Genomic DNA, 115,336 nt, shown 5'->3' with positions numbered 1-115,336 from the left:
AGAAATAGCTTCTTTAGAATTTTCAATCTTAAAATGCTTCTGAACTATTTTTTCATCCGGGTTTAATAATACAACATCAAGAGTATTTTTAGAAATGTCAATTCCAACATAATGAGAATAATTTTTCATAACTTTGAGATTAGGTGAAACAAAAGATGTTGAACTTCTTTAGAGCCTTTATTAGACCATAATGTCTATCATTCTATTTGAAGTAATTCAACAGGATTCAAGGAGAAAGCAGAGGACTAATGCGCTAGATAAGTCGTAAGCTTGGCGAGCGTCAAAGTTCACCTCTGTTTTCCTTTGAATAAATTTAATGTTTTTTATCTTATACAAAGTAAAGGCGAGCTTCTAGCTCGTGAACACAAGAAAAATTAGAAGTTGCCACGAACTAGAAGCTCGCGGTAGCGTTACAAAAAATTATAAGTTTGAGTTTGTCTCGTCCTAAAAAAGCTTACATCTTTATACTGAATTAAATAAGAAAACCACTAGCAACAAAATCAAATTATGGTTTATAGACTAAAAAAATACAGATACTATTTTATTTTTCTGGTTCTTTTAGTTGCCCTATTTTTTATTCCTTCACCTTATAGTTTTTTGCATTATGAGAATCCTCCATTTTTGAGTTATCTTTTAATCATATTTATCAATACTCTTATTTTTTTGACGTCAACTAAAAAGCTGATTGTGTCAGAAAAGATTTTTTATAGTATGGTAAGTTCTATTATTGGATTGATTTTAGGAACTTACTTAATTGATACTATTTTAGGATTCTTTTATGGCTATGATGATTTCCACGGAGAATTAAATGCACCAATGCTATTAAAAAATATTTTATTTTATTTTTCAACAAGCTCAATAAGTATTGCACTATTTACTGTTTGGTTAAGATACAAGAAAAACATTTATGAATAATTACTTGAGCAAGTGATTAAACAAGGTATCGATTACTAGGAAGTATTTATAGTAGAAGTTATAGGTTTTATTATATATTTGAAAAATAAAAGAAATAAACTTTTGTCTATCAAACTGTTTTGGGGTGATATAAGATGGTTTGTTGTTAGCGAAAATCTTCAAAAAAAATGCGAAGACATAACAGAAAAATCTACTATTCGGCAGGATTAATTAGCATCATATTGTTGCCTATTTTATGTGTTTTGCATTTAAAAAGTATAAACGCATTTACTGAATACAGTTCAATGGATATATACATTTGGGATGGCAAAGAAGAAGATATTGGCACTAAAGGAATTACAAAATTTCTAAATTCAAAAAAATATACTGTTGTAAATCTAACTGGAGATAATAGCTCTGATAAAATAAAACTAGATATAGCAAAAAAGAATGTTAGAAAATTGATCTTATCTAACGATACAATCAATGGAATTAAATTTCATTTTGAAACCAAATCAGAATATTGGACATTTATAAGAGTTTTAGATATATTGACAATAGAAAAAGCAAAATTTTATGTTCCATATAAAAACGATATTTGGTTTACGAATCCAAAACCAGCAAAAAAGAATAAAGACCTTAAACCTCTTGAATTTTTTGATTGTGGTTATACACCACTATATTCAAATGAGCATGAACCAATTGATTGGGATGAAATAAAAGAAACAGTAAAAAAATATTTTTTGCCAATAATTGCATATTTGTTAATGGTTATATTTACAATTAAAGGAATTTATAAATTGAACAGATAAAAGGCAAAGTAAAGGCGGTTTTAAGCCGTGCCCACAAACAAAAAAACTGCAAGCCAAAATCCTTGCAGTTTTTTTATTCCTCTCCCTGTAGTTCTTCCTTATTCCTAATTTTCCTGATATATTCCTGTGTGAGTTTGAGTTCCATGGGTGTCATGGTCATGAGCTCCTGAACCGGATAGGCAATGTCCTTTATAATCCACTCTTCCAGCGGATGACCCTCTTGGATTTCAAGATTCGAAGCATCAATCCCAAAAAGCTCTCGTGGCGTACACTTGAGATAGAAACAAAGCTTGGTCATGTCCTCCAGCTTAATGGATTTTGCACGATTATCAATCAGTTTTCTTGCAGTTTCATAGCCAATACCAGCCCTTGTCAGTCGTCTGGCTGAAGGTTTAAGTCCTTTCTGAATCATCAATTCTCTAACGGTAAACTTCATCATAATGATACGTTTTTAAAATTTTGGTTTTGCTTAAAAATTTCTAACACAGATAAAATAATATTTAAAATAGGGCACTAAAATACAAAATTCTATAAGCTAAAAAATAGGCTTTTGGAAGAATTTGTCTGTTTTGGAACACAAATTGTCCATTTTAGCACACTTCATGTCTATTTCAGCACATATTTAGTCTTATTTAGCACACTTTTTGTCTATTTTAGCACAGTTTATGTCTGATTTAGCACACTTTCTGTAGGTTTCAGCACATATTTAGTCTGTTTGAGCACACAAAGTGTTTGATTGAGTCCTAAACAGTATAATTATTCTCAATAGCACCGTTTGAGAACAATTAAAAACGATTTGGAATCTGAACGAAACAGATTTAAAATAAGAATTGGTCTGTGTAACTATCCGCCACGGATGGATACCTGTGATCAAAATATATTTAATGCCTTGACTCATCGTCAGGGCATTCTTTTTAGACACGAATTGCACGAATTTCCACAAATTAATTCGTGGAAATTCGTGCAATTCGTGTTGAAAACTTATCGAGTGAGGAAGATGTTATTTTGTTAATCGGAGCTTCGACAATACCAAATTCAAAACATAATTGATGTCCGATGAAATCTTAAAAACATAATTCAAAAACAGATATAAAACCGTTACTAATCCCGATTTCAGCATAATATTCACTACAGGATGAAACGGAAATTCCCAGAAATAGAAGGTCACGAAACAACCTGAAATGATCAATAAGGAAGTGATTGTTTTTTTGGTAAACGGAAACAAATTCATTTTAAACACTACAAACATCAATTTTGAAAGGCTATAAAAGGCAATAGAAATTAAGGTGGCAATCGCTGCACCTTCGATACCAAAATTGGGTATGAAATACATATTCAAACCCACTACCATTGCGATCAAAATTAAACCTAGAAGCAAAACCGTTCGGTAATATTTAGAATTAAAAATGATAGAATTATTATTTCCAAGCATCAAATCGAAGAATTTAGATAGCGAAATAATAAACACCACCACGATTCCGCCACTGTATTTTTCGGGCAATAAAAGATACAATTGATTGACATTTACAAAAATGCCCAACATGATCCAACCTCCAATAACTTGCAGTGTTATGGATGTTTTTTTATACAAATCATTTAATTCTTTGTGTTTGTTTCTCGCCATCAAATCGGTTGTTATGGGATGAACGATTTGATGCATCGCCCTCATGGGTACCGAAACGGTCAAGGCTATATAGATCGCCACCGAATAATAGGCATTTTCCTTGATGTCTACATATTGACCAATCATAAACTTGTCGATTTCGAGTAGCATGACTGCAATTCCGGCAGAGAAAATGATAAAGCAGGAATAAATCAATACCTCTTTTTTGTCTTTTGGAAACTTTAAATGAAAGGCTGGTTTTCTGATTTTAAAAGCCGAAAGCATCATCAAAAGCATTGAAGTAAAATAAATTAATCCGAGACTGTAAATAAATTCTATTGGGGTGATCCACTTAAAATAGACGGCAAAAAGGAAGATGGAAATCAATATTCTAAGTAAGACTTCCTTGATGAAATTTCCGTAGACCGATTGCATGTGGACTTTTACCCAAGCATAAAAAATCTCGAAATAGGCCATGAACAAAGCAATCAGCGGAATCATCCAGGCATAGTGATAAATGATGGGGTTTTCTTTCGAAATAAGTGATGCTAATTCAGCATAAAAACTATAACAAATAATACAGACTGGAATGATTATCAGCATCGGCAAAGCCAAAACTAAATTCAAAAAACGTGATTTTTCCTCTTCTGATTTGTGTTCGGCATAAAATTTCACCAAGGTATTCTGTATGCCAAAAGCCATCAACGGCATCATGATATTGGCTGTGGCCAATAGGAACGAAGTCAAACCATAGAAATCATCTCCTAAAAAATTGGCGTACATATACAACGTATTGATCGCACCAATTCCAAAACCTAAGAAGGTGATGATCGTGTTTCGGATGGATTGCTTAATGACGATGCCCATTTTTTGAGTTATGAATTATGAGTTATGAGTGCTAAAATCTGAAATCAAAAATCGTTAATCTTCAATCTAAAATCAATTACTATTTAGGATTGTGGCTAACTTCTCGGTTAATTTTTTTCTGCTGTATTGTTGCAAACCGATGGCGTTTGCCTTTAATTTTCCTTCTTTAAATTCTGAATAATAAGCTAAAATAGTAGCCTTTAGTTTTTCGATTTCGTCGTATTGATGAAAGATTCCAGTGTTGGTTTCTTTGATGATTTTTGCAAAATCCGAACCTTCGGGGCCAATTGCAAGTATAGGTCTTTCAGAAACCATATATTCGAACAATTTACCCGGAATAATGCTTTTTGTATCTTCAGAATCGATTTCAATCAACAATAAAACCTGTGATTTCCGTTGATGGGCAACCGCTTCCTTGTGCGAAACATAGCCTAGATTGTTTACGTAATCATTCAACCTGAATTCAGAAATTGTATCTAAAACTTCCTGGCTTACGGCTCCAATTAATTTCAATTGAAAATCAGCCTTAAACGAAGGATTCTCTTTGATGAGTTCCTTCAAACATTTCCATAAAATCCTCGGATTCCGTTCGGATAAAAAAGAACCAATGTGGGCGATTGTGAACTTTTCATCTAACAATTGCTTTTCTACTTTTTCGACATCAAATCCGTTGGTGATGACTTCGATGGGTTTTGTAGTCAAGGCTTGGAATTCAGTTTTTGTAGTTTCGCTTGTTACTAAGACAACATCTGCAGAATTTAAAACCTGAGACTCCAAATCCTTATGCTTTTTTGAAGCCGAATCGGATAGTTTCAAGGCCTTATGATAACCGATGGTTGTCCACGGATCCCGAAAATCTGTAATCCAATTTACATTTAATTTTTGCTTTAGTTCTAAACCTATAAGATGCAAGCTATGAGGCGGTCCCGTTGTGATAATGGTTTCAATATTATTTTCAGTAATATATTTTTCTAAAAATTGTACCGAAGGTTTTACCCACAAAACGCGTGCATCGGGAATAAACAGATTTCCTCTAACCCAAAGAAGTACTTTCTGAATAAAGGATTGCTTTTTCTGATTCGGAATAATCCCAGAACTTATTTTTTTTGTATTTTTTTTTGAAAAAACAGAAGCAAAACCATAAGGCTCTACAATCTTTTTCTTGATGATAATGGCCTTGTCTGAAACTTCATCCATCAAGCCTTCATCAATGATTGGATAAGTTGGATTTTCGGGAACATATACAACAGGCTGGATGCCAAAATCAGGCAGATATTTCACAAACTTCAACCATCGCTGAACTCCTGGACCTCCGGCTGGTGGCCAATAATATGCTATGATGAGGACTTTTTTCAAGAGACGTTATAAGTTATATGTTGTAGGCTATGAGTTTTAAATCATTCATCTTTCGTTTTGTCCTGAAAATTTATGAATCATTGAATGTCATTTTCCCTTTATAATTTTGGTAGTATTTTTCAAGGTATATGAAAGCTCTATCAATGTCATAAGTCGTTCTAAACGTTCGATATATATATATGGCATAACTCTTTATCAATTTTATTATTTTGAATAAATGATTGAGATTTAGGCTTCATAATAACCTTAATTTATTCCTTCTTCTTTTTGCTTTCAAAATAAATTCCTCCCAACAAAAACAAAACTATTCCAATAGAACTGAACAAAGCAATTGTACTTCCCGTTTTCACCACTTCTGGCTCAAATTTGAATTCAATGGTATGTTTTCCGGCTGGAACTTCCATTCCTCTCAAGGTATAGTTCACTCTGAAATGATCGGTTTTTTGTCCGTCAATGGTCACATTCCAACCTTTTGGATAATAGATTTCAGAGAAAACAGCCAAACCTTTGTTGGCGTTATTCGAAGTATATTTCAAATAATTCGGTTTGTATTTGTTTAAAACAATTGTTGCTGTGCTGTCTTTTTGATAGGATGCAACATTGCTTACTTTGAATTCTTTAGTATTGATTACCGCTTGGTTTTTGCTGTCAATGTTATCCAAAGCTTTCATTTCCTGGTCTGGAGAGTTTACAAACTTAACTTCCTTTACAAACCAAGCATTTCCGTTTGCATCTGGGTTTACAGCTGGAAACTCCTGCCCTTTTTCATCGACTTGGATCACATATTTTGTATTGAGCATGTTCAAGACTTCCAAGTTATTCTTATCAATTTGATAAGCAAATAATTGGTCCATCCTTCTTGGTCTTACCGCACTGTAACCTGACAACGATTTATGAAAATAGGACGTTCTGGCTTGCAATCTTCCATTGATTTCATAGACTCTATAATGAGAAGTATCTTGAAGAATATGTTGATCCGAAGGTGTTGCTTGGAAAGGTTCCTTCACTTCTCTCGCACTTACAAATCCGCTGGTATCCACATATTTTTTATCAACTAAAACTAAATCGCCAACCATAAAAACGCCTACTAAAACTACTGCAAATGTTTGCGATAACTTTTCTTTTGTATACAACCATAAAAGTCCGAAAGCCACAACAATCAAGAATCCAGAACGAAGCAAATCAGCAGAATACAGGTCTTTTCTATCGGCTTTCAAGGCATCCATAAATTCATCGGCAAATGTTGGATCGCCCATTTGACTGAACATCTCGAACAATCTAGCATCAATTGGTCCTGAAAAATCGAATAATCCTTTTGCTAGAAATAAAAGAACAATCAAGCCCAAACTCACAGCTCCTGTCAGCTTTAATGATTTCCATTGTTCATCTTTATCCGATTTAAAAAAGCTTTGCAATCCCATAATCGCCAAGACTGGAAAACACAATTCCAAGATAACTTGAATAGAAGAAACTGCACGGAATTTATCATACATCGGAATATTTTCAATGAAGAAATTCGTCAGTATCGGGAAGTTTTTTCCCCACGAAAGCATCAAAGTGAAGATGGCTCCGGCAAGAAAGGCGTATTTTATTTTTCGTTTATCATTGAATAGAGCTAGAATGGCCAAGAAGAAAACGATAGCTCCAATATAGGCTGGTGCGGCAACAATTGGCTGATCACCCCAATAGGTTACGCCATAATTTTCGGTGAAATCGATAGCTTCTTCTGGTGATGCACCTTTTTGAGAAATAAACTCATAGATGTGTGATTGGTTACCCAATTTTTCTGAATTTGAACCACCAAAAAGTCGAGGAGCAACAAGGTTTAAACTTTCGGAAACACCATAACTGTATTCCGTGATATAGTCATAATCCATTGATGTTGTGGTCTCATTTTTAGTCCCATCAGGATTAAAAGTAAGTTCGCTTTTGCCTCTCATACTAAAATCGGCATATTCGGAAGTAGCCATCAAACTAGTTGCATTGGCTCCAAGCGCGAAAATTCCGGCAACGGCAAACGTTCCAAAAGCATACAAAAGCGGTTTGAACTCTTTCGCTTTTATATATTGGTAAATAAAATATCCTCCAATTATCAAAAGTAAAAACAAAAGATAATAGGTCATTTGAAAGTGATTCGCATTGATTTCTAATGCTGTAGCAATCATCATAATCAAACCTCCAACAATATATTTTTGTCTAAAAACCAAAATAAAACCTGCAATAACCATTGGCATATAGGCAATTGCATGGGCTTTTGCATTATGACCAACTCCTAAAATAATAATCATATAGGTAGAAAAACCAAACGCCAAGGCTCCGAAAAACGCCTTCAATGGATCGGTTTTTAAAACCAATAACAAACCATAAAAACCTAGAAAATATAAAAACAAGTAATCGGAAGGTCGAGGTAAAAAACGTAGAGCATCATCCAAAGCTCCAATCCAATCATTCGGATAATTCGCCCCCATTTGATAGGTTGGCATTCCACCAAAAGCAGCATCGGTCCAATATGGTTCGGCATTTTCTTCTGCACGAAAATCATTTTGCTCTTTTGCCATACCTGTAAACTGAGCAATATCAGACTGATACAACTGTTTTCCTTGCAGGACTGGATAAAAATAAATGAGGGAAATGACAACAAAGCCAAGAATGGCCAATAGATGTGGATAGAACTTGTTCAGGAATTTCATTGATCTGGTTTAAAGTTTAAAGGTTTAAAGTTCAGTGTATGATTAAAACCGTAAACTATAAACTGAACCATGCAAACTTACTCAATTTCTTCATAATCCACATACTCACCTACCTTTTTGGTTTCGCGAGGTTTTGTAGATTTTGCAGTATCGATGATAATTTCATCTTTTGTAGTGTTTTGATACTGGTTTTGCTGTTGATTTTGATAGGTGTATTGTTGCTGAAAATTTTGCCCTGCTTTTTGTACTACTTTTTTAACCAACATAGGCAAAAATAGTCTTGCCAAAAATTTAAAGGCATAGTAAAACAGAACAATGTACAGGATTGTTTTTATAAAACCGTTAAAAGAAGCTGTCTCCATTTGTAAAATAAAATTTGTCAAATTTAACAAATCATAACTTTAAAAATAAATTATCAGTCTTAAATAAATAATAAATTATAGTACATTTGGGTTTATATGATGTCTATCATTTCTAAATAATTAATTATGCTCAAAATCAGACTATCAGCTTTAGCGATTACTTTTTTTTCGTTTGCTACAGCCTATGCTCAACATACAGATGTGATCAATTCCAATCGACCGGGTGAATCACAAGCAGCTTTTTCTGTCGGAAAAACAGTATTTCAAGCCGAAACTGGAATCTATGGAATTACCGAAGAGCATTCACTCCTAAGAACAAAAACCAATGGTTTCGGAATGGATTTAACCCTTCGATATGGTGCTTTTTTAGAACAATTGGAGTTCAATGTTGAATTGCAATATCAAAATGATTCCTTTGAAACCGATTTTAGCAGGGAAACCAGAAGCGCTTTGAAGCAAACCATTATCGGGGCAAAATACCTGATTTATGATCCCCACAAAAATTATGAAGAGAAAATAAATATACACAGCTGGAAAGCCAATCACCGTTTTAAATGGAGACAATTTATTCCTGCCGTCGGAGTTTTTGCTGGAGCAAATTTGAATTTTGACAGTCCGTTTTCATATCCTGAAGAGCCAAATTTCTCTCCAAAAGCGATGCTTATCACACAAAATCAATTTAGTGGCGGTTTCGTTTTAGTAACCAATATCATTGCTGATAAGATTGGTACTGATTTTTCCAGTTATGGATATGTGGTCACTTTAACTAAAGGATTTAATGAACAATGGTCGGGATTTATTGAAAATCAAGGTTTTAAAAGTGACTATTATGCCGATTCTATCCTGAGAGGTGGTGCTGCCTATTTGATCAAAGAAAATATTCAAATTGATGCTTCCATTGGTGGGAATTTCAAAGATACGCCTTCTATTTTTTATGGTGGTATCGGGCTTTCATGGCGTTTTGACAAGAACTACAAACCTGTCCTGATCAAAAGCGGAAAAGAAAGCAAGGAAGACAAGAAAAAAGCAAAAGAAGAAAAGAAAAAACGCAAAGACGAAGTTGAACTAGAACCTGTACAACCCTAATGATTACCATTAAAGAAGCCGTTACTAAAAAAGAACTTTTAGAATATATAAAGTTTCCATTTTCCTTATATAAAAATCATCCGTATTGGGTTCCGCCATTGATTGATGACGAATTGGAATCCTTTGATAAGACAAAGAATCCAGCTTTTCAAAGTGCCGATGCAAAGTTTTATATTGCCTACAAGGACGGAAAAATTGCTGGAAGAATTACCGCTATCATCAATTGGAATGAGGTCAACGATCAAGGCAAACGAAAAGTACGTTTTGGATGGTGGGATGTGATTGACGATATCGAGGTTACAAAAGCGCTTCTGGAAAAAGTGATTGCTTACGGAAAAGAAAACCAGCTGGACCATGTTGAAGGTCCGATGGGATTTTCAAACCTGGATAAAGTGGGTGTCATGACCGAAGGTTTTGACGAAATGGGCTCGATGATAACCTGGTATAATTTCCCCTATTATGCCAAACATTTGGAGCAATTAGGCTATGTAAAAGAAAAAGAATACATCGAAAGTAAATTTCCATTTTCGAATGTAAAGCCTGAGTTTTTTGTAAAAGTGAAAGACTTGATTGCCAAAAGATATGAACTCACCTCATTGAATTTTACCAAAACAAAAGAAATCATGCCGTATGTCGATAAGATGTTCGACTTGTTCAATGCTTCGTATGCAGAATTGTCCTCTTTCGTTGCCATTACCGAAGTGCAGAAAGAATATTTCAAGAAAAAATACATCAGTTTTATCAATCCGGAATACATCAAGTTTGTGGTGGATAAAAATGAAAATTTGGTCGCTTTTAGTATCGTGATGCCAAGTTTCTCCAAAGCTTTGCAAAAAGCGAACGGAAAGCTTTTTCCGTTTGGATTATTCCATTTATTGAATGCCCGAAAAAACAGCAAGGAAGTTTTATTTTACCTGATTGGCGTTGATCCTTTTTACCAAAGCAAAGGTGTCACGGCTCTGATTTTTAATGAATATTATGAGACCTTCAAGCAAAAAGGCATCACCAACTGCATCCGAACACCAGAATTAGAGGATAATTTGGCGATCCAGAATTTGTGGAAACATTTTGATCCTGTGATTTTTAGGAGAAGGAGGACTTATATGATTGGGATTTGATTAAAAATCTTCAATCAATTAAAATGTAATCTAATGGTTTTTTTAAAAAAATTTTATTCAAAAACATATTACTTTTGGTTTATTTCAAGAATATTTTTAATTATTGCTTTTTTATTTTCAGCAATAAATCAATTTGATTTGCTCTCAAAAAGTAAAATGCTTGTTAGTATATTCTTAGGGTTTTATATCTTGAGTATGGTTTATTTATTAGTTTTTGAAATTTTAAAAAGAGAACCTCTACTTTTCTTAAAAAGATTTGCAGGAATTATATCAATATTCTTTGGATGTCTATTGACATATATGGTTTTGTTTTTCGGAGAAAACAACTATGGTTTTACAAATTTAAGCTTCTTAATTTTACCTTTTTGGATTATATTATATGGTTTTTGGGAATTGATAAGAGAAAAAAAGCTTAATCAATAAAGCTTATCATTAAAATGTATTTGTATAATAAACAATAATTTATAAATTAAAAAGATTAAATATTAAGAACGATTTATTTACCCTTGGTCTTAAATTGGTAGAATGAAATAATCATACATATAATAAGGACTAAAAAAGCTGAGAAATAATAGAAACAACTTTTAAGAGTTACAGAAAAAAAACTGAGCTGTCCGTTATTTAAAAAAAACTAAAACAAAAGAAATTGAGTTGGATAAATAAAATATTTGGAACAAATAAGGTAGAGGAAATTCCAACTCGAAAAATTGACTATATCCAAATAACGAAAGATTGGAACGCTGACCCAGTTTCACCTGAAATTGAATTAAAAGTGGACGAAATTGACTTAATAATGGATATTTACCTCAATCATTTTCAATTCGACAAATATCAAGAAGGTGACAAAGTTAAAATCCGATTTAAAAACTGTGCGGAATATTCTCTGAACACTTGTAATGACGAAGGCTTTTACCATGGTCAGTATAGAATTAAACCATCAAAATTAGAATGGGGTGAATTCTATGAAATTAAAAGTGGATTAGATAGAAAATTACCGAACCCAATTAAGATAATTCAAAATGATAATTCGGATAGAAAACATTTCATATTCTTTTTTAAAGATAAGACATTCGAATGCCTTGCTTCTGACTATTATTTAGATTTTTACAACGAAAAGGTACTAAAGAACTGTAAAACCTATAAAGTAGTTTTAGGGGACAAAGAAATTGGAACTTCAAAACTCGAAAAAGCAGATGCACCAATGGGAGTTGCATTTGGACTAATTGAATTCAATGGAATTGAAACGCCATACGAATTCTTCAAAGAATACTGCTTGAAAAATAATATTGTATTAAATAATGACGACCGAAAACTTGAATTTATTGATACTCAAGTGATATTAGAATTAAAAGTATTCAGACAGGATGGACTTGAAATAAAAGGAGTTGCTGGAAATGCAATTATGGGTATGAAAGATAAGGGATACGAAATTTCAATTTTGGGAATTAGTTACCCATTTTACGAAGAGGAATTTCCTCATCACGTTGAACATTATGGAAATATGTTTAAAAAAGAATAAAAAAGAACGCATAACAATAATATCCTTACCCCAACCACCCCTCACGATCCAAACTTCTATATTGAATAGCCTCTGCAATATGAGAAGCTTCCACATTTTCCGAAGCTTCCAAATCGGCTATGGTTCTGGAAACTTTTAGGATACGGTCATAAGCTCTTGCAGAAAGGTTTAGGCGTTCCATTGCGGTTTTGAGCAGTTGCTTTGAACCTTCATCCAAGGCACAAAATTCCCTAATTTGCTTGGTATTCATTTGGGCATTGTAGTTCACTTTGTCCATTTCCTCAAATCGCTTGGATTGAAGTTCTCGTGCATTTGTCACCCGTTTTCGGATATCCACACTGCTTTCGGCTTTTCGTTCTTCGGATAATTTATCAAAAGGAACCGGAGTCACTTCGATATGAATGTCAATTCGGTCCAACAAAGGCCCAGAAATCTTACTCATATAACGGTTCATTTCATGAGGCGAAGATTTTGAAGGCATATCAGGATCATTGAAAAAACCACTCGGACTTGGATTCATACTCGCCACCAACATAAACGATGAAGGATAAGTTACTGTAAATTTCGCCCTAGAAATCGTCACTTCACGATCTTCAAGGGGCTGTCGCATTACTTCCAAAACATCACGCTTGAACTCTGGCAATTCATCCAAAAATAAAACGCCATTGTGAGCCATCGAAATTTCTCCCGGTTGAGGATAGCTTCCACCGCCAACAAGTGCTACATTAGAAATCGTGTGATGCGGACTACGGAAAGGCCGTTGATTCATCAACCCAACTTCCTTTAATTTTCCAGCAACACTATGAATTTTTGTGGTTTCCAATGCTTCTCGCAACGTCATAGGCGGTAAAATACTAGGCAATCTTTTGGCCAACATTGTCTTTCCAGCTCCTGGAGGTCCAATCAAGATGATATTGTGACCACCAGCGGCTGCGATTTCCATACACCTTTTAATGGACTCCTGCCCTTTCACATCGCTGAAATCGAATTCGGGAAAATCTAATGTCTTATAAAATTCGGCTCTTGTATCGAAAATAGTAGGTTCGAGTGTTCCCGTTCCTTCAAAAAAGTCAACCACTTCTTTCAGGTTTTCAACGCCATATACATCCAAACCCGAAACAATTGCAGCTTCTTTGGCATTTTGCTTTGGCAGAAAAAATCCTTTAAAACCTTCTTCTTTTGCTTTTATGGCAATTGGCAAAGCTCCTTTTATGGGTTGCAATCCACCGTCAAGCGAAAGTTCGCCCATGATGACATATTTATCGACTTCATCGGCCTTTATTTGAGCAGAACCAACGAGAATTCCAATCGCCAAAGTCAAATCATAAGCTGATCCTTCTTTTCTTAAATCGGCTGGAGCCATGTTGATGATGATTTTTTTGCCGGGCATGGCAAAACCGTTGTTTTTGAGTGCAGCAGCAATCCTGAAACTGCTTTCTTTTATGGCGTTATCGGGCAATCCAACGAGGTGGTAACCGATTCCCTTGTCCATATTTACTTCAACTGTAATGGTGGTCGCTTCCACCCCGAATACCGCACTTCCAAAAATTTTAACTAGCATGGCTTGTAATGTTTAAATTGTTTTTAAAAATAATAAAATTTATCTTAAACTAACAAGTTTTATTTTATTTTTTTGATATCATAATTTTTACTTAAAAAATAATATCACATTTCAGAATAGCTTTAAATTTAACTTTAAAAAAAGCTATACAATGAATTTAAAATCAGGATTACCCTTCTGGCTTATCAAAAACGGACTTTCGTCTGACTACAAAACTTTAGATGAAGATATAGAAACCGAAGTACTCATCATCGGTTCGGGAATTACAGGAGCTCTTGCGGCACATTTTTTATGTGAAGAAGGCGTTAAATGTGTGATTGTCGATAAACGAATGGAGTCAACCGGAAGCACGACTGCCAGTTCAGCACAGTTGCAGTATGAAATTGACATCTTCCTTTTTGACTTGATCGAAAAAGTAGGCGAGAAAAATGCTGTAAAAGCTTATGAATTATGCCTCGAATCAATTTCTATCCTTCAAAAAATTATCAAAAAATTAAAGATAGAAGCTGATTTTACAATGAAGTCCAGTCTTTATTTAGCATCGGATGCGAAAGGCGTGAAAGACTTGGAAAAAGAATATGAAATTCGAAAAAAACACAAATTACCTGTTTCTTTTTTGAATCAAAAACAATTAAAAGACAAATTCAATATTGATAAAAAAGCGGCATTGTATAACGATGTTTCCGCTCAAGTTGATACCTATAAATTATGTCAGGCTATTTTAAATCATCATAAAAAACACTCTGGATTAGTGGTGTATAGCCATACTGATGTTGTGAAAACGGAAAATAAAAAAGGATTTATTTTGGCTCATACGGAAAAGAAAAATACCATAAAGGCAAAAAAAATAATTGCAGCCCCAGGTTTCGAATCAGAACATTTATTGGACGAAAAAGTCATGAAACTGAATTCGACCTATGTTTTTGTGAGCAAACCCCTCAAAGACGAGGATTTTTGGAACGAACGTTGCCTGATATGGGAAACTGCCCGACCTTATATATATGTTAGAACTACTGATGACAATCGGATTATGGTGGGTGGTTTTGACGAACCTTTTCAAGATCCAAAACGTCGCGACAAGCTGATGGAAAAGAAAAACGAGGACATTTTGAAGCGTTTTAAAAAGCTTTTTCCAAAGAGTAAAATCGAAGTCGACTTCTATTGGTGTGGTACATTTGGCGAAACAAAGGACGGATTGCCGTTTATTGGCGAACATAAAGACCATCCCAATATGTATTTTGCATTAGGGTATGGTGGCAACGGAATCACTTTCAGTGTGATAGCAGCCAAAATGATCAAGGATATGTATTTAGGAAAAAAGGTGGAAAATATATTTTCTTTCGATAGATAACTGTAAATTTACACTCATAAAAAATAAAACAATGGGACTATTTAATGCCATTTTAGGCAATGCTTCAGAAGCAAATCAGGAAGATGTTTCAAAGGAATTTGGACCACTTTTGATAGAAGGCGAATCGATCGAGAAAGCTTTCAAATTGATCAAAGATATGTTTGTGTTCACCAACAAGCGTTTGATTTTGGTTGAAAAACAATTAGTTGGAACGAAAGTCGATTATTTATCAATCCCTTATTCAAGCATCAAGAAATTTTCGAAGGAAAGTGCTGGAATTTTGGATTTGGATGCCGAATTGAAAATCTGGCTCAACCATGACGATCTTCCTATCAAAAAACAATTTGGAAAAGGTGGCAACAACATCAACGAAGTCTATCAAATCTTGAGCAGACACATCTTGAAATAAAAATTTTATACAATTTAAAAATACCCAATACTTCAGGTGTTGGGTATTTTTTTTATATTTATAGAAAAGCATTTTATATGAAATTACCCAAACTAGTGATTATCGGAGGCGATGCTGCAGGAATGTCAGCAGCTTCAAAAGTGAGACGTGAACATCCTGAACAAGAAATTGTAGTGTTCGAAAAATCGGGCTATACTTCCTATTCTGCTTGTGGAATTCCTTATTTTATTTCGGGAAAAGTGGGAACTTATGAAGAATTGATTGTTCGTTCGCCTGAAACTTTTATCAACAAATATAAAATTGATGTCAGAACCTTCCATGAAGTGCTCGAAGTTGACACCAAGAAGAATCAGGTTTTGGTTCGGAATTTAACCGATAAAACCCAGTTTTGGGAAAACTATGACCAATTATTGATTGCTACTGGAGGAAAATCATTTTGTCCAGAAGTTGAAAACCGCGAAGCCGACGGGATTTTTGGTATTCAAAGTTTGAAAGGTGGTGTGAAACTCGATCAATTCATCCATGAAAAAAATCCCAAAACTGCTGTAATCGTCGGTGGAGGTTATATTGGCTTAGAAATGGCTGAAGCCTTAATTATAAAGGGATTAAAGGTTACTTTGATCAATCGAGAACCCGAAATCATGAATACTTTGGATCCTGATATGGGAAAAATCGTTAACACGGTCATGACAAGTTTGGGTGTGAAAATTTATGTAAACGAAGAATTAAGCCATTTTGAAGCAAAAGAAAATCGAGTAACAGCGGTTGTTACGAATAAAAAAACCATCAAAACTGATTTGGTCATTTTAGGAATGGGAACGAGCCCAAACACCGCTTTTCTTCAGCATTCTAAAATCGGCTTGACCGAAAAAGGAGCTATAAAAGTGAACCGTGAACAGCGAACGAATATCAAAAACGTTTGGGCTGCTGGAGATTGTGCCATGACGTATAACTTGGTGAGCAAAAAACCTTTTTATATCGCTTTGGGAACAGTTGCTAATAAAACTGGATTAGTTGCCGGAACCAATATAGCGGGTCAAAAAGCAAAATTTCCAGGAGTTGTTGCAACGGCAGTTTGCAAGATTTGTGTCTATGAAGTAGCACGAACAGGTTTACTCGAAAAGGAACTTGAAGCATTGAAAATCCCTTATGTTCAAACGATTATCAAAACCAAATCAAGGGCTCATTATTATCCCGATGCTAAAGATATTTATGTAAAATTATTGGCCGAAAAAGGCACAGGAAAACTATTAGGCGGTCAAATAATTGGCGAAGAAGGAGCTGCAAAAAGAATTGATGTTTTGGCGACAGCCCTAACCAACAAGCTCACGTTGCAAAACATTATTGATCTGGATTTGTCGTATGCTCCACCATTTTCACCTGTGTGGGATCCTGTTCAAACGGCTGCGCGAAAATTGATAAATGATATTTAACAAAAATGCTCCAAAACTAATCTTGGAGCATTTCAAATATATATTTTTCAAATTAGTAGGCCATCAATTCTTTCAAGGCATCTTCAAATCGGTCTTTACTTAAAAACTGGTCTTCCAATGCTTTTGTAAACGGAATTGGAGAATCCAAACTGGCGACACGTTTCACCGGACCGTCAAGATATTCGAAACACTCTTCCATAATCATCGCCGATATATCACTGGCAATTCCGCCAAACATTGTATCTTCTTGCAAAATAATAGCTTTTCCTGTTTTCTTTACCGAGGCAAAAATGGCGGCTGTATCCAAAGGTTGTAAGGTTCTCAAATCCAATAAATCAGCAGAAATTTCAGGATTATTTTTTAAGGTTTCCAAAGCCCAATGCACAGCGGCTCCAAAAGCAATGATGGTTACATCATTTCCTTCTTTCAACAACGATGCTTTTCCAAGTGGCAAAGTATAATAATCTTTAGGAACATCCTGATAAACACTTCTATACAATTGTTTATGCTCAAAAAACATCACCGGATTCGGATCGTTGATCGAAGCATTCAAAAGTCCTTTTGCATCATAAGGAAATGCTGGATAAACGACTTTTAAACCTGGGGTTTTGGTAAACCAAGCTTCATTTGTTTGTGAGTGAAAAGGTCCTGCTTGAGTTCCGCCACCACAAGGCATTCTCACAACAACATCGGCATTTTCTAACCAACGGTAATGTGATTTTGCTAAAAGATTCACAATCGGGTTGAAACCTGTAGAAACGAAATCGGCAAACTGCATTTCTACAATTGCCTTATATCCATTAATCGAAAGTCCCATTCCGGCAGAAACTACAGCACTTTCACAAATTGGTGTATTGATTACTCTTTCTTTCCCAAATTGAGCCACAAAACCATCTGTGATTTTAAATGCACCTCCATACTCAGCAATATCTTGACCCATGATTACAAGGTTTTCATGACGCTCCATTGACTGTCGTAAACCTGTAGAAATAGCATCAATCAAACGGATATTTTCTTTTTCTTCTGAAGGAGTAACTTCTTCAAAATTAAACGGTTTATAAACATCATTTAATTCTTCTTCATAAGTAGCTACAATTTCAGGTTCGGTTTGCACCAATGCCCAATTTTCATCGATTTCTTTCTTGATTTCGGCACGAATGGCTTCATCATTTTCAGTTGAAAGCACTCCTGTTTCGGCCAAATATTTTCTGTAATTGTCAACAGGATCTTTAATGGCCCACATGTCCATCAACTCCTGCGGAACATATTTTGTACCACTTGCTTCTTCATGACCTCGCATTCTGAAAGTTTTGAATTCCAATAAAACAGGTCGAGGTTTTTCAATCATCGAAGCTTTCAAATCAGTAAGGATATTAAAAACTTCTAGTATATTATTTCCATCTATAATGTGCGATTCCATTCCGTAACCCACTCCTTTATCGGCTAGATTTTCACAACGGTATTGCTCGTTTGTAGGAGTCGAAAGTCCGTATCCATTGTTTTCGATTACAAACATCACAGGCAATTCCCAAACCGAAGCAATATTCAGGGCTTCATGAAAATCGCCTTCACTTGTAGCTCCTTCTCCTGTGAAAACAGCGGTAACTTTTCCGTTTTTCTTTAATTTATTGGCTAAAGCGATTCCGTCTGCAACACCCAATTGTGGACCTAAATGCGAAATCATACCAATAATTTTAAACTCTTGAGTCCCGAAATGGAACGAACGGTCACGGCCTTTAGTAAAGCCATTTGCCTTTCCCTGCCATTGCGAAAATAAACGATGTAACGGAATATCTCTTCCTGTAAAAACACCAAGGTTTCGGTGCATTGGCAAGATATATTCATCTTTGTCCAAAACAGCGGTCACTCCACAAGCGATTGCCTCCTGCCCGATTCCGGAAAACCATTTTGAAACTTTTCCTTGGCGGATGAGAATCAGCATTTTTTCCTCGATCAATCGGGGTTTTAAAATTCTTTTATATAGATCTAATAATTGTTCGTTGGAGAGGTTTTTTCTATCGAAATTCATAATAATACGAAAAGGTTTGCGTGATTTTTTAGCTCGCCCAAAATTATAAAAAAATAACAGTATAAACCGTTAATGTTACAGGATTTTATTTTAAAAAAGGATGTTTCCCTTTTTTAATAGAACAAAAAAAAGCCAATGCGATTGCATTGACTTTAAAATAACTTTTTCAAATAGCGATTAGGCTAATTTGAATTTATTTTTATAGTTTAGAAAGCACCAATAAAGTGGTTTCCTGGACGGTTAACCAGTTTTGCACCTTTTGTTACAGCACCAGTTTGGCTATTGATAATGTAGATATTTCCATCTTTTCCAACTGGAGCAAATGTTACATATACATCATATCCATCCACCACAAAACCTTGGTATTGGAACAAATATAAATCTTGGTCATAAGGCAAATCAATTTGCTGAGCTGTTTTTGCATTCAAATCAACACGTGCTATATAACTTTGGGCTTGACCCGATAAAGTAGATTCTGCAGCTCCATCGTGAGTGTACATTACAATTGCAATTCCGTTACCCACATATCTCCAGTTCTCAATATAAGAATTTGTAACACCTAAGGCAGCATCCAAACTAAAAACGAAAGAGTTATCATACGTATTATTTTGGTTGATTCTCAAGATATGAGAACCACCTGCATCTCTTTGAGTTGCTTGGTAGATATTGCCATCATTAGCCAAAAAGCTATTGAAACTACGGTAACCGCTAGTATCTCCAAAACCAACTGTAGAAGTAATGATAGTTGGGTTTTCCAATGATGGATAGTCCACCACTACTGATTTAGAACCTAAACGCTCAAATTGTGCCTGATTAGTTCCTGTTGCAGGATCAGTTTTACGCATCCAAGTTCCGATGATCAATTTATCTTGGGCAGCGTTTAAAACTGGGGCATCCAATCTAAAAATGTGGTGTCCAAGAGCCTCTTCAGCTTGACTTAAAGCAATTTCATACGACTTTGTTGCTGAAATTAACGAGTTTTGCATATCCAAAGATAAAACGGTAGCCGTTCCTCTCGTATTGATGTATGTTCCATCTTCGGTAGAATTTACAACTGGAGCTGTAACGTTTACAGCAACTCCGGTTTTGTCACCATCAAATAATTTTACCCATCTTGGATTTGCACTTGCATATTGTGAGATGTTTACAATTCCACCAACTGGAGAGAAATTTTGACCACCACCCACAACATACTTTGAAAATTCTCCACCGTTTCCACCACCATAAGCAATGTTGAAGAACGTGAATCCATCTTCAGAAGACTGCAAACGAGCCGTTCTAGCCGATGGTACTACATATCCGTTTTCGAAAACATCAATTGTTTTGTTTGGATCTTTAGCATCTTCTTTACTAACCGAATAAATTAAAGTTCCACCGTTTCCGTCTCCAGGAACACCTTCGTCTGTTCCCATTATGGCTCCAGCTACCGTAATCCATCTACCTTCGGTGATTGGTGGCTCAGTTGAACCTCCATTGCTATCGTCGTCACTGCAACTTGTTGTGAAAAGTAGCGAACCAAAAACGGTTGTAAAAGCGAGTAAGTTGAAAAATTTTCTTTTCATTATATGTGTATATTTAGAAGTTATTGAATACGTAATTTAATTTAAAATAAAAGGCCCTACCTGGTTTTTGAACTCCCATGTTGTCAAACACTTGTCTGTCGAAAATATTTTTGGCATCAAAACTGGCCACTAATTTTTTGTTTGGAAAAACATAGCTCAATCCAACATCATGAATATTTTGTTGCGGAATATCAAACAGACCTAAACCTGCATTGTTTGCACTTGGAGGAAAAAGAAAATTGAAAGTATCTACAAACATATAATTGTAGAAAACATTTAACTGAGCATCTTTAGCCAATACATTTTTGAAAAAATAATTCACTCCTGCATTCATGGTGAAAAAAGGTTCATTGGGGAGGTCTCTTTTTCTATTATAGATATCAGTCGTTGTGAGTTCGAATTTTGAAGTATTGAAGGTTATATTTAGATTATCGTTAAACGTGTAATTCATTTCAAAATCGAATCCTTGTGATTTTGCATTTCCTTGATTTACAAATCCTAACACTTGAATATCCGTGTTTATCATTGAGCTTAAAGGTCGTCCAATTCTATCCTGAATATCTCTAATAAAACCATTTAATGCAAAAAACACACTATGCTTTTTTAGATGAAATGTTCCTAGCCTGAATCCTAAATTCAAATTCTCACTCATTTCATATCGTAAATTTGGATTGTCTAACGTATTTTCAGTAACATCTCCAAAAACCTCATTCTCATTAGGTAAGCGAACAGCTTTTTCTGCAGAGGTCAGTAACATTACATTTGGAAGTATTGCATACGAAATAGCCACACCATAACCCGTTGCCTCTTTGTTGCTTTTGGAAACATTTTCTACTCTTGTATTGACACCATCTATTACTTCAACTGTAGGATTCATTCGTTCTAGCTTTTGCTGGTAGTATTTACCAAACAAAGAAGTTTTTAATTTGTTTTCAAACCCCGTAAACTCATAAGTTAAAGCTGTGATGTTTTTGGTCATATCCCTAGTTCCCATGAATTTTCGTTCCAAAACCGATCTCATCTCATCATCATCTTCTCTAGCAACTGTATTGATAACATTGTTCAATAATACCTTATGGTTTTTTGTGATGGAATAAGAAAGATTAACTCTCAAAGAAAAAATATCACGTTTGATATTGGCTATGGTTGCCGGTCCTTGTTGAGCTCCTACGTTACTAAAAACTGGATTCCCATTAATATCAATAGCTCGCTTTCCGTCCCAATTATAAACTCCAGTTACAGTATCATTAACCAACCTATTTCTTGTACCATAAATTCCTTGAAGATCAAAATCAATTCCTTTAGCGAAAAAATCTTTTTTGCTATAATTGAGATTTAGCAAATTTGCATCAGCTTCTGTAAATCTTCCTTTATAAGGAGTTGTCATAAAAACACCGTGTTGTACTTCTTGATAGGAATCAGAAGTGGTGAATCCGATCATGAAATTATCTGCCCATTTGACATCTGTATATCCCAATTCTATAACTCCTCCAATGGATCTATAGGTATCATTAAATCGTCTTGCTTTTAAGAACTCTCTTCTTCCGTTTGGCAGAATGTTGTAAACAAAATCGCCTTCAACTTTGTAATCATTATCAGAATAATTCAAAAAACCGGAAGATTTCACTGTAAAACCTGATTTTTCAAAACGATATAGTCCGTTAAAATTGGTTTGAGTAGTATTGAACGATCCATAAGAAGTGGAAACATTAAAGTTATTTCGCATTCCTTTTTTCAAGATCACATTAATTGCACCACCCAAAGCATCATCTGATAAATGTCCGGGAATTACACCTTTATAGACTTCAATTCGTTCAATATTGGCGGGAGGAATAGAATTCAAGTCAAATGAAGATCCGTAACTTGATGAAGGAATTCCATCTATAAAAATCTTGATTGCATTTCCCGACAAACCATTAATGTTAAAACTAGCATCAGAACCCATTCCGCCATTCTGACGAATCCTCACTCCTGCCGTTCTATTTAATAATTCGATGGTTTGCAGGTTTCGCAATCCAGCCTCTTTGGTTTCAATCACATTTACTGCAAAACCTTTTTCTTCTGTTTGCTTTTTGATGGATTCCTTCTTGATAACAACCTCTTCTAGCTTCTGATCTTCTTTTTTAATTACTGAAACAACAATTTCTTGTGAAGGCGAATTTAGCTGCACTACAACCGACTTATTTTCTGCCTCAAGAGAAACAAATTGTAGTGCATATTTTCCGTAAGGCATTTTCTCCAGAACAAAACGTCCATCTTCATCAGAAAATGTCGATTTTTTAGAACCTTCTATATAAATTGAAACACTAGTTGCGGGTTGATTATCCTCAAAACGTACAATTCCTTTAATTGTTCCAGTTTGAGCAAAACTCAGAAAATAATTGAAAAGCAAAGCGAATAATAAAAGATACTTTTTCATGTGATCTTAGTGGGGTAGATAATAATTTGGGCAAATATAATTTCTTATTTATATTAAATCCAAATAAAAAGAAAAATATATTTCAGAAATTTTGTACGACATGAAACATTAAAAAAATTAAAACTGTTGATAACTTTTGTGATTTTTTAAATAAAATAAATGATACTTTTGTGATAACAAGGCTTATCGCCTAGCAAAGTTATTAACATCTATTTTTAAAAGAGTATGCAAAATATTCCTAGTGTTGACTTGCGTGATTTCCTTTCGGACGACCTGAAACGTAAACAAAAATTTGTAAATGAAATCGGAAAAGCATTTGAAGATATTGGCTTCGTTGCTTTAAAAGGTCATTTTTTAGATGACAAATTGGTTGATGAATTGTATAGCGAGATTAGAAATTTCTTCGCCCTGCCATTGGAAACCAAATATTCCTATGAAATTCCTGGAATTGGAGGACAGCGTGGTTATGTTTCCTTTGGAAAAGAACATGCAAAAGGTCGAAAAGAAGGCGATTTAAAAGAATTCTGGCACTTCGGCCAATATGTAGAAAAAGATTCAAAATGGGCTTCAGAGTATCCTGATAATGTGGAAGTAAAAGAATTACCACGTTTTAATCAGGTGGGAAAAGAAGCCTACCAAATGCTTGAAAAAACAGGAATTTATGTTCTTAGAGCTTTGGCATTACATTTGGGACTGGATGAATTTTATTTTGATGAATATGCAGAAGAAGGAAATTCCATCTTGAGACCTATTCATTATCCACCGATTACACAAGAACCAGAAAATGCCATTCGTGCTGCAGCTCACGGAGATATCAACTTGATTACCTTATTGATGGGTGCTCAAGGTCGCGGTCTTCAAGTTCAAAACCACAATGGCGAATGGATAGATGCAATTGCTGAACCAGACGAATTGGTGATTAATGTGGGCGACATGCTTTCCCGTCATACCAACAATAAACTCAAATCTACAATACATCAAGTGGTAAATCCGCCGAGAGAATTGTGGGGAACTTCACGATATTCTGTTCCATTTTTTATGCATCCGGTTAGCGACATGCGTTTAGATTGCTTGGAAAATTGCATTGATGAAGAAAATCCAAAATTATACGAAGATATTTCGGCTGGTGAATTCTTGCATGAACGCTTGGTTGATTTGGGATTAATTAAAAAATAATATATTAATTCAAATAATGAAATTCCAAATTCCAATTCTAATCTTTGGAATTTGGAATTTGTTTTTTGAAAATTTATAAAATATGGATTTACAAGACCAATTAAAAAACCTTTTTCCAGATCATCAGGTTTCAAACGAACCAGAAGCAGTTGAGGAAAAAAACCATGAATTATTTGTTCAAAAAGAACCAATGATTTGTAAATATGAAAAACGAAAAGGAAAGCCAACCACCATAATTTCTGGTTATGAAGGCGAAGACGAAGATTTTAAAATTCTTGCCAAAGAAATAAAGAGTAAATTAGCTGTTGGCGGAAGCTTTAAAGACGGGGAAATCATCATTCAAGGAGATTATCGTGATAAGATCATGAATATCTTGAAAGAAAAAGGCTTTAAAGTAAAACGTGTAGGTGGTTAATTCTTTCAGAATCTTTTAATCTTTCAATTTTTAAATCTTTAAATTACCAATGATACAATCATCAGAATTAATATTAAACCCAGACGGTAGCGTTTACCATTTGAATTTAAAACCAGAACATATTGCCCATGATATCATCTTCGTAGGCGATCAAAATCGTGTTGAAAAAATCACGCAATTCTTTGACAAGATTGAATTTTCCGCTCAGAAAAGAGAATTTAAAACCCAAACCGGAATCTACAAAGGAAAAAGAATCACAGTAATGTCAACCGGAATTGGTCCCGATAATATTGATATCGTTATAAACGAACTGGATGCTTTGGTTAATATTGATTTGGAAACACGCCAACCCAAAGAAGAATTAACTTCTTTAAACATTATCCGAATCGGAACTTCGGGTTCTTTGCAAGAAGATATTCCTGTGGATAGTTTTGTGATGTCAAAATTTGGATTGGGATTGGATAATATGCTTCGCTCTTATTTGATTGATGAAGTTTCAAATTCGGCAATCGAAGAAGCTTTCATCAATCACACAAATTGGGACGCGAGAAAAGGAAAACCTTACGCCATCAAATGCAGTGAAAAATTGGAACAATTAATTGAGAGCGAAAAAATATTCAAGGGAATTACAGCTACAGCTGGAGGATTTTATGGTCCACAAGGACGAGTTTTACGACTTGGAATTCAGGATTCAGAGTTGAATGCTAAAATGGATAATTTCAAATTTGAAGATAATAGAATTACGAATCTTGAAATGGAAACGGCTGCCATTTATGGCTTGTCTGCTTTGTTAGGACACAATGCTTTGTCCTTTAATGCCATCATTGCCAACCGTGCAAGCGGAACTTTTAGTGAAGACCCTTATAAAGCTGTTGATGAATTGATTAAATATGTTTTAGATAAATTATCGAAGTAGTTTAAGTATTAAGATTTTATAAAAAAAATGACATTCCGATTTGCAAGACATACCAACAATTTAGAACAACTTAAATCCTTTTACATAAATGTATTAGGATTTGATTTGCTTGGTGGTTTTGAAAACCACAGCGGTTATGATGGTATTTTTATTGGCAAATCGAATGAAAACTGGCATTTAGAATTTACAAAATCAGATGAAGCTGTTGCCTTTAATTTTAGCGAAGAAGATATTTTGGTTTTTTATCCCAATACAAAACTAGAATTTGAGGTGATTCATGATAAGTTATTGGCTAACAAAATTGAATTCATTGAAGCAAGAAACCCATATTGGAATGAAAATGGAAAAATGATTCTTGATCCTGATGGCTATAGAGTTGTGATTTCAAATTTAAAAATTAAATAATCCACACAAAAATTAATATGGAAGAGAAATTAGAGGAATTTGGCTTACTATTGAACCGTTTTCAGGTTTTATATTCGACTAATTCTATCGCAGATTTTGAAATAAAACTTTCAGAAAACAAGTGGTCTAAAAAGGAAATTTTAGGGCATTTGATAGATTCAGCTATCAATAATATTCAACGGTTTACTGAAATTCAAACCTTTGAAAAACCCTATAAAATTAGAACTTACAGCCCAGATGATTTAGTAAAATCAAATGATTATCAAAATAAAAACAATCAAGAATTATTAGATTTGTGGATAAGCTTGAATGTTCATGCTTTGCACATCATAAAAAATCAAACAGAAAAAACTTTAGCTTATAAATTGATTCTTCCAAACGGCGAAGAATCTGATTTAAAATTTTTAATTGAAGATTACTTTGAGCATTTATATTATCATTTAAAACAAATTGACCCGACATGGATTTAGTTTTAGAAACCACTCGCCTTATTATTCGTCCGTTAGAATTAACCGATGCCGAAGCTATGTTTGAAATGGATCATAATCCAGAAGTTCATAAATATTTATGGCAAAATCCAACCCAAACGATTGAGGAAACGATCAAAGTAATTGAAATGGTCCAAAAGCAATATGTTGATAATAAAATAGGCCGATTTGCAACCATTTTAAAAGAAACAAATGAGTTTATTGGCTGGACCGGAATCAAATTTGTAAATGATCACATTGAAAACGGAAACACGAATTTCTATGATTATGGCTATCGATTAAACGAAAAATTTTGGAACAAAGGTTATGCAACCGAAGCCTCAATCGCTTGGCTTGACTATGGTTTAAATAAAATGAATATCAAAGAAATGAACGCCTACACCCATGCCAAAAATGGAGCTTCCAATCATGTTTTACAAAAAGTAGGTTTCAATTTCATCGAAGATTATCCAGACAAAGAGGGAGTGATTTGGAAATGGTGGCAACTGAAAAATAATATCCAATAACCTCAATGCAAAGTCTTAATACTTAATACTCCTATCTTAATACCTATTAAATGAAAACCATAAAAATAGCTGGAGTTCCAGAACATTTCAATTTGCCTTGGCATCTTTGCATCGAAAATAACGAGTTTGAAGCAGTAGGAATAGACCTGCAATGGACAGATGTTCCGGAAGGAACTGGCAAATTATGCCAGATGCTTCGCAACGAAGAAACTGATATCGCCGTTATTTTAACCGAAGGAATCATCAAGGACATTGTAGCAGGAAATCCGAGCAAAATTGTGCAAGTTTACGTAAACTCTCCTTTGATTTGGGGAATTCACGTTGATGCAAAATCAAACTATCAAACGATTTCTGATTTAGAAAACACAAAAGTAGCCATCAGCCGAATCGGTTCTGGTTCTCAATTAATGGCCTATGTGAATGCTCATAATAACAGTTGGAAAACAGATAATTTACAATTCGAAATCGTCAATACTATCGATGGAGCCGTTGAAGCCTTATCAAACAGAACAGCAGATTATTTTATGTGGGAACGTTTCATGACAAAACCTTTGGTCGACAAAGGAATTTTCCGAAGAATCGACGACTGCCCTACTCCTTGGCCCTGTTTCGTAATTGCCGTTAGAAATGAAATCCTTGAAAAGCATCCGGAAACTATCGAAAAAATCCTCAAAATCATCAACCAAACCACTTCAGAATTCAAGGAAATCCCCAACATAGACAAAACATTATCTGAACGTTATCATCAAAAACAAGAGGATATCCAGGAATGGCTTTCCTTGACCGAATGGTCCCAAAAGCAATTATCCGAGGAAATGTTAAACAAAGTCCAAAATCAACTGCTCGAACTGTCTATTATCGATAAAAAAGGTACTTTTGCTGATATAGTCAAAACCTAGAAAGCTGTTGCCATTTTGGTATATGATACACTTCAAAGACATTAGTATTCAAGAAATAAAAAGCAAGCTCCAGGTCAAAAAACCTTGGGACAATGTGATTATTTTTTTATTGAATATCCTAATCGCGATTCCGGTTTTTATCATTATTCACCAAAATATTATTGATCCTGAATGGCCATTTCAAATCGACAGGATTTTACTTTTCATTGTCTTAATCGCCATCATCCAGCTCATATTAAGAGCCTTACGAACCATCATTATTGTTTGTCTTGGACTTTATCTAATTGTCTTAATTTATGGAAGCACCTTTGGAAATTATGGTTTCAATGCCGTTTTTGAGGACTATCGCTCCATGATGTACACCATGCTCGACGATCCCAATCCGCAGGACATCATCTTGGCAAAATTACTTCCGTTTCCCAACAAGTCCAAAATCCTGAACGCCATTGATTACAGCAACCCGAAGGTTCGAAATTTTGCCTTAATGGCTACAACGAAGAATTTTCGCAATATTAAAGGTTATCAACAATACAGGGTTACCATTCAGTGTTTTGCTGTTTTCAAGGAAATTAAGCATAGGTGGAACTATGTCAACGATCCAAAAGGAAAAGAATATATTGCAGCAGCAAGCGAATCTCTAGAACATTTTTCTGGCGATTGTGATGACCATGCAATCCTCATGGCAGCCTGTGTTCGGGCTGTTGGTGGCACTCCCCGACTCATTCACACTGGCGGACACATCTATCCCGAGATGCTAATTGGCAGTAAGGCCGATCTGGAAGCCGTCAACTATCTCATCAAGGAAGTACTTTTCAAACAGGAAAGCAAAGGCAAGGAAATCCATTATCACATCGACGAACGTGGTCAAATCTGGCTCAATCTAGATTATACCGCACGATATCCGGGAGGACCATTCATGTCCGAAGAAATCCTGGGAGCTTTGACTTTGAATTGATTTTAGGAGCTAAACAGCAGGCATTTGTTCAATCCATGTTCCTGCCTTCCTTCCAAATCTTTTTATTTTTTTAAAGAAAAAAAATAAAAAGGATTTTCCCTCCAGTCAGGGCTAAAATAAAATCTTTAGGTATTTTTTAATCTTTTCGATTTAAGGATATTAAAGACCTAACAGGTTTTGAAAACCTGTTAGGTCTGGAAATCTACCACTCAATTTCTTTTTTACCTTTCGCTTTCAAGTAAGCATTTGCCTTACTAAAATGTTGATTTCCAAACCACAAACCACGATTGGCACTCAAAGGCGAAGGATGTCCCGTTTCTAAAACCAAATGCTTTTCCCGGTTGATTTTCAAGCCTTTTTTCTTTGCAAATCCTCCCCAAAGTAGGAATACAACTTCTTCGTTGCTGTCGGAAACTTTCTGGATTACAGCGTCTGTAAACGTTTCCCAGCCTTTATTTTGGTGACTTCCTGCTTCGTGAGCTCTAACCGTTAAGGTTGCATTCAACAATAAAACGCCTTGCTTTGCCCAACGCTCTAAATTTCCAGTTGCAGGAAAAGGTTTTTCCAAATCGGTTTGGATTTCTTTAAAGATATTGACCAAGGATGGAGGAAAAGCGATTCCATCGTTGACAGAAAAGCATAAACCATTCGCCTGACCCACTCCGTGATAAGGGTCTTGCCCAATAATAACGACTTTTACTTTATCAAAAGGGCAACTATCGAAGGCTGAAAATATTTGAGGCCCTTTTGGGTAACAAGTGTGTTGTGAATATTCTGCTTTTACAAATTCTATGAGGTTTTTAAAATAAGGTTTCTCAAATTCGTCTGATAAAATGTTTTTCCAGGAAGGTTCTAGGTTGATTTGCATTTAGATGATTTTAATCGCAAAGTTCGCAAAGTTTATCGAAAATCACTACTCAATTTTTATAGATTTCGATTGGAAAAAAAGGATTAAAAGAAGCCTAAAGGTTTCATCTAGCCCCGACTTAAGGGAAAATCCTTTTGTCCCGGGGTTCGGGACAAAAGATTTGGAAAAAAGGCGGGAATATGGATTGAACAAATGCCATTGTTTTGCTCCTAAATTAAAGCTAAAGCCGATTCAATAATCGTGTGAATCTTTGTAACTTTGGGGCTTCCCAACTTATAACGGAACATGATATCCATAACAGAAAAAACTTTACAAGATTTACAATTTCCTACCGTTTTAGAGACCGTTTCGGCGCTTTGCAACACCGATTTGGGTATGGAAAAAGCATTGAACATCACGCCTTTCAAGGACAAGGAAACGTTGATGGAGGCTTTGAGCCAAACATCAGAATATGTTTCGTCGTTTCAAAATAATAACGCGATTCCGAACCACGGTTTCGACTCGATTGCACACGAAATCAAGTTTCTGGCAATTGAAAATAGTACTTTGGAAGTGGGCAGTTTTAGGAAAATTGCCAATATTTCGGATACTTCCAACACACTTTTGCAGTTTTTCAAGAAGTTTGACGACTATTATCCGACCTTGAACAACAGGGCTTCGGAACTTGAATTGACGAAAGACATCATCAAGAAAATTGAAGTTGTCGTGGATAAATATGGCGAAATCAAAGACAATGCTTCACCGGATTTACAGCATATCAGAAGCGAGATGAAGGTGGTTCGAGGGAAAGTAAACCAGAGTTTTGGACTTTCGCTATTGCAATACAGTGGTTTGGGTTATCTGGATGACATCAAGGAAAGTTTTGTTGAAAACCGTAGGGTTTTGGCGGTTTTGGCAATGTATAGAAGGAAAGTGAAAGGTTCTATTTTGGGCAGTTCCAAAACAGGAAGTATCGCTTATATTGAGCCTGAAGCAACCTTAAAATATTCGCGTGAATTGAGCAATTTGGAATACGAAGAAAAGGAAGAAATTGAGAGGATTTTAAAACAACTTTCGAATGATATTCGGCCGTTTTTGCCTTTGATTATTCAGTATCAGGATTTCTTGAGCGATATTGATGTCGTTTCGGCAAAAGCTAAATATGCAAATAAAATCAACGGAATTTTGCCGACGATTACTGAAAACAGAAGATTGTTTTTTAGGGAAGCCTTCCATCCTATCTTGTATTTGACGAACAAGCAGAAAAAAGAAATTACGTATCCTCAAACGATCGAATTGCATCAGGAAAGCAGGATTATTGTGATTTCTGGACCGAATGCTGGAGGAAAAACCATCTCGCTGAAAACCGTTGGACTCTTGCAATTAATGTTGCAAAGCGGTATGTTGATTCCGGTTCACGAACGAAGCGAAACGTTTTTGTTTGACAGAATCTTGACGGACATTGGAGACAACCAATCTATTGAAAATCATTTGAGTACCTACAGTTACCGACTCAAAAACATGAACTACTTTTTGAAGAAATGCAATAGCAAAACGATGTTTCTGATTGATGAATTTGGTACAGGTTCTGACCCAGAATTGGGTGGTGCTTTGGCCGAAACATTCTTGGAAGAATTTTATCATCGGGAAGCTTTTGGAATCATTACGACTCATTATTCCAATTTGAAAATGCTGGCGAATGAGTTGCCTTTTGCTACAAATGCAAACATGCTTTTTGATGAAAAATCACTTGAACCGATGTATAAATTGATTTTGGGTCAAGCCGGAAGTTCATTCACTTTTGAAGTAGCTCAAAAAAATGGGATTCCGTTTGGTTTGATCAATCGTGCAAAAAAGAAAATTGAAGGCGGAAAAGTGCGATTTGACAAGACGATTGCAACCTTGCAAAAAGAACGTTCAAAACTCGAAAAAACTTCTTTGAATTTAAAAGAAGAAGAAACAAAAGCGAGAGAAGAAAGCAAGAAGATGGAAGCTACCAATGCGAAAATCAAGCAAAAACTGGAAAGCTATCAGGAATTATATGACAGCAATCAGAAGATTATTTACATTGGACAAAAAATTGATGATATTGCCGAGAAATATTTCAATAATAAAAATAAAAAAGATTTGATTGGAGAATTCCTAAAAATCATTGAGATAGAAAATTCGAAACGAAAAAAGGCAACTCCTAAGGAAATAAAAGTCAAACAGGAAATTAAAAAAGAAATCATCAAGGAAGTTACGGTTCAGGTGGAGGAAATCCGTCAGGAGAAAAAAGAAAAGAAAATCAAGGCTTCTTTGGTTCCTGAAAAACCAAAACCCGTACTGAAACTTGGAGATAGGGTTCGAATGCTAGACGGAAAATCTATAGGAACGATCGACAAAATTGAAAGAAACAAAGCGGTTGTAAATTATGGTGTTTTTACATCAACTGTGAGTTTGGATGCTCTAGAATTTGTTGAAGCAAAAAAATAAAAAAATGAATTTACCGAAGGATAAAAAGATAATTCTGTTTGATGGCGTTTGCAATTTGTGTGATTCGTTTGTGCAATACGTCATAAAAAGAGATAAAAAAGATGTTTTCAGGTTTGTTGCCTTGCAATCTGATTTGGGTCAAGAAATTCTGAAACACATTGGTATTGATACCAAAAATATTGACAGTATTATTTTATACGAACCTGGAATTGCCTATTTCTATAAATCATCTGCTGCAATTGAAATAGCAAAGCATCTGGGAGGATTTTTAGGTTTGAGTATCATTTTTAAGATTATCCCAACTTCACTTCGAAATCCTATTTATGATTATGTAGCCAAAAATCGCTATAAATGGTATGGAAAAAAAGATGCTTGCATGATTCCGACACCGGAGTTGAAAGCGAAGTTTTTATAGCAAAAAAGCCGGTTTACTTTGAAAGTGCAACCGGCTTTTATCTTTATTTATTTAACTTTAAAATTATCTCACAGAAAATTTATAAGTAGTTTTAGTCGTATATTTTTCTCCTGGATTCAACACAACCGAAGGAAATTCAGGATGGTTTGGAGCATCAGGAAAGTGCTGTGTCTCTAGGCATAAACCTGTACGTTTTTCATAATTTCCACCTGTTTTGCTGGCTTTTTTTCCATCAAGGAAATTACCACTGTAGAACTGAATTCCAGGCTGATCCGTGTAAACCTGCATAAAACGTCCTGAAGCTTTGTGATATAAAGTCGCCACTTCTTTCAAGCTTTTATTCTGGTCATCAAAAACCCAGCAATGATCATATCCCAAACCTTTTTCAAGCTGATCATCTTTTGCATTGATATCTTTTCCAATTTCTTTTGCTTTCGTAAAATCGAATGGCGTTCCAGCAACTGGCTTCAATTCACCTGTCGGAATTAAAGTTGCATCAACAGGAAGCATTTTCCCAGCTTTCATCATCAATTCGTGATCTAGAATGGTGTTGCTAAAATTTGCCGAAAGGTTAAAATAAGAATGCTGTGTCAAATTCACAATCGTTTTTTGATCGGTTGTGGCTTCATAAGCAATTTCGAGAGCATTATCAGCTGTTAAAGTGTAAGTAACAACGGTAGCCAAATTTCCCGGATAGCCTTCTTCCCCATCTTTGCTGGTGTAGGAAAGTTTTAGGGTTGGATGTTCTGCATCTTCAACAGGAGTTGCCGTCCAAACTACCTTGTCAAAACCTTTTCCGCCGTGCAACTGGTTCGGACCGTCGTTAATGGTCAATTGGTGTTTTTTTCCGTCAAGCGAAAATTGTCCTTTCGCAATTCGGTTGCCAAATCTTCCGATTATGGCACCAAAAAAATACGGATTTCCTTCAAAATAATCTTCTGGAGTGGTATAACTCAACACCACATCTTCATACTTTCCATTTTTATCTGGAGCTGTAAGGGATGTGATAATTCCGCCAAAAGTGATGATTTCGACTTTCATTCTGTTAGAATTTTCCAACGTATATTTTTCAATTTTCACCCCTTCAGGAGTTGTGGCATATTCTGATTTTTCGATAGACCCTTTTTGAATCATGTTTTCTGTTGTCATTTTTTCTTCTTTTTTATCGTCTTTGCAACTGAAAAACAGCATACAGCTTAGCATAAGACAAAAACCATATTTATATTTTCTACCCATGATCGTATTTATTTTGAGTTACATTTTATGCTGGAACAAATGATAATATACTTCATTGGCATTGATTTTATCCTTGAAATCCCTGATGTTGGTTTTGTCGTCCATCACCAGTAATTCTATGCCTGCAATATCGGCAAAATCTTCCATATATTCAGTAGTTATGGCCTGACTATATACGGTATGATGAGCTCCACCTGCCAAGATCCATGCTGTTGCAGCCGTTTCAAGATCGGGTTTTGCATCCCAAAGTACTCGTGCAACGGGAAGATTTGGCAAATCCTGCATCGGCTCGACCGCTTCTACTTCGTTGACCAACAGCCTGAAACGATTTCCCATATCAATCAAAGAAGCATTGATGGCATTTCCAGCAGGCGAATTGAACACCAAGCGAACAGGATCTTCCTTGCCTCCTATTCCAAGAGGATGCACTTCGCATGAAGGTTTTCCAGCAGCAATCGACGGACAAATTTCCAACATGTGCGAACCTAAAACATAGGATTTATCGCCTGTGAAATGATAGGTATAATCTTCCATGAACGAGGTTCCGCCTTCAAGTCCTACATTCATAACTTTCACGGCTCTCAACAATGCCGCCGTTTTCCAGTCGCCTTCTCCTCCAAAACCATATCCATCAGCCATCAATCGCTGTGTTGCAATTCCTGGCAACTGTCTCAATTCGCCAAGATTTTCGAAGGTATCGGTAAAACCTTTAAAATTTCCTTCTTCTAAAAAAGCTCTCAATCCCAATTCAATTTTTGCGGCTTCCGCCAAAGACTCTCGCATCGAACCACCTTCTTGCAAAGAAGAAGTCAAGTTATAAGACGCTTCATAAACTGCCATCAAATCCTGAACCTGTTGGTCCGAAACTTGCTTGATGTGCTTCACAACATCCGAAGAATCATAACCGTTTACCGAGAATCCAAAACGCATTTGGGCTTCAACTTTATCGCCTTCGGTAACGGCAACTTCACGCATATTATCGCCAATTCGGGCAAATTTAGCACCTTGAAGATCGTCCCAAGCCAAAGCCACACGGGTCCAGATTCCTAGTTTTTGCTGTACTTTATCGGCTTTCCAATGTCCTACGATTACCTTGCGTTTTTTTCGCATCCTACTCATCATAAAGCCAAATTCCCTGTCGCCATGAGCCGATTGGTTCAGGTTCATAAAATCCATGTTGATGGTTTGCCACGGAATTTCGGCATTGAATTGTGTATGCAAATGGCACAAAGGTTTCTTCAAAAGACTTAAACCTCGGATCCACATTTTGGCAGGCGAAAAAGTATGCATCCAAGCTACAATTCCAATGCAATTTTTTTCGAAATTGGCTTCCTGCATCAATTGTTCTACTTCATCGGAACTTTTTAAAACTCCTTTGTACACCATTTTCACTGGAATATGGGTTGAAGCATAGAGATTTTTTACTATTTCTTCAGAGTTTATGGCTACCTGTTTCAAGGTTTCTTCGCCATATAAATGTTGGCTTCCCGTTACAAACCAAACTTCTTTTGCGGTAATATCTATCATTTTATATAAAATTATTGACCATAATAGGCATCTTTCCCATGCTTACGATCGTAGTGTTTTTGAATTAATGCGTCTTTTAATCTTGGGGCATTCGGGTTGATTTGCAATGTCAGATGAGCCATTTCGGCGACAGCCTCCAAAACCTTGCTATTGTAAACAGCTTTGGCTGCATTTTTTCCCCAAGTGAAGGGTCCGTGATTGCCAATTAAAACCATCTCCACTTCTTCATACGAAAGCTTTTTTTCCTTGAAACAATCCAAAATTTGAATTCCTGTATTGTGTTCATAATTTCCTTGAATCAATTCGTCCGACATTGGTGGAGCACATGGAATATCGGTCGTGAGATGATCGGCATGAGTGGTTCCGAAAATCGGAATATCGCGTTGTGCTTGAGCCCAAGCCACCGAAAAAGTTGCATGAGTATGGGCGATTCCTCCAATATTTTCCCAATGTTTATAGAGATAGGCATGTGTTTTTGTGTCGGATGATGGTCTCATCGTTCCTTCGACGATATTATTTTCAAAATCAACAATCACGATATCTTCTGGTTTGAGGATTTCATACGGAACGCCACTTGGCTTGATTGCAAAAATACCTTTCGAACGATCAACAGCACTTACGTTTCCGAAGGTGTAAATAACGAGATTCAAGGCATCTAATTGCATATTGGCCTCATAACACTCCTGTTTTAAGTCTTTATAAATGGAGTTCATATCTTTTAGATTGGATTAGTATTTCTACAAAATCACCAAGAAGTTTGTAGGATTCTAGTGTGATCTGATATTCTTTGACTTGATCTAATTGCGGAAAATAAACAGCTTCAAAATCGCTTCCCATTTTTTGGCTCGCTTGGATTACATTTTCATAAACTCCAGCAGCAACAGCAGCATAAATAGCAGCTCCCAATGCTGGAGCCTGATCGGATTGTGCCACTTTTATTGGTTTATTTAAAACATTGGCAAGCGTTTGCATGATAAAAGGCGATTTTCTAGCGACACCTCCAATTCCGATGACAGTATCAATTTTGATTCCTTCAGATTCAAAACGTTCAACAATCATTTTCGAACCAAAACAAATGGCATTAACCAAAGCCTTGAAAATATGGGGTGCTTTTGTTCCCAATGACAAACCTGAAAGAGCACTTTTCAATTCTTGATTGGCGTCTGGAGTCCTTCTGCCATTGATCCAGTCCAAGGCAATCGGAACGGCTTCTGTCAAGGGAATATTTTCAGCTTGAGCAGTCAAAGTTTTTATAAAATTGGTTTCGATTTCTGCTTGAAGCAACAGTTTTTGTCCTTCCGAAAGAATGTCAGATTGCATCACCAAATAATCAATTGGCCATGAAAGCAAATCTTTGAACCACGCCAAGACATCACCAAAAGCAGATTGTCCAGCCTCCAATCCAATCAATCCGGGAACAACCGAGCCGTCAACTTGGCCACAAATTCCTTTTACGGTATGGGTGCCAATAGCATCAGGCGAAGAAATCATGATATCGCAGGTTGAAGTTCCCATAATCCGAACTAAAACATGCTCGTCGATTTTGGCTCCAACAGCTCCAGCATGTGCATCGAAAGTTCCAACTGCCACGACTGTATTCGTTGTCAAACCTAACTTTTCAGCCCATTCTGTACTTAAATTTCCAGCTACAACATCTGATGTGAAAGTTTCCTGATAGAGATTTTTTCTCAAATCTCCCAAATAAGGATCGAGTTTGGAAAGAAATTCTTCGGAAGGAAGTCCGTTCCAGCTTTCGTGCCACATCGCTTTATGTCCTGCAGCACAACGGCTTCGTTTAAATGTTTTTAAGTCCTCGTTTTCAATCAACAAATATGTTAACCAATCGCAATGTTCCATCCAAGTGTGGGTTGCTTTTTTAACCGCTTCGTCTTTTCTAATAATGTGGAGGATTTTTGCCCAAAACCATTCGGAAGAATAGATTCCTCCTTCAAATTTGGTAAAATCTTCTCCTCCCCAGTTTGCAGCCAAATTGTTGATTTCCGCTGCTTCTTTTATAGCCGTATGGTCTTTCCAAAGTACCATCATCGCATTTGGATTTTCTTCAAATCCTTCGGCGAAAGCCAATGGAATTCCGTTTTTGGTTATTGGGATTGGTGATGAACCTGTCGTATCAATACAAATTCCAACTACCGTTTCGGGAGTTACTCCACTTCTTGAAACCACCGTTTTGATGGTGTGTTCCAATCCTTCTATGTGATCTAAAGGATGTTGCCTGAATTGGTTTTTTGATGGATTGCAAAATAGATTGGCTTTCCATCTTTTGTAAAAATGTACTTCAGATACTATTTCTGAACCGTTATCAGTATCAATCAAAACGGCCCTGACAGAATCGGTTCCATAATCCAATCCAATTACGTATTTTTTCATGTGCTATCGTTTTTAATCTTTAATTTCTAAAAAGACTTTGTATAGAGAAATCTAGGTTAATAGAACAAATATAAGGTACTTTTTTAATAAATGTAATTTATACACTTAAATATTTAATACAACTGATTTCTGTGTTGGAATTAGGGTTCATTTACAAACTACTTTAGTATATTTGCTTTTTTGCAATTATGGAAAACTATACGGAACAGGATAAATTTTTACTAGCGGTTGACTGTATTATTTTTGGATTTGATAAGCAGGATTTGAAAATATTACTGATAAAAAGAGATTTTGAACCTGAAAAAGGCAATTGGTCATTGATGGGAGGTTTTTTAAAGAAAAATGAAAGTCTGGACGAAGCTGCCAATCGTGTTTTGCACCATCTGACGGGCTTGGAAAATGTCTATTTGGAACAATTGCAAACCTACAGTGCTTTGGATCGTGATCCTGTTGAAAGAACGGTTTCGGTTTCCTATTTTGCCTTAATTAATCTTACCGAAAAGACAAAAATAAATGAAGATTTTTCGGCCAAATGGTTTTCGATTAACGAGGCTCCACCACTAATTTTTGATCACAACCAAATGGTATCCGATGCAATCAGTTGGCTACGACACAGTGTTGCTACAAAACCTATTGGGTTTGAATTGTTGCCTGAAAAATTTACGATGAAACAACTTCAATCGGTTTATGAAGTTATTCTGGGTGAAGAACTCGACAAACGAAATTTCATCAATAAAATAAATGCTCTAGACATCTTAATTAAAATTGAAGAAAAAGACCGAAGTTCATCAAGAAAAGGATCGTTTCTTTACACCTTTGACGAGGTAAAATACAAGGCAAAAGTAGCCGACGGATTTACGTTTAAGTTTATGGGTGTCAAGTAAAATACTTTTTTATATCAATTAATTCTTCAATACAAATCCTCCACTTGGTTGTATTTCAATTTCGTATTCTCCCTTCTTATTAATGGAAATCGTCTTTGTGAAAGTATTTCCGGCTTTATCGTCATTGATTAGTTCCACTTTTTTGCCTGCCAACATGGGAAGAATGAGTTTTAATTTTTTAGACGTTTTTTCGGCATTCACGCCTACAACATACCATTTATCGTGATGTCTTCTTGCAATGACCGAATATTTCCCAGGATAACCGTCGATGAAAACCGTTTCGTCCCAAAGGGTTGGAACGTCTTTCATAAAATCCAATTGGAATTTTGGAGCATCTGTCAGGTTATTTGGCATTACTGCAAACATCTGAATTGGATTTTGAAACAAAACTGCCGTCGCCAACTGAAATCCGTCGCTTGTTAATCTTTTATTTTTTTCTGTATTGGATTTGGTTAAAAATTTATTGAGAAAAGTCCCTCCGAATTCCATACTTCCAACTGTATTTCGGATAAACGGATGCAAAGTCGCAAAAAAGGCTTCCTGCTTACGAACATCTTCCGAAAAATAAAGCATTTCTGAAGCTAAAACGGCTTCGCTTCCAGCAAAATTTGGGTACATCACTTCCCAACCTCTTGGCAAAGTGGCACCGTGAAAAATAATCATAAGACCAAAATCATTGGCATCCGACAAAATATCTTCATACAAACGCATTGTTTCCTGTTTGTCTCCTCCGAAGAAATCGACTTTCAATCCTTTTACTCCAACTTCTTTCAGCCATTTCATTTCTTTTTTTCTTTCAATGGAAGAACTCATTTTGTTTCTCGGTCCCATTGGAGCATCATTGGCAGTGCCATTTGAATTGTACCAAAGCATCACATTAACATTTTTGGATTTCGCATATTGGACAAGTTCTTTCATTCTTTCTTTGCCAATGTTTTTATCCCAAAGAGCATCCATCAAAATGTATTCATAACCAATTTTTGATGCCAAATCGATAAATTTTACTTGGTCTTCATAGTTCATACTGTTGTCCTGCCAAAGAATCCAGCTCCAAGTTGAACGTCCAAAATTATACTTTTTTGAAGGTTCGTAAAGTGGTTCTACCACATCAAAAGGAATCGTAGTTTCTACGATTGGCTTTAAAGTTTCTCCAACTGTAATGGTTCTCCAAGGTGTTTTTCCTGGAAGAGAAAGCGTTGCACCTGTACTTCCGAAACCATTGTTTTCAGCCCTATTCGGATAGGCAACGTGATAAAGATTTTTATCTGAAGTGGTGTCAAGATGAGAAGCACAATACAAACTACTAACTCCCGTTTCTGACAGCATAACCCAACCGTCATTTCCGATGTGAAAAAGTCCGGGAAAAACGTAACCATAATCGGCTTTTGTTCCTAATTCAGCATCAGCTTTGTAGCCACTTTCGTAGCTTGGTGCTGTTCGTGCAAAACCTGTCATCGGCTTCATCATGGGTGACAAAAAAGTGGTTGTTTGTGAAGGAAATCTAAATCCTGTTACTTCCGACAAAACCACACAGCTAAAACGGTCTTTCATGGGTAAAACTTCATATCGAAACGCGATATTGTTGTCACTTACCTGAAATTCAATCGCTATATTGAACTCATCGGAATTGGTAAAATCGACAGTCAAAGTGTTGGCTTTGTATTCAACTTCCGATTTTTTGATTTTCTCGTTGCTGTATTTTTTGGAAACAAAATCTTTTTTGCTTTCAATAAACTTTAAATTTTTAGAAAAATCAGATTCGTTGGTAATTAAACCTAAAGGTGATTTTTCAAGCATCGATTTCCCTTGAAAAGTCACGGAGTAGGATGCTTTTCCATCTTCCGAAAAAATATTCAGTTTAAGTTTGCCATCCGGACTTGAGATTTCGGCAACTTGTGCGAAAATATTCGATAAAAAAAAGAAGCTTATTAACGATAGAATTATATTTTTTTTCATTGTAATTTATTTTGAAAACGTCCAGTAGTCGAAAAACATAATGTCTTTTTCTGCTTTTCCCTTAAACACGAAATATAGATTGTGGATTCCTGTAATTTTGTTTGATAAATTGATTTTAACCGTTTCAAAACGGTCGTCTCCTCCCGTCAATGGAACTTTAATTGTGCCAACGATTGGTCCTTCTACCCCATCTAATCGAACTTCCATAAATACCTCTTCATTATGGGTTGTTCCTACCCTTGCGGAAAACGATTGAGCTCCTTCTTTTCCAAAATCTACATTTTTCACACACGAATAAGCTCCACTTTTCTTTGCTTTGATGAAAACTCCTGCAACTTTGTTCTGATAGGATTTTACATTTTCCGACCAAGCTATCATTTCCGCCTGATTGAAAGTGTATGGATTTACAGTAGCAATTGCTTTTGTAATTCCATTTTTCATTTTGAAAGGTGAAATGGAACCCTCTTTATTGAAATTAAGTTCATCCACACAAACAGATCTTGTAAATCCGCTACCGCCTGGCAAAGCACCATTGTGATAGAAAAAATAAGTTTTCCCTCTGAAATCAATAACTCCCGGATGATTGGTAAACGATTTTCCTTCGGATGGCATGATGATTCCGCCGTATTTCCAAGGACCTTGGGCATTTTTGCTGGTGGAATAGCCAATAAATTCAGGAAGCGGACCTCCCGGCCAAAACAAATAATACAGTTCTTTGCGTTTGTAAAGCCACGGACCTTCTTCATATTTTGTAGGTCTTTCCGGATTGCCTTCCCTTTTGCCGAAAGATTCTTCGGTCATTGGCACTTCAACAATATCGCCGGAATAGGAAATCATATCTTCATTTAGCTTTACATATTTGAGCTTTGGATTTCCCCAATACATGTGAGCTTGACCATCATCATCAATGAAAACCGTCGGATCGATATCGCCCCATTCACTCTGAACAAGCGGTTTTCCAAGCGGGTCGTGAAATGGCCCGAACGGACTATCGGCAACTGCAACCCCGATTGCACCTTTGTTATTGGTTTTAGACCACATTGGCACATACATAAAAAATTTACCATTTCGTTCGATACATTGTGGAGCCCATGCATCACGTTTTGCCCAATCAAAATCATTATACGATAAAACAACGCCGTGATCTGTCCAGTTGACCATATCATTGGTGGAAAACAGTTTCCAGTCGTTCATTGTAAACCACGTAGAATCATCTTCATCATGACTGGTATAGACATACAATCGGTCGTTGAAAACCATCGGAGCTGGATCGGCAGTGTAGGCGGTTTGAATGATTGGATTTTGGGCAAAAAAGTGTAATCCGAAAAATAATAATCCAAACGTTAAACAGTTTTTTAGTAATGATTTCGTTGTCATTTCTTAAATTTCAAACTTAATATTTTATAATCTGTTCGGTCCAAGTTGGTCCTGTGATGTAGAACATTCCATCTTTATAATGAACTGGTTCGATTCCCATTTGTGGTCCTGATTCCCAAGGTTCAAAAGTTTGACTGTAGGGATAAGGTCTTTTTTCATACATAAAATAATGGCAAGAATTCCAGAGATTTCCGTCTGGACCGATGAAAAGAGCATTGTGTCCCGTTTCCTGATAAGGATCTTCGGTATCGGTAAAGAATAGGTTGTCGTAGCCGTTTTCTTTCGCCATTTCTGTTCTGTATCCTTTTTTTCTAGTTCCAAAAATAGGTTCAGGTGAAGCCAATTCCCAAGGTCCCAAAGGTGATTTTGATTTTAATAAACCGACTTCATAACCTCGTGTCCAAGTGGAGAAAAACATAAAATAAGTTCCTTCTTTTTTGATGACAAAAGGCCCTTCGATTCCACCAACCATCCATTCTGGCCAGCCTGGTTGTTTTTTATCTAAAAATTTTTCTATCGGAGTTGTTAATTTTCCTGTTTTCAGATCAATTTTCGCCTGAAAAAGTCCGTTACCACTGCAATACAGATACACCTGACCATCCTCATCTTCAAACAAAGTTGAATCATTATTATATTGTGGTGTCAAAGGACCATTTACCAAATTATAAGGTCCAGTCACTTTATCCGCTGAAAACAACCAAATGCTGTGAGTGCCCATTCCTTTCGGATCTTCTTTGGTGACTTTTCCGCTGTTGACAAGTAGCCAATATTTTCCTTGGATAAAATGAATTTCTGGTGCCCAAAATCTTCCGTTGTATGGAGAATCTTTCGGAAGTTTCTTGGCATCAATGATGAAAGAATGCTGTTTCCAATTCACCATATCTTTAGAAACCAACATTCGGACTCCAGGATTTGGCCCTGTCCAAACTGGATTTGAAGTTCCCACACAATACCACAAATCATCGACTTTGATGATAAAATGATCGCGCATAGAAATAGTAGAATCACGTGTAATGGGGTTGGTATATCGAAATTCTTTCTGGGCAGAAACCTTATCTTTTTTATTCTGTGAAAAACTCAAATTCGTTGTAGAAATGAGTAAAAATAGCGTCAAAATTATTTTAGAACTATTCATAGGATTTGGTTTTATCGGTTTTTAGGACTCTCAGACATTTTTAGATAGGTTTCTTCATAACCTCCATTGTCAATTACAATTTTATACAAGACAATTCCCGGGTCTAAGGGTTCAATTATCAAATTATAAACTCCGCTTTGATTTGTTGGAAGTGTAAATGTTTCTGTTTTTTCAATCAATCTTGATGCAGAGGTTGGATACATTTTGGTATAATTATTTGCCCAAGTCAATTCTTGATTGATCCCGATGGTTTTTGGGTTTTTTCCATCAAAAGAAACTTTTACACTATGACCGCCATTCTTGAAAGGTAATGTAGAATCGAAGAAGAAATGCACTTTTATGGTCGAAGGATTATTTTTTAATTTTAATTGATAATTGATTAAAGCTCCGTCTGTTTTTTCGGTGTAAGGCATCAAAGCAATTCCCGAAAGTGTTCTTCCTAAATCTGGAATAACCGTCCATTTTGTTTTTGCTGGAGCTTTAGTTTCAAAAAAATGCTCGGCTTCCATCACCACTACTCTATTCTTTTCTTCGAAAATATAACCGCCCGTTTTTGCTTCTTCGGGCTTGATTCTGTAAATGATTGGCTTGATATTTCCTTCTTTCGGTTCATCCCAAGATGTATAGCCGATGTGGGTTTGGTCCATCATGTGATTCCATTTTCCGCCCGAAATGTTGAGGTTGTAATCTTTTGTGTAATCTGCATCTCTGGCGAAACATTCATCGGCATAATCTGCCCAATAATTCGCTTTTAGATCTTTTTCTTCCGCCAATTTGTGATTCATTGCTACTGCATAATACATATCGTACAGATTTGCCATTGCACGAACAGGATGCAAAACAATCTGTTTGTAAGTATCTTTGTAAGCTTCATCCAAATTGATAAATTGCCTTAAAGCTCTTGTTTCCAAAGCTAAATACGAATCTCTCACTTGCAGAAATTCGCCACTTTGAAGATTGTAAGTTTTATGATTCATCATTTCTGCGGAAACTCTTGCATTGTATTTACAATATAAATTGATGATTTCTGCAATTTCTTTGGCATTAAACTTTCCAAAATCATCTTCAGTAAATTTTACTGTATAATTTTCAAGATTATCCTGTGTAAAAGAAGTGGGATTCCACGCCATGTTCAGGAAAAAATCCATTGGATATTCATTTGGCTTTAAGTCTCCTACATTGAGAATCCAGATTTTGTCAACGCCATAACCGTAGGTTAGTTGCAATTGTTCCCACATGTGCGGAATTTGTGTCATATTCAGTCATTGATAGGCTCTTGGAGCTCCGTGAAGATCCACATGGTAGTACATTCCATAACCTCCAGGATGCTTTTTTCCATTCAAATCTGGCAATCTTCGGACATTTCCCCAGTTGTCGTCACAAAGCAGAATCGTCATGTCTTCAGGAACTTTCATTCCAAGGTCATAATATTCCAGAACTTCGCTGTACAAAGCCCAAAGTTGAGGTGTTTCTTTCGCCGGTTTTTTGGTTACTTTTTCAATGATTTTCCTTTGGTCACGCATGATTTGTTCCAACAATTTGAAATTGGCTTCGGCACTTCCCAAATCGCTCATGGGTTCGTCACCATCGCCTCGCATTCCCATCGTAACTAGATTGTCATAGCTTTTATTTCGGCTAAAGCCATCTTCCCAAAATTTTAGAAGACCTTCTTTATTGGTGTGGTAATTCCATTCTCCGTTTCCGTATTCCGTTCTGTGATTTCCCCATTCCTTTTGGGCTCTCATCATCGGTTCATGGTGTGAAGTTCCCATCACAATTACGTATTCATCTGCAACTTTTGGATTCATAGGATCATCTTCATTGAAGGCTTTTCCCCACATGGCAGGCCAAAAATAATTCGCACGAAGACGAAGCAAAAGTTCGAACATGTGCGAATACATTTTGCTGTTGATGCCTCCAAATTTGGTTCGTGTCCAAGTTCCAAAAGCCGGTTCTTCATCATTAATAAAAATCCCACGGTATTTTACTTTTGGTTCACCCGAAGCAAAATATCCCGGAATTACATAAGCCGAAGAGCGTTTTTGGACGGGAACATCGCTCCAATAATGCCAAGGAGAAACCCCTAATTGTTTGGACAGTTCATAGATTCCATAAATCGTTCCACGTCTGTCGCTTCCTGCAATGATGAGCTGTTTTTTGGACTTTCTATTTTCTAAAGTTGTGATTACAAAACTTTCCCATTTTCCTTTTAAATCCTTAGTATCTATTTTTTTTGATGCAACTAATTGGTCAATTATTTTGTTGTCTCCCAAAGTTCCGATGATGATTTCAAAATCGCCAGAAGTTTCTAATGTTGAAAGATTCGGTAGTTTTCCTGTGACTTTTTGAATATCCGACTGCAAATCTTTTACAGCCCGAATTACAGCTACATCTTCTGAAGCGTCATAAAAAATAGCAGTAGCTTTTCCATCAACTGAAACTATTGGAAAACCATTCTCATTTGAAATGATATTTTCTGTGATTCCAGATGTTTGTTGTGCAAATGCAATTCCGCTGAAAAAAGTACACAGTAAAAGAAAAAAATTAATTTGATGAATATTTAAAATCATAATTATTCTGACTGTAATAAATCATTGACTTCTTGTTGATTTACAGGTTTGAAAAGTAATTGAGAAAACAGATATAAATCATTTTTCCAGACTTTGAAATCGTGTCCTCCTGGTTCTATATAAAAAACATGTGGAATTTTATTTTCTGTCAGATAATCGCTTGTTCTTTTGCTGAAAGGCATCAATCGATCCTGATCGGCACACGAAATCCAAAGCAGTTTCAATTCTTTTGCTTTAGCAGGATTTGGAAGCAATTCTTGAGGTTCTTTTGTATTTGGTGCAGATGAAAAACCTCCAACCCAAGCAAATTTATTGATATTGCCCAACCCGAAATTTAAGGTTTGTCCGCCACCCATCGAAAGTCCTGCAATCGCTCTATTTTCTCTGTCTTTTTTAACCGGATAATTTTTCTCAACAAATGGAATTAAATCGTTCAATAAATCTTTTTCGAATGTTGTAAAGGCTTCCACCTTGTCTTTTTCCCAAATATCTCCGGTTGCCCGATCATCTTTCATGGCTCTTCCGTTCGGCAAAACCACAATCATTGGCTTCAGCTTTCCTTGTGCATAAAGATTGTCTAAAATAATATGAGGTGTTCCGTTTTTAAACCATTCTTTTTCATCTCCGCCAATTCCATGAAGCAGGTACAAAACGGGATATTTTTCACTCTTTTTAAATCCTGGAGGTGTATATACCAAGGCTTTTCTGTTAGTTCCGACTGTTGATGAATGGTATTGAATCGTATCAATTTTGCCATGTGGAATTTCTTTTTTTTCCACATCAAAACCTTTTGGAGCTTGCTTTTCAATAGTTTGTGCAGAAGCATATAGTACTGAAAAGAAACATAGAACAAATACAATTGAATTTTTCATAATCATTTATTTGATTTTTGAAGTGTCGTTAATTTCGAAAAAATCTACATCTACAAAACCTCCAATATTTTTTGTAGCATAATTGAAAATGGCGAACTTGGTTCCCATAAAAAATCTTCTGTAATCAAAAATCATCTTGAACTCTTGTCCGATTGGTTTCCAATTTTTGTTATCGGTGCTGTAATAAAATTGGGCTGTGTCTTTCTTCAGATTAAAATCAGCATCAATTCTAAAGAAAACCTTATCATCTTTTAAAGGAATTCGAGCCATTTCATTTACCTCAACCGACAAAACAGCTTTTGTCTTTTCCTGTAATTGAACAACATTTGTGGACATCGTGATGTATTTTTCATCTCCAATTGCAACGACTGAAAGAAGTCCCGAATCGCCATTAAAAGCACTAAAACCAGCAACATCGCCATCTTTCATTTCCGAAACATCCAAACTTACGGTTCCTGAACATTTTGGACCATACATTCTTTGCGTAATGGTGTTTGGAGCCAAATAAATATTATCCACAACCCGACTGGTTTTTAATCTCAGATACCCTTGTCGGTCCTTTAACGACCAAGCTTTATTCACGGGATTATGATTCCATTGCCAATTAATATTTAATTTTTCGCTTGAAAAATCATCACTTGAGATAATTCCGTTTTGGTTGTCATACGCTTTAAGCGGAATTTTGCCTTCGGCTGGAACACGACCCTTTTCATCGCCAAGCATGGGCCAACCGTCAACCCAGCGACAAGGCATCAGGGTTGGAACACGACCCACTCCTCCTCTATCTTGAAAGACCAATCCGTACCAATTTCCGTTTTCATCATCGATAATGCAACCTTGGGCAACGTTTGAAAAACCAGCAAAATTGTCGTCCAGAATTACTTTCTTTTCATAAGGTCCGGTTATGTTGTCGGCCCTGTAACACAATTGTCTTCGTCTGCCGTTTTTTGGCCACGAAATCATCAATAAATAGTATTTTCCGTTGTGTTTTACAACTTGACTTCCTTCCAGCAAACCCGTTTCTTCGGCATCTCGTTCGAATAACTTCATGGCAATTCCACCTTCTTTTGGTCCTGACAAATCGCTTTTTAGTTCTCTAATCATACCTGATTCATAGAAAACATACACCCTTCCATCGTCGTCAAAAAAAAGCGAGGCATCATGAAAATGATCGGTTCTTGAAACCAATTTCCATTTTCCAGAAGGATCATCGGTTGAAAAAATATAGGATTTGAAAGGTTCATCATTTGGCGAAAACAATACGTAATATTTTCCGTCATGATGTCGGATAGACGAAGCCCATTGGCCACGACCGTAAACCGTTCCGTCGAGCAAATCATATTTTGAATTATCGGTCAAACGGTCAAAAACATAACTCACAGTCTCCCAATGCACCAAATCTTTCGACTTCATGACAGGTGCTCCAGGCATCAAATGCATGGTGGTACTGATGAGATAGAAATCGCTTCCCGATCGCGTTATGGACAAATCTGGAAGATCTGCCCAAATCACAGGATTGGTGTAAGCTGTAGTTTCATTTGACACAGATTGAGCCTTCAACTGACTAGTATTTCCGCAGTTGAAAAAAACTACTACAGTATACAGAAAACCAATTTTTCTTATCATTTTATTTCTTTTTGTCTGATTTAAGACGAAAGTCAAAACCAGATAGATTCTAAATTATGGCTGGATATCATTTCCAGAAGTGCTGTACAAACCAATCATGCTTCCTGTAAAGCCTTTTGCAACATCGGTAGAAAGGATAGCTCCAGAAACTGTTCCGCCAAGGTTTTTAAAACTTTTTCCATCAAGCGAATAGCTGAAAGAATAGGCATCACCTTTGGCTTCCACTTTGAACTGGACGTCTTTTCCTAGGCTGATTTTTTCACTTGCGATAACTTTTGAAGTTTCACCTTCCGTTCTTTCCAATACAATATAAAAATCGTTTGCTTTTTTGGTTAACCCTAAAACATAATGGAATTTCTCATTCTGATAGCAAACAATTCCTGCTAAATCTTTTTCTGATTTTGGTTTGTATTGCAAGGTTGTAGTCGCTTCGAATGTAGCGTGTTGCTGTCTGTAAAAAAGGGTTGATGTTGGTGCCATCGCCTTGATATTAGACGAAAAAGGCTTCACTTTCAATCCTTCTTTTGCAATTGAAATAAAGTTTTCTCGTGGCCCTCTAAGACCAATCCATCTCATGTCTAACTTTTCGTTTTTGAAATTTTCTGTAAAAGTGAAATTTCCGTTAGGTAAAAAACCATTCTGACCCGTTTGATTTTGAACACCAGCTGGCATTTTCAATTTTGGTTGCAACGGAATTAATCCGTTTTCGAAAATCGGAAATTCTCCACTCCAATCAATTGGCAAAATAAAAGTTTCACGGCCTGTGTTTACACGAAGCTTGTCGTTTGGTCGAACTGCCAAAAACACACCATAGTATTTTCCGTTTGGTCCTTCAACCAAATCAGCATGACCAGCCCAATCTACCTTGTCTTTTCTGTCCTTTACGAAATATCTTTGGGTTAAAATCGGATTGTTTGGAGCTGGTTTGAAAGGTCCTTTTGGACTGTCACTTACCAAAATCACTTCGCTGTGCCAATCTCCAGTTCCACCTTCGGCACACATCAAATAGTAACGACCATCTTTTTTATAAATATGTGGTCCTTCAATCCAAATTGGTTTTTGGGTGATATCGATTCCTCCATCCACAATAATTTTGTCTGAACCCGGAATTACTTTATCATTTTCAACATCATAATCCCAAATTTTGATGACACGATGTCCACTGTACAATTCTTTTCCTTTATCCGGAGCGTCGTTATGCACTACATACGCTTTTCCGTTATCGTCAAAGAAAAGCGAAGGATCAATTCCGTCAAATTGAAGTTTGATTGGATCGCTCCATCCTTTCATTGGATCTTTAGTTTTCACGACCATGTTTCCCATGCCACCAGCGAATTGCGTAGTGATCATGTAGAACGTATCGTTGTTTTTATTGTATTTAATGTCTGGAGCATAAATTCCTGCCGAAATTCCTGCACTTTCAACTTTTAATTGTGAAGGACGGTCCAAAACGTGTCCGATTTGTTTCCAATTCACCAAATCGTTAGAATGAAAAATTGGCACTCCTGGAAACATTGCAAACGAAGAATTTACCAAATAATAATCATTCCCTTTTTTTGTAATACTTGGATCTGGGTAACATCCTTGGAGAATTGGAGAATAAAATTCATCCGCTTTCAAAGGGTTTTTGGTATAAATCGCATCATTACCTCGGTAACTAAAATTTGAAAAAGTTTGTGCAGATAGACCACTAACCGAAAGCAAAACTGTAGTAGCAAGTACTGTAGTTTTATTTCCAAAAAATCCTAAATTGAATAGGTTTTGTTTCATTATCTTATTTTTTAAAGTGTTTATATGTATTTTTTTAATGTTAATTTTTATTCATTCAAATTATAGACAGTGTCCAATAGCCTAACCTCAACTATTTTTGAAGTAGGCACATTATCTTGTCCAGAAAATTTAACTGTGATGGTTTCCTTTGTATAATCAACCTCCGAAAGGGGTAGTTGCAAGTACTGCACAGAAGCACCTGATGTTCCCTTCATTTCTTTTGTGATGAGGAGCCTTCCATTAATACTGATATTCATTACACTCTTTGCATTGGCATCAAAATAGGCTACATATAGATATCGAGCATTGGCAGTTTTATTTTTCATTTGATAACTGAACCAACCTTTTGCATCCCTGAAATGTAGGTCTTCCCTGTAACCTGTGTTGGAATTTTCCATTTGAATGAAATGATCTGCTTCTGACTGTTGTTCGCCAGCCACCATCTTGTCCGTTGTTATAGCATCGAGCTTGAGTTCTTGATTTTCTTTTTTGACCCTTTGTTTTTGCAGGGCTTCCACCTTTTCAGCATCGGCTTTAGGCCAATAGATGATGTAGCGTTCGGCTTGAATCTTATAAAAAGGCAGTAGATCAAATCCTTTTGAGAATTGTTCTTGGTAGATGCCATCCAAATGAAAGGAAAGCGGATGTTCCTTGATTGGATTGATATGACTCAACAAGGAAGCTGAACTTTCTAAAAGTATCGGAATCTCTGCCAATGGAATCTGTGGCCCGTTAGCAATATGCCCACCCCGACTATCATCTGCAAAAAGACCTTTTTGGTTTTCACTTCCATAACGAGAAGCCAAAAGCACAGGGCCATAGGTAAAAGCATAATAATCAGATCCATCTGGAAGCTGTTCTTGTTGGAGTCGCATTGGCAATTGAAACACTACCTGATCGCCTTTTTTCCAATTTCTTGAAATAGTGTAATAGCCGAATTTATCTTCTTTAGTTTTGTATTGTTTACCGTTAAGGAGAATTTTTACCTTTTGCTTTTCTGTCCATTTCGGAGACCTTAGTTTCAGAGAAAAAAAAGTTTTCTTTTCCACCTCAATCGTCAACTTCGTAGAAGCTTCTTCTGGAAAATTATTCTCCTGAAAAACTTTTATTTTTTTGGATTTCCAATTGAGCTTTGATGGAATAAATAGGTTTACGTATAAATTGTCGCCTTGATGAGCATAAATCATTTCGCCATATTTGACATGGTTTTCCATACCCGAACCGACACAGCACCAAAAACTGGTTTCCGGTTGAGAATATACACGATAATGACCTGGTCTCATGGGCGTGAAGTAAACGAACCCACCCTTTTCAGCATGCTGGGTCGTTAAAATATGGTTGTATAAAGCTTTTTCATAATATTCAATGTAGTCCGTTGTTGGAGATGTTGCATAGAGTTGCTTGGTAAGCTTGAGCATATTGTAGGTATTGCAGGTTTCAGGACCTTCTATACTCTTGATCATGCCCGAAAAATCATCTGTAGCGTTAAAATGTTCGCTCACGCTATTTCCTCCAATTACCACTGATCGTTTTCCTGTTACATTTTTCCAAAAAAAAGTGGAAGCATCATCCCATTGCTTGTTTTGGGAAAGATCAGCAATTCGTTTAAACCCGATCACTTTGGGAATCTGAGTATTGGCATGCATTCCATTCAGATTATCCTGTCCTGCAATCAAAGGATCTAATATTGCTTTGTGGGAAAATTTTTGAGCAAGTGTTAGATACTCTTTATTTCCCGTCATGGCATAAACATCTGCAAAAATCTCATTCAGTCCGCCGTGTTCACTTCGAAGCATGTCTTGGATCTGGATTTCATTTAACCCAGAAACTTCTTTTAGCATCCAATCTGTAAGCGATAAAAGCATTTGCTTTGCCTTTTCATTTCCTGCATAAAGATAGGCATCACGCAAGCATGAATAGGTTTTGTGAATGTTGTATAGCGGAACCCAACGATCATTCAATCCGAAAGAACTGGCTTTAATATCGGCATTGGCTATTTCTTCCCATATCTTTTTTCCATTTGGAATACCGGAAAGATAACCGTTACCATTTACCTTTTTACAGCGTTCCAATTCGTCTACAAAATAATTCACCTTGGCTAAAATAGCATCCTCTCCAGTTGAAGCATACAGTAGCGATAATGCTGAAAGATAGTGACCTCCAATATGACCATCCAATCCTGTACTTTCCCAGTTGGGATAATTCTCTTTCTTGGAAACAAGACCTGCTTCTTTTAAGTAAGGTGCCAAAAGCCTGTCGGCATCCATTTCAAGCAGATATTCCCTATCCTTTTCCATGGCCCTGCTAAAAGGGCTTTCCAGCAATCTCACTTCTTTTAAATCAAAATATTCCAAAGCCTCATTCTGAGCCACTACATTAAAGCCTAAAAACAGCCATAAAAAAGCAATTTTATTGTAGTAAAAACTTTTATGAAAAGGAGCTTTAGGATACATAATTTGCAAAATTGGTACTTAGGGTTGGTTTTACAATATTACATTTATTTTAATATAAAGCAAAATATGAAATCAATAAATAAACAATTATCAATTAAATAACATTTTTATTGATTATAAATAAATGTAATATTTACATTTATTAATTTTATTGAAGAATTTGCAACGATATTTAACCTACAAGTTTTTAGATAATGTCTAATCGGTCAAATAATTATGATATGGAGGTTTTTAAAAGTAAAAAACATTTAGATTTTCTAAATAAAGTCAAAAAAAAAAGCCTTCAGAAAAAAATTCCGAAGGCTTAAAAAAGTAACTAACTCAAATTTATTCTTTTATTACTTTCATAGTTTTGGTTGAATTTCCAGAAGTGATCTTAGCCAAATAACTTCCGCTTGAAAGTGATGACATATCGATTTTTGGATTTGTTTCATTAAGATTAGACTCCAAAACCTTTTGTCCCAACATATTAAAGATTGTTATGTTGGTAATTGTTTCTTGATTCGAAACATTCAAAATATCTTTCACCGGATTTGGATAAACAACTAGGCTATTGAAGCTAAAATCTGGATTAGAAAGTGTAGCAGTAACCTCGATATCATCCAAAAACAACTGGCCTTGATTCGGACTTGAATAAGCATTAAATCCGAAATAATAAATTCCTGATGTTTCTGGCGTGAAAGTTACTTCGTTCATCATCGCCATTCCGTTATCAATTGTTGGATGATCTGCTATTTCTTCTGTCATTGCATTTGCAACAGGCTCTGATCCATAAAGAACATGCAAACTTTCTGCATAATTATCGTTACTGTTATTTCCATATTTATAGGAAATAGTATATTCTGAACCACCTGTCAACTGAATACCTTGCGTGAAAAACCAAGCATTCGCATCAACGGAACTGTTATTGTATCGCAACACATATCCTTCGAAACCATAAGCAGAATCCCCCCAAGTGGTATCCCAGCTATTTCCAGATCCTATTGTTTGTAAAGTAACACAGTCTGGCAAGTTTGGAACAGAAACCGATTGAAAATCTTGTACATAAGGAACTGTTGTTTCAGAACATTTTGTTCTAAACACAACTGGTCCGATCCAAGCTCCAAATCCGTCAGGTCCTCCACAAACCGAACGAACCCAAACATTATAAAAAGTATTGTCTTCCAATCCGTCAATACCAAAAATAGGGATGTCAATTTCTTCACTCGGAGTTAAAGTAGAAGGATCCGTTACTGTTGTCAATCCGTGAACCACTTGCCAATTAGGCTCATCCCCTGCTTCAGTCCAACTCACAGTAGCCGAATTATCTGTAATATCAGCAATAGTCAAGCTTGATACATCTGGACAAGACGGATTAATTTCCCATCGGATATTATCCAAGAAAATAGAATTGTAATTTCCTGTTGTATTCCTAAAGCCAATATAAGTATCCGCACCTGAATAATTTTCAAAATCGATTACATATTCATTGTACCCGTTATTTTGCAAAGTTAATGGTTGGAACACCGTAAAAGTGGCCTGACTTGAATTACCATTTAAAGTTCCAACTTGTAGTGTTGAATTATCATTATAACTTCTGGCATAAAACTTCAATCGGTGTGTTCCGTTTGATAATGTATTCAGATAAGGCGAAACCAACATGACAACATCTGCTGCTTGAGCATTATTTGCATGCAACTCTACTGCATTTGTTCCAAAAGCGGCATCATTGTTTACGGTTCTAACGGCTGCGTTTTGAGGAATTGTTGGTCCTGCTAAAACAGCCGACCAACAATTTGGAAGATCACCATATTCAGTGGTTTCAAATCCTTCGCTGAAAGTACCAGTTGGCAAACAAGCCGTTCTAAAATCTATTGGTCCAATCCAAGCTCCGTTTCCTTGATCACCTCCACAAGCTGAACGTACCCAAAGTTTGTAAGCCGTATCCGGTGTTAATGCTGAAAGAGATGCCTCTGCCTCTACACTTGGTGCTGGAGAAATTGGGGTTAATGACGTAGGATCAGTTACATCTGCTGTTCCATAAACCAAATCCCATTGTGTTTCTCCATCGTTACTAGTCCAATTAACCTCTGCTGTAGTTGCCGTAACATTTTGCACTTGTATTGCCGTAACATCATCACAAAGGGGAGCTATTTCCCAACGGAAATTATCTACATAAACCGTAATATATTGTCCCGAAGTATTTCGGATGGCAACATAATTATCACTACCTGAATAGGTTGTATAATCTACTACAAATTCGCTATAAATATGATTTATTTCAAAATCTTCTAAAGATGTAAATGTTGTTCCTTGAGCTGGACTTCCAACTGTCCCAACTTCTATCGTAGCAGGAGAATTCGATTTAGCATGAAACTTTAATCGATGTGTTCCAGTAGTTACAGTATTCAAATGTGGAGAAACCAATATAATTTTAGGATTATCTCCCTCATCTGAATTGCTTAAAGCAACTGCTTTTGATCCTGCAGTTCCGTTTCCAGTGGTTACAATAACTGTACTGTTAATTACGGAACTTCCACCCAATATTGCTGACCAACATGCAGGCAAATCTCCAAAATCTGTTGTTTCAAAATTCTCATTTACTAAACTCGTTGCTACACATGGTGTTGTAAATGTTACGGGGTTCATCCATGCTCCAACACCAAACTCTTCTCCACAAGAAGAACGAATCCAAGCTTTATAAGTTGTATTTGGCTGTAAGCCGTTGATTGTAACTTCTGGATTTTCGGAAGGTGAAGGAGAAACTGGCGTTAAAAGTGTTGGATCTTCAATGGTGTCAGAATAAACCACGTCCCATTGTGTTTCAGAACCACCTGGTTCCCATCCTATTGTTGCGGAAGAAGTAGTTACTTCTGTAACGATAATATCATCTAAATCTGGACACAATGGTGCAAGTTCCCAACGAATATCATCTAAGAAAATTGGATTATAAGTACTTGTATTGGCATGACGGAAAGCGATGAAGTTGTTTGTTCCTTCATAATCTGTAAAATCAACGGTATATTCGGTGAAATTTGCAGTTGCATTGATTGTTTCCTTTGATGTAAAAACAGCATCAGCCGTCATGGTGTTTACTGTTCCCACTTGAACCGATACGTTGCCATAACCTCTAGCATAAAATTTTAGCCTATGAGTTCCTGTTGTAACCGTTGACAATTGAGGTGAAATCAGTAAAATATTCACCGTTGAAGCCGAAGAACCATTCGCAATTTGTATAGTGTTCGGAGCCGAATTTGAAAAACCTCCATTTACCCCAACAAAGGTGTCGGATGAAGCACCCACTTTTTGAACATTCCAGCAGCTTGGTATATCGCCATATTCTAATGTGTCAAAATTTTCATTTAATATTTCAACGGGAACACAACCACTATTGAAATTATAAGGTCCTCTCCAAGGGCTAAACTCTGACTCACAATTAGATCTGATGTAAAACTGATATTGATTTGCGGCAGTCAAGTTATCTACACTATATTCGGGATCTTCTTCTACAACAATTCCCGAGGTTTCAGGTGTTGGAGCATCATCGCCCATTGGCAATACTAAAACTTGCCAAGAACTTTCTGTTCCTCCTGGAATCCAACTAAATGTTGCATTGGTAGTAGTTACATTGTTAATCAAAATATCTGTAGGAAATGGACAACTTAGAATTGCTGTTACATAAGAATTCAAACACCACTCTTCGGTTTCACATTCAGCATTTTCACTATAATGAACACGAACCGATTCGTAAGACATATTTTCAACAGTCAATGGCGTCAAACCATGTGCAATAACATTATTATTAATATCAGTCACCGTGATATATTTTTCAACTGCCTCTCCAGAAGAAGTCAAACTAAAAATATAACTTTGATCTAAATTGATATTAGAAACGGTAGAAAAATTTCCAGTATAGACACAACTGCTGATTTCTTGTGGATCTCCAGAATTATTTGAGATGATGGATTCGGATGGATTCGGAAGTGTGTTGATGCATTGTGCATGAATTTCTGATGCAAAAGCTAGCAAGCATACAATGAGTAAGGTAAATTTTTTCATAAAAAATATTCTTTGGTTAATAGATTTCAAATGTATAGGTTGTCACCCAAAAGTGCTTTGGAAAAAACGTGACATTATACAAATGGAACAAAAAACCCCTATTAAATTATTAATTATAACACTAAACGATAGTATTGATAAATTCTATTTTAATTTATCAATACTATCTACTCTAAACAATAAAACAATGGTTTTTATGAATAGTTAATAATTTATAGCTTCATTTATGGTCTCCTTTTTTTAAAAAATTCCAATTACTTTTTGCTAATTTTTTATCCTAAATGAGATTCTAAAAACATAGCTTCTAAACAATTTATTAAATAATTTACATACTCCGAACCAAAATAGTAACTTTGCTTCCGACCTATTCGGAATTGCCAAAAAATATGCTAGAATCAGACAATACTATAGAAGTTTTAGGAGCCCGCGTTCACAATCTCAAAAACATAGACATTTCAATTCCTCGTGAGAAACTAGTAGTTATCACTGGACTTTCAGGATCTGGAAAATCATCACTTGCGTTCGATACCATTTATGCCGAAGGACAACGCCGTTATGTCGAAACTTTTTCGGCTTATGCCCGACAGTTCTTGGGTGGTTTAGAACGTCCAGATGTGGATAAAATTGACGGACTCTCCCCTGTTATTGCCATCGAACAAAAAACAACCAGCAAGAGTCCACGCTCTACAGTTGGAACAATAACTGAAATTTATGATTTCCTTCGTTTGCTTTATGCGAGAGGTGCCGATGCTTTCAGTTATAATACGGGCGAAAAGATGGTCAGTTACAGTGATGAACAAATAAAACAGCTTATCTCTGAAGATTTCAAGGATAAAAGAATCAATATTTTGGCTCCCGTTATTCGTGCTCGAAAAGGTCATTATGCCGAATTATTCCAACAAATTGCCAAGCAAGGCTTCCTGAAAGTACGCATCAATGGTGATATAAAAGATATCACGCCTGGAATGAAACTGGATCGTTACAAGACACACGACATCGAAATTGTCATTGATAGAATCGTAGCTGATAACAGCCCAGAAAGCGAAAAACGCCTTATGGAAAGCATCAATACCGCGATGTATCACGGCGAAAATGTCCTGATGGTTTTGGAACAAGATAGTAATGCCGTTCGTTATTTTAGTCGGAATTTGATGTGTCCTTCAACTGGAATTTCCTATCAAAATCCTGAACCCAACTTGTTTTCGTTCAACTCTCCAAAAGGCGCTTGTGATCATTGCAACGGTTTGGGAATGGTAAACGAAATTAACATCAAAAAAATAATTCCGAACCCAAAAATGTCCATCAAGCAAGGTGGTTTTGCTCCTTTGGGAGAATATAAATCGACTTGGATTTTCAAGCAATTGGAAATTATCGGAGAAAAATATGGCTTTAAAATTACCGATCCAATCGAGTCGATTTCGGAAGAAGCAATGGACACGATCCTAAACGGTGGAAAAGATAAATTTGCAGTTGCCTCAAAAACGTTAGGCATCACAAAAGAATATAAAATTGAATTTGAGGGCATTTCGCATTTCATCAAAAATCAATTTGACGAAAGTGGTTCGACTTCCATCAAACGTTGGGCAAAGGAATTCATGGACGAAGTGAAATGTCCGGTTTGTGAAGGTTCAAGATTGAAGAAAGAAGCTTTATACTTTAAAATCAATAACGAAAATATTCACGAATTGTCTTCGATGGATATTTCAGATTTGACCGTTTGGTTCAATGATTTGGAGAACCACTTATCCGATAAACAAAAACGGATTGCAACCGAAGTCATCAAGGAAATCAAGGACCGTTTGGCATTTCTTATGAATGTCGGCTTGGAATATTTGGCTTTAAGCCGAAGTTCGAAATCACTTTCGGGTGGAGAAGCACAACGAATTAGATTGGCTACCCAAATTGGTTCGCAACTAGTTGGGGTTTTGTATATTTTGGATGAACCAAGTATCGGTTTGCACCAAAGAGATAACGAAAAACTCATCAAATCCTTGGAACAATTACGAGACATCGGAAACTCTGTCCTTGTGGTAGAACACGATAAAGACATGATTGAACGTGCCGATTATGTGATTGATATTGGTCCCAAAGCAGGAAAATATGGAGGCGAAATCATCAGTAAAGGAACTCCTGCCGAAATTCTGAAAGAACATACACTTACTGCTTCTTACCTTAATGGCGAACGTGAAATTGAAGTTCCAAAACAGCGTCGTGAAGGAAACGGAAAGTCAATGAAACTTACTGGAGCAACTGGAAACAACTTGAAAAATGTTTCAATAGAACTACCTCTGGGGAAAATGATTTGTGTAACGGGAGTTTCTGGAAGTGGAAAATCAACTTTAATCAATGAAACCCTCTACCCGATTCTGAATGCGTATTATTTTAATGGTGTAAAAAAACCACAACCTTACAAGAAGATTGAAGGTTTGGAACATATTGATAAGGTAATTGACATCGACCAAAGTCCGATCGGGAGAACACCCCGTTCCAATCCAGCGACTTATACGGAAGTATTTGGAGAAATCCGAAATCTCTTTACCATGACTTCAGAAAGTATGATTCGTGGCTACAAAGCTGGACGTTTTAGTTTTAACGTAAAAGGCGGAAGATGTGAAACTTGCGAAGGTTCAGGTGTACGAACAATTGAAATGAATTTCCTTCCAGATGTATATGTAGAATGTGAAACGTGTCAGGGAAAAAGATTCAACAGAGAGACTTTAGAAATCCGATATAAAGGAAAATCGATATCTGATGTCTTGAATATGACGATTGATGAAGCCGTTCCGTTTTTTGAAAATATACCAAAAATCTACCGAAAGGTAAAAACATTGCAAGATGTTGGTTTGGGTTATATCACTTTGGGACAACAAAGCACGACGCTTTCTGGTGGAGAAGCACAACGTATCAAATTGGCGGGTGAATTGGCTAAAAAAGACACCGGGAATACGTTCTATATTTTAGATGAACCTACAACTGGACTGCATTTCGAAGACATTCGCGTCCTGATGGAAGTCATCAACAAATTGGTTGATAAAGGCAATACGATTTTGATTATCGAACACAATATGGATGTTATCAAGTTAGCAGATTATATTATTGATATAGGTCCAGTGGGGGGAAAAGGCGGTGGAACTGTTGTAGCTAAAGGAACTCCTGAAGAAGTTGCCAAGGTAAAGAAAAGCTATACGGCTCAGTTTTTAAAGAAAGAATTACATTAAATTTTACAGACCTAACAGGTTTTAAAAACCTGTTAGGTCTTGAAGAAAATTTTTATATATTGCCAAGCTTTTATAAGCAATAAAAAATTAGAATAAATAATATAATATGAGATTAGAAGATTTTGACAATGATGAGGATAAAATAATCCAAGATAGATTAAAGCAAAAAACGTGGAATGAAATAAGAACCAACGATTCTTGGGCCATTTTTAAAATTATGGCAGAATTTGTAAACGGTTATGAAGCCATGGGACGAATTGGTCCATGTGTTTCTATTTTTGGTTCAGCACGAACAAAACCAGACGACCACTTTTATCTTTTGGCAGAAAAAATTGCCTTTAAAATTAGTAAAGCAGGTTATGGCGTGATTACTGGTGGTGGTCCTGGAATCATGGAAGCGGGAAACAAAGGAGCACATCTTGGTGGTGGAACCTCGGTTGGTTTAAACATCGAACTGCCTTTTGAACAGCATTTCAATCCTTATATTGATAGAGATAAAAATCTTAATTTCGATTACTTCTTCGTAAGAAAAGTAATGTTCGTTAAATATTCTCAAGGTTTTGTCGTGATGCCGGGAGGTTTCGGGACGCTTGATGAAATGTTTGAAGCTATTACTTTGATTCAAACTAAAAAAGTAGCAAAATTCCCTGTAATCTTGGTAGGACGTGATTTTTGGTCAGGTTTGATGGATTGGATAAAAGCCGTTTTGGTCGAAAAATACCATAATGTTAGCCCGAGTGATCTTGATTTGATCAAGATTGTGGATACAGAGGAAGAAGTTGTGGACGTTTTGGATACTTTCTACAAGAAATACAATCTAAGTCCGAATTTCTAAAACCCTTTAGTACAATTTGTTCGTATAAGTTCATAAGGATGCAGCTTTTTGTTTTCTTTGTGAACTTTGTTTTTAAGAAACAATTAACCAACCTTTATAATAAATCACATCTTATTAGTGTTTACTATTGCTATTTAAATTTGAAAAATACATCCTTGAAATACATCCTTAAAATTATAGTTGGCATTGCCTTGTTGGTTTCTTGGAGCTCATTTGCACAAAATCATTCAAGTATAGATGTTATGGTAATTCCAATCGACAAGACTCTTTTTGTCAAGCAGGAATTAACGTTTCACAATCAATCGAATGATACTTTGACCAGCGTTATTTTAAACGATTGGAACAATGCCTATTCGAGCAAGGAGACACCACTTGCAAAACGATTTTCTGATGAATTTGTGAGAAGCTTTCATGTTGCAAAAGAAGAAGAGCGTGGTAGTACAAAAGAGATTGCAATTAGGGACATGTATAACCAAGATTTCCAATGGAAAAGACTTCACGACCAACCTGATTTGATTGAAGTTACGTTACCACAAAAACTAGCTCCAAACGAAAAAATCAATCTAATTCTGAACTATACACTAAAACTTCCGAGCAACCGCTTCACTAATTATGGTTATGGCGAAAATGGCAAAATGTACCTCAAAAATGCCTTCCTCACTCCTGCTCGATACGAAAATGGTGGTTTTATAAAATACAGCAATAATAATTTGGATGATAGTGCCAATTCTATTTCCGACTATGATGTAACGGTTTCGGTTCCAGAATCTTTTGAAATTACAACCGATTTATTTTCAAAAAAAACAATTGAAAACCATAATGCTATTTATACATTATCTGGCACAAACAGAATTGATTTTAGCCTCTTCGTGGAACAAAATACCAATTTTAGAAGTTTTAAAAAATCTGATTTAGAAGTTCTCACCGATTTGAAAACCAATAATGTTGATGAAGTTCGAAAAGCTTTACTGATCAATCAGATGATGGATTTTGTCAAGGAAAATATCGGTGCATATCCTCACGGAAAAGTTGTGGTTTCGCAAGCAGATTATGACCGAAATCCGTTTTATGGTTTGAACCAATTGCCTTCTTTTTTAAGTCCGTTTCCGGATGATTTTCTCTTCGAAATTAAATTCCTAAAGACCTATTTGAATAATTATCTCAAAACCAGTCTTCGGCTTGACCCAAGAAAAGACAATTGGATTTATGACGGTATGCAAATGTTTGTAATGATGCGGTATATCGATGAATTCCATCCCCAGAGCAAGATGATGGGAAGTGTTTCTAAATTTAGAATCCTCAAAAGCTATAACCTTACGAATCTTTCATTTAACGAGCAATATAGCTATTTTTATATGCTGATGGCTCGAAAAAATCTTGATCAACCAATTGGAGATCCAAAAAACACCTTTATAAAATTCAATGAGCAAATTGCTGGAAAATATCGATCAGGATTGAGCTTCAAATATTTGGATCATTATCTTGAAAATGAAATCGTATCCAAAAGCTTGGTTGAGTTTTATAAAATCAATCAACAAAAACAGACAAGTCGAGAAGATTTGGAACAAATTTTAAAAGCCAATTCTCCTAAAAACATTGACTGGTTTTTTAATACCATAGTTAATTCAAGAGAAATTGTAGATTATAAGTTCAGTAGTATTTCAAAATCGCAAGACAGTGTTAGCTTTACGATAAAAAATCGAACCAATACTACTGTTCCAATTCCTGTTTATGGATTGAAGGGAAAACAGGTTGTTTTCAAGGAATGGTATGAAAACATTAGCACTGATAGTACTTTTACTGTTGAACGAAAAGAGGCTGATCGAATTGTCCTCAACTATAAAAATGAAGTTCCTGAATTCAATTTGAGAAACAATTGGAAATCGATGCGGCCGTTTTTCCCAAACAACAGACCTTTTAAATTTGTATTCATGAAGGATTTGGAAGATCCCTATTATAACCAGATTTTGTATGTTCCCACAGTAACCTATAATCTTTATGACGGAATTTCACCAGGAATTCGCTTCCATAACAAAACAATTTTGGACAAGCCTTTCAATTTTGATGTCAATCCTGTCTATTCAGCCAATACACAATCGCTAATTGGGAGTTTTTCTTTTGCCATAAATCAATACAATCGAAAAAGCGAAGACTTCAACAACCGCTATTTGATTAGCGGAAATTACTTCCATTATGCTCCAGATGCTACCTATTTGAAAATAAATCCAACGGCAATTTTCCGCTTTCGCGAAAAGGATTTTCGAGACAATAGAAAGCGTGGTTTGCTAATTCGGCAAGTTATGGTCAACAGGCAAGAATCTAAATATGACTTAAGCTTTGATGAAAACAACCAAAATTACAGCGTTTTCAATGCAAAATACTCCGATAATAAAACCGAAATCACCAAGCATTTCAACCTTTCAACGGATTTACAACTATCGAGCAAATTTGGAAAATCATCAATCGAATTTGGCTACAGGAAATTATTTAACGACAACAGGCAAATCAACGTTCGCTTCTTTGCTGGTGCTTTTTTATACAACACAACCGATTCTGATTTTTTTAGCTTTGCCCTAGACCGACCTACTGATTATCTTTTTGATTATAATTATTATGGAAGATCTGAAACCAGCGGACTTTTCAGCCAACAACTCATTATTGCCGAAGGTGGATTCAAATCAAGATTGATCAATCCGTATGCAAATCAATGGATGGCAACCACCAATGCGAGTTTTAATATTTGGAATTGGGTGGAAATTTATGGCGATGCCGGGTTTATGAAAAACAAAAATCAAGGAGAGCGATTTGTTTATGACAGTGGTGTTCGATTGAATTTGGTCACTGATTATTTTGAGCTGTATTTCCCTGTTTATTCTAACAATGGTTGGGAAATTGCCGATAACAATTATCAGGAAAAGGTTAGGTTTATCGTTACTTTGAGTCCAAGCGTTTTGATAAATCTTTTTACGAGAAAGTGGTTCTAATTATTCCTTTACTATAATAAAGGAAGCCTTAAATCCTGTAGACATGTTCCATTCACTTGAATACAACTGAAGACCTTTGTCCATGATGATAAATCCACCCGTATTTGGGAAATATTGACCTTCGTTCAAGGCCACAAAATCAATTTTATTGAAACCATCTACTAATTTGATTTCAATAAATTTAAAATTTCCTTCTAAAAAGATATTGTCTAATATAACTTTATCATTGAGCAACACCTTTAGCAAATCACCATCCACAGCCTGAGGATCTCGGTACATCACTTTAATCGTTTCAGATTTTGTTCTAAAATCTCCAAAGTATTGATCTCTTCTAAAAGCCTTCGCATCACCATCGCCTTCAGTACTTGATCTCGTATTCATCCTCTTCGTATAGCGATCAGCGGGATTTGCAAATTCTTCTTTTTTAAATTCTACCTTGCTTTTATCACTCCACAAATCAGGAACATCATTTTTTGGTTTTACATCAAAGATGCTTGGTTTTTTTTCGGGTGTGATAACAGGAAGTGCATTTGGATTTGGCATTGCAGGAATTGCCTTAGGATTACTGATGAGGTCCTGAGCTTCTGATTCTATGGAAAGAAAAATCGTAAAAAAAAGTGCTATTAGATATTTCATATTGATTTGAAGCAATGCAATTTTCAAAGGCTAAATGTAAAAATTAAGGCTGTTATTTAGGCTTAAAAAACCCAAATTAACTAAAATTTATCTTTTAAATAAAAAATTAGTGATAATTTTCCATTCAATAATCAAAAACCAAGCCTTTTTTATTGCTTAAAATTTAAACTTAGGTAAAAATTTAAGTATTAATTATTGTTTTGTTAATATAAATTCCAATATACAATCATTATAATAATTCTTTGTAAAAACATCAGTCACAAGTTACAAATGCTGATTATTTTCATTATAATTGTTTAAAGAATTATTAGAAATTATAAGAACAAGAAAAAGTATTGCAAAATACAGCATTCATATAACACCATTTAAAAACAAAACAGCTAATTTATGAAAGAAGAATATTTCAAATGGTACTCACCAAACTTAAGTCGTGAAATTGAAATGCTCGTTTTTGGGCATGCAGGATATCCGGTAATTTTATTCCCTACTTCAATGGGAAGTTATCACGAAAACAAAGATCAAGGACTAATTGAATCTGCAAGATGGTACATCGAACAAGGCTTGATTCAGGTTTTTTGTCCAGGAAGTATCGACAAAGATAGTTTCTACAACAAGAAAATCCATCCCGTTCATCGTATTCAAAACCACGTTTGGTATGACAAAATGATTTGTCACGAAATCGTTGAAAGAGTCAGACATAATACTGGCACAGGAAAAGTTGTTGTTGCTGGTTGCAGTTTCGGAGGTTATCATGCTGCCAATTTTGCCTTTCGGCACCCGGGTTATGTCAGCCACATGTTTTCCATGAGTGGCGCTTTTGACATCAAGAGTTTTATGGACGGCTTTCACAATGAAGATGTATTTTTCAATAGTCCGGAAGATTTTCTTTATGGCTTAAATGATCCAAATTTATGGCAAATGGATATTGTTCTGGGAACTTCAAACTGGGACATTTGTTTGGATGCAAATCTAAAAATGAGCAAGGTTTTAAGCAATCGAAGTATTGAACATTGGCTGGATATCCGTAGAGACCAAAAACACGATTGGCCCGTCTGGAAAGAAATGTTTCCACATTATTTATCTAGAATAAAGTTTTTCTAGCCAACACAAAATATCAAAACAAAACACAAAAAATAAATTATGAAAAAAATTGGAATTTTATTCGGAATGGAAGACACCTTTCCGCAAGCATTTATAGACAGAGTAAACTCAAAAAATGAAAAAGGAATTATTGCCGAAGCCGTTTCTATTGACAAAGTAATTCAAAACAAAGGTGGCGAATATGCCGTAATCATCGATAGGATTTCACAAGATGTGCCTTTTTATAGAGCTTATCTTAAAAACGCAGCCTTGACAGGAACAAACGTCATCAACAATCCGTTTTGGTGGAGTGCCGATGATAAATTTTTCAACAATGCCTTGGCTGATACTTTGGGAGTGCCGTTACCCAACACGGTAATCCTTCCTTCTGCTGAACATCCAACAGATACAACTGGAAAATCATTCCGCAACTTGGCTTTCCCTTTAGATTGGGATGGTATTTTTGACTATATCGGATTTCCAGCTTATATGAAGCCTTATGCCGGTGGAGGTTGGAAAAATGTTTACCGTCTTGAAAACAAGGAAGAATTTTGGGAAAAACACCGCGAAACAGGACAATTGGTAATGCTTTTGCAAGAAGAAATTGTATTCCAAGATTACTATCGTGTGTATTGCCTTGGTGGAAAAGCCGTAAGAATTATGCCTTATGAACCGAGAAATCCACACCATTTGAGATATGTGGTTGAAAATCCAAATACCGATAAAAAATTATTAGCAACTATAAAAGACTACACTTTAAGACTTTGCAAAGGTTTAGGTTATGATTTCAATACGGTAGAATTTGCCGTAAGAGATGGAATTCCTTATGCTATTGACTTTGGAAATCCAGCTCCAGATGCCGAATTGACTTCTGTAGGCCAAGAAAATTTTGACTGGGTTGTGGAAGAAGCTGCTAAAATGGCAATTGCTGCTGCAAAAAAACAAAAACCGGGCGAAATGAACTTGACTTGGGGAACTTTTATCAAAAACGCCGCTAAATAAAAAGATAAAGCATTAAGGTATAAAATATATCTTAATGCTTATAATTAACAAAAACAAAAATGACGAAAAAATTACCCATATTCACTCTTGGAGTTGAAGAGGAATACCAAATTATCGATCCTGTTACACGAGATTTACGTTCACACCTTTCTAAAATTGTGGATGGTGCAAAAGTAATTTTGAACGAACAGGTGAAAGCTGAGATGCACCAATCTGTTGTGGAAGTTGGAACCAATATCTGCAAAAATGTAAAAGAAGCTCGTGAAGAAATTACTTTTCTACGAAAAAAAATTGTTGAACTTGCTGATAAACAAGGACTCCTTGTTGGTGGTGCAGGAACACATCCTTTTTCGAGATGGCAAGACCAAGCCATTACCGACGATCCTCGATACCATAATATTGTTAATGAATTGCAAGATGCCGCTCGTTCCAATCTAATTTTTGGGATGCACTGCCACGTTGGAATCGAAAACCGTGAAATTGGTTTGCAATTGATGAACCAAGCCTGTTATTTCTTGCCACATATTTTTGCCCTTTCAACCAATTCTCCTTTTTGGGAAGGAAGACAAACAGGTTATAAATCATTCAGAACCAAGGTTTTTGATAAATTCCCAAGAACTGGACTTCCGGAATATTTTGATTCCTTGCAATCTTATGATAATTTCTTGGATACTTTGGTACAAACCAATTGCATCGATAATCCAAAGAAAATTTGGTGGGATTTGCGTTTGCATCCGTTTTATGACACAATTGAATTCCGCATTTGCGACATGAGTTTAACTGTGGATGAAACAATGTGTATCGTAGCAATTATTCAAGCGGTTGTGGCAAAATTGTATAAATTAACGATGGCAAATACCAGCTTCAATATTTACCGTTTGGCACTTATAAAAGAAAATAAATTCCGTGCCGCACGATACGGAATCAGAGGTAATATGATTGATTTTGGTTTAAAAAAAGAAGTACCAACTTGCGAATTGATCCTCGAATTGCTTGAATTTATTGATGATGTTGTGGATGAATTGGGAAGCCGTGACGAGATCAATTATGTTCATAATATTTTAAGAGATGGAACAGGAGCTGCAAAACAATTGGCCATTTTTGAACAAACGGGTGATTTAACGAAGGTGGTCGATTTTATCACGAGTGAATTCACAAAAGGATTATAATTTCAGCTTTTGAAAGACATTTATAAACCGTAATTTTTATCTTTGCAGTTAATTTACAATCAGTTAAACTAAATATAATGAGTGATAATTCAATCAAAATTGCAATTCTTGACATGTATGATGGAGAGCCGAATCAGGGAATGCGTTGTATCATCGATATTATAAACCGATTCAATCAGGTGGTTACTTTCAAGATATTTGATGTTAGAGGAAAATCTGAGTTACCTGATATTAAAAAATTTGATATTTTTATTTCAACCGGAGGTCCCGGAAATCCTTTAGAAGGCGACGGAAATTGGGACTTGAAATACTACGATTTCATTGATACTTTGACCGTTTGGAACAAAGAAAACAACATCAAAAAACACGTTCTTTTCATCTGTCATTCGTTTCAAATGGCATGTAAGCACTTTGGCTTGGCCGAAATTACGAAACGAAACGACACTTCTTTTGGCGTGATGCCCATTCATAAAACAAAAGAAGGTGCAGACGATCCTGTTTTTGAAGGACTTTCAAATCCTTTCTACGGTATTGATTCCCGTGATTATCAAGTCGTACAACCTAAGTTAGCCATTTTTGCTAAAAAAGGGGCTAAAATTATTTCCTTGGAAAAAATCCGTGACCACGTTCAGTATGAAAGAGCGATTATGGCAGTTCGTTTTTCAGAATATATGGTGGGAACTCAGTTTCATCCTGAAGCCGACCCTATCAGTTTTGTTGCTAATATGAAAAACACCGAACGAAGAGAAAAAATCAAGAAGATGAAAGGCAAGCGAAAGTTCAGGAACATGCTGGAAGATTTGCTCGACGAGGACAAGATTTATAAAACCAATGAAACCTTGATTCCTAATTTTCTGAGAATTGCTATTAATGATTTGATGCGAACAAAGAAGATTTTATCGAATTAAAATATTTTTATTTCATAGAAAAACTGCCACGAATTCACAAATTTTCATTTTGAGTTTGTGGCTTTCTTTATTTCCAACTAACCAAAAAAACAAATATGATTTCAAAATATAGACAACTATTCAACGATAGTTTTACTCCAGAAAAATATCAAGACTTTAAAGACGATATTGCTTCTGACTTTAATTATGAGCCAACTTTTAGAATGGCCGAAACACCTTTTCTTATTTCGAATGATTTAAAGCAACAACTTTTAGAAGGTTGTCAAGATGTTATAGCGTTAATTCAACAAGACAACTTTAAAAAATTAACAAACAAATCTTTAGAACTAAACAGCAAAGTTCCGAATGAAGACGAACATACTACTTTTCTAGCAATTGATTTTGGTATTTGTGAAGAAGATGGAAAGGTTATTCCGAAATTAATTGAGGTACAAGGATTTCCATCATTATTCAATTATCAATATGTGCTGTATGAAAAATTCAAGACACATTATCCTTTTTTAGAAGAGCTTACACCGTTTATAAATGACATTTCTGGAGAAGAATATTTGAAAATTATTGAGGAAGCGATTTGCAACAATCATCCGAAGGAAAATGTAATCCTGCTGGAAATTGAACCCGAAAAGCAAAACACAAAGATTGATTTTTATTATTGTAAAAGAGACATCGGGATTCCGATTGTTTGTGTAACAGAATTGATTAAAAAAGGCAAAAAATTATACTATAAAAATGAGGCTGGAGCTGAAATTGAAGTAAAACGCATTTATAACCGTGTTATTTTTGACGAACTTGAATTGCGAAAAGACTTGAAAATGGAGTTCAGTTTTTCGGATGATTTAGACGTGGAATGGGCCGGACATCCAAACTGGTTTTTCAGAATCAGCAAATTTATCCTGCCGTTCTTGAAAGGAAAATATTTTATTGAAACGACTTTGTTGAGTGATTTAAAAGAAATCCCAGAAGATTTGGAGAATTATGTTTTGAAACCTTTGTTTTCGTTTTCGGGAAGCGGTGTGATTTTTCATGTCAAGAAAGAAGATATTGAAGCGGTAACAGAGAAAGAATTATATATTTTACAGAAAAAAGTGAACTATATTCCAATCGTGCAATCGCCTGATGGAAAGGTAAAAGCAGAAGTTCGTGTGCTTTGTGTCTGGAAAAAAGAGGACAAGGCTCCTACTCTATTGTGCAACCTAGTTCGTTTGAGCCGTGGTGAGATGATTGGAGTGAAATTCAATAAGGATAAGGATTGGGTTGGTGGAACTTTGGGATTGTTTGAGAGGGATAAATTACAAAACGTATAAATCTCAATATCGATGGAAGAGAAAGACTATCAAACAATCTTAAGCGAAAGTACTAATAATGGCTCTTTTTTAACTTATGGTGAAAAATTATTAACAACTGAATGGAAAGCTAAAAGGAATAAAATTCTTTTAAGAGATGGTGAAAAATGTTGTGAATGCAAAGCCCCTCATAAAAGAGTTGAAGGAAAAGGAATAAGAGAACAAACAAATGAAGAAAAAGATGTTTATTGGAAAAAAATTTCTCAACTACAATTACCTAATTTTATAACTAAAGAAAGAATTATTTACCCAAAAGTGAATGTAATTTTACATGTTCATCATAAATATTACATTTTAAATAAATTACCTTGGGAATATGAAAATAATGCACTTATTACTTTATGTGATTTGTGCCATAAAAAAATTCATGAAACACAGATTATTCCAATATATTTAGACGAAAGCAAATCCACTATTTTGGAATTAAACCTTTGTAATAACTGTAACGGCATTGGATATTTAAGTCAATATAAATATTATCAAAATGGAATTTGTTTTAAATGTTATGGTACAGGTTATCTTGATTTAAAATAAAGATATTTATTTCAAACCATTAAGAAATTAAGTTTCATTAAGTTAATGTTTAATGCCTTAATGAAACTTAATTTCTTAATGGTTTAAAAAGCCGAAACTTAAATATAATACAGAAAATTTATTCTTAAACTACTGATTCCAAAGGCGAAGCTAGCCCCGATTGTAGTGGAAATCCTTTTTGTGCCGGGGTTCGGGACAAAAAGATTGTAACGGAAAGCGGGATTAGCTCCTGAAAAAAACCTAAACAGCCACTATTCTATACATTACAAATATTAAACCTATCTTTGCAACCTCTTTGTGCTTAATTCAGAGCACTTGAACGAATTATTTATATGTTATTTGAAGATTTATCACTTTCCAAAAGTATACAAAAAGCGGTTCACGAATTAGGATATTTGGAACCAACCCCAATACAGCAACAGGCGATTCCATTGGTTTTAGAAGGCCGAGATTTAGTGGGTTGTGCTCAAACCGGAACCGGAAAAACAGCCGCATTTGCTATTCCCATCATACACCAATTGCACAGAATTGTAGGTTCTACCAAAAAAGCGAAGCAAATTCGTTGTTTGGTGGTGACACCTACAAGAGAATTGGCGGTACAGATTGGGCAAAATTTTGATTCCTACGGGAAATATACCAACTTGACACAGCTGACCATTTTTGGTGGTGTTTCACAAGTGCCACAAGTGGATGTTTTGCGTAAAGGTGTTGATATTTTGATTGCAACTCCAGGACGATTGTTGGATTTGCACAAGCAAGGTTTTATTGATTTGGACCATTTGCATACACTAGTTTTAGACGAAGCCGACCAGATGCTAGACATGGGTTTTGTGAATGATGTGAAGAAAATTGTGAAGCTTACGCCAAACAACCGCCAGACGTTATTGTTTTCTGCAACGATGCCGATTGCGATTCGTGAATTGGCTGAAATGTTTTTGAAAGATCCGGCAACCGTTTCGGTTTCGCCCGTTTCTTCGACGGCAGAAAATGTAGAGCAAAGAATTTATTTTGTTGACAAAACCGAAAAAAGAAATTTACTGTACCATTTGATTCGAAATGAAAAGTTGACTGATTTATTGGTTTTTTCGAGAACGAAACATGGTGCTGATAATGTTGTGAAAGCCTTGAGAAAGCACGGTGTTGCTGCTGAAGCGATTCACGGAGACAAATCGCAAAGTGCCAGACAACGTGTTTTGGATGCTTTTAAGGCGAAAGAAGTGGGCGTTTTGGTTGCAACCGATATTGCAGCTCGTGGTATCGATATCGACCAATTGCCTTTTGTAATCAACTTCGATTTGCCTAATATTCCTGAAACGTATGTGCACCGAATTGGTAGAACGGGTCGTGCTGGAAATGGCGGTATTGCAATTTCGTTTTGTAGTAAAGACGAACATCCTTATTGGAAAGATATCCAGAAATTGATTAAGGTTGATGTGCAGACAATTACAGATCATCCTTATCCATGGCATGCAGGAAGTCCAGAAGCAGAGGCTGCTCCACCAAAAAATTCAAACAGAAGCGGTGGCGCTCATAAATCTAGGAAATCGGCGGGTTCTAAACAGAATAAGAAACGTTGGTATTAATGAGTTGGAAGATGGAAGTCTGAAGATGGAAGAAAAAAAAGCCTGAAGCGATATGATTTCGTTTCAGGCTTTTTCAGTTTTTAGACCAACTATTTTGTCTTGAAATTTACTTTGACGATTTTATTTTTTCCTGCAGCTATTGCAGTTGAATCGTTCATAAATCTTATGGTGTACAAATCTTTATCGGTAGAGAATTGTTGCCAGTTTTCGCCAGAATCTGAAGAATAGTGCAAACCGGAAGCTCCAACTGTAACTAATTGTTTTCCGTTACTGTTTGGAACATATTGAACACACGAAGCATAACCAAAGCCTTTTTTCTCGGCTATTAGATTCCACGTTTTTCCGCCATCTTTTGTAATCGCTTTGTTGCCGAAGTTTTGATTTGGCTTTTCATAATTTCCTCCAGCGATGAATCCGTTTTGGGAATCGTAGAAATCAGCCGTGAAAATTCCCGTCATTGCTTCGCCTTGAATGATTGGCGTGTTGAATACTTGCCAAGAATTTCCTTTATCGGATGAATAAAAAATTCTTGATTTTTTTCCGCCAGAAACCATCCAAGTGTCATTCCCTTTTATAATTAAATTGGTATTACTGGCTGCAAAAGCGGCTTCTCCTTCTTCTACTTTTGGTAAATTACCACAAGAAACTTTTTTCCAAGTTGTTCCTCCATCTATTGTAACAATTACCAAAAGACAACCATCTGTCGGGTCGCCCATTGCAATACCTTCCTGATCGTTCCAGAATTGCATGCTATCATAAAAAACTTTTTCATGCTTTTCCTGATAGACTAATTGAATTTGAGAACCATCTTTTGAAATTCGGTACAAAAGAGCTGGATTTCCAACATTTAGAATAAAAATATGGGAGGAAGTTTGGGCAATGCTTCTAAATTCGAGCTTTAAAGTATCTTTTGCAACATGACCATTGAAGTTTTTTTCGTTGTCCAAATCAAAATAGCCGTACTTCCCGTTGTTTCCGGCATACCAAATTTTTCCAGAATCAATCGAAATGGCTCTTATCGAAATGCTATCGGTAAAAATGTTTTTAACTGTTGCTGATGTAAACAGAACTATGTCACTTTCAATTGCTTCTGACTCTTTCTGTTTGCAAGACATTATCAATGAGAAACTTAGCAGTATTAGGAATATTTTTTTCATTTGGAAGTTATTTAGAGATACAAACTTACTTTTTTTAAATGAATGAAATAAAAGCTTCTATAAAATTTATGCTTGCTTAAAAATGCAAATACTATCCAAAAATTAATTAATTTTGCCCCTTTAATATTATTTTATGAGTGCTTCACATAATGGCCACCTGAATAAATTATCATTAGCAGGATTACTTATCACTTTAGGTATAATTTACGGTGACATCGGGACTTCTCCTCTCTATGTAATGAAGGCAATAATTGGAGATTTGCCCATCAATGCAGATATTGTTTTAGGTGGTATTTCATGCGTTTTCTGGACCTTAACACTTCAAACCACAATAAAATATGTAATTATTACTCTAAATGCTGACAACAATGGCGAAGGAGGAATTTTTGCTTTATATGCATTAGTAAGAAGGACAAAAGTCAAATGGCTCATCGTTCCCGCCGTCATTGGAGGAAGTGCTTTATTGGCCGATGGTATCATCACTCCTCCTATTTCTGTTTCTTCGGCAGTTGAAGGTTTGAGAACGTTTTATCCTGAAATCAATACTGTTCCAATAGTAATTGGAATTTTGTTTGTTTTATTTTTTATACAACAATTTGGAACCAATTTGGTCGGTAAGTTCTTTGCCCCAATGATGCTAATTTGGTTCGGAATGCTGGGAACACTAGGTATCATTCAAATTTATTATCATACAGATGTTTTAAGGGCTTTAAATCCTTATTATGCCTATCATTTATTGACCATACATCCTGAAGGTTTTTATATACTTGGTGCTGTCTTTTTATGTACAACAGGAGCTGAAGCCTTATATTCAGATATGGGGCATTGTGGTCGAAAAAACATCCGTGTAAGTTGGATTTTTGTAAAAACGACTTTGGTTTTGAACTATTTCGGGCAAGGAGCCTATTTGATCCATCATGAAGGAGAAACCTTGAAAAGTCTTGGTGGTTCCAATGGTAATCCTTTTTACTTGATTATGGCAGATTGGTTTCAACCTATCGGAATCACGATTGCCACGCTTGCTGCTGTTATTGCTTCTCAAGCTTTGATTAGCGGTTCATTTACTTTGATTAATGAAGCAATGCGATTGAATTTCTGGCCAAAAGTAAAAATCAAATACCCAACCGAGTTAAAAGGACAATTGTATATTCCATCTATAAATTGGTTATTGTTTGTAGGTTGCGTATTAATCGTTTTGCGTTTCAAAGAATCAAGCAACATGGAAGCTGCCTACGGATTGGCTATTGTACTTTGTATGATTATGACCACTTGTTTGCTTAATTATTATTTGATCATGAAAAGGGTAAAATGGTATTTTATTACCCCAATTATCTCGATTTATGCTTTAATTGAATTGAGTTTTTTTGTAGCCAATATCAAAAAGTTTTCGCATGGAGGTTATGTGACTTTGATCATTGCAGTCGCTTTGATTCTGATAATGGCAACATGGTATAGAGCCAAGAAAATTAGCAAAGCTTACACCAAAATGGTAAAAATCGACAACTATAAAAAAGTCCTTGGCGAATTGAGTAGCGATTTATCCATTCCAAAATATGCAACCCATTTGGTCTACATGACCAACTCGGGAAGAATTGATGAAATTGAGGAAAAAGTCTTGTATTCTATCTTGCAAAAGCGTCCAAAAAGAGCTGATTTATATTGGTTTATCCATGTCAACATCTTGAACGAACCTTATAAAACGGAATATAAAGTTACCGAACTTATAAAGGATGATTTGATTAGGATTGATTTTAATCTAGGTTTTAGAGAACCTACAAAAATCAATATCATGTTCAAGGAAGTAGTGAAAGACATGGTGAAAAATGGTGAAGTGGATATTACAAGCCGGTATGAATCATTAAACCGAAATAATATCATTGGCGACTTTAAATTTGTCCTTTCAGAAAAATTCCTTTCCAACGACAGCGATATGTTATGGCACGAAAAACTGGTAATGAACACTTATTTCTTAATTAAAAAATTAAGCTTATCCGAAGAAAAAGCCTTTGGTTTGGACAGTAGTTCAGTTAAAATTGAAAAATTCCCAATGGTACTGCATCCGCCAGAAAGGATTTGCATGAAAAGAATTGAATAATATACAGCCACTAGAAATAGTGGCTTTTTTTTGGGATAATTCAGACATTATGTTTTTTTTTAATTAATTTTATTTACCATTAAAAACCTATTATTTATGATTAATGTTCTCCACATTAACCAGCTTCAAAAAGAGGAAAATCAAAAAGATTTCTATGTAAACAATCTTAGGGAACATATCATTCTGAACAAAAATAAAATTACAAAACCTCACAAACACAATTCCTATCTGTGTGTTTTATTTACAAAAGGATCAGGTATCCATGAAATTGATTTTAATATCTATACTGTAAAAGCAGGGAATTTATTTGTTATTTCTCCAGGAAAAACGCATCATTGGGAACTTTCGGATGATATTGATGGTTATATCTTTACACATACTAAAGACTTTTATGATTTGCATTTTTCACACAATAGCATTTCTAATTTCCCTTTTTTCCAATCGGTACAAAATAGTCCGTCGATCGAGTTGGAAGTAAATCAAATTCCAGAAATAGTTGCTTTATTTGAAGCGATGTTATCGGAATACCAGAACAAAAAAATACTAAAACATCAGGTCTTGATAAGTTATTCGGATATAATGTATGCCAAGCTTTCTAGAATTTATCTGAAAGATCAAACCGAACAAGTTGTCAATCATAGCTTGTATTCACAAAAGTTCAATGAATTAGAAAAACTCATTGAGAAACATTTTCTTACTGAGAAATCACCTTCAAAATATGCCTCGATGATGAACATTACACCCAAGCACCTCAACAGGATTACCCAAAGCATCATTGGGAAAACCACTTCAGAAGTTATTCTGGATCGAGTTTTATTAGAAGCAAAAAGAATTATGCTTCACACAAGCAAAACGTTCTCAGAAATATCCATTGGACTGGGATATGAAGATTATGCTTATTTTTCAAGGCTTTTCAAACAGAAAACTGGGTTTACTCCTTCTCAATTCTTGAAATACTATCAGTAATTTAGTTAATTAAATATTAAAATAAAATTAGTGGCACAGATGTTGGAATTACGGTTATAAGTAAAAAAACCAAAAACTTTTAACCAATAAATTTCCACATTATGAAAACCAAGATACTTACCCTCGCCCTGTTTGCTTTCTTATTTGCAAACGAAACCAATGCACAAGATGTGACTACGGTTAATGCTAAAAATTCTGATATTAGCGATAATTTAGATTTGAGAGCTGTTGCATCCATCTTTGGAGATTCTGAAAATCTTCAAGACTTTGAAAGAAGATTAAACGACCCTAAGAATCAAATATCTAATCTTGATTTAAATTATGACAGACAAGTTGATTATTTGAGGGTAATTGAATCAGTTGAAAGAAACACGCACTTGATTATACTTCAAGCCGTTTTGGAAAAAGATGTTTTTCAGGATGTTGCTACAATTGAAGTAGAAAGAGACAACAACAATAATGTTCAAGTTCAAGTTGTAGGTGATGTTTATATGTACGGAAGCAACTATATTTATGAACCAGTTTATGTAACAAGACCTGTTATTTTTGGAGTGTTTTGGGTAAATGCATACCGTCCTTACTATTCTCCATATTATTGGAATTATTACCCAGGATATTATTATGGATGGGCTCCATACCCAGTTTACAGATATAGAAATCATATTCACGTTCACATCCATGAGCACAACACTTACAATTATGTAAACGTTAGAAGAAGTGAGAGAGCGGTTGCTATGCACAGCACAAGACGTGCAAATGGATATGAAAGACAACATCCAAACGAATCTTTCACAAGAAGAAACAACAACATAAGCAACAGACATGAATTGGTTCAAACAAGAAATGCTGAAGGAACTAGAACCAATACTGGTGTTAGAAATTCAAATGCTGCAACAGCAACACGAAACAATTCAACTGCTACGACAAGAACAAATACTACCCGAAACAATTCCAATGTGGCTCCTACTAGAGCAGAATCTGGAAACGTTAGAGGAACTGGTGCAACGAGATCAACTCAGGTAAGAACTGAAACTAAAAGTGTAAAAGCTAAAGATGCGGCTCCAACAAGAAGTCAAACCGTTAGAACATCCACTCCAACAAGAAATGCAGCGGTTAGACCAGCAGCTTCTACTAGAAATAATAGCAGTTCACAAAGAGTAATGTCTGAAAGAGTAAATTCTAACAGAAATGCAACTCCTCCAGCAGTGAGATCAAGCTCTCCAACGGTTCAACCCCAACGAAGCACTCCGGCACGTTCACAAAATGCGACACCACAAAGGACTCAACGAGTTGAAAGCTCTTCACCGAGAAATAATGGTGGATCAACAAGAGGTGGATCAAGAGGATAATTTAATTTCATAAAAATATAAGAATACCCGAAAATGATTTCGGGTATTTTTTTTTTGTCAAATAAATTCAAAATAAAGTATTGGTAATCTGCTTAAAGAAATTATCTTTAGGTAGTGTTTAAAAAATCTAATTCAGGATTTAAAAAACTATTTTTCAATATTTTACGAATCAAGAAACCCTTTATCCCGAAATGAAATTATTAAAATTAATACGTTATCAGAATTTATTAATGATTGCTTTGATGCAAATCATTTTTAAATATGGCTTTTTAGACCAGCAAAATATTCCGCTTGCCTTAAATGATTGGCAGTATTTGCTTTTAGTTGCAACCACTGTTTTGATAGCTGGAGCCGGATATCTGATCAATAATATTTTTGATAAGGAAACCGATACCATCAACAAACCGGAAGAAGTTGTGATTGGAAAAAGCATCTCCGAAGACAAAGCTTTCAATCTATACATCGCCATGAATATCATAGGTGTCGGAATTGGATTTTATCTTTCCAATTTTATTGAAAAACCAGCCTTTGCACTACTATTTATATTGATTTCGGCCACTCTATATCTTTATGCTTCAAGCTTGAAACAAAGTTTGTTAGTTGGAAATGTAATTGTAGCTATCCTGACTTCAATGAGTGTGATCATAATCGGAATATTCAATCTATATCCACTGATTACTTTGGAAAACCAAGCCTTTTTAGGTCTGATTTTTAGAGTGCTTTTGGATTATGCTATTTTTGCCTTCGTGATTAACTTTATTCGAGAAATCGTCAAAGACCTTGAAGATGTTAATGGAGATTATAACCAAGGAATGAACACTTTACCTATAGCACTTGGCGTTACAAGAACAACCCGAGTGGTTTTCCTGCTTAGTTTTATTCCAATTGTTGCACTACTTTATTACATCAATGAATATTATTTTGTAAATGAATTGTATATCGCGACCATTTATTGTTTGCTATCAATTGTGGCTCCGCTGATTTATTTTACCGTAAAAAGTGCTTCCGCAAAAAACAAACAGGACTTTCATCATCTGAGTTTGATATTGAAATTTGTTATGCTTTTCGGGATTTTATCGGCCTTGGTTGTAACTTTAAATATCAAATTAAATGCTTAAGGAAAAATTTAAAAATCATACTATCATATTAGCTTCAGGATCCCCAAGAAGACAGCAATTTTTGAAAGATTTGGATTTGGATTTTGAAATCCGATTGAAGGAAGTAGAGGAAATCTATCCTGAAGGGCTTGAAGCCGAAGAAATCACTAATTTTTTAGCCGAATTAAAAGCCAATGCCTTTGAAGGCGAATTGAAAGAAAATGATATCTTGATTACAAGTGATACAATCGTTTGGTTTGACAATAAAGCTTTGGGCAAACCAAAAAATTATGATGATGCATTTCAAATATTAAAGTCGTTATCAGGAAATACTCATGATGTCATTACTTCTGTTTGCATCAAAACTATAGAAAATACTGATGTTTTTTATGAACTCACAGCTGTTACTTTCAACGAATTGCCAGACGAAGCGATACATTATTATCTTGAACATTACAAACCTTATGATAAAGCTGGAGCTTATGGTATCCAGGAATGGATTGGCTTTATTGGTGTTTCAAGAATAGAGGGATCTTATGCAAATGTCATGGGATTGCCAGTTGATAAAGTATATTCGTATCTGACAAATTTCTAATCGAAATTATTTTTTTTGGAAACCTTTTCGGGTCATTTCGCCCCAACCTTTCGTGCCTCTAATTTTTTCCATATATCCCACCAAGGCTGCATAGACGGCAATTGGATGGAAATACAAAGGCTCGATTAATGCACCACCTAAAAGTTTTAGAAAATCCTTGATCTTTGGATATTTATGATAGGTTCGTTCTTCGCTGTACAAGGCAATTACCGAAAACATCACGGCAAAGAAATACACAAAAAGAACCAACAATAAGAAAAAATGCCAATACAAAAGTCCCAAAATAATAAATACAGCCGTAATTAGCAATCCTAAAAACTCGATAAAAGGGGCTAGAAATTCGAAAAATGTCCAATATGGGACACTTATTGTTCCTAACAATTTATATTTCGGGTTCATAAACATTTTCCTATGGATCCATAGGGTTTCGATAGTCCCTCTCATCCAGCGGCTTCTCTGTTTTTTGAAAATCGTAAAACTTTCTGGAGCTTCAGTCCAACACAATGGATCCGGAATATAACTAACGGTATAAGGAAGTTTTTTATCGTGCATATAACGTCGCATTCTCACGACCAATTCCATGTCTTCACCAACCGTCTTATGATCATAACCACCGGATAAAATTGCAATTTCTTTATCAAATGCTCCAAAAGCTCCACTAATCAAAAGCAAACCATCAAGTCGTTCCCAAGCCATTCTACCCAAAAGGAAAGCCCTTAGATATTCCAAAACTTGAATTCGTGGCAACATCTTGTCAGGAATATTCACCTCAACCAATCGTCCGTCTTTTATGATGCATTGGTTCGCAATTCGCACCACTCCACCAGTTGCAATCACTCTTTTCTCTGTTGATTCTAAAAAAGGTTTAGCTAGTTTTAGCAAAGAATCCTTGTCCAAAATACAATCCACATCAATGCAAACCACATACGGGTTTTGAGCAATATTCAAACCTACATTTAAAGCATCAGCTTTGCCTCCATTTTCCTTATCGACCACAATCAATTTTTTGTAGGCAGCATTTCGGGATTGATAGATAGCCTTAACTTTTTTAGTTGGAATTTTGGTTTCAAATTGCAATTCGACAAGAATTAAATCATAGGTATTGATTAATATTTCCATAGAATTATCCTTACTGCCATCGTTCACAACAATTACTTGATAATTATTATAATTCAATGACAATAAAGATTTTACATTTTCTTCAATCGTCATTCCTTCGTTATAAGCTGGGGCAATAAGCGATAAATGTGGAGCAAATTCAGTCGAAAGCAATACTTCATAATTCACGAAACTATTTTTCTTCAAATGCTCTTTTAATTGCTTTACTGATAAATGAGCCAAAATCAAATAGGACGACATGATCAAGATGGCATACACCATAATCAGGATAAGATACAACTCTACAAATTGATGTAATTCGCCCGTGAACATTATACTTTGGAAGATTTAGGGTTTACAAATAAATGCAATACATTTTTGGCTTCGCTTTTAATCTTTTCACTATTTGTGGTAGCAATTAGCTCGTTGATAAAAACGGCTTTTTGCGATAAATAAAGTGTTTGGATAATCTTCAAACCAAGACTCACAACCGTTTTATTTTTAGATGTCAAGAGCAATTCGATACCATTTGTATTTTCTATATTTCCTTTTTTAAATGCCGAAAGAATATTAAGCTGTGTCCAAGTATCAATTGGGTCTTTGTGATCGATCAAGTGTGTAATTCCGTTGGTACCATTGAGTTTAATACAGGCATTTAAAGCTGTAATTTTAAGGGTTTTATTCTTGGATTTCGAAATTTTCACTAATGTGTTGAATATTTTTGACACATTCATTTCAGCTAGTTCCTTGATTCCCTTACACTTTATTTCCCAATGCCTGCTTTTTAATTTTTCGAAAGAATCATTAATCAAATTTGATTCAAAATAAAAAGATTCCAATTTCTTGGCATAGACTCCTTCATAATTTTGATGCAAATTAATAACCGATTCCAGCAATTGATTTCTGAAAAGTGGCTTTTGATTCAGGCTAATAAAATCCTCTTCCTTTTTTATGCTTCCATAATTTTCAGTACCAAAAAGAATGGAAAACAGCATCTTTTCAATACTGATTTCATATTTTCGAATTAATCTTTCATTTCGGATTTTTGTTGACCTGCTAATCATAATCAACACAAAAAGAACAACCGTAACAAGTATAAATAAATAAATGGAATAGACCAGAAAAGGTTCTACCCAAGTTTTACTTTTATATAATTGCCACAATTCGTTCATCCAAAAAGTACTAATTATTTCAAGTTTAATAATTTATTCATCCTAACTAAGAGAACAGAAGGACTAACTGGTTTCGGAATGAATTCATTTGCTCCAATATCAAACGAATCCAATTCGGTTTGCTCGACATTAGAAGAAGTGAAAATAATAATTGGAGTATCGAGGTTCAATTGGGTTCTAACATATTGCGTAATTTCCATTCCGCTACATCCTGGCATGTTGATATCCGTCAAGATCATATCAAAAACCGTTAGCTTGATTGCCTCGAGTGCTTCTTTACCATCTGCATATTGATGGACTTCAAATCCTTTTGCTTCTAGAAAAAATGACAGTGATTTTCGTAATAATTCATTGTCTTCTGCTAAAATTAATTTCATAAACTAGGTTTAATTGGTGGAATAGATTTGGGATCTATTATACTTGTTTTGGTGTTGCATTATGCTCCAAAGTATTTTTTTGTAATGCATCGATTGTTGCTATTAATTTTGCTTTAACGGATTGAAATCTTTCAATTATTTGAAAACTCAGTTGTGAATCAACAGTCTCTTTTTCTATTTCATCCAAATAATTGGCTTCATTTTTCAATCCAAATAATTGCAATGAAGATCTCATATTATGTGCCATCGCCATAATGGTTTGATAATCTCGTTCGATAATTGCTTTTTCAAGCAAATTCATTTCGGCAGGTATCTTATTCACAAATAAGGCAATCATCTCGTTTTTGAATTCAACATTTCCTGAAGTAAGTTCCATCAAATAAGAAAAATCAACTTCGTCAGTGTTATTTTCGACATTCTCAAGTGGAGCCATTACTAATAATTCTTTTGTTTTTTGTTCCAAAACATTTTGAATGGTCAAAAGCAAATCTTCTTGTCTAAAAGGTTTTGGCAAATAACCATCCATTCCAATTTCCAAGCATTTTTGTTGTTCTCCAACCAATGAATGAGCTGTCATGGCCACAATTGGAATTTCTGATTTTAGTTGCTGTCTAATATAAATCGTTGTTTTATAACCATCCAATACTGGCATCTGCAAATCCATCAAAATCAAATCATATTGATTTTTAAGCAACATCTCAATTCCTTCCTGTCCGTTATTGGCTATTTCGATGGTAAATCCAAAATTTTCAATAACATTTTTTGTCAAGCTTTGATTCAAGATATTATCTTCACACAGCAGAATAGAAATTTTACCCAAGGATTTTTTTGAAGATGTGATTTCGTGAAGCTGTTCTATTGAATTACTATTGTCTTTTGCAAAATTCAATTCAAAATAAAACTCTGAACCTCGACCTACTTTACTTTTCACCGCTACAGTTCCGTTTTGCAATTCTACCAATAGTTTTACAATGTTCAAGCCCAATCCTGTTCCTCCAAATGTTCGAGTAGTACTTTCTTCTGCTTGTGTAAAACGGTCAAAAATAGTTTCCAGTTTATCTTCGGCTATACCAATTCCCGTATCTTTTATTGAAAACTTCAGGGTATAACTTTCATCGGTTTCCTCGATTTTTTTGACAGCAATAGTAACTTCACCTTCTTCAGTAAACTTCAAGGCATTTCCAGCAAGATTCATTATAATTTGGTTCAATCTCCCCTTGTCTCCCACTATGGTTTCGGGCATATCAGCATCTAAAAACAAATTGAATTCAATATCTTTTTCAGATGCTTTTACCTTCAATAGATCATACACATGCTTTAACGTGTTTTTTAAATTAAAAGGCTGAGCTTCGATCGCTAATTTACCCGATTCTATTTTTGATAAATCTAAAATATCGTTGATAATCAACAATAGATTTTCTCCAGCAGTTTGCACATTATTCACAAACTGGGTTTGCAAACCATCGAGTTTACTTTGTAGCAAAAGTTCTGTAAAACCCATTATGGCATTCATCGGCGTTCTAATTTCATGACTCATATTGGCCATAAAACTATCCTTTGCATATACTGCCTTTTCGGCAATATTTTTAGCTTTTATCAACTCCTGGTTTTTAAGCTTCAGTTCAAGTTGCGTCATGATGTGCTTTGCAAATGTCGAAAGTGCGGTTCGTTCTGCATCATGGATTTCTCGCGGAATCATATCAACGGCACAAACAGTTCCGATGTTATATCCATCTGGAGTTGTGATGGGAATTCCTATATAAAATCTCACGTTCAAACCACCAGTGACATGAGGATGGTTTTTAAAAAAATCATTTTCTAAAGCATCTGGAACCTCTACAATTGAATCTTGCTTTATGGTATATTGACAAAAAGTTTCCTCTGAAGGAATCTCTGAAATTTCTAGTCCTACTGAAGATTTGAACCATTGCCTTTTATCGTCAATAAATGAAATATGGGCTATTGGAACTTTACAAATATGAGCGATTAATTTGGTAATATCATCATATTCCTCTTCAGACAATGTGTCTAAGATATTATATCGGTATAAAGCCTCTACTCTTTCTTTTTCATTAGAATTAATCGCCATTAGTTTTTCCGTCATTTTTAAGATAGTGCTATGTGTGTTACAATCAATTTTCCATTCACTAAATTATAAACGAAAAAACAAATTTCTAGGTTTTTTCAATCCAAAAAAAGTAACAGATTCTTTGCTTTTATATTTTGTTTTATTGGGAAATAATCGGGTTTCAAATATACTAAAAAAGCTTTTGAAATCTACACTTTTAAAGTCATGTTATTAAGTATTTTATAAGATGCTATTAATGTATTCTTAATATTTTTCCAGAAAATAATTTTACTACAATAAATCTTATAACTTTGGTTCAAATTTGAATTTCAATCAAAAATGATATCCATAACAACTGCCCATTTACAAGAAATAATAAGTACAATTATTTTAATTGTTTCGGCTCTTTTATTACGTTTTGGGGGAGCTAAACTCGTTCGGAAATATTCCACAAAAAGTGAAATCCTTGAACATAGGATTAACTTGGTCATAAAATACATCAATATTTTTGTAACTGTTTTATTCTTTATTACCTTATTTCTGATTTGGGGAGTTGAAACAAAAGATCTCTTTCTAACGGTTTCATCTGTTTTGACTGTAATTGGTGTTGCATTATTTGCACAATGGTCTATTTTGAGTAATATCACTTCGGGGATTATCTTGCTTTTTTCATTCCCTTTCAAAATTGGAGATACCATCAAGATTCATGATAAAGACTTCCCTATCGAAGCTGAAATCGAAGACATCAGTACGTTTCATACCCTTCTCAAAACAAGTGAGGGAGAAGTTATCACTTATCCAAATACTTTACTGCTGCAAAAAGGCATTTCGATCATTAAACATCATACCTTTGATAGTAGGGATTTTACAGATTAGTTTTACTAATTACGTGTAAATTATATAACAAATTACCCAAGTACTGTAACGTGTTATCCCATCATTAATATAATATTTGCTAAAGTTTAAGTACCCTAACTTTAGATAGTATTATATGAATGAAATTTACAAATTTCCTTTCTATGCTAAATTGGCATTTGTTTTATTGAGTTTAATTTCGATCTTCTTCATTTTTTATATTGGACAGGGGATTATTATTCCAATAATACTGGCCATTCTTTTTTCCATACTACTCAGACCCGTGACGTTGTTCCTGAAATCGAAGCTTCGTTTTCCACACATTCTTGCCGTTATTGTTTCAGTGCTGATGTTTGTTTTATTAATAGTGGGTATTATCACTTTCCTTTCCTGGCAAATTAGCGATTTTGTTGAGGATTGGGACAAGATTCAAAGTAACATTAAAATCCACTTTGCCAACATTCAGGCCTATGTTCGCGATCATTTCAACATCAGTACAAAAGAGCAAGAAGAATACATCAATTCTGCCACTTCAGATTCATTGAAATCTGGAAAGGAAATGATCGGTTCTACCCTAATGTCCTTTACCGACACTTTGCTTAATTTGGCTTTGGTGCCTATTTATATGTTTCTGTTTCTTTTATACCGAACTCATTTTGTCAAATTCCTGTGTAAACTATACAAACCAGAACACCACGAAAAATTGCAGGATATCATGGCAAATATAAAACTTGCCGTAAAAAGTTACTTGGTTGGTTTGAGCATTCAGCTTATTAGTGTTGCAACTCTAACCAGCATTGGATTGTCAATTGTGGGAGTAAAATATGCCATTTTATTAGGTGTGATTACAGGAATTCTAAACCTAATTCCGTATGTAGGTATTATGTTTGCCTATGTTATTAGCGTTTTCGCTTCACTAACAGGTTCTCCAGATTTATCTTTAGTAATTGGCGTTTTGATTGTAAATGCAATCGTTCAATTTATTGATAACAATATATTAGTGCCAATTGTTGTGAGCTCAAAAGTAGAAATCAATGCACTGGTTTCCATCGTTGGAATCATCATTGGAGGATCTATTGCAGGAGTTGCCGGAATGTTTCTGGCTATTCCGCTAATTGCCATCCTGAAAGTAATCTTTGATCGAATCGAAGGGCTGCAAGCTTGGGGCTATCTAATGGGAGACGATTTACCCAAAACCTATGAATGGCGTCACATCAGGCTTCCGCTTTACAACTTTGAGAATGCTTCGGATACTATCAATGTGAATAGAGTTGAAGAATCTAAAACTATTTTTACAGAAACAACTACCCGAGATGAAAATAATAATGAGTAAATCTCAAATTAATCTTTAAAAAATCTAATCTTCAAATGAAAAAACCGATTACAAAGATTAAAACATACGCTAGGAGAAAAACCGAAGGTCTAACAGACGAAACCATCAACCGTAAAAACAGTTTTCAAAAATTCCTGATTGATGTAGCGGATGTGTTCATGTTTGTAGCTACCGTTTTCAAAAACACATTCGCTCGTGGCTTTGAATTCAAAGAGTTTACCAAGCAGTGTTTCCAGATAGGAAACAAATCATTAGGACTAATATCTGTTACAGGATTGATCATTGGTTTGGTTTTAACCATCCAAGCACGACCAGTTCTAGTCGATTTTGGAGCTGTAACGATGCTTCCGGGAATGGTTACTATCTCCATCATACGAGAAATGGGTCCTGTGATTACCGCCTTGATTTGTGCCGGTAAAATTGGATCGAGCATGGGTGCCGAAATTGGCTCTATGCGTGTTACTGAACAAATTGATGCCATGGAAGTTTCATCTGCAAATCCTATAAAGTTTCTAATTGTTCCAAGAATTTTGGCTGCGACATTAATGTTGCCGTTATTGGTTCTTTATGCAGATGCTCTAGGAATTCTTGGAGGTTGGCTGGCTGCCAATATCAAAGGCGATGTGAGTTTTATTTTATTCATCACTCAGGCATTTGGCGATGTAGAATTTGGTGATTTATTTCCTGCCATCATCAAGACCTTTTTCTTCGGATTAGTGATTGGAATGGTTGGTTGCTACAAAGGATTCAATGCAGGAAGAGGAACTGAAAGTGTTGGAATTGCAGCCAATTCAGCAGTTGTAATGTCTTCTCTATTAGTGATTATTGTAGATTTAATTGCGGTTCAAATAACAGATATTATATGATAGAAGCAGCTACAAATACAGAAAACGTAATCGAAATCAAGGACCTTAGAATTGGCTTTGGTGATATGCAAGTGTTAGATGGATTAACGATGGAGCTTCGAAAGGGAGAAAATCTAGTTGTTCTTGGAAAATCAGGTACTGGAAAATCAGTTCTCATTAAATGTATTGTTCGTTTGCTTAAAGCAGATTCTGGAATGATCAACATTATGGGAGATGAAGTAAACAGTATGAAATATGAAGAACTAGAAGATGTTCGTCGAAAAATTGGTTTCCTTTTTCAAAGTGGAGCTTTATATGATTCTATGACGGTTCGACAAAATCTTGAATTTCCGCTAAAGCGAATGAAAGAAAAGATATCTGATGAGGAAATTCAAACCAAGATCAAAGAAGCTCTGGAAAACGTAGGCTTGCCTGATGCGATAGACAAAATGCCATCCGAGCTTTCGGGAGGTATGCGAAAAAGAATCAGCTTGGCGAGAACCATCATTGTGGATCCTGCCATTATGTTGTATGACGAACCTACGACTGGTTTGGATCCTGTAACTTCACATGAGATTAGCTTGTTGATTAATGATATTCAGAAGAAGTATAAAACCTCTTCCATCATTATCACGCACGATATTGAATGTGCACGAACGGTGGCAAACCGGTTAATCATGCTTCAAGAAGGAAAAGTGTATAAGGAAGGTAAACTGGATGAATTTGAAAATACTGATGATGCATTGGTCAATTCATACTTCCAAAGTAATAATAGTAGAAACCCAAAAGAATTATAAAAAAATATGGAAACGAAAAGCAACAATTTTAAAGTACGTCTGGGATTATTTATCCTTGTAGGGATCATCCTTTTTTTCCTGGCGATATTCGTTATCGGGAAACAAAAAAATCTCTTTGATCCGGTAATCAAGGTTACTGCCGATTTTAGAAACGTTAGCGGACTCCAAGTGGGTAACACGGTTCGTTTCTCTGGAATCAACATTGGAACGGTAGATAATATCAGAATCATCAATGACTCGATGGTAAAAGTGGATATGCTGATCAAGAAGGATGTTCAAAAGTTTATCAAATCTGATAGTCAGGCCGGAATTGGTTCTGAAGGGATTATTGGTGATAAAGTCGTAGTGCTTTCTCAAGGAAATCCAAATTCACAAATCGTGAAAGATGGTCAGCGAATTGCTTCAACCGAACCAGTGGAAACCGATGCCATCATTCAGAGTTTGCAAGTTACATCTGACAATGCAGCAATCGCTTCGGGTGAAATTGCCGAGATATTAATCAAAATAAACAGTGGTGACGGAACTCTTGGCCGATTGATCAATGACGAGAGCATGGCCCAAGAAATTGATCAGACCATCAGCAACTTAAAAAGCAGTACGAAAGGTTTAGATGAAAATATGGAAGCTGCAAAACACAACTTCCTGCTGAGAGGGTATTTCAAGAAAAAAGAAAAAGAAGAAGCCAAGAAGAAAAAAGAAGCTGAGGAAAAAGCTGAGAAGGCAAAAAAGGAGGCGGAAAAAGCTGCTGAAAAAGCAAAGAAGGAAGCTGAAAAGAAAAAATAATATGACTGCTATGAAAACTAAGAAACTACATTCCAACGGATGTAGTTTTTTTTTGGGTTTAAGGTTTAGGGTTTAAGGTTTAGGGTTTAAGGTTTAGGGTTCGGAGTGGTTAATAAACTGTTTCTTTTCGTTCTATTACTGTATTGTTTTTATATGCTACTGTACTCTTTTTGATTTTTACCGTACTTTTTCGGGTTGTCCCACACTCTTTTGGATTTCTACCGCACTTTTTCGGGTTTTCCCTCACTCTTTTGGATTTCTACCGCACTTTTTCGGGTTGTACCGCACTCTTTTTGATTTTTACTGTACTTTTTCGGGTTGTCCCGTACTCTTTTTGATTTCTACTGTACTTTTTCGGGTTCAACCCTACTCTTTTAAATTTTTACCGTACTCTTTTTGATTTCTCCTGTATGAAATGGAATTGATGTGCCTTGGTGTGATTATTTTGGCCTTTAAAAGTAAAAACTACAGTGTTTTGGATGTAAAACCCCAATAAAATAGGGCTTTGTAAGAAATATATGTGAATATTGTAAAATATAAAAAAAGTACTGTAACAGAATCCTTTGATAGTTGTGGCATCTTTGTAATGTAAACTTAACACACTTATTAATTATGAAAAAGTCAATTTTAACACTAGGAATGATCGCGATGTTATCGGCAGGAACTTTAACAAGCTGTAAAGACGGAGAGTCAAAAGTAGAAGATGCTCAAGAAGATGTTTTGGAAGCAAAACAGGATGTAGCCGAAGAACAAAATGAGGCTAATCAAGAGTATGAAAACTACAAAATGGAAATCAATGAAAAGATTACCAAAAACGAGCAAAAAATTGCCGACTTGAAAGTTAAGAAAATGACTGGATCTGCAGATGCTCAAGAACGTCACAACAAAAGAATTGCTAGACTTGAAGAAAAAAACACAGAGTTGAAAGCTAAACTTGATCAATACACGACATACAGTGCTGATACTTGGGAGGCCTTTAAAGCTGATGTTGACAGTGCTGCTGATGCATTAGAAAAAGAGTTTGAATCAGAAAACTAATAAAAGAAAACGAAAAAAAAGCTATGAAAAAGATGTTTAGATCAACGTTACTGTTATTTGCTATGGCAGTTTCAACGACAGGTTTTGCTCAGGATGATACAGCAAGTTCATCAACTGATACAAGAGAGAATTTTAAATTTGGTGTAAAAGCCGGTATCAACTTATCGAATGTATATGATGAAGAAAATGATGAATTGGTTGCAGATGGCAAAGTAGGATTTGCGGGAGGTGCTTTTATAGCGATCCCATTTGGCAAATTCATTGGAATCCAACCAGAGATTTTATATTCTGAAAAAGGATTCAAGGCTGAAGGAAGTTTCCTGGGGGCTGATTATGAATTTACAAGAAAAACATCTCACTTGGATATTCCGGTTCACTTGCAAATTAAACCAACCGAAAACCTTTCGTTATTAGTGGGGCCTCAATTTTCTTACTTGTTGAGTACTGAAACAGAATTTAATGATAACTCAGTAGGTTCAGAAGAGGACATCAACGATGACAATTATAAAAAAGGAGTTTTTGGTGTTTCTGCAGGAGTTGATTTCAATGTAGATCAATTCGTGATTTCTGCAAGAGCAGCATGGGATTTGAGCAAAACTGATTCAGATGGTGAAGAGTCATCTCTTCGATATAAAAATCAAGTTATTCAGTTTACAGTAGGTTACACGTTTTTATAGAGGTGGGAATCATTGCAATTTGAAAAAGAAATACCTGTAAAAGACCGCTATATCTTTTACAAAAAATTTAAAATAAATTATTAATTAAAAACAATTAGATATGAACTCAGGTAAAGTAGTATTAGGAGCGTTAGCAGGATTAGCTGCAGGAGCAATTTTAGGAATTTTATTCGCACCGGATAAAGGAACCAACACACGTAAGAAAATTGCCGATAAAGGCAAAGGATCAATCGATGACATCAAAAAGAAATATGAAGATGTTATTGGAACCATTTCTTCAAAATTTGAAAGCGTTAAAAACGATGCTTCCAACTATTATAATGAAGGAAAAGAACTTGCAGCAGATGCTAAAAAGACTGTTGAAAGCAACGTAAAATAATAGTAAGGTCCGTTGAGTAAACCTATTTTGGGCTACTTGACGGACCTACTTTTTTTTTAAATAAAACACAAAATATTATGAATGATAAAGTAATCTTGGTTGAAATGCTTTATGAAAAAGCAGAACAATATGTCAAAACGACCCTCGAAGTCAATCGTTTAAAAACGATCGATAAGGTAACAGATGTTTTTGCTTCGGTAGCTTCACGGTTTGCTATAGTAGCAATTATTGCTTTATTTTTTGTGTTATTGACGGTTGGAATGGCACTCTATCTAGGAGAATTACTAGGAAAAAACTATTATGGTTTCTTTGCATTAGCCTTGTTTTATGGGGTTATGGCAGTTGTTTTTATCAAGATGAGAAAACCATGGCTGGATGATAAATTGAACAATTATCTGATTAACGAAATCTTTAAAGAGAAGAAAAATGCAAGTAATTAAAGACGATCGATCATTGGCAGAAGCCATCCGAATTATGGAAAACCAGCAAAGGGCCGAACTGGATTTGCTCAAGAGACATTTTGAGTTCACAGTTGATCAATTGAATCCCGTTAATATAGTAAAGGAAAAAATCAGTGAAGCCGTGTCCTCGATTGGTGAAACTATTTCTTCTGACAGTTTTAAAAGTAAGGCGCTAAAATTTGGCGTAGGCCTGGCTAGTGGTTTCCTTACCAAAAAAATAATTGTAGGTTCATCCGGAGGTATTTTCAAAAAACTACTTGGAATGGCAGTTCAAGCTGGTGTTTCGGGCTTAGTGATGAAAAAAATGCCTACCCCAATGGATGATGATCGCGACAACTACAGAGAATAACTATTGAAAAAAATTACACTTCTATAAAATTTCATTATCAAGCAATTAGAAATTGTTTTTAGTTTAACACCCGTACATCATATCTGATTTGCAAATTACACTACTAAATACATTATTTTTGATACATAATGCACTTTTCAACAATTTCTAATTGCTGCTGATGAATTCCAATTATCTTCTGATCTTGTTTTTTAGTATCTGCACCTGCAGCATTGGTTTCTCGCAAGAAAAACCAACTAAGAAAGACTCGACCCAGATGTATAAAAACATCGAGAAATATTCCAAGAAAAGAGGCTTTACAAAAATGCTACACAAGCTTATTTTTGAACCTACGGAAAAGAAAAAAGCAAATCCCATCCGTAAACCCAAAAAAAGAGTTTACAAGAATTATGAAGGAAAGATTGTTAGGAATATTGACATTCAAACACTAGATCCATTTGGTTTTTCGGTTAGCGATACTACAAAAAAAGCACGAAATTGGGCGGAAAGAACGGGTAATCGGATTCACATCAAAACCAGCAAACTTGCGATTAAAAATGTGATCTTAATTCGAAGAAATAAACCTTTGGATTCGCTTTTAGTTCGTGAAAGTGAGCGTTTGATTCGTTCACAACGGTATGTGCGTCAGGTGATCATTTCGGCCGAGCCAGTATCTGCAAACTCAGATTCAGTAGATGTTTTTATTCGGGTTTTAGATTCTTGGAGTTTGATTCCAAAATTTTCGGCTTCCACTTCCAGAACCAGTTTAGAACTCAATGAGCGAAACTTTCTAGGTTCAGGTCATGAGTTCAACAACCGTTTCATGAACCGTATTGACGATGGAAAGAATGCCTACCGAATGAGTTATCGCGTTCCTAATATCATGAACACGTTTATCCAAACGACAGTGTTCTATGAAAAAAATCTTGAAGACAATTATCGTAAGAGCATCAATGTTGAGCGAACCTTTTTCTCCCCTTTCACTAGATGGGCAGGTGGTGTTTTTGTGGAGGAACTTTTTAGAAGAGACACTTTGGCCAATAGCGAGAATAGTTTTGCTTTCCAGAATTTCAAATATGAATCGGTAGATGTATGGGGAGGCCACTCTTTTCGTCTTTTTGAAGGGAATACAGAAGATGACCGAACTTCCAACCTGATTTTTGCGGCACGAGCTTTAACGGTAAAGTATAAGGAACGGCCTACAATTGAATATGACAGTATCAGTTTTTATTCGAATGAGCATTTTTTTCTTGGCGGGATTGGTATTTCTTCACGTCAATATGTGGAGGATGAATACCTCTTTAATTATGGAATCATTGAGGATGTACCTGTCGGGAAAGTATATGGCTTGACGGGAGGAGTTCAAAAAAAGAATGGCATTGACAGAATTTATGCCGGAGCTCGGGCTTCGTATGGAAATTATTTCAAATGGGGCTATTTGAGTACGAATTTTGAATATGGAACTTTTTTTAATGGTTCAAAAGCCGAACAAACCGCCTTTACCTTTCAAGCAAATTATTTTACCAATTTGATGAATATTGGCAACCGGTGGAAATTCCGTCAGTTTATAAAACCACAAGTTATTTTAGGCACGAACAGGCTTCCTACTAATGGCGATTACTTGACCATTAACCAAGACACCCATTTTCAGAGTAATTTTGGAGCTGGAAATTTTGGTCGAAATGGGGCTGGAATTCTGGGCTTTAATAGTGCTACTTTTGGAACCAAAAAGGTAGTGCTTTCGCTGCAAACACAGTTTTATTCGCCTTGGGACTTATGGGGTTTCAGGCTCAATCCCTATTTTAATTATACAGGTGCTATTCTTGGAACAGAAAAAAAGGGAATTTCTCAAAGCAAGCTTTTTTCATCCGTTGGTATCGGATTGCTCATTAGCAATGACTTTTTAGTTTTCAATTCCTTCCAATTGTCGTTATCCTACTACCCTAGTATTCCTGGACAAGGAACGAATATCATCAATACCAATTCATTCCAGAGTGAAGATTTTGGCTTTCAGGATTTTGAACTTGGAAAACCACGAACAATCATTTATAAATAAACTCCAGTAACTATCAAGATTTCCACCTATTTACTTACTGGCATACTTATTGGCTTCCCACATATAATATATTAGTTTAAAAATTAATATAATTTAAAATTATCAATCCTAAATTTTTACAACTATGAAAACATTACAATTAATTACAGTCGGAATTACTTTGTTTATTACAAGTTTTGCGGAAGCCCAGATAAACGTAAACGTAAATATTGGAACTCCACCAGCTTGGGGACCTGCTGGTTACAACGATGTCAATTATTATTATCTGCCCGATGTGGAAGCCTATTATGATATTAGAGCATCACGCTTTATCTACTATGGAAATGGAAAATGGGTTAGAGCTTCACGATTGCCTTATCGATACCGAACCTATGATTTGTATAGTGGTTATAAAGTTGTGATAACGGATTATAATGGTCCAAATCCCTATATTCATCATAAAAAACACAAAGTAAAATACTATAAAGGATATAGAGGTGGTCCACAAAAAACCATCGGAATAAAACCTGTAAAGAAACACAAGGAAATCCACGGAAAGAAAAAAGGTAAAAAACACCATCCTAAAAAAGAAAAGCATTAAAATGATAAAGACCCTATTTGGGTCTTTTTTTTATCTCTCCTTGTTAAAGAAATCTAAATCCTAAATCTACTTTTATATAATTAGTATATTTGAAGCCATTGCAAAATTAAACCCTCATCCATGCACAAGCTTTCGATTTTATTTCTTATAAATTTTCTTTTTTGCTTCCAAAACAGCAATGCTCAACAGCCTAAAAAACCAAATGCAGTTGAAATTTACCATCAAATTCAAAAACTAAATTTTCTTGGTTCTGTCCTTTATATTGCAGCCCATCCAGATGACGAAAACACCCGACTTATTTCCTATATGGCCAATAGCCAAAAGGCGAGAACAGGTTATTTATCATTAACCAGAGGTGATGGCGGGCAAAATTTAATTGGTACCGAATTGCGAGAACTTCTAGGGGTTATTAGAACCCAAGAGTTAATTGAAGCCCGAAAAATTGATGGAGGCGAACAGTTTTTTTCGCGTGCAAATGATTTTGGCTACTCAAAAGTGCCGAATGAAACCCTAAAAGTTTGGAACAAGGACCAGGTTTTGAGTGATATGGTCTATGTTATTAGAAAGTTCCAACCGGATGTTATCATCAACCGTTTTGATCATCGTTCACCAGGAACAACTCATGGCCATCACACTTCCTCGGCAATGCTTTCGCAAGAAGCCTTTGAAATTACAAATGATAAAAATTTCTATCCGAGTCAATTAGATTTGGTTACTACTTGGCAACCAAAACGCTTGCTTTTCAATACTTCGTGGTGGTTTTATGGTGGAAAAGATAAATTTGACAAGGCAGACAAATCGGCTTTAATCAATTTGCCAACAGGAGTTTATTATGAATCTTTGGGAAAATCCAATCAGGAAATTGCCGCTCTAAGCCGAAGCCGTCATCAATCGCAAGGTTTTGGAAGTACGGGAAGCCGTGGAGATGATTTAGAATATTTGGAATTAATCAAAGGAAATGCTCCAAAAGAAAAAAATAATCTTTTTGAAGGAATCGACACGTCTTGGAACCGAATCAAAGGCGGAAATGCCATTGGGACCGTTTTGCAAAATGTAGAAAAAAACTTCGATTTTAAAAATCCTTCCGCTAGCATTTCTGAATTGGTAAAAGCCTATTCGATGATTCTGAAACTTGAAGATGAACATTGGAAAGCCGTTAAATCGAGGGAAATCAAGGAAATCATTGCCGCATGTGCAGGTCTTTATTTAGAGGCTGTCGCCGAAAATCAAGAGGCAACTCCAGGAAGTTTGATGAAATTGAGAATTGAAGCCATCAACCGAAGTGCTGTCAAAATTGATTTGGCATCTATCAAGATTCTTCCTGAAGGAAAAGATTTTTTACAAAATAAAGCTTTGCTCAAGAATGTTGATGAAAATATTGAGCTTGACATCAGGATTCCAGAAAACATTGCTTTTACAGAACCTTATTGGCTTAAAAAAGAAGGAACGGTTGGAATGTATCGTGTGGATGAACAACAAAATATAGGGATTCCGGATATTATTAGAGAAGTAAAAACTGAATTTATCATTAGCATCGACGGAGTTTTGATTCCGTATGAACGTTTCGTTGTCTATAAATATAATGATGAGGTGAAAGGCGAAGTCTATAAACCTTTCGACATTGTGCCAGATGTTACCACTACTTTTTTAGACAAGGTAAAAATTTTCAACAACCAGAAACACAAGACCGTTAGTGTGAAAATAAAAGCTGGTAGAAATGATATCAAAGGAAATTTACATCTAGAATTGCCATCGGGTTGGAAAGCCACTCCAACGGAAATTCCGTTTGAAATTGCTCGAAAAGGTGCTGAACAAACAGTTACTTTCGAAATCACTCCTCCAGCAAATGCTAGTGAGATCGAAGCTAAAGCAATCGCTATAATTGACGGCAAAACATTTGATAAAGAACAAATTGTTATCAACTACGAACACATCTCCAATCAGCAAGTTTTGAAAACTTCTGTGGCAAAATTCATAAAGCTCGATATCAAAACTGGAAGCGAAAAAATCGCCTATATCATGGGTGCGGGAGACGAAGTTCCAGAATATTTGATGCAAATGGGGTATGAAGTGACAATTATAAAACCATCTGAAATTGAAAAAGAAAAACTACAACAATTTGATGTTGTAATGGTTGGAATTCGCGCCTATAATACCATTGATGAGCTGGAATTCAAGCAATCTACTTTATTTGATTTTGTAAAAGAAGGAAAAACGATGATCGTGCAATACAACACAAGTGGAAAATTTGTAACAAAAGAATTAGCACCTTTCGCACTTAAGATTTCAAGAGACCGTGTAACGGAAGAAGATGCTGAAGTCCGTTTTTTGCAACCTAATCATCACGTGCTGAATACTCCAAACAAAATCACTGCAACTGATTTTACAGGTTGGGTTCAAGAGCAAGGCTTGTATTATCCAGATCAATGGGATAAAGCCTTCACTCCTATTTTATCTTCTAATGATACGGGAGAAAATCCAAAAAACGGAGCACTATTAGTCGCTAATTATGGAAAAGGATATTATATTTACACAGGTTTAAGTTTCTTTAGAGAATTACCATCGGGTGTTTCGGGAGCTTACAGGTTGTTGGCGAATATGATTTCGATTCAATCAAAAAAATAACAATTTATGGAAGATAAAAAAATTAAAGCTTGGAAAAAAAACTACACATTGGTGCTTGTCGCCAATGCAGTTTATATTTTGATTTTTTATGTCCTAATGCAATACTTTTCATAGCCAATGCAGCAATTAGACTGGACTATTTTGATCCTCACACTTTTGTTTATCGTTTTTTATGGTGTTTGGAAAACCAAAGGAAGTAAAAACGTAAACGACTATATATTAGGCAACAACGAAACACCTTGGTACACCGTTGGAATTTCGGTAATGGCGACTCAGGCCAGTGCCATTACGTTTCTTTCAACACCAGGGCAAGCTTTTAACGACGGAATGGGATTCGTGCAGTTTTATTTCGGTTTGCCAATTGCAATGGTTATCATTTGCTATACTTTTATTCCCATCTATCATAAATTAAAGGTGTATACCGCTTATGAATACCTCGAACAACGTTTCGATTTAAAGACACGTTCACTTGCAGCACTGTTATTTTTGTTCCAAAGAGGTTTGGGGACGGGGTTGACGATTTATGCTCCAGCAATTATTTTATCGTCTATTTTAGGTTGGGATCTGACCCAAATGAACATCGCCATCGGAACATTGGTCATCATCTATACTTTCACAGGAGGAACGAAGGCTGTGAATGTGACCCAAAAGCAGCAAATGTTCATCATCATGTCGGGAATGTTTATTGCCTTTTATCTAATCATCAGCTATTTGCCAGAAGAAGTTACCTTTTCGAATGCTTTGCAAATTGCTGGTGCAAATGACAAAATGAACATCATCGATTTCTCGATCAATCCTGAAAGTCGTTATACCTTTTGGAGCGGAATTACAGGTGGTCTATTCTTAGCCCTTTCCTATTTTGGAACCGATCAATCTCAAGTGCAACGCTATTTGTCGGGGAAATCTATCCGCGAAAGCCAGATGGGACTTGTATTCAATGGGTTGATGAAAGTACCGATGCAATTTTTCATTCTCTTGACAGGTGTCATGGTTTATGTTTTTTTTCAATTTCAAACACTTCCAATCAACTTCAATCCAAACAGCAAAAAAACGATAGAAACCTCCATTTATGCAGCTGAATATAAAAGTTTAGAAGAAAAATTGATTGTTGTTTCAGAAGAAAAAAAGCAAGTTACATTAGATTATGCCAATCAATTGAATATTGATAGGGAAAATCAAGTGTTGAAATCCAGAATTATGGCTTTGGCCGAAAAAGAAAAAGGCATTCGCGATGAAGCAAAAGTATTGATTGGAAAAGCAGATAAGAAAGACAAAACCAGTGATGCCGATTATGTTTTTATACACTTCATTATCAATTATTTGCCAAGAGGTTTTATCGGATTATTGTTGGCTGTAATTTTATGTGCTGCAATGTCCTCAACCGCTTCGGGCTTGAGTTCATTGGCTTCCACAACTGTAATTGATATTTATAAACGAAATGTAAAAGGCGAAAAATCAGAGAAACATTTTGTGAATGCTTCAAAATTATTCACTTTGGCTTGGGGAATTATCGCTATTCTTTTCGCTTGTATCGGAACGTTGTTCGAAAATCTAATTCAACTTGTCAACATCATCGGATCGATTTTCTACGGAACCGTCCTCGGAATATTTTTGGTTGGGTTTTATATCAAATATGTAAAGGCTCAAGCTATTTTCTGGGGAGCTGTAGTGAGCCAAATCACGATATTTTTCATTTATTATTATGCCATTCACATCTATCCAAGTGGCGATGAAAAGCTGGGTTATTTATGGCTAAACTTCATTGGAGCCATATTAACTATTGTATTATCAGTACTGTTCCAGTATATACTTCCGAAAAAAGAAACTGAAATTTTAGCATAAAAAAACACCGACTTGATTGTCGGTGTTTTAGTTGTATAAAAAGAGTAATTTATTTTTTACTCCATTCAGCAATGCTGTCTTTGTTCATTTTAACATAGTCATTGTTTTTTGCCTCTTCGGCAGCAGCCAATGAAGCTTTTGCAGTTTCAATAGCACCTTTTTTATCACCTAATTTTGCTTGAATTAAAGACTTTTGTCTCAATTGCCAAAATGGTTTATCCGTGCTCATTTCTAATGCCTTGTTTACATATTCCAACGCTTTATTCATATCGCCGTTAGATTGAAAGAAGTAGGTTCCTGCTGCATAATAATCGTCTTTTGAAGGACCATTCAAGGCTTTGTCAATACTTGCCATTGCCGTCTTATGAGTTGGAACTTCAAATTTAACTGCTATTAAAGTTTTTTCCCAAGAAATTTCCAAATGTGCAAAATTGTTATCCAAATTATTTACAGCAATTGTAAACGTTTCAACTTTTCTGCCTAAAGTTTCCGGTTTTACGCTAGTTTTCAAAGCCACTTTCGATTCGTCCCAGTTTTCTGGAGTTCCCCAATTTTGAGTATCAGTGTAGAAGAAAACTTCCCAACTATCTGCTTTTGGAGTAGTAAAAATGGCATATTTTCCTTTTTTCAACGTTTTTCCGTCAATGACAACATCATCACTGAAAGTAACCATTGAGTTCTGGTTTGCTCCAGTTCTCCATAGTTTCCCAAAAGTAACAAGATCACCAAAAATCGTTCTCCCTTTTGCACTTGGTCTGCTGTATTCAAGGGTAACTTCTGATAAACCAACGGTTTGATTTACTGTTGCTTTTGGACTCGCTTGAGGCGTTTTTACCTGTGAAATCGCAGGAAGACTTACTAAAAATAGTGCTGTAGCTACAAGTATTTTTTTCATTTTAAAGTGTTTTTTTAAAGTTTAATGCCTCAAAGATAGTATTTCGAAACAGCTTTAAATGTTAAAAATAGCTTAAAGTCAAAACATATTGTTTAACGATTATTGAAATAGATTAAACAATTTGTACTTTTACAAAAACAATTAGAAATGAAACTTTATACTCTTACTTCAAAGCAGAATTTACCTATTTCATTGGACCAAGCTTGGGAATTTTTATCGAGTCCCAAAAATTTAAAGACCATTACTCCTAGTTATATGAGTTTTGATATTCTTTCAGGTGCCGATCGACCGATGTTTCCTGGACAAATCATACAATATATTGTCACTCCTGTTTTAGGAATCAAAACCAAATGGGTAACGGAAATTACTCACGTTGAACACAAAAAATATTTTGTTGACGAACAACGCTTCGGGCCCTATGCTTTGTGGCATCACAAACATTTCTTGAAAGAAATTCCAGGTGGTGTAGAAATGGAAGACATCATCGATTATAAGCTACCGATGGGAATTTTGGGTCAAATGGTACATCCGTTTATCGTACAACCAAAACTGAAAGAAATTTTTGAATACAGACGAAAGAAATTAATTGAATTGTTCGGAGAATTTAAAGGATAAAACATGAAAAATATACTTTTAATTGGCGGTTCCTACGGAATCGGATTTGAAATAGCAAAACTTATTGAAAAGGATAATAATGTCTTCATTGCGTCAAGAACTTCAGAAAACATTGAGAATTTAAACGTTACCCACATTCCTTATGATGCTGCAACTGATGTCTTGGATGTTTCCAAATTACCTGAAATTATCGATGGCTTGATTTACTGTCCAGGAAGTATTAACCTTCGTCCGTTTAAAGGATTAAAAATTGAGACTTTCGAAGACGATTTGCAAATCAATTTTATCAGTTTGGTAAAAGTAATACAGACCGTTTTGCCAAAACTTATAGCCTCACAACAATCCAGTATCGTGTTATTTAGCAGTGTTGCAGTTTCAATGGGAATGCCATTTCACACCAGTGTTGCAGCTGCAAAAGGAGCGATTGAGGGATTTGCAAAAGCTTTAGCTGCTGAATATGCTCCAAAAATTCGAGTGAATGTCATTGCACCTTCCCTGACCAACACACCACTGGCCGACAAATTTTTAAACAACGAAACCAAACAACAAAAATCTGCTGAAAGACATCCTTTAAAACGAATTGGACAACCCGATGACATTGCACAAATGGCTCATTTCCTGATAAGCAATCAGTCTTCTTGGGTTTCTGGACAGGTATTTCATGTTGATGGCGGAATGTCTACTTTATTGGTTAATGGTTAAATTTGTGATACTGCTTAAAATAAAAAAATGAATATATTCTGGTTTAGACGTGATTTGAGAATTGAGGACAACAAGGGTTTCTTTGAAGCTTTGAATGCTGGAAAAGAAGTGTTGCCCATTTTTATTTTTGATACCACTATTTTGGACGAACTTCCAAAAGATGATGCAAGGGTAAATTTCATCAGCGATTTATTGGTCAAAATGAATGAAAATCTTAAAATCGAAGGAAAATCACTTGCCGTATTTCATGGAAAACCATTTGAAGTTTTTGAAAAATTAGCCCAAGAAAACCAGATTGAAGAAGTGTTCACCAATCACGATTATGAACCCTATGCTCGAAAACGCGATCTAGAACTATTTCAAATTTTCAAAAAAAATAAAATTGGTTTCAAAACGTTCAAGGATCAGGTTATTTTTGAAAAAAGTGAGGTAGTCAAGGATGATAATTCACCTTATGTAGTATTTACACCTTACTCTAAAAAATGGAAGCAAAACTTCAATAAAGAACATTTAAAAAATTATAATTCAGAACGTTTACTTCAGAATATTACATCTCACTCCTACCCTTTTCTTAATCTAAAAGATATTGGTTTTGAAGCTTCAAAAATTAAGGTTACACCTTACAATGTCACCTCAGAATTAATTTCAAATTACGAAGAAACCCGAAATTTTCCAGCCTTGAACAAGACTTCAATGTTGGGAACTCATCTTCGTTTTGGAGCTGTCAGCATTCGTAAAATAGTTCAAAAAGCACTTGCTTCAAAAAATGAAACATTCTTGAATGAGTTAATTTGGAGGGAGTTTTTTATGCAAATCCTGTGGCATTTTCCGCATACGATAAACAAAAGTTTCAGGGAAAAATATGACGCAATTGTTTGGGACAACAATGAAGAAAACTTCCAAAAATGGTGTGATGGAAAAACAGGCTATCCGTTTGTTGATGCCGGAATGCGAGAATTGAATGCAACAGGACACATGCACAATCGTGTTAGGATGATTGTCGCTAGTTTTTTATGTAAACATTTATTGATCGATTGGCGTTGGGGTGAAACTTATTTTGCCACTAAGCTTTTAGATTATGAACAATCTAGCAATGTTGGAAACTGGCAATGGGCTGCTGGTTCAGGAGTTGATGCCGCACCCTATTTCAGAATTTTTAATCCTACGGAACAAGTCAAAAAGTTTGATAAGGATTTGAAATACATCAAAAAATGGATTCCAGAACTTGAAACACTCCATTATCCACAGCCCATTGTGGATCATAAAGAAGCTCGTGAAAAATGTTTGAGGGTTTATAAAGAAGCGGTTGGTTGATTTTATAAGCTCAATGTTTTTTTAGATTCCAACTTCCCCTCCTCTGGAGTGGTGCCTGTAAGGCGGGGTGGCTAATTAAGTAATATATTTCCGATCATTTACAGCTTTTAAAAAACCACCCCGCCCTTCGGGCACCCCTCCAAAGGAGGGGAAAACTAAACTAGAAAAAATTATAAATTTATATATTGGATTTTCTCAAAATTCAGCGTTCTATAATCATAAATAATTATATCAGCTAACGATTGATCCTGAGTGTCCACATCCTCGCTTTTGTAGGCAACACAAAAAATTCCTGCCGCTTTTGCTGCTTTGATTCCGTTGGTACTGTCTTCTATGATGATACATTGTTCAATTGGGGCTTTTGAATAGGAAGCTGCTTTTAAAAAAATGGCGGGATTAGGTTTGGATTCAGGAAAATCATTTCCGCTGACTTTGTGCGTGAAATAAGGGTTGAGATCAAAACGCTCAAAAACAGCGTCAATAATTTCCATTTCGGAAGATGAAGCTACGATTAATTGGACTCCGTTTCGATGCAAATCGATAATTAAATCTTTTACACCTGGCATGAGATGTATATCTTCTTTTTGACCAAAAGCTTCAATAAAGAGTTTGTTTTTAACCGCAATTAAATCGGGAATTTCATGATCGAGTTGAAATCTGTCTTTCAACTTTTGGTAGATCATTTTGTTTGAATTGCCTGTAAATGTGGCAAATATTTCATTTGTCACTTCAATATTTAGTTCTTTAAACTGGATTTGGCTGACTTCATGGTGCAATGGTTCGCTGTTGACCAAGACACCGTCCATATCGAAAATTACGGTCTTTACCATTTTAGATTGCAGATTTGAGATTTGAGATTTTTTTGGCTGATAATTCGTTGAAATGATTGATGATCAAATTGGCTTTGGATAAATCTTGTCCTTTTGAATGTTTGCTGTTATAGCCAATGCAAAAAATCCCAGCTGAAACTGCTGCTTGAATTCCGTTGCCAGAATCTTCAATGACGATACACTGGTTTTTTGGAGCTATAGAAAGTGAAGCGGCATGTTCAAAAATGGCAGGATGCGGTTTTGACTTTGGAAAATCTTCTCCACTAACGATATCAGAAAAATATTGATGCAAGTGAAAACGCTTGAAAACACGTTCGATTGTTTCTTTTGAAGCCGAAGAAGCTACAATCAACTGAAAACCATTTTGATGCAATTCCTTGATTAAATCCTCGACACCTTCGAGCAAATGCAAATCTTCCTTAGTATCGAAAGCCTCATTAAAAATATTTCGTTTGGTTTGCACCAAAGTTTGAACATCGTGATCTAAATTATGGATTTCGATGATTCTCTGGTAGGTATTTTTGGTGGAAAATCCGGTGAAACTTGCATAGAGTTCGTCGGAGATTTCAATATTGAGTTGCTTAAAATGTTGCTGATAGGCATAATAGTGAACGGGTTCTGTATCGACTATCACACCATCCATGTCGAAAATTACTGTTTTTATCATTGTTGTGTGGTTGTTGTATCGTGTAAAATTAACATTTATTGTTGAAACTTTCAGCAGATGTTGTCGTGTTTTAAGGAAAGTTTACAAAAACACAACACCGTTTCCTTCTAGCCCCGATGGTGCCATTGTTTGAGCTCTTGCAACTGCCGTGAGAGCTGTTGCAAAGCGAGTGGCTCCAGCGGGAACATGGATTTCAAATACAAGACCGAGTTTCGCTCCCGAAGCTTCGGGATAAAATTTAAAGTAGATTAAACCTTTTGGCTTATCTTTAGTCCAATTGAAAACTATTTCTTTTGGAGGACGAGAAGGATTTTATAAAGGCTTTGCTGGACCCGAAGACGCAAAATGTTGCGTTTGAACGGCTATTGGCTGCTTTTCAAAAGCCGTTGTATGCCCATATCCGGAATATTGTTTTGAACCATGATGATGCTGATGATGTGTTGCAAAATACGTTTGTGAAGGTGTATCAGAATTTAAAGAATTTTAAGGGCGAAAGTAAATTGTTTTCGTGGATGTACCGAATTGCAACAAACGAATCGATCACTTTTATCAATGCAAAGGCCAAAAGAAACGGGCAAACGAGTGAGGCTTTCCAGCAGAAACAGGTTGAAAATTTGAGAGCTGATGACTATTTTGACGGTGATGCGGTTCAATTGAAATTGCAAAAGGCGATTGTGGAACTTCCTGAAAAGCAACAACTTGTTTTCAAGATGAAATATTTTCAGGAGATGAAATACGAAGAAATTTCGGAAATTCTGGGAACTTCGGTTGGTGGATTGAAGGCTTCGTACTTTCACGCGGTGAAAAAAATTGAGGATTTTATGAAAAAGGATTAAACCTTTGCTACTAATATATGTCATAATGAATATGAAAGATTTTAATTTAGATAATGAACCGAAAATAGGCACTGGATTTAAAACTCCTGAAGGTTATTTTGATGCTTTCCAGCAAAAAATGATGGAGAATTTGCCTGTTGAGGAACCGAAAGTAATTTCGCTTTTTGAACGGAATAGAAAATGGGTCTTGAGTGCTGCTGCGGTTTTGATTGTGGTTTTGACAATTCCGACTTTCTATAATTCGGCTTCAAATGAAGATGAAATTGATGTTGCTTCGATGGAAAATTATCTTGCCTATCAATCGAATATTTCTCAATATGATTTGATCAATTTGCTTGACAATGAAGATATTCAAAGCTTGGATGTTGATTTTGCCTTGGAAGATCAAACGATCGAAGATATTTTGACGACAAACACTAATCTTGAAAACTACCTTTATGAAAATTAATAAAATTATATTCGTTTTAATGCTTTTGCTTTCGGTTTCTTTTTATGGTCAAAACCCTAAAAAAGAAAAAGTGAAAGCACTGAAAGTTGCATATCTAACCAATAATTTGTCGCTTACTGCTACTGAGGCTGAAAAATTTTGGCCGATTTATAATGCTTATGATGAAAAGCAATTTGAATTGCGTCATGAAAAAATGAAGATGCTAAAAGAGCGATTGGATGATGAAGCTGTTGATAATCTTAGTGATAAGCAAGCCTTAGCCATGATCAACCAGATTGAAAGTGTGGAAGATGACTTGTATCAGAATAGGAAAAAATTCATGACGAGTTTGAAAGCTGTCTTGAGTCCAGTGAAAATCTTGAAATTGAAAAAAGCCGAAGACGATTTTAATAAATCTTTGTTGCGACAATATAAAAACAAAGGGAAAAGAGATTGATTTTGTTGCAAATTTGACAAAAAAAGAGATAGCTTTGCAACAAAAATAAAGCGAAATGATTAATGCTTCGGCAAACGGCTGGATTGATAAATTCTTTGCAGAGCAAAAACCGGTTTTGCTTCCTGTTGTTGGTTATTCTGATTTATTTTATAAAAAAATTCGAGAAACAGGCTTCGTTTATGGCCATATCGTTTCTTTTGATACTTTACTTCCCATAAATACTAAAGGCTGGACATCTGAAGAGATTTCCAAAGTGGCTTTACTTAATACTTTGTATAGTGTTTTCGGGATGGTTACTCACGAAAGCGATCCTAAAATTTTTATTGAAAAAGCGGTTTCTTTTTACAAAGAAATGCATCCTGAAGGTTTTAATTTGCTAAAAAAAATGCTTCCGGGAAGTTCGCTTTCACAGGAACTTGAGAAAATGATTGGCGAGCGAGTACAGACAAACGACAACATCATTAGCAAAAACTTCTCCCATATCCTCACGAATGCTTTGCTGTTTGAAGATGTATTGGCATTTAGACAATACCTGATCAATGGAGCTATTCCGCATAATTATTTGAAGAAGCTTGAGGAAACGATTGTGAGTATTGTTTCATTGGCTCTTAAAACTAAAAACAATCCATCAAAATATGACGAATTATTGACAAAGCTTTTTGAGGCTTCGGTTCGTTTTACTAAGTTTTCTAAAATAAATGTTGAAAATCTAGAAGCTTTGGAACTGGATTTTTTTAGTCATGATTTAGAAAAATATTATCTGATTGACATGGCTGGAATGGCTTTATGGAATGATGAAAACATGGAAAAAGAGGAAGCTTCTTTTTTGTACCAATTGGCTGAATTAATGCATGTTTCAAAGGATTTTGTTGCCGAAAGTATCACTACTACTGATCACTTTATACAAAAGCATAAAAAAGAAATTCCTTATTTTAATTATTCCAATCCTGTGAAACATTTTTATGATCAAGCTACCCAAACGGTTGTGGTTTTGATTACAAGAAATAAAAACAGATTGTTGAAAGAGATTTCCCAGAGTGGAGAATTGATGGTTTTATTGGCACATTCGGCTAAAAGGGATTTGGACGAAAAAGAAAAGAAAAAGGTGAAGAAACAACTGTTGGAAATTTGCAAGACCATTCCGTCTTTAACGATCTTCCTTTTGCCTGGTGGAAGTTTGCTGTTGCCGATTTTGATAAAATTTATTCCAAAAATGTTGCCATCGGCTTTTAATGAGAATTTGGATTCAGAATAAAAAAAAATCCACTCAAAAGTGGATTTTTAATTTTCTATTTGAAGATTTAAAACTGTAATTGGTAAACGGTATCCAAATCCTTGTTTGAAGAAAGATTTACTTGCAAATCTTTTACAATACCTGAATTCAAGCCATACACCCAACCGTGAAGGTTTAAGTCTTGTCCGCTTCTCCAAGCTCCTTGAACAATAGAGGTTTTAGCTAAGTCTAATACTTGCTCTTTTACATTTAATTCTACAAAAGCATCAAATCTCTCTTTTTCATCAATGATAGAATCCAAATATGTTTTGTGGTGACGGTAACCATCCTTGATATGACGGATCCAGTTGTCGATCAAGCCGATAGAATCATTGCCCATTGCTGCTTTTACTCCACCACATCCATAATGTCCACAAACGATAACGTGCTGTACTTTTAAAACATTCACGGCATAATCCAAAACGCTTAGCATGTTCATATCTGAATGAACCACCATATTAGCGATATTTCTATGCACGAAAACCTCGCCAGGCTGTGCTCCAATTACTTCGTTAGCAGGAACTCGACTGTCCGAACATCCAATCCACAATAATGGTGGAGATTGTCCGTGTGACAGTTTTTCAAAATATTGTGGGTCTTGATTGATTTTCGTTTCAACCCATTTTTTATTTCCTTCAATTATTTTTTTATAAAAATCACTCATTATTTAAATTTTAAAATTGTAAATATTACTATAACTTATTTTTCTTCTGTTTTTCTTTTTTCTTCAAGTATCGCAATACATTGATTATAATCCAGTTTTGCTTGTTTTCTCAACTGGGCTTCTTCGTAGCTTTCAAAAAAGACATGATTGCTTTCGTCATTGATATCATCAAGCTCATAGACTTTCTTGAAGCCTTTCAGTTTCACCTTGATGTTTTCCTCAACTGCTCTAATGGTTGCAAATTCTTGGATTAAATCCAAAACATCATGTGCGATATAAACCGTATCAGAAGCATTGATTACCACACGTGAATTTTCTGGAATTTGAGACAAGGTAGTCTTAATTGCAGCTTTGTTTAGGAATGAAACTTCCTGAGCAAGATCGATTCGGATGACGTCTCCGTCCTCAAATTTTTCTTTTCTGAAACGATAGGCTCTTTTCAGGTTTCCTCTGAGTATGAACATAATACTGATGATGATACCCAATGCAACTCCTTTTAGCAAATCGGTAAAAACTACAGCAATTGTTGTTGCAAAAAACGGAAAGTATAGGTATTGATTTCGGGTTATCATCTTTCTAAATTCAATAACTCTTGTGAACTTATAAATACAATAAGCCAAGATTGCCATGGAAATAACTGCACAGGCAATTACTGCAATACCTGCTGTATGGGTTACATCATAAGCAATTTTTATCGCGACTAGAGCGATAATCAAAAAGTTGACTTCCTTTGGCATGTAGGAAGCAAAGTGCTTGATATTGGGAACAGCCAGTTTATAACCTACCATTAAAAGCACAGCTGCCAAAGTTGCCAATGGAATCTTATTCAATAGAAAAGGTATGGCCAAAACACTAATTAGCAATAAAACACCATGAATAATGGCCGACATTTTTGATTTTGCTCCTGCATTGTTATTGGCAGAAGTTCGAACTACAACTGAAGTCATTGGCAAACCTCCAAGAAGAGCACTCAGCATATTTCCAATTCCTTGTGCTTTCAATTCAACATTCGTATCCGTATATCTTTTTTGAACATCCATTCTATCGGCAGCTTCAATACATAAAAGGGTTTCTATTGAGGCCACGATTGCAATTGTAGCACCAACAATCCACACTTTTGTATTCAAAAAACCATTAAAATCAGGTAAAACAACAATATTTTTAAAGTCTTCGAAACTCGTTGGAACCGGTAATGAAACCAAATGTTCTTTTGAAATTGCCAATGAACTTCCTGTGGCAGTGAAAAATTCGTTTAGAAGAATTCCTACTACAACCGCAACCAAAGCACCAGGAACTAGTTTCAATCTTTTTAGAAAGCCAACTTTATCCCATGAAATCAAAATAGCTAATGAAACTATTGTAATTAAAACAGAGCCTAACTGAATATAATCCAAAGCACCAATTATGGAAGAAAAAGTATTTCCGCCATCACTTTGAAGAAAACTTTCATCTCCCTCAAAATCAGAATCATAACCTACAGCATGCGGAATCTGTTTCAGAATAATGATAACTCCAATACCTGCCAACATTCCTTCAATTACGTTTGTTGGAAAATAATTTGATATGCTTCCTGCCCTAGCAAATCCTAGAATTAACTGAATAATACCTGCAATTAAAACAGCTGTTAAAAAGATATTGAAAGCTCCTAAATCGGTAATTGCTGTTAATACAATTGCCGTTAAACCTGCAGCAGGTCCTGAAACACTCAAATGAGACTTGCTCAAATATCCTACTACAATACCTCCCACAACACCTGCAATAATTCCAGATAAAGGAGGTGCACCAGAAGCTAAAGCAATTCCTAAACACAGCGGAAGCGCCACCAAAAAAACCACTAAACCAGATGCAAAATCGGATTTGAGGTTGGCAAAAAGATTGATTTTTTTTGTCATAATACCTAACTAAAATTGAATACATTAAATATAACCCTACTGAATAGCAGAGTTCTAGACCCAATAAATAAATTGAATCTGAAAAATGTATTAAACGTTAGGTGGTGGAGAAAAAATTGAGGCCGATATATTATCGTGTTTCAATAAATTTTCGGAGATAATAATACTTGAAGTAAGTTTAGTTGTTCTAAAGAAATGTACTGTCATATATTTTATTTCTGCAGTAACTTCTTTCAACTCTTTATGAACTAGCTCTTCCTCGGACATACTGTAAAAAATGCTTGTATCACAGTTTTGCTTTATCAACCCCACAATTGTTGGAGTCGATAAAAAGGTGATAAACATTATTAATACAAGTTTAACCGCTAATTTCATAAAGGCAAAAATAGTTGTAAAGAGATCTAATTAAAAAATAAAAGTAATTATTTAATTAAAATTTAACAACAAAAAAAACCAGAATTACAGATGTAATTCTGGTTCAATAAGATATGTAGTTACATTACAAGCTTTCCTCAAGCCAAGCTCTCATCATCCAAATGGTTTTTTCCTGTTCGGCAATGAAATCACTCATCATAGAGTTGGTTCCTTCATCATTAATTTCATCTGATTTATTTAGGATTTCTCTTTCAATTTTCAATAAGTCTGATAATGAATTTACAATCAAATGAACGGCTTTTTCATCATTAGAAATACCTTTTCCAACCGTTAATTTATTGTGCTTGATATAATCTTCAAAAGTATGCAAAGGCGTTCCTCCTATCGTTAATACCCTTTCGGCAATCAGATCAATTTTTAATTGAGCATCGTTATACAGTTCTTCAAACTTTACATGAAGGTCAAAAAAACGTTTCCCTCTGATGTTCCAGTGAATTCCTCTTAAGTTTTGATAATATACTTGAAAATTGGATAATAGTGTATTCAAATCGGTCACAATCAATTCTGACTCCTTTACGGGAAGTCCTAAGATGTTAGTTTTCATAAAATTATTTTTTGAGTTTTATTTAGTATAAAGTTACTTAAAAATAACTGTCTTGACTATAATAAAAACTTATTGTTTTCTTAAATTTGCATCAAATATCTATATAATGACAATCACACAATTGCAATATGTTTTGGCTGTAGCCGAACACAAGAATTTTACATTGGCTGCCGAAAAATGCTTTGTGACACAGCCCACTCTGAGTATGCAAATACAAAAAATTGAAGAAGAGCTGAGTATTCAAATTTTTGACAGAACCAAAAAACCGATTCAGCTGACTGATATTGGACAGAAGATTGTCAATCAAGCAAAAAATATTGTTATTGAAGCTGATAGAATCAAAGATATTGTAGAACAACAGAAAGGTTTTATTGGTGGAGAATTCCGATTAGGCATCATTCCTACCATCATGCCAACGCTTTTGCCGATGTTCCTGAATAATTTCATCAAAAAATATCCAAAAGTAAAACTGATCATTGAGGAATTGAATACGGATGAAATCATTTTGAAACTAAAAAATGGACATCTTGATGCTGCAATAGCTGCAACTCCTTTGATGGAAGAAAAATTAAAAGAAATTGTGTTGTATTTTGAACCCTTTGTTGCCTATATTCCTGAACACCACAGGATGGCTCAAAAGGAAGAGATACAAATTTCTGATTTGAATATTGAGGAGATTTTATTACTTCAAGATGGACATTGCTTTCGTGATGGAATCCTGAATCTATGTAAAACCAATGGCGTTAGTACAGGAAATTCATTTAGATTAGAGAGTGGTAGTTTTGAAACGCTTATTAAATTAGCGGATGAAGGCTTAGGAACAACTTTATTGCCTTATCTTCATACATTGGACCTGAATGAAAAAAATAAAAGCAAATTACATCATTTTGTAGAACCAAAACCTGCAAGAGAAGTAAGTCTCATTTTTCCAAAAACAGAATTGAAAATTCATATAATTGATGCTTTGAGAACCACCATTTCCGGGGTTGTAAAAGGGGCAATTGTTTTCCAGAACGTTCAAATAATTAGTCCATTAAGTAAAAAATAAAAAAAGGAGCCGTTTAAGCTCCTTTTAGTTTTATTTGTTTAATAGTAATTGGCAATGTTGCAATTCTGGTTTTTCTTTTGTGTATTGAAACAGCCAATCGGTTAACTGTTCGATTTCATAAGGCAATAGTATTTTTAATGCTTTTTCTACTTCCTTACAAAAAAGTAATGGATCAAAACTTACTCTTTCAAGTATGCTTTTAGTGTAACTAAACATAGTCTTTTTCATAAAATGAATTTAACCTATTTTGTATTTGTTTTTTCAAATTTAATCAAAAAATCAATCCGCACGAAAACGTTTTAGTTAATAAAAACTATTTTTTATGTTAAAATTATTTTTTGTAGGCTCTAAACATTTCCCGTTTGCCTGGAGGACCTTCCAATTTTTCTACAGAAAATCCAACTTCTAGCATACTTCGTTTTACACTTCCTCTAGCTGCATAGGTCACAAGATAACTATCGTTTTTCAAGGCTTCATACATCTTTCGGAAGATTTCTGTACTCCACAATTCAGGTTGAACCCTGTATCCAAAAGCATCAAAATAAATTAAATCAAACTCCTGATTATCAGCGATTTCATTAAAATATATTTTTCTTTTTTTTAACAGAAATTTTTCTGAAATTTTAACATTTGCATTCCACTCTGCCTGATGCATTTTTTGGAAAATAGCAGCATCTTTTTTAGCGTCAAGTTCAGAAATATAATTCATTTGAGCAACTTCTTCAAACGAAACAGGATAGGCTTCTACTCCAACATAATAAATCGATTGATTGAATTTTAGAGCTTCTAAATAGGTTATAAAAGCATTTAAACCAGTTCCAAAACCTATCTCTAAAATAGAAACGGACTTCCCTTCAAATAAGGAAAGTCCGTTTTTTATAAATACATGTTTTGCTTCTTGAATTGCACCGTGTTTAGAATGATAATTCTCATTCCACTCCGGCAAATGGATTGTTGTAGAACCATCCGAAGTTTGAATAATTTCTCTTTTCATTTGTTTCAATTATTCAATATATAACTTTTTAATTTTAGGGATAGGCCCGCCACATTTTACTTGATGACACTTTAAACAAGCATCAACACCATCATTAAAATGTTGTTTGGCATTTTTAGGGTCTTCATAAATAAGCCGTTGGGCTTTAATAAAATTTGCTGCTTGTTCTTTAAAAAAAGCGTCATTTTCTTTATCGTCTGTCATTACTGCTTCATGAATTTTCAGAAAATGATTGGGAAATTCACCAATGGTGTCACCTTTTTTAATTCTTTCTTTTAAACGTTCATTGTCGACATACATCTGCTCCATCAAGAGTGACATTTCAGACATTTCATACATTTCAAATTTTTTATCGTTGGTTTTTTCAGAAGCTTTTTCGCTAGAAATCTCCGTTTGTTCAACTTTCTGATTACATGAAATGGAGGCAAGAATGATAATGAATGTTACTATTTTTTTCATTATTTTTCAATTAAAACGCCATCTGCTTGGAAAGCATAGGTAATTTTTGGTTCCGTTATTTTTGCTATTTCAGCATCAGATTTACCTCCATCTTTAGCATAATGCTTTAGTTCATCAACTGTTATAACATCAAGATAAGCTCTTCCACTAACAACTGCATTCGAATTATCGGCATTTAATGGAACAAAGAAACCATAATCTTTAAAACGTACAAAAGATTCGTTTTCGTTTGTCAAATCCATTGACATCCAACAGCCTTTTTTCTTGCAAACTTCTTTTATTTTTGACTTGAATTGTACAGCAACTGTATCGCCTTTCTTCAAAGACTTATATTTTTTTAACATCTGTTCTTTAGTTAAAGCTTTATCAGCTGTGAATTTACCTCCAAATGAAGCATATTGAACTTTGGATTCTTTAGTTTCAACCTTAACCTCTTCTATTTCTTCTTTTGAAAGTACATCTGTTTCTTCAATGTCTTCTTTTTCAACTGCTAAAGTATCTGTTGGAATTATAGTATCAGTTGGGATTTCGGTTTTTGTTTCATCAATTTCTACTTCTTCAGATGCTTTCTTACAACTGCTAATCAATGCTAATGAACAAACTAAGACAATTATTTTTTTCATTTTCGTATATTTTAAATTTCAATTTGTAACCCTACAAAAATAAGAGTTTATTGGAACTTTAGACCATTCTATTACTAAATTTCAATTATTCTTATTGTATTTATATTTTTTTAAGTGGTATATAATCAATTTAGAAAAAAGCATTAAAATATTTACCTGCAGATCCTAAATCATCTCAAATTTTATTAATTTAGCAAAAACTAATAAAACTATCTTTAATTTTTAAATTTAATTCATAAACAACTAAATACCATGAATTTATGAATAAATTTTATTTAAAAACACCAAAATAAATGAGTTCAAAAACCACTCACGAAATCGATATAGTAAAGGTTCCTGCTTCAAAAATTGACACAGTCGATTTTGACAACCTAACATTTGGTACCACTTTTACAGATCATATGTTTGTATGCGATTTTAGAGAAGGAAAATGGCAAAAAGCGGAGATAAAGCCTTATGCACCATTTCTACTAGATCCATCAGCTAAAGTATTTCATTATGGTCAAGCAATCTTTGAAGGGATGAAAGCTTATAAAGATGATCTAGATGATGTTTGGCTTTTTAGACCAGATCAAAACTTTGAACGCTTTAATAAGTCTGCCAAAAGGATGGCAATGCCCGAAGTTGATGAGGAAATTTTCATGAGCGGCTTACATCAACTAATTGATTTAGAGCGAGAATGGGTAAAAAAAGGATTAGGTAATACATTGTATATAAGACCTTTCATGATTGCTATTGGTTCGGGTGTTATTGCTGCACCATCAACTCAATACCGATTTATGATTATACTTTCACCAGCAAAGTCTTATTACTCAGGAGAAGTAAAAGTGATTATTGCCGAACATTATAGTCGTGCTGCAAATGGAGGAATTGGAGCTGCAAAAGCTGCAGGAAACTATTCTGCCCAATTTTATCCTACAAAATTAGCAAATGAGAGAGGATTCCAGCAAATTATCTGGACAGATGATGCAACTCACTCAAAATTAGAGGAAGCTGGAACAATGAATGTATTTTTTAGAATTAATGATACTTTATATACAGCACCAACTAGTGAAAGAATATTAGATGGCGTTACCCGAAAAAGTTTAATTGACATTGCAAAAAGAGATGGGATTGAAGTAGATATTCGTCCTGTTCTTGTAGAAGAAATTATCGAAGCAGCTAAGAATGGAAGTTTAAAAGAAATTTTTGGAGCTGGTACTGCCGCAGTTGTGAATCCTATCGTTGGATTTTCATATCAGGAAATTTATTATGAATTGCCAAAACTTGAAAATTCAATAGCTTTGCAATTAAAAGATAAGCTTACTAAAATTCAATACAAACTGTCTGAAGATACTTTTGGCTGGACAGTTAAAATATAATCGAAAAAAGCTCGAAAATAAATTTCGAGCTTTTTTTTATTTTAAGATTTCTGAAAAATTCGGTTTGAAATAGTTTGGGCCTTTCATTACCTTACCGTCTTCTCTGTAAATAGGGTTGCCATCATCTCCAAGTTTACTCATGTTACTTCTTTGAATTTCGTCGAAAACTTCCTCAATCTTATGTTGGAGTCCATGCTCAATAATTGTTCCGCACAAAATGTATAGCATATCTCCCAAAGCGTCAGCAATTTCAATAATGTCATTATTTTGTACAGCCTCTAGATATTCTTCATTCTCTTCTTTCATCAAATTAAATCGCAGAATATTTTTTGATTCTCCTAGATCTGCTGTAGGATTTTCATTGAATCCAATTCTAAACGCTTCATGAAATTCTTTTACTGAATTAAGTTGCTTTTGCATAAATATGTCTTGTTAAATGATATTGCAAAATACTAACTTTTGACAATTTATAGCTATTTTTGTATCAAAATTTATCAAACATGTTTAGCCAAGGTCAATTAGTATTTGCTGGTTTTTTTGTGGTTCTTTTTATAGTTGCTATGATATATTCTTACAGAAAAGATCTTAAACTACATAAAAAATTTTATAAAGGAAGTTATATTATTCTTTTAGGCTTTATTGTATTTATTGGTTTTTTATTCTTAATTAAAGGATATCTAAAGCACTAAAAAAATACTTCAAAATCATTTGTTGTCGATTTGATTTTGACTCATATCAATTTTAGATATTCAATTTCAAAAGAATAGATTTACAAGATTAATAGCTTTCTTTTTTAAACCATTATCATAAGGACAGTCATGCGTTTGCCTCACGTTGCTGGCTGATAGGCAATATTTCTATCCTTTTGTAGAGATTTCCAATAACAAATTTCTGCCATTTAATGTGATTAATGCTTATCTGTTGGAAACCCAATACCTTTTTTTGCTTTTCCCTATATCCAGCATCCCTGCATCAATAAAAACAAAAAACCCCTCATCGAATGATGAGGGGTTTTCAAAAGAAAGGCGACGACAT

The 115,336-nt window shown here is 35.3% G+C and carries 98 protein-coding genes and 1 pseudogene; 58 read left to right on the top strand and 41 right to left on the bottom strand.

What is annotated here, in order from left to right:
- The first annotated feature begins 687 nt into the window (after positions 1–687).
- Both G508_RS20145 and G508_RS0114525 read left to right on the top strand, forming a co-directional pair.
- Positions 688–915 (top strand): hypothetical protein, encoded by a 228-nt coding sequence (locus tag G508_RS20145; RefSeq protein ID WP_157486042.1) that lies wholly within the window; start codon positions 688–690, stop codon positions 913–915.
- Between the two features lie 284 nt (positions 916–1,199).
- Positions 1,200–1,706 (top strand): hypothetical protein, encoded by a 507-nt coding sequence (locus tag G508_RS0114525; RefSeq protein ID WP_157486040.1) that lies wholly within the window; start codon positions 1,200–1,202, stop codon positions 1,704–1,706.
- A 73-nt stretch (positions 1,707–1,779) separates the two neighbouring features.
- Here G508_RS0114525 and G508_RS0114520 read toward each other — a convergent pair whose 3' ends face one another.
- From G508_RS0114520 to G508_RS0114500, 5 genes are all read right to left on the bottom strand, one after another.
- Positions 1,780–2,145, bottom strand: a complete 366-nt coding sequence (locus G508_RS0114520) for a helix-turn-helix domain-containing protein (RefSeq protein WP_026706005.1) — start codon at positions 2,143–2,145, stop codon at positions 1,780–1,782.
- Positions 2,146–2,706: 561 nt separating this feature from the next.
- Entirely contained in the window at positions 2,707–4,176 is a 1,470-nt protein-coding gene (locus tag G508_RS0114515) for a lipopolysaccharide biosynthesis protein (protein ID WP_026706004.1), read from the bottom strand.
- Positions 4,177–4,248: 72 nt separating this feature from the next.
- Positions 4,249–5,532, bottom strand: coding sequence for a glycosyltransferase family 4 protein (locus G508_RS0114510; RefSeq protein WP_026706003.1), 1,284 nt, complete (start codon positions 5,530–5,532; stop codon positions 4,249–4,251).
- 251 nt (positions 5,533–5,783) lie between these two features.
- Positions 5,784–8,222 carry a YfhO family protein gene (locus G508_RS0114505; RefSeq protein ID WP_026706002.1) on the bottom strand — a complete coding sequence of 813 codons (2,439 nt, stop codon included), beginning with the start codon at positions 8,220–8,222 and terminating at the stop codon, positions 5,784–5,786.
- 77 nt (positions 8,223–8,299) lie between these two features.
- Positions 8,300–8,509 (bottom strand): DUF4834 family protein, encoded by a 210-nt coding sequence (locus G508_RS0114500; protein ID WP_407918635.1) that lies wholly within the window; start codon positions 8,507–8,509, stop codon positions 8,300–8,302.
- Between the two features lie 201 nt (positions 8,510–8,710).
- Between G508_RS0114500 and G508_RS0114495 the strand changes: the two genes are divergently transcribed.
- The 4 genes from G508_RS0114495 to G508_RS0114480 all read left to right on the top strand — a co-directional run bounded on the left by G508_RS0114495 (position 8,711) and on the right by G508_RS0114480 (position 12,307).
- On the top strand, positions 8,711–9,670 hold the full coding sequence (locus G508_RS0114495) for a transporter (protein WP_026706000.1): 960 nt from the start codon (positions 8,711–8,713) through the stop codon (positions 9,668–9,670).
- Positions 9,670–10,788, top strand: coding sequence for a hypothetical protein (locus G508_RS0114490; protein ID WP_026705999.1), 1,119 nt, complete (start codon positions 9,670–9,672; stop codon positions 10,786–10,788). Before G508_RS0114495 ends, G508_RS0114490 begins: the two co-directional genes overlap by 1 nt.
- Positions 10,789–10,821: 33 nt before the next feature.
- The gene (locus tag G508_RS0114485; protein ID WP_026705998.1) at positions 10,822–11,211 is read left to right on the top strand and encodes a hypothetical protein; all 390 of its coding nucleotides are present in this window, start codon (positions 10,822–10,824) and stop codon (positions 11,209–11,211) included.
- Between the two features lie 223 nt (positions 11,212–11,434).
- Positions 11,435–12,307 (top strand): hypothetical protein, encoded by an 873-nt coding sequence (locus G508_RS0114480; protein ID WP_026705997.1) that lies wholly within the window; start codon positions 11,435–11,437, stop codon positions 12,305–12,307.
- Positions 12,308–12,332: 25 nt separating this feature from the next.
- Here G508_RS0114480 and G508_RS0114475 read toward each other — a convergent pair whose 3' ends face one another.
- A complete protein-coding gene (locus G508_RS0114475) occupies positions 12,333–13,868 on the bottom strand; it encodes a YifB family Mg chelatase-like AAA ATPase (RefSeq protein ID WP_026705996.1) in 1,536 nt (511 codons plus the stop codon).
- A 151-nt stretch (positions 13,869–14,019) separates the two neighbouring features.
- Here G508_RS0114475 and G508_RS0114470 point away from each other — a divergent pair, with 151 nt between their 5' ends.
- The 3 genes from G508_RS0114470 to G508_RS0114460 all read left to right on the top strand — a co-directional run bounded on the left by G508_RS0114470 (position 14,020) and on the right by G508_RS0114460 (position 17,061).
- Entirely contained in the window at positions 14,020–15,219 is a 1,200-nt protein-coding gene (locus tag G508_RS0114470) for an NAD(P)/FAD-dependent oxidoreductase (RefSeq protein WP_026705995.1), read from the top strand.
- 31 nt (positions 15,220–15,250) lie between these two features.
- The gene (locus G508_RS0114465) at positions 15,251–15,628 is read left to right on the top strand and encodes a PH domain-containing protein (protein WP_026705994.1); all 378 of its coding nucleotides are present in this window, start codon (positions 15,251–15,253) and stop codon (positions 15,626–15,628) included.
- A 77-nt stretch (positions 15,629–15,705) separates the two neighbouring features.
- Complete coding sequence (locus tag G508_RS0114460) at positions 15,706–17,061, top strand: CoA-disulfide reductase (protein ID WP_026705993.1); 1,356 nt, start codon at positions 15,706–15,708, stop codon at positions 17,059–17,061.
- 52 nt (positions 17,062–17,113) lie between these two features.
- On the opposite strand, the gene G508_RS0114455 is transcribed toward G508_RS0114460, so the two are convergent.
- The 3 genes from G508_RS0114455 to G508_RS0114445 form a co-directional block, all read right to left on the bottom strand.
- The gene (locus G508_RS0114455; protein ID WP_026705992.1) at positions 17,114–19,090 is read right to left on the bottom strand and encodes an alpha-ketoacid dehydrogenase subunit alpha/beta; all 1,977 of its coding nucleotides are present in this window, start codon (positions 19,088–19,090) and stop codon (positions 17,114–17,116) included.
- Between the two features lie 206 nt (positions 19,091–19,296).
- On the bottom strand, positions 19,297–20,652 hold the full coding sequence (locus G508_RS0114450) for a hypothetical protein (RefSeq protein WP_026705991.1): 1,356 nt from the start codon (positions 20,650–20,652) through the stop codon (positions 19,297–19,299).
- A gap of 13 nt (positions 20,653–20,665) precedes the next feature.
- Positions 20,666–23,071, bottom strand: coding sequence for a TonB-dependent receptor domain-containing protein (locus G508_RS0114445; RefSeq protein ID WP_026705990.1), 2,406 nt, complete (start codon positions 23,069–23,071; stop codon positions 20,666–20,668).
- Between the two features lie 225 nt (positions 23,072–23,296).
- On the opposite strand from G508_RS0114445, the gene G508_RS0114440 reads away from it, so the two are divergent.
- The 8 genes from G508_RS0114440 (at position 23,297) to G508_RS0114405 (ending at position 28,831) form a co-directional block, all read left to right on the top strand.
- Positions 23,297–24,247: an isopenicillin N synthase family dioxygenase gene (locus tag G508_RS0114440; RefSeq protein WP_026705989.1), complete on the top strand. Its 951-nt coding sequence runs from the start codon at positions 23,297–23,299 to the stop codon at positions 24,245–24,247.
- An 82-nt stretch (positions 24,248–24,329) separates the two neighbouring features.
- Entirely contained in the window at positions 24,330–24,662 is a 333-nt protein-coding gene (locus tag G508_RS0114435) for a translation initiation factor (RefSeq protein ID WP_026705988.1), read from the top strand.
- Between the two features lie 49 nt (positions 24,663–24,711).
- Entirely contained in the window at positions 24,712–25,578 is an 867-nt protein-coding gene (locus G508_RS0114430; RefSeq protein WP_026705987.1) for a nucleoside phosphorylase, read from the top strand.
- A gap of 27 nt (positions 25,579–25,605) precedes the next feature.
- Positions 25,606–25,983: a VOC family protein gene (locus G508_RS0114425; RefSeq protein ID WP_026705986.1), complete on the top strand. Its 378-nt coding sequence runs from the start codon at positions 25,606–25,608 to the stop codon at positions 25,981–25,983.
- A gap of 17 nt (positions 25,984–26,000) precedes the next feature.
- Complete coding sequence (locus G508_RS0114420; RefSeq protein WP_026705985.1) at positions 26,001–26,453, top strand: DinB family protein; 453 nt, start codon at positions 26,001–26,003, stop codon at positions 26,451–26,453.
- The gene (locus tag G508_RS0114415; protein ID WP_026705984.1) at positions 26,444–26,977 is read left to right on the top strand and encodes a GNAT family N-acetyltransferase; all 534 of its coding nucleotides are present in this window, start codon (positions 26,444–26,446) and stop codon (positions 26,975–26,977) included. Before G508_RS0114420 ends, G508_RS0114415 begins: the two co-directional genes overlap by 10 nt.
- A 50-nt stretch (positions 26,978–27,027) precedes the next feature.
- Positions 27,028–27,876 carry a substrate-binding domain-containing protein gene (locus G508_RS0114410; RefSeq protein ID WP_026705983.1) on the top strand — a complete coding sequence of 283 codons (849 nt, stop codon included), beginning with the start codon at positions 27,028–27,030 and terminating at the stop codon, positions 27,874–27,876.
- 22 nt (positions 27,877–27,898) lie between these two features.
- Positions 27,899–28,831 (top strand): transglutaminase-like domain-containing protein, encoded by a 933-nt coding sequence (locus tag G508_RS0114405; RefSeq protein WP_026705982.1) that lies wholly within the window; start codon positions 27,899–27,901, stop codon positions 28,829–28,831.
- Between the two features lie 202 nt (positions 28,832–29,033).
- On the opposite strand, the gene ung is transcribed toward G508_RS0114405, so the two are convergent.
- Complete coding sequence (gene ung, locus G508_RS0114400) at positions 29,034–29,699, bottom strand: uracil-DNA glycosylase (protein ID WP_026705981.1); 666 nt, start codon at positions 29,697–29,699, stop codon at positions 29,034–29,036.
- 285 nt (positions 29,700–29,984) lie between these two features.
- Between ung and G508_RS0114390 the strand changes: the two genes are divergently transcribed.
- Both G508_RS0114390 and G508_RS0114385 read left to right on the top strand, forming a co-directional pair.
- The gene (locus G508_RS0114390) at positions 29,985–32,153 is read left to right on the top strand and encodes an endonuclease MutS2 (protein WP_026705979.1); all 2,169 of its coding nucleotides are present in this window, start codon (positions 29,985–29,987) and stop codon (positions 32,151–32,153) included.
- A gap of 4 nt (positions 32,154–32,157) precedes the next feature.
- A complete protein-coding gene (locus G508_RS0114385; RefSeq protein WP_026705978.1) occupies positions 32,158–32,568 on the top strand; it encodes a thiol-disulfide oxidoreductase DCC family protein in 411 nt (136 codons plus the stop codon).
- A 63-nt stretch (positions 32,569–32,631) separates the two neighbouring features.
- Here the strand turns inward: G508_RS0114385 and G508_RS0114380 are convergent, their stop codons facing one another.
- From G508_RS0114380 to G508_RS0114365, 4 genes are all read right to left on the bottom strand, one after another.
- Positions 32,632–33,717 carry an aldose epimerase family protein gene (locus G508_RS0114380; RefSeq protein ID WP_245569874.1) on the bottom strand — a complete coding sequence of 362 codons (1,086 nt, stop codon included), beginning with the start codon at positions 33,715–33,717 and terminating at the stop codon, positions 32,632–32,634.
- A 105-nt stretch (positions 33,718–33,822) separates the two neighbouring features.
- Positions 33,823–35,331: an L-arabinose isomerase gene (gene araA / locus G508_RS0114375; protein WP_026705976.1), complete on the bottom strand. Its 1,509-nt coding sequence runs from the start codon at positions 35,329–35,331 to the stop codon at positions 33,823–33,825.
- A gap of 11 nt (positions 35,332–35,342) precedes the next feature.
- The gene (locus G508_RS0114370) at positions 35,343–36,044 is read right to left on the bottom strand and encodes an L-ribulose-5-phosphate 4-epimerase (protein WP_026705975.1); all 702 of its coding nucleotides are present in this window, start codon (positions 36,042–36,044) and stop codon (positions 35,343–35,345) included.
- Positions 36,028–37,719, bottom strand: coding sequence for a ribulokinase (locus G508_RS0114365; RefSeq protein WP_026705974.1), 1,692 nt, complete (start codon positions 37,717–37,719; stop codon positions 36,028–36,030). Before G508_RS0114365 ends, G508_RS0114370 begins: the two co-directional genes overlap by 17 nt.
- A 188-nt stretch (positions 37,720–37,907) precedes the next feature.
- Between G508_RS0114365 and G508_RS0114360 the strand changes: the two genes are divergently transcribed.
- Entirely contained in the window at positions 37,908–38,603 is a 696-nt protein-coding gene (locus tag G508_RS0114360) for an NUDIX hydrolase (protein WP_157486038.1), read from the top strand.
- A gap of 18 nt (positions 38,604–38,621) precedes the next feature.
- Here the strand turns inward: G508_RS0114360 and G508_RS0114355 are convergent, their stop codons facing one another.
- The 9 genes and pseudogenes from G508_RS0114355 to G508_RS0114310 form a co-directional block, all read right to left on the bottom strand.
- Entirely contained in the window at positions 38,622–40,559 is a 1,938-nt protein-coding gene (locus G508_RS0114355) for a glycoside hydrolase family 97 protein (protein ID WP_026705972.1), read from the bottom strand.
- 6 nt (positions 40,560–40,565) lie between these two features.
- Complete coding sequence (locus tag G508_RS0114350) at positions 40,566–41,936, bottom strand: glycoside hydrolase family 43 protein (protein WP_026705971.1); 1,371 nt, start codon at positions 41,934–41,936, stop codon at positions 40,566–40,568.
- Between the two features lie 16 nt (positions 41,937–41,952).
- Positions 41,953–43,071, bottom strand: a complete 1,119-nt coding sequence (locus G508_RS0114345) for a glycoside hydrolase family 43 protein (RefSeq protein WP_026705970.1) — start codon at positions 43,069–43,071, stop codon at positions 41,953–41,955.
- An 11-nt stretch (positions 43,072–43,082) separates the two neighbouring features.
- Positions 43,083–45,641: pseudogene (locus G508_RS20560) on the bottom strand (glycosyl hydrolase 115 family protein).
- Positions 45,642–45,643: 2 nt separating this feature from the next.
- On the bottom strand, positions 45,644–46,513 hold the full coding sequence (locus G508_RS0114335) for an alpha/beta hydrolase (RefSeq protein WP_035694890.1): 870 nt from the start codon (positions 46,511–46,513) through the stop codon (positions 45,644–45,646).
- Positions 46,514–46,519: 6 nt separating this feature from the next.
- Positions 46,520–48,139 (bottom strand): glycoside hydrolase family 43 protein, encoded by a 1,620-nt coding sequence (locus G508_RS19100; RefSeq protein WP_051197663.1) that lies wholly within the window; start codon positions 48,137–48,139, stop codon positions 46,520–46,522.
- A 54-nt stretch (positions 48,140–48,193) separates the two neighbouring features.
- A complete protein-coding gene (locus G508_RS19095) occupies positions 48,194–49,909 on the bottom strand; it encodes a glycoside hydrolase family 43 protein (protein ID WP_035694870.1) in 1,716 nt (571 codons plus the stop codon).
- Between the two features lie 47 nt (positions 49,910–49,956).
- Positions 49,957–52,362 (bottom strand): glycoside hydrolase family 127 protein, encoded by a 2,406-nt coding sequence (locus G508_RS19090; protein ID WP_084625997.1) that lies wholly within the window; start codon positions 52,360–52,362, stop codon positions 49,957–49,959.
- Positions 52,363–52,689: 327 nt separating this feature from the next.
- Positions 52,690–56,400: a T9SS-dependent choice-of-anchor J family protein gene (locus G508_RS0114310; RefSeq protein ID WP_026705968.1), complete on the bottom strand. Its 3,711-nt coding sequence runs from the start codon at positions 56,398–56,400 to the stop codon at positions 52,690–52,692.
- A gap of 386 nt (positions 56,401–56,786) precedes the next feature.
- On the opposite strand from G508_RS0114310, the gene uvrA reads away from it, so the two are divergent.
- From uvrA to G508_RS0114290, 3 genes are all read left to right on the top strand, one after another.
- Complete coding sequence (gene uvrA, locus G508_RS0114300; RefSeq protein WP_026705966.1) at positions 56,787–59,618, top strand: excinuclease ABC subunit UvrA; 2,832 nt, start codon at positions 56,787–56,789, stop codon at positions 59,616–59,618.
- A gap of 106 nt (positions 59,619–59,724) precedes the next feature.
- Positions 59,725–60,453: an LOG family protein gene (locus tag G508_RS0114295; RefSeq protein ID WP_026705965.1), complete on the top strand. Its 729-nt coding sequence runs from the start codon at positions 59,725–59,727 to the stop codon at positions 60,451–60,453.
- 242 nt (positions 60,454–60,695) lie between these two features.
- The gene (locus G508_RS0114290) at positions 60,696–63,437 is read left to right on the top strand and encodes a gluzincin family metallopeptidase (protein ID WP_157486044.1); all 2,742 of its coding nucleotides are present in this window, start codon (positions 60,696–60,698) and stop codon (positions 63,435–63,437) included.
- On the opposite strand, the gene G508_RS19085 is transcribed toward G508_RS0114290, so the two are convergent.
- A complete protein-coding gene (locus G508_RS19085; protein ID WP_051197660.1) occupies positions 63,438–64,073 on the bottom strand; it encodes a hypothetical protein in 636 nt (211 codons plus the stop codon).
- 387 nt (positions 64,074–64,460) lie between these two features.
- Here G508_RS19085 and G508_RS0114280 point away from each other — a divergent pair, with 387 nt between their 5' ends.
- The 7 genes from G508_RS0114280 to G508_RS0114250 all read left to right on the top strand — a co-directional run bounded on the left by G508_RS0114280 (position 64,461) and on the right by G508_RS0114250 (position 71,692).
- On the top strand, positions 64,461–65,174 hold the full coding sequence (locus G508_RS0114280) for an esterase family protein (protein ID WP_026705963.1): 714 nt from the start codon (positions 64,461–64,463) through the stop codon (positions 65,172–65,174).
- 39 nt (positions 65,175–65,213) lie between these two features.
- On the top strand, positions 65,214–66,155 hold the full coding sequence (locus G508_RS0114275; RefSeq protein ID WP_026705962.1) for an ATP-grasp domain-containing protein: 942 nt from the start codon (positions 65,214–65,216) through the stop codon (positions 66,153–66,155).
- A gap of 59 nt (positions 66,156–66,214) precedes the next feature.
- Complete coding sequence (locus G508_RS0114270; RefSeq protein ID WP_026705961.1) at positions 66,215–67,324, top strand: carboxylate-amine ligase; 1,110 nt, start codon at positions 66,215–66,217, stop codon at positions 67,322–67,324.
- A gap of 77 nt (positions 67,325–67,401) precedes the next feature.
- A complete protein-coding gene (locus G508_RS0114265; RefSeq protein ID WP_026705960.1) occupies positions 67,402–68,232 on the top strand; it encodes a type 1 glutamine amidotransferase in 831 nt (276 codons plus the stop codon).
- A 95-nt stretch (positions 68,233–68,327) separates the two neighbouring features.
- Positions 68,328–69,536, top strand: a complete 1,209-nt coding sequence (locus G508_RS0114260; RefSeq protein ID WP_026705959.1) for an ATP-grasp domain-containing protein — start codon at positions 68,328–68,330, stop codon at positions 69,534–69,536.
- 12 nt (positions 69,537–69,548) lie between these two features.
- Positions 69,549–70,109: a hypothetical protein gene (locus G508_RS19080; protein ID WP_035694866.1), complete on the top strand. Its 561-nt coding sequence runs from the start codon at positions 69,549–69,551 to the stop codon at positions 70,107–70,109.
- A gap of 332 nt (positions 70,110–70,441) precedes the next feature.
- Positions 70,442–71,692 (top strand): DEAD/DEAH box helicase, encoded by a 1,251-nt coding sequence (locus G508_RS0114250; RefSeq protein WP_026705958.1) that lies wholly within the window; start codon positions 70,442–70,444, stop codon positions 71,690–71,692.
- Positions 71,693–71,781: 89 nt separating this feature from the next.
- Here the strand turns inward: G508_RS0114250 and G508_RS0114245 are convergent, their stop codons facing one another.
- Positions 71,782–72,849 carry a WD40/YVTN/BNR-like repeat-containing protein gene (locus G508_RS0114245; protein ID WP_026705957.1) on the bottom strand — a complete coding sequence of 356 codons (1,068 nt, stop codon included), beginning with the start codon at positions 72,847–72,849 and terminating at the stop codon, positions 71,782–71,784.
- Positions 72,850–72,982: 133 nt separating this feature from the next.
- On the opposite strand from G508_RS0114245, the gene G508_RS0114240 reads away from it, so the two are divergent.
- The 5 genes from G508_RS0114240 (at position 72,983) to G508_RS0114220 (ending at position 78,951) form a co-directional block, all read left to right on the top strand.
- The gene (locus G508_RS0114240; RefSeq protein ID WP_026705956.1) at positions 72,983–74,944 is read left to right on the top strand and encodes a KUP/HAK/KT family potassium transporter; all 1,962 of its coding nucleotides are present in this window, start codon (positions 72,983–72,985) and stop codon (positions 74,942–74,944) included.
- 96 nt (positions 74,945–75,040) lie between these two features.
- On the top strand, positions 75,041–75,910 hold the full coding sequence (locus G508_RS0114235; protein WP_035694864.1) for a helix-turn-helix domain-containing protein: 870 nt from the start codon (positions 75,041–75,043) through the stop codon (positions 75,908–75,910).
- Positions 75,911–76,011: 101 nt separating this feature from the next.
- Positions 76,012–77,259, top strand: a complete 1,248-nt coding sequence (locus G508_RS0114230; RefSeq protein WP_026705954.1) for a hypothetical protein — start codon at positions 76,012–76,014, stop codon at positions 77,257–77,259.
- Positions 77,260–77,450: 191 nt separating this feature from the next.
- Positions 77,451–78,377 carry a geranylgeranylglycerol-phosphate geranylgeranyltransferase gene (locus G508_RS0114225; protein ID WP_084625996.1) on the top strand — a complete coding sequence of 309 codons (927 nt, stop codon included), beginning with the start codon at positions 77,451–77,453 and terminating at the stop codon, positions 78,375–78,377.
- The gene (locus tag G508_RS0114220; RefSeq protein ID WP_026705952.1) at positions 78,370–78,951 is read left to right on the top strand and encodes a Maf-like protein; all 582 of its coding nucleotides are present in this window, start codon (positions 78,370–78,372) and stop codon (positions 78,949–78,951) included. The genes G508_RS0114225 and G508_RS0114220 overlap by 8 nt, the downstream gene beginning before the upstream one ends.
- A gap of 6 nt (positions 78,952–78,957) precedes the next feature.
- Here G508_RS0114220 and G508_RS0114215 read toward each other — a convergent pair whose 3' ends face one another.
- Genes G508_RS0114215 through G508_RS19075 form a run of 4 tightly spaced genes read right to left on the bottom strand, consistent with a single transcriptional unit; the run spans position 78,958 to position 83,702 of the window.
- On the bottom strand, positions 78,958–80,382 hold the full coding sequence (locus tag G508_RS0114215; RefSeq protein ID WP_035694860.1) for a glycosyltransferase family 2 protein: 1,425 nt from the start codon (positions 80,380–80,382) through the stop codon (positions 78,958–78,960).
- Positions 80,382–81,221 (bottom strand): hypothetical protein, encoded by an 840-nt coding sequence (locus tag G508_RS0114210; protein WP_026705950.1) that lies wholly within the window; start codon positions 81,219–81,221, stop codon positions 80,382–80,384. The genes G508_RS0114215 and G508_RS0114210 overlap by 1 nt, the downstream gene beginning before the upstream one ends.
- A gap of 14 nt (positions 81,222–81,235) precedes the next feature.
- Complete coding sequence (locus tag G508_RS0114205) at positions 81,236–81,598, bottom strand: response regulator transcription factor (RefSeq protein WP_026705949.1); 363 nt, start codon at positions 81,596–81,598, stop codon at positions 81,236–81,238.
- Between the two features lie 37 nt (positions 81,599–81,635).
- On the bottom strand, positions 81,636–83,702 hold the full coding sequence (locus G508_RS19075) for a GAF domain-containing hybrid sensor histidine kinase/response regulator (protein ID WP_084625995.1): 2,067 nt from the start codon (positions 83,700–83,702) through the stop codon (positions 81,636–81,638).
- 303 nt (positions 83,703–84,005) lie between these two features.
- Between G508_RS19075 and G508_RS0114195 the strand changes: the two genes are divergently transcribed.
- From G508_RS0114195 to G508_RS0114125, 14 genes are all read left to right on the top strand, one after another.
- Positions 84,006–84,542, top strand: coding sequence for a mechanosensitive ion channel domain-containing protein (locus G508_RS0114195; protein ID WP_026705948.1), 537 nt, complete (start codon positions 84,006–84,008; stop codon positions 84,540–84,542).
- Between the two features lie 115 nt (positions 84,543–84,657).
- A complete protein-coding gene (locus G508_RS19070; RefSeq protein ID WP_051197659.1) occupies positions 84,658–85,854 on the top strand; it encodes an AI-2E family transporter in 1,197 nt (398 codons plus the stop codon).
- Positions 85,855–85,889: 35 nt separating this feature from the next.
- On the top strand, positions 85,890–86,720 hold the full coding sequence (locus G508_RS0114185) for an MlaE family ABC transporter permease (RefSeq protein ID WP_084625994.1): 831 nt from the start codon (positions 85,890–85,892) through the stop codon (positions 86,718–86,720).
- Complete coding sequence (locus tag G508_RS0114180) at positions 86,717–87,496, top strand: ABC transporter ATP-binding protein (RefSeq protein ID WP_026705946.1); 780 nt, start codon at positions 86,717–86,719, stop codon at positions 87,494–87,496. Before G508_RS0114185 ends, G508_RS0114180 begins: the two co-directional genes overlap by 4 nt.
- Positions 87,497–87,502: 6 nt before the next feature.
- Positions 87,503–88,279, top strand: a complete 777-nt coding sequence (locus G508_RS0114175) for an MlaD family protein (protein ID WP_026705945.1) — start codon at positions 87,503–87,505, stop codon at positions 88,277–88,279.
- Positions 88,280–88,891: 612 nt separating this feature from the next.
- The gene (locus G508_RS0114170) at positions 88,892–89,317 is read left to right on the top strand and encodes a sll1863 family stress response protein (RefSeq protein WP_026705944.1); all 426 of its coding nucleotides are present in this window, start codon (positions 88,892–88,894) and stop codon (positions 89,315–89,317) included.
- A 23-nt stretch (positions 89,318–89,340) separates the two neighbouring features.
- Entirely contained in the window at positions 89,341–89,994 is a 654-nt protein-coding gene (locus G508_RS0114165; protein WP_084625993.1) for a porin family protein, read from the top strand.
- A 100-nt stretch (positions 89,995–90,094) separates the two neighbouring features.
- Positions 90,095–90,373, top strand: a complete 279-nt coding sequence (locus tag G508_RS0114160; RefSeq protein ID WP_026705942.1) for a YtxH domain-containing protein — start codon at positions 90,095–90,097, stop codon at positions 90,371–90,373.
- Between the two features lie 77 nt (positions 90,374–90,450).
- Complete coding sequence (locus tag G508_RS0114155) at positions 90,451–90,813, top strand: hypothetical protein (protein WP_026705941.1); 363 nt, start codon at positions 90,451–90,453, stop codon at positions 90,811–90,813.
- Positions 90,800–91,183 (top strand): hypothetical protein, encoded by a 384-nt coding sequence (locus G508_RS0114150; protein WP_026705940.1) that lies wholly within the window; start codon positions 90,800–90,802, stop codon positions 91,181–91,183. Before G508_RS0114155 ends, G508_RS0114150 begins: the two co-directional genes overlap by 14 nt.
- Positions 91,184–91,343: 160 nt before the next feature.
- A complete protein-coding gene (locus G508_RS0114145) occupies positions 91,344–93,218 on the top strand; it encodes a BamA/TamA family outer membrane protein (RefSeq protein ID WP_026705939.1) in 1,875 nt (624 codons plus the stop codon).
- A 124-nt stretch (positions 93,219–93,342) separates the two neighbouring features.
- On the top strand, positions 93,343–93,798 hold the full coding sequence (locus G508_RS19065; protein ID WP_035694883.1) for a hypothetical protein: 456 nt from the start codon (positions 93,343–93,345) through the stop codon (positions 93,796–93,798).
- A 120-nt stretch (positions 93,799–93,918) separates the two neighbouring features.
- On the top strand, positions 93,919–96,423 hold the full coding sequence (locus G508_RS0114135) for a PIG-L family deacetylase (RefSeq protein ID WP_026705938.1): 2,505 nt from the start codon (positions 93,919–93,921) through the stop codon (positions 96,421–96,423).
- 117 nt (positions 96,424–96,540) lie between these two features.
- On the top strand, positions 96,541–98,265 hold the full coding sequence (locus G508_RS0114125) for a sodium:solute symporter (protein WP_026705937.1): 1,725 nt from the start codon (positions 96,541–96,543) through the stop codon (positions 98,263–98,265).
- Between the two features lie 49 nt (positions 98,266–98,314).
- Here G508_RS0114125 and G508_RS0114120 read toward each other — a convergent pair whose 3' ends face one another.
- Entirely contained in the window at positions 98,315–99,160 is an 846-nt protein-coding gene (locus G508_RS0114120) for a DUF2911 domain-containing protein (RefSeq protein WP_026705936.1), read from the bottom strand.
- A 147-nt stretch (positions 99,161–99,307) separates the two neighbouring features.
- On the opposite strand from G508_RS0114120, the gene G508_RS0114115 reads away from it, so the two are divergent.
- The 3 genes from G508_RS0114115 to G508_RS0114105 are packed head-to-tail and all read left to right on the top strand — an operon-like array spanning position 99,308 to position 101,791.
- Entirely contained in the window at positions 99,308–99,775 is a 468-nt protein-coding gene (locus G508_RS0114115) for an SRPBCC family protein (protein ID WP_026705935.1), read from the top strand.
- 3 nt (positions 99,776–99,778) lie between these two features.
- Positions 99,779–100,477 (top strand): SDR family NAD(P)-dependent oxidoreductase, encoded by a 699-nt coding sequence (locus tag G508_RS0114110; RefSeq protein WP_026705934.1) that lies wholly within the window; start codon positions 99,779–99,781, stop codon positions 100,475–100,477.
- 27 nt (positions 100,478–100,504) lie between these two features.
- Positions 100,505–101,791 carry a cryptochrome/photolyase family protein gene (locus G508_RS0114105; RefSeq protein WP_026705933.1) on the top strand — a complete coding sequence of 429 codons (1,287 nt, stop codon included), beginning with the start codon at positions 100,505–100,507 and terminating at the stop codon, positions 101,789–101,791.
- A 170-nt stretch (positions 101,792–101,961) separates the two neighbouring features.
- On the opposite strand, the gene G508_RS0114100 is transcribed toward G508_RS0114105, so the two are convergent.
- Complete coding sequence (locus tag G508_RS0114100; RefSeq protein WP_026705932.1) at positions 101,962–102,621, bottom strand: HAD family hydrolase; 660 nt, start codon at positions 102,619–102,621, stop codon at positions 101,962–101,964.
- Position 102,622: 1 nt separating this feature from the next.
- Entirely contained in the window at positions 102,623–103,288 is a 666-nt protein-coding gene (locus G508_RS0114095; protein WP_026705931.1) for an HAD family hydrolase, read from the bottom strand.
- Between the two features lie 293 nt (positions 103,289–103,581).
- Here G508_RS0114095 and G508_RS0114085 point away from each other — a divergent pair, with 293 nt between their 5' ends.
- The 4 genes from G508_RS0114085 to G508_RS0114070 are packed head-to-tail and all read left to right on the top strand — an operon-like array spanning position 103,582 to position 106,263.
- Entirely contained in the window at positions 103,582–104,124 is a 543-nt protein-coding gene (locus G508_RS0114085) for an RNA polymerase sigma factor (protein WP_026705930.1), read from the top strand.
- A 31-nt stretch (positions 104,125–104,155) separates the two neighbouring features.
- Complete coding sequence (locus G508_RS0114080) at positions 104,156–104,572, top strand: hypothetical protein (RefSeq protein WP_026705929.1); 417 nt, start codon at positions 104,156–104,158, stop codon at positions 104,570–104,572.
- Positions 104,562–105,008 carry a hypothetical protein gene (locus G508_RS0114075; RefSeq protein ID WP_026705928.1) on the top strand — a complete coding sequence of 149 codons (447 nt, stop codon included), beginning with the start codon at positions 104,562–104,564 and terminating at the stop codon, positions 105,006–105,008. The genes G508_RS0114080 and G508_RS0114075 overlap by 11 nt, the downstream gene beginning before the upstream one ends.
- Positions 105,009–105,063: 55 nt before the next feature.
- Entirely contained in the window at positions 105,064–106,263 is a 1,200-nt protein-coding gene (locus G508_RS0114070) for an LETM1-related biofilm-associated protein (RefSeq protein WP_026705927.1), read from the top strand.
- A 46-nt stretch (positions 106,264–106,309) separates the two neighbouring features.
- Here the strand turns inward: G508_RS0114070 and can are convergent, their stop codons facing one another.
- The 4 genes from can to G508_RS0114050 form a co-directional block, all read right to left on the bottom strand.
- Positions 106,310–106,945: a carbonate dehydratase gene (gene can / locus G508_RS0114065; RefSeq protein WP_026705926.1), complete on the bottom strand. Its 636-nt coding sequence runs from the start codon at positions 106,943–106,945 to the stop codon at positions 106,310–106,312.
- A gap of 35 nt (positions 106,946–106,980) precedes the next feature.
- On the bottom strand, positions 106,981–108,837 hold the full coding sequence (locus tag G508_RS19060; protein WP_051197657.1) for a SulP family inorganic anion transporter: 1,857 nt from the start codon (positions 108,835–108,837) through the stop codon (positions 106,981–106,983).
- Between the two features lie 90 nt (positions 108,838–108,927).
- Entirely contained in the window at positions 108,928–109,182 is a 255-nt protein-coding gene (locus G508_RS0114055) for a hypothetical protein (protein WP_157486036.1), read from the bottom strand.
- Positions 109,183–109,336: 154 nt separating this feature from the next.
- Complete coding sequence (locus G508_RS0114050; protein WP_026705924.1) at positions 109,337–109,816, bottom strand: Dps family protein; 480 nt, start codon at positions 109,814–109,816, stop codon at positions 109,337–109,339.
- Positions 109,817–109,922: 106 nt separating this feature from the next.
- On the opposite strand from G508_RS0114050, the gene G508_RS0114045 reads away from it, so the two are divergent.
- Positions 109,923–110,864, top strand: a complete 942-nt coding sequence (locus tag G508_RS0114045) for a LysR substrate-binding domain-containing protein (protein WP_026705923.1) — start codon at positions 109,923–109,925, stop codon at positions 110,862–110,864.
- A 30-nt stretch (positions 110,865–110,894) separates the two neighbouring features.
- Here the strand turns inward: G508_RS0114045 and G508_RS0114040 are convergent, their stop codons facing one another.
- From G508_RS0114040 to G508_RS19055, 4 genes are all read right to left on the bottom strand, one after another.
- Complete coding sequence (locus tag G508_RS0114040) at positions 110,895–111,092, bottom strand: hypothetical protein (protein WP_026705922.1); 198 nt, start codon at positions 111,090–111,092, stop codon at positions 110,895–110,897.
- Between the two features lie 103 nt (positions 111,093–111,195).
- Entirely contained in the window at positions 111,196–111,858 is a 663-nt protein-coding gene (gene mnmD, locus G508_RS0114035; RefSeq protein WP_026705921.1) for a tRNA (5-methylaminomethyl-2-thiouridine)(34)-methyltransferase MnmD, read from the bottom strand.
- Between the two features lie 9 nt (positions 111,859–111,867).
- Positions 111,868–112,317, bottom strand: coding sequence for a hypothetical protein (locus tag G508_RS0114030; RefSeq protein ID WP_051197655.1), 450 nt, complete (start codon positions 112,315–112,317; stop codon positions 111,868–111,870).
- Positions 112,317–112,940: a DUF4920 domain-containing protein gene (locus G508_RS19055; RefSeq protein ID WP_026705919.1), complete on the bottom strand. Its 624-nt coding sequence runs from the start codon at positions 112,938–112,940 to the stop codon at positions 112,317–112,319. The genes G508_RS0114030 and G508_RS19055 overlap by 1 nt, the downstream gene beginning before the upstream one ends.
- A 293-nt stretch (positions 112,941–113,233) precedes the next feature.
- Between G508_RS19055 and G508_RS0114020 the strand changes: the two genes are divergently transcribed.
- Positions 113,234–114,301: a branched-chain amino acid aminotransferase gene (locus G508_RS0114020; RefSeq protein ID WP_026705918.1), complete on the top strand. Its 1,068-nt coding sequence runs from the start codon at positions 113,234–113,236 to the stop codon at positions 114,299–114,301.
- Positions 114,302–114,337: 36 nt separating this feature from the next.
- Here the strand turns inward: G508_RS0114020 and G508_RS0114015 are convergent, their stop codons facing one another.
- On the bottom strand, positions 114,338–114,721 hold the full coding sequence (locus G508_RS0114015) for a pyrophosphohydrolase domain-containing protein (RefSeq protein WP_026705917.1): 384 nt from the start codon (positions 114,719–114,721) through the stop codon (positions 114,338–114,340).
- Positions 114,722–115,336: the final 615 nt, after the last annotated feature.

The sequence above is a fragment of the Flavobacterium soli DSM 19725 genome (genome assembly GCF_000422705.1).
Lineage (GTDB): Bacteria > Bacteroidota > Bacteroidia > Flavobacteriales > Flavobacteriaceae > Flavobacterium > Flavobacterium soli.
The sequence above is the reverse complement of the archived record's forward strand: the minus strand, read 5'-3'. Positions and strand labels throughout refer to the sequence as shown.

What these genes read in the sequence shown, in the direction of transcription:
- G508_RS0114080 (WP_026705929.1), top strand. Translation starts at nt 104,156, where the DNA reads ATGAAAGATTTTAATTTAGATAATGAACCGAAAATAGGCACTGGATTT.
- G508_RS0114220 (WP_026705952.1), top strand. Translation starts at nt 78,370, where the DNA reads ATGCTTAAGGAAAAATTTAAAAATCATACTATCATATTAGCTTCAGGA.
- G508_RS0114265 (WP_026705960.1), top strand. Translation starts at nt 67,402, where the DNA reads ATGAGTGATAATTCAATCAAAATTGCAATTCTTGACATGTATGATGGA.
- G508_RS0114430 (WP_026705987.1), top strand. Translation starts at nt 24,712, where the DNA reads ATGATACAATCATCAGAATTAATATTAAACCCAGACGGTAGCGTTTAC.
- uvrA (WP_026705966.1), top strand. Translation starts at nt 56,787, where the DNA reads ATGCTAGAATCAGACAATACTATAGAAGTTTTAGGAGCCCGCGTTCAC.
- G508_RS0114460 (WP_026705993.1), top strand. Translation starts at nt 15,706, where the DNA reads ATGAAATTACCCAAACTAGTGATTATCGGAGGCGATGCTGCAGGAATG.
- G508_RS0114180 (WP_026705946.1), top strand. Translation starts at nt 86,717, where the DNA reads ATGATAGAAGCAGCTACAAATACAGAAAACGTAATCGAAATCAAGGAC.
- G508_RS0114505 (WP_026706002.1), bottom strand. Translation starts at nt 8,222, where the DNA reads ATGAAATTCCTGAACAAGTTCTATCCACATCTATTGGCCATTCTTGGC.
- G508_RS0114020 (WP_026705918.1), top strand. Translation starts at nt 113,234, where the DNA reads ATGAGTTCAAAAACCACTCACGAAATCGATATAGTAAAGGTTCCTGCT.
- G508_RS0114055 (WP_157486036.1), bottom strand. Translation starts at nt 109,182, where the DNA reads ATGTTTATCACCTTTTTATCGACTCCAACAATTGTGGGGTTGATAAAG.
- G508_RS0114355 (WP_026705972.1), bottom strand. Translation starts at nt 40,559, where the DNA reads ATGAAAAAAAATATAATTCTATCGTTAATAAGCTTCTTTTTTTTATCG.
- G508_RS0114125 (WP_026705937.1), top strand. Translation starts at nt 96,541, where the DNA reads ATGCAGCAATTAGACTGGACTATTTTGATCCTCACACTTTTGTTTATC.
- G508_RS0114410 (WP_026705983.1), top strand. Translation starts at nt 27,028, where the DNA reads ATGAAAACCATAAAAATAGCTGGAGTTCCAGAACATTTCAATTTGCCT.
- G508_RS0114170 (WP_026705944.1), top strand. Translation starts at nt 88,892, where the DNA reads ATGAAAAAGTCAATTTTAACACTAGGAATGATCGCGATGTTATCGGCA.
- G508_RS19065 (WP_035694883.1), top strand. Translation starts at nt 93,343, where the DNA reads ATGAAAACATTACAATTAATTACAGTCGGAATTACTTTGTTTATTACA.
- G508_RS0114290 (WP_157486044.1), top strand. Translation starts at nt 60,696, where the DNA reads ATGGTAATTCCAATCGACAAGACTCTTTTTGTCAAGCAGGAATTAACG.
- G508_RS19070 (WP_051197659.1), top strand. Translation starts at nt 84,658, where the DNA reads ATGAATGAAATTTACAAATTTCCTTTCTATGCTAAATTGGCATTTGTT.
- G508_RS0114455 (WP_026705992.1), bottom strand. Translation starts at nt 19,090, where the DNA reads ATGAATTTCGATAGAAAAAACCTCTCCAACGAACAATTATTAGATCTA.
- G508_RS0114490 (WP_026705999.1), top strand. Translation starts at nt 9,670, where the DNA reads ATGATTACCATTAAAGAAGCCGTTACTAAAAAAGAACTTTTAGAATAT.
- G508_RS0114215 (WP_035694860.1), bottom strand. Translation starts at nt 80,382, where the DNA reads ATGTTCACGGGCGAATTACATCAATTTGTAGAGTTGTATCTTATCCTG.
- G508_RS0114385 (WP_026705978.1), top strand. Translation starts at nt 32,158, where the DNA reads ATGAATTTACCGAAGGATAAAAAGATAATTCTGTTTGATGGCGTTTGC.
- G508_RS19075 (WP_084625995.1), bottom strand. Translation starts at nt 83,702, where the DNA reads ATGACGGAAAAACTAATGGCGATTAATTCTAATGAAAAAGAAAGAGTA.
- G508_RS0114280 (WP_026705963.1), top strand. Translation starts at nt 64,461, where the DNA reads ATGAAAGAAGAATATTTCAAATGGTACTCACCAAACTTAAGTCGTGAA.
- G508_RS0114270 (WP_026705961.1), top strand. Translation starts at nt 66,215, where the DNA reads ATGACGAAAAAATTACCCATATTCACTCTTGGAGTTGAAGAGGAATAC.
- G508_RS0114520 (WP_026706005.1), bottom strand. Translation starts at nt 2,145, where the DNA reads ATGATGAAGTTTACCGTTAGAGAATTGATGATTCAGAAAGGACTTAAA.
- G508_RS0114120 (WP_026705936.1), bottom strand. Translation starts at nt 99,160, where the DNA reads ATGAAAAAAATACTTGTAGCTACAGCACTATTTTTAGTAAGTCTTCCT.
- G508_RS0114100 (WP_026705932.1), bottom strand. Translation starts at nt 102,621, where the DNA reads ATGGTAAAGACCGTAATTTTCGATATGGACGGTGTCTTGGTCAACAGC.
- can (WP_026705926.1), bottom strand. Translation starts at nt 106,945, where the DNA reads ATGAGTGATTTTTATAAAAAAATAATTGAAGGAAATAAAAAATGGGTT.
- G508_RS0114525 (WP_157486040.1), top strand. Translation starts at nt 1,200, where the DNA reads ATGGATATATACATTTGGGATGGCAAAGAAGAAGATATTGGCACTAAA.
- G508_RS0114420 (WP_026705985.1), top strand. Translation starts at nt 26,001, where the DNA reads ATGGAAGAGAAATTAGAGGAATTTGGCTTACTATTGAACCGTTTTCAG.
- G508_RS0114495 (WP_026706000.1), top strand. Translation starts at nt 8,711, where the DNA reads ATGCTCAAAATCAGACTATCAGCTTTAGCGATTACTTTTTTTTCGTTT.
- G508_RS0114365 (WP_026705974.1), bottom strand. Translation starts at nt 37,719, where the DNA reads ATGAAAAAATACGTAATTGGATTGGATTATGGAACCGATTCTGTCAGG.
- G508_RS0114210 (WP_026705950.1), bottom strand. Translation starts at nt 81,221, where the DNA reads ATGAACGAATTGTGGCAATTATATAAAAGTAAAACTTGGGTAGAACCT.
- G508_RS19080 (WP_035694866.1), top strand. Translation starts at nt 69,549, where the DNA reads ATGGAAGAGAAAGACTATCAAACAATCTTAAGCGAAAGTACTAATAAT.
- G508_RS0114440 (WP_026705989.1), top strand. Translation starts at nt 23,297, where the DNA reads ATGCAAAATATTCCTAGTGTTGACTTGCGTGATTTCCTTTCGGACGAC.
- G508_RS19090 (WP_084625997.1), bottom strand. Translation starts at nt 52,362, where the DNA reads ATGTATCCTAAAGCTCCTTTTCATAAAAGTTTTTACTACAATAAAATT.
- G508_RS0114150 (WP_026705940.1), top strand. Translation starts at nt 90,800, where the DNA reads ATGCAAGTAATTAAAGACGATCGATCATTGGCAGAAGCCATCCGAATT.
- G508_RS0114380 (WP_245569874.1), bottom strand. Translation starts at nt 33,717, where the DNA reads ATGACAACAGAAAACATGATTCAAAAAGGGTCTATCGAAAAATCAGAA.
- G508_RS0114260 (WP_026705959.1), top strand. Translation starts at nt 68,328, where the DNA reads ATGATTTCAAAATATAGACAACTATTCAACGATAGTTTTACTCCAGAA.
- G508_RS0114105 (WP_026705933.1), top strand. Translation starts at nt 100,505, where the DNA reads ATGAATATATTCTGGTTTAGACGTGATTTGAGAATTGAGGACAACAAG.
- G508_RS0114135 (WP_026705938.1), top strand. Translation starts at nt 93,919, where the DNA reads ATGCACAAGCTTTCGATTTTATTTCTTATAAATTTTCTTTTTTGCTTC.
- G508_RS0114195 (WP_026705948.1), top strand. Translation starts at nt 84,006, where the DNA reads ATGATATCCATAACAACTGCCCATTTACAAGAAATAATAAGTACAATT.
- G508_RS0114345 (WP_026705970.1), bottom strand. Translation starts at nt 43,071, where the DNA reads ATGAATAGTTCTAAAATAATTTTGACGCTATTTTTACTCATTTCTACA.
- araA (WP_026705976.1), bottom strand. Translation starts at nt 35,331, where the DNA reads ATGATAGATATTACCGCAAAAGAAGTTTGGTTTGTAACGGGAAGCCAA.
- G508_RS0114145 (WP_026705939.1), top strand. Translation starts at nt 91,344, where the DNA reads ATGAATTCCAATTATCTTCTGATCTTGTTTTTTAGTATCTGCACCTGC.
- G508_RS0114445 (WP_026705990.1), bottom strand. Translation starts at nt 23,071, where the DNA reads ATGAAAAAGTATCTTTTATTATTCGCTTTGCTTTTCAATTATTTTCTG.
- G508_RS0114155 (WP_026705941.1), top strand. Translation starts at nt 90,451, where the DNA reads ATGAATGATAAAGTAATCTTGGTTGAAATGCTTTATGAAAAAGCAGAA.
- G508_RS0114425 (WP_026705986.1), top strand. Translation starts at nt 25,606, where the DNA reads ATGACATTCCGATTTGCAAGACATACCAACAATTTAGAACAACTTAAA.
- G508_RS19100 (WP_051197663.1), bottom strand. Translation starts at nt 48,139, where the DNA reads ATGATAAGAAAAATTGGTTTTCTGTATACTGTAGTAGTTTTTTTCAAC.
- G508_RS0114295 (WP_026705965.1), top strand. Translation starts at nt 59,725, where the DNA reads ATGAGATTAGAAGATTTTGACAATGATGAGGATAAAATAATCCAAGAT.
- G508_RS0114160 (WP_026705942.1), top strand. Translation starts at nt 90,095, where the DNA reads ATGAACTCAGGTAAAGTAGTATTAGGAGCGTTAGCAGGATTAGCTGCA.
- G508_RS0114310 (WP_026705968.1), bottom strand. Translation starts at nt 56,400, where the DNA reads ATGAAAAAATTTACCTTACTCATTGTATGCTTGCTAGCTTTTGCATCA.
- G508_RS0114175 (WP_026705945.1), top strand. Translation starts at nt 87,503, where the DNA reads ATGGAAACGAAAAGCAACAATTTTAAAGTACGTCTGGGATTATTTATC.
- G508_RS0114245 (WP_026705957.1), bottom strand. Translation starts at nt 72,849, where the DNA reads ATGAAAAAAATATTCCTAATACTGCTAAGTTTCTCATTGATAATGTCT.
- G508_RS0114095 (WP_026705931.1), bottom strand. Translation starts at nt 103,288, where the DNA reads ATGATAAAAACAGTAATTTTCGACATGGATGGTGTGATAGTCGATACA.
- G508_RS0114415 (WP_026705984.1), top strand. Translation starts at nt 26,444, where the DNA reads ATGGATTTAGTTTTAGAAACCACTCGCCTTATTATTCGTCCGTTAGAA.
- G508_RS0114435 (WP_026705988.1), top strand. Translation starts at nt 24,330, where the DNA reads ATGGATTTACAAGACCAATTAAAAAACCTTTTTCCAGATCATCAGGTT.
- G508_RS0114075 (WP_026705928.1), top strand. Translation starts at nt 104,562, where the DNA reads ATGAAAATTAATAAAATTATATTCGTTTTAATGCTTTTGCTTTCGGTT.
- G508_RS0114485 (WP_026705998.1), top strand. Translation starts at nt 10,822, where the DNA reads ATGGTTTTTTTAAAAAAATTTTATTCAAAAACATATTACTTTTGGTTT.
- mnmD (WP_026705921.1), bottom strand. Translation starts at nt 111,858, where the DNA reads ATGAAAAGAGAAATTATTCAAACTTCGGATGGTTCTACAACAATCCAT.
- G508_RS19055 (WP_026705919.1), bottom strand. Translation starts at nt 112,940, where the DNA reads ATGAAAAAAATAATTGTCTTAGTTTGTTCATTAGCATTGATTAGCAGT.
- G508_RS0114475 (WP_026705996.1), bottom strand. Translation starts at nt 13,868, where the DNA reads ATGCTAGTTAAAATTTTTGGAAGTGCGGTATTCGGGGTGGAAGCGACC.
- G508_RS0114515 (WP_026706004.1), bottom strand. Translation starts at nt 4,176, where the DNA reads ATGGGCATCGTCATTAAGCAATCCATCCGAAACACGATCATCACCTTC.
- G508_RS0114275 (WP_026705962.1), top strand. Translation starts at nt 65,214, where the DNA reads ATGAAAAAAATTGGAATTTTATTCGGAATGGAAGACACCTTTCCGCAA.
- G508_RS0114040 (WP_026705922.1), bottom strand. Translation starts at nt 111,092, where the DNA reads ATGAAAAAGACTATGTTTAGTTACACTAAAAGCATACTTGAAAGAGTA.
- G508_RS0114370 (WP_026705975.1), bottom strand. Translation starts at nt 36,044, where the DNA reads ATGAACTCCATTTATAAAGACTTAAAACAGGAGTGTTATGAGGCCAAT.
- G508_RS0114360 (WP_157486038.1), top strand. Translation starts at nt 37,908, where the DNA reads ATGGAAAACTATACGGAACAGGATAAATTTTTACTAGCGGTTGACTGT.
- G508_RS0114045 (WP_026705923.1), top strand. Translation starts at nt 109,923, where the DNA reads ATGACAATCACACAATTGCAATATGTTTTGGCTGTAGCCGAACACAAG.
- G508_RS0114015 (WP_026705917.1), bottom strand. Translation starts at nt 114,721, where the DNA reads ATGCAAAAGCAACTTAATTCAGTAAAAGAATTTCATGAAGCGTTTAGA.
- G508_RS0114030 (WP_051197655.1), bottom strand. Translation starts at nt 112,317, where the DNA reads ATGAAAAAAATAGTAACATTCATTATCATTCTTGCCTCCATTTCATGT.
- G508_RS0114240 (WP_026705956.1), top strand. Translation starts at nt 72,983, where the DNA reads ATGAGTGCTTCACATAATGGCCACCTGAATAAATTATCATTAGCAGGA.
- G508_RS0114405 (WP_026705982.1), top strand. Translation starts at nt 27,899, where the DNA reads ATGATACACTTCAAAGACATTAGTATTCAAGAAATAAAAAGCAAGCTC.
- G508_RS0114230 (WP_026705954.1), top strand. Translation starts at nt 76,012, where the DNA reads ATGAAAACCAAGATACTTACCCTCGCCCTGTTTGCTTTCTTATTTGCA.
- G508_RS0114450 (WP_026705991.1), bottom strand. Translation starts at nt 20,652, where the DNA reads ATGAAAAGAAAATTTTTCAACTTACTCGCTTTTACAACCGTTTTTGGT.
- G508_RS0114335 (WP_035694890.1), bottom strand. Translation starts at nt 46,513, where the DNA reads ATGAAAAATTCAATTGTATTTGTTCTATGTTTCTTTTCAGTACTATAT.
- G508_RS19085 (WP_051197660.1), bottom strand. Translation starts at nt 64,073, where the DNA reads ATGAAATATCTAATAGCACTTTTTTTTACGATTTTTCTTTCCATAGAA.
- G508_RS0114390 (WP_026705979.1), top strand. Translation starts at nt 29,985, where the DNA reads ATGATATCCATAACAGAAAAAACTTTACAAGATTTACAATTTCCTACC.
- G508_RS0114165 (WP_084625993.1), top strand. Translation starts at nt 89,341, where the DNA reads ATGAAAAAGATGTTTAGATCAACGTTACTGTTATTTGCTATGGCAGTT.
- G508_RS0114070 (WP_026705927.1), top strand. Translation starts at nt 105,064, where the DNA reads ATGATTAATGCTTCGGCAAACGGCTGGATTGATAAATTCTTTGCAGAG.
- G508_RS0114115 (WP_026705935.1), top strand. Translation starts at nt 99,308, where the DNA reads ATGAAACTTTATACTCTTACTTCAAAGCAGAATTTACCTATTTCATTG.
- G508_RS0114465 (WP_026705994.1), top strand. Translation starts at nt 15,251, where the DNA reads ATGGGACTATTTAATGCCATTTTAGGCAATGCTTCAGAAGCAAATCAG.
- G508_RS0114110 (WP_026705934.1), top strand. Translation starts at nt 99,779, where the DNA reads ATGAAAAATATACTTTTAATTGGCGGTTCCTACGGAATCGGATTTGAA.
- G508_RS0114050 (WP_026705924.1), bottom strand. Translation starts at nt 109,816, where the DNA reads ATGAAAACTAACATCTTAGGACTTCCCGTAAAGGAGTCAGAATTGATT.
- G508_RS19060 (WP_051197657.1), bottom strand. Translation starts at nt 108,837, where the DNA reads ATGACAAAAAAAATCAATCTTTTTGCCAACCTCAAATCCGATTTTGCA.
- G508_RS0114350 (WP_026705971.1), bottom strand. Translation starts at nt 41,936, where the DNA reads ATGACAACGAAATCATTACTAAAAAACTGTTTAACGTTTGGATTATTA.
- G508_RS0114205 (WP_026705949.1), bottom strand. Translation starts at nt 81,598, where the DNA reads ATGAAATTAATTTTAGCAGAAGACAATGAATTATTACGAAAATCACTG.
- ung (WP_026705981.1), bottom strand. Translation starts at nt 29,699, where the DNA reads ATGCAAATCAACCTAGAACCTTCCTGGAAAAACATTTTATCAGACGAA.
- G508_RS19095 (WP_035694870.1), bottom strand. Translation starts at nt 49,909, where the DNA reads ATGAAACAAAACCTATTCAATTTAGGATTTTTTGGAAATAAAACTACA.
- G508_RS0114225 (WP_084625996.1), top strand. Translation starts at nt 77,451, where the DNA reads ATGAAATTATTAAAATTAATACGTTATCAGAATTTATTAATGATTGCT.
- G508_RS0114250 (WP_026705958.1), top strand. Translation starts at nt 70,442, where the DNA reads ATGTTATTTGAAGATTTATCACTTTCCAAAAGTATACAAAAAGCGGTT.
- G508_RS0114235 (WP_035694864.1), top strand. Translation starts at nt 75,041, where the DNA reads ATGATTAATGTTCTCCACATTAACCAGCTTCAAAAAGAGGAAAATCAA.
- G508_RS0114185 (WP_084625994.1), top strand. Translation starts at nt 85,890, where the DNA reads ATGAAAAAACCGATTACAAAGATTAAAACATACGCTAGGAGAAAAACC.
- G508_RS0114470 (WP_026705995.1), top strand. Translation starts at nt 14,020, where the DNA reads ATGAATTTAAAATCAGGATTACCCTTCTGGCTTATCAAAAACGGACTT.